The 105,783-nt window shown below is 75.4% G+C and carries 88 protein-coding genes and 2 pseudogenes; 56 read left to right on the top strand and 34 right to left on the bottom strand.

Annotated features, from left to right (window positions below; all coding sequences use genetic code 11):
* Positions 1–89 precede the first annotated feature (89 nt).
* A complete protein-coding gene (locus AB7J25_RS05530; RefSeq protein WP_428505697.1) occupies positions 90–1,319 on the top strand; it encodes a TIGR02679 family protein in 1,230 nt (409 codons plus the stop codon).
* A 31-nt stretch (positions 1,320–1,350) separates the two neighbouring features.
* On the opposite strand, the gene AB7J25_RS05525 is transcribed toward AB7J25_RS05530, so the two are convergent.
* The gene (locus AB7J25_RS05525; protein ID WP_428505709.1) at positions 1,351–1,863 is read right to left on the bottom strand and encodes a hypothetical protein; all 513 of its coding nucleotides are present in this window, start codon (positions 1,861–1,863) and stop codon (positions 1,351–1,353) included.
* Positions 1,864–1,865: 2 nt separating this feature from the next.
* On the bottom strand, positions 1,866–3,728 hold the full coding sequence (gene dnaG / locus AB7J25_RS05520; protein ID WP_428505695.1) for a DNA primase: 1,863 nt from the start codon (positions 3,726–3,728) through the stop codon (positions 1,866–1,868).
* A gap of 156 nt (positions 3,729–3,884) precedes the next feature.
* Here dnaG and AB7J25_RS05515 point away from each other — a divergent pair, with 156 nt between their 5' ends.
* A complete protein-coding gene (locus AB7J25_RS05515) occupies positions 3,885–4,658 on the top strand; it encodes a 2-keto-4-pentenoate hydratase (protein WP_428505693.1) in 774 nt (257 codons plus the stop codon).
* 126 nt (positions 4,659–4,784) lie between these two features.
* Here AB7J25_RS05515 and AB7J25_RS05510 read toward each other — a convergent pair whose 3' ends face one another.
* The 3 genes from AB7J25_RS05510 to AB7J25_RS05500 are packed head-to-tail and all read right to left on the bottom strand — an operon-like array spanning position 4,785 to position 7,263.
* Positions 4,785–5,438, bottom strand: coding sequence for an RraA family protein (locus AB7J25_RS05510; RefSeq protein ID WP_428505692.1), 654 nt, complete (start codon positions 5,436–5,438; stop codon positions 4,785–4,787).
* A gap of 18 nt (positions 5,439–5,456) precedes the next feature.
* Positions 5,457–6,809: an MFS transporter gene (locus AB7J25_RS05505; protein WP_428505690.1), complete on the bottom strand. Its 1,353-nt coding sequence runs from the start codon at positions 6,807–6,809 to the stop codon at positions 5,457–5,459.
* Positions 6,810–6,855: 46 nt separating this feature from the next.
* Positions 6,856–7,263: a YccF domain-containing protein gene (locus tag AB7J25_RS05500; protein ID WP_428505688.1), complete on the bottom strand. Its 408-nt coding sequence runs from the start codon at positions 7,261–7,263 to the stop codon at positions 6,856–6,858.
* A gap of 130 nt (positions 7,264–7,393) precedes the next feature.
* On the opposite strand from AB7J25_RS05500, the gene AB7J25_RS05495 reads away from it, so the two are divergent.
* Positions 7,394–8,107, top strand: a complete 714-nt coding sequence (locus AB7J25_RS05495; RefSeq protein WP_428505686.1) for an HNH endonuclease family protein — start codon at positions 7,394–7,396, stop codon at positions 8,105–8,107.
* A gap of 671 nt (positions 8,108–8,778) precedes the next feature.
* Here AB7J25_RS05495 and AB7J25_RS05490 read toward each other — a convergent pair.
* The 10 genes from AB7J25_RS05490 to AB7J25_RS05445 all read right to left on the bottom strand — a co-directional run bounded on the left by AB7J25_RS05490 (position 8,779) and on the right by AB7J25_RS05445 (position 18,867).
* Positions 8,779–10,131: a deoxyguanosinetriphosphate triphosphohydrolase gene (locus AB7J25_RS05490; RefSeq protein WP_428505684.1), complete on the bottom strand. Its 1,353-nt coding sequence runs from the start codon at positions 10,129–10,131 to the stop codon at positions 8,779–8,781.
* A 13-nt stretch (positions 10,132–10,144) separates the two neighbouring features.
* Complete coding sequence (locus tag AB7J25_RS05485; RefSeq protein ID WP_428505707.1) at positions 10,145–10,717, bottom strand: YdcF family protein; 573 nt, start codon at positions 10,715–10,717, stop codon at positions 10,145–10,147.
* Positions 10,718–11,133: 416 nt separating this feature from the next.
* Positions 11,134–12,165, bottom strand: coding sequence for an XdhC family protein (locus AB7J25_RS05480; RefSeq protein WP_428505682.1), 1,032 nt, complete (start codon positions 12,163–12,165; stop codon positions 11,134–11,136).
* A 36-nt stretch (positions 12,166–12,201) separates the two neighbouring features.
* Positions 12,202–12,618, bottom strand: coding sequence for a nitrile hydratase accessory protein (locus tag AB7J25_RS05475; RefSeq protein ID WP_428505680.1), 417 nt, complete (start codon positions 12,616–12,618; stop codon positions 12,202–12,204).
* Entirely contained in the window at positions 12,615–13,223 is a 609-nt protein-coding gene (gene nthA, locus AB7J25_RS05470; protein ID WP_428505678.1) for a nitrile hydratase subunit alpha, read from the bottom strand. Before nthA ends, AB7J25_RS05475 begins: the two co-directional genes overlap by 4 nt.
* The gene (nthB, locus tag AB7J25_RS05465; RefSeq protein WP_428505676.1) at positions 13,220–13,918 is read right to left on the bottom strand and encodes a nitrile hydratase subunit beta; all 699 of its coding nucleotides are present in this window, start codon (positions 13,916–13,918) and stop codon (positions 13,220–13,222) included. Before nthB ends, nthA begins: the two co-directional genes overlap by 4 nt.
* On the bottom strand, positions 13,915–15,462 hold the full coding sequence (locus tag AB7J25_RS05460; protein WP_428505674.1) for an amidase: 1,548 nt from the start codon (positions 15,460–15,462) through the stop codon (positions 13,915–13,917). The genes nthB and AB7J25_RS05460 overlap by 4 nt, the downstream gene beginning before the upstream one ends.
* A 93-nt stretch (positions 15,463–15,555) precedes the next feature.
* Positions 15,556–16,974, bottom strand: a complete 1,419-nt coding sequence (locus tag AB7J25_RS05455) for an ABC transporter substrate-binding protein (protein WP_428505672.1) — start codon at positions 16,972–16,974, stop codon at positions 15,556–15,558.
* The gene (locus AB7J25_RS05450) at positions 16,974–17,327 is read right to left on the bottom strand and encodes a metalloregulator ArsR/SmtB family transcription factor (RefSeq protein WP_428505670.1); all 354 of its coding nucleotides are present in this window, start codon (positions 17,325–17,327) and stop codon (positions 16,974–16,976) included. The genes AB7J25_RS05455 and AB7J25_RS05450 overlap by 1 nt, the downstream gene beginning before the upstream one ends.
* 133 nt (positions 17,328–17,460) lie before the next feature.
* Positions 17,461–18,867, bottom strand: coding sequence for a glycine--tRNA ligase (locus AB7J25_RS05445; protein ID WP_428505668.1), 1,407 nt, complete (start codon positions 18,865–18,867; stop codon positions 17,461–17,463).
* 211 nt (positions 18,868–19,078) lie between these two features.
* Between AB7J25_RS05445 and AB7J25_RS05440 the strand changes: the two genes are divergently transcribed.
* The gene (locus AB7J25_RS05440; protein WP_428505666.1) at positions 19,079–19,747 is read left to right on the top strand and encodes a collagen-like triple helix repeat-containing protein; all 669 of its coding nucleotides are present in this window, start codon (positions 19,079–19,081) and stop codon (positions 19,745–19,747) included.
* Between the two features lie 96 nt (positions 19,748–19,843).
* On the opposite strand, the pseudogene AB7J25_RS05435 reads toward AB7J25_RS05440, so the two are convergent.
* Positions 19,844–20,673: pseudogene (locus AB7J25_RS05435) on the bottom strand (transcriptional regulator).
* 607 nt (positions 20,674–21,280) lie between these two features.
* On the opposite strand from AB7J25_RS05435, the pseudogene AB7J25_RS05430 reads away from it, so the two are divergent.
* The 4 genes and pseudogenes from AB7J25_RS05430 to glgP all read left to right on the top strand — a co-directional run bounded on the left by AB7J25_RS05430 (position 21,281) and on the right by glgP (position 27,580).
* A pseudogene (locus AB7J25_RS05430) lies at positions 21,281–22,062 on the top strand (SDR family NAD(P)-dependent oxidoreductase).
* A gap of 89 nt (positions 22,063–22,151) precedes the next feature.
* On the top strand, positions 22,152–22,934 hold the full coding sequence (locus tag AB7J25_RS05425) for a lysophospholipid acyltransferase family protein (RefSeq protein WP_428505664.1): 783 nt from the start codon (positions 22,152–22,154) through the stop codon (positions 22,932–22,934).
* Between the two features lie 346 nt (positions 22,935–23,280).
* Positions 23,281–24,885: a phosphoglycerate dehydrogenase gene (gene serA, locus AB7J25_RS05420; protein ID WP_428505661.1), complete on the top strand. Its 1,605-nt coding sequence runs from the start codon at positions 23,281–23,283 to the stop codon at positions 24,883–24,885.
* Positions 24,886–25,024: 139 nt separating this feature from the next.
* Positions 25,025–27,580 (top strand): alpha-glucan family phosphorylase, encoded by a 2,556-nt coding sequence (glgP, locus tag AB7J25_RS05415; protein ID WP_428505659.1) that lies wholly within the window; start codon positions 25,025–25,027, stop codon positions 27,578–27,580.
* Positions 27,581–27,771: 191 nt separating this feature from the next.
* Here glgP and AB7J25_RS05410 read toward each other — a convergent pair whose 3' ends face one another.
* The 3 genes from AB7J25_RS05410 to AB7J25_RS05400 form a co-directional block, all read right to left on the bottom strand.
* A complete protein-coding gene (locus AB7J25_RS05410) occupies positions 27,772–28,011 on the bottom strand; it encodes an FmdB family zinc ribbon protein (protein WP_428505657.1) in 240 nt (79 codons plus the stop codon).
* 50 nt (positions 28,012–28,061) lie between these two features.
* Positions 28,062–29,912, bottom strand: a complete 1,851-nt coding sequence (locus tag AB7J25_RS05405; protein ID WP_428505655.1) for a histidine kinase — start codon at positions 29,910–29,912, stop codon at positions 28,062–28,064.
* 82 nt (positions 29,913–29,994) lie between these two features.
* Complete coding sequence (locus AB7J25_RS05400; RefSeq protein WP_428505653.1) at positions 29,995–30,642, bottom strand: response regulator; 648 nt, start codon at positions 30,640–30,642, stop codon at positions 29,995–29,997.
* Between the two features lie 171 nt (positions 30,643–30,813).
* On the opposite strand from AB7J25_RS05400, the gene AB7J25_RS05395 reads away from it, so the two are divergent.
* Positions 30,814–31,191, top strand: coding sequence for a hypothetical protein (locus AB7J25_RS05395; protein ID WP_428505651.1), 378 nt, complete (start codon positions 30,814–30,816; stop codon positions 31,189–31,191).
* 8 nt (positions 31,192–31,199) lie between these two features.
* On the opposite strand, the gene glgX is transcribed toward AB7J25_RS05395, so the two are convergent.
* Entirely contained in the window at positions 31,200–33,251 is a 2,052-nt protein-coding gene (gene glgX / locus AB7J25_RS05390; RefSeq protein ID WP_428502875.1) for a glycogen debranching protein GlgX, read from the bottom strand.
* A 97-nt stretch (positions 33,252–33,348) separates the two neighbouring features.
* Between glgX and AB7J25_RS05385 the strand changes: the two genes are divergently transcribed.
* From AB7J25_RS05385 to AB7J25_RS05360, 6 genes are all read left to right on the top strand, one after another.
* Positions 33,349–34,113: an ABC transporter ATP-binding protein gene (locus AB7J25_RS05385; protein ID WP_428505705.1), complete on the top strand. Its 765-nt coding sequence runs from the start codon at positions 33,349–33,351 to the stop codon at positions 34,111–34,113.
* Positions 34,114–34,144: 31 nt separating this feature from the next.
* Positions 34,145–34,924 (top strand): enoyl-CoA hydratase/isomerase family protein, encoded by a 780-nt coding sequence (locus tag AB7J25_RS05380; protein WP_428505649.1) that lies wholly within the window; start codon positions 34,145–34,147, stop codon positions 34,922–34,924.
* A gap of 84 nt (positions 34,925–35,008) precedes the next feature.
* On the top strand, positions 35,009–35,959 hold the full coding sequence (locus AB7J25_RS05375) for a class I SAM-dependent methyltransferase (protein ID WP_428505647.1): 951 nt from the start codon (positions 35,009–35,011) through the stop codon (positions 35,957–35,959).
* A complete protein-coding gene (gene macS, locus AB7J25_RS05370) occupies positions 35,956–37,122 on the top strand; it encodes a MacS family sensor histidine kinase (protein WP_428505645.1) in 1,167 nt (388 codons plus the stop codon). The genes AB7J25_RS05375 and macS overlap by 4 nt, the downstream gene beginning before the upstream one ends.
* The gene (locus AB7J25_RS05365; protein ID WP_428505643.1) at positions 37,119–37,769 is read left to right on the top strand and encodes a response regulator; all 651 of its coding nucleotides are present in this window, start codon (positions 37,119–37,121) and stop codon (positions 37,767–37,769) included. The genes macS and AB7J25_RS05365 overlap by 4 nt, the downstream gene beginning before the upstream one ends.
* Positions 37,770–37,880: 111 nt before the next feature.
* Complete coding sequence (locus AB7J25_RS05360; protein ID WP_428505641.1) at positions 37,881–38,507, top strand: LuxR C-terminal-related transcriptional regulator; 627 nt, start codon at positions 37,881–37,883, stop codon at positions 38,505–38,507.
* Here AB7J25_RS05360 and AB7J25_RS05355 read toward each other — a convergent pair.
* Positions 38,480–39,421 carry a nucleoside hydrolase gene (locus tag AB7J25_RS05355; protein ID WP_428505639.1) on the bottom strand — a complete coding sequence of 314 codons (942 nt, stop codon included), beginning with the start codon at positions 39,419–39,421 and terminating at the stop codon, positions 38,480–38,482. The two genes, AB7J25_RS05360 and AB7J25_RS05355, sit on opposite strands and share 28 nt — an antisense overlap.
* Before the next feature lie 70 nt (positions 39,422–39,491).
* Between AB7J25_RS05355 and AB7J25_RS05350 the strand changes: the two genes are divergently transcribed.
* Together AB7J25_RS05350 and AB7J25_RS05345 are read left to right on the top strand one after the other, a co-directional pair.
* The gene (locus AB7J25_RS05350; protein WP_428505637.1) at positions 39,492–40,256 is read left to right on the top strand and encodes an acyltransferase; all 765 of its coding nucleotides are present in this window, start codon (positions 39,492–39,494) and stop codon (positions 40,254–40,256) included.
* Between the two features lie 79 nt (positions 40,257–40,335).
* The gene (locus AB7J25_RS05345; protein ID WP_428505635.1) at positions 40,336–40,491 is read left to right on the top strand and encodes a hypothetical protein; all 156 of its coding nucleotides are present in this window, start codon (positions 40,336–40,338) and stop codon (positions 40,489–40,491) included.
* A gap of 57 nt (positions 40,492–40,548) precedes the next feature.
* On the opposite strand, the gene AB7J25_RS05340 is transcribed toward AB7J25_RS05345, so the two are convergent.
* From AB7J25_RS05340 to AB7J25_RS05330, 3 genes are read right to left on the bottom strand one after another with little or no spacing between them, the layout of a single operon-like run.
* Complete coding sequence (locus AB7J25_RS05340; protein WP_428505633.1) at positions 40,549–41,820, bottom strand: glycosyltransferase family 4 protein; 1,272 nt, start codon at positions 41,818–41,820, stop codon at positions 40,549–40,551.
* Positions 41,821–41,829: 9 nt separating this feature from the next.
* Positions 41,830–43,398 (bottom strand): 1,4-alpha-glucan branching protein domain-containing protein, encoded by a 1,569-nt coding sequence (locus AB7J25_RS05335; protein WP_428505631.1) that lies wholly within the window; start codon positions 43,396–43,398, stop codon positions 41,830–41,832.
* On the bottom strand, positions 43,395–44,126 hold the full coding sequence (locus AB7J25_RS05330) for a class I SAM-dependent methyltransferase (RefSeq protein ID WP_428505629.1): 732 nt from the start codon (positions 44,124–44,126) through the stop codon (positions 43,395–43,397). Before AB7J25_RS05330 ends, AB7J25_RS05335 begins: the two co-directional genes overlap by 4 nt.
* Before the next feature lie 85 nt (positions 44,127–44,211).
* Between AB7J25_RS05330 and AB7J25_RS05325 the strand changes: the two genes are divergently transcribed.
* On the top strand, positions 44,212–44,745 hold the full coding sequence (locus tag AB7J25_RS05325; RefSeq protein ID WP_428505627.1) for an SRPBCC family protein: 534 nt from the start codon (positions 44,212–44,214) through the stop codon (positions 44,743–44,745).
* Positions 44,742–45,776, top strand: a complete 1,035-nt coding sequence (locus tag AB7J25_RS05320) for an LLM class flavin-dependent oxidoreductase (RefSeq protein WP_428505625.1) — start codon at positions 44,742–44,744, stop codon at positions 45,774–45,776. The genes AB7J25_RS05325 and AB7J25_RS05320 overlap by 4 nt, the downstream gene beginning before the upstream one ends.
* A 27-nt stretch (positions 45,777–45,803) precedes the next feature.
* Here the strand turns inward: AB7J25_RS05320 and AB7J25_RS05315 are convergent, their stop codons facing one another.
* Entirely contained in the window at positions 45,804–46,187 is a 384-nt protein-coding gene (locus AB7J25_RS05315; RefSeq protein WP_428505623.1) for a hypothetical protein, read from the bottom strand.
* 194 nt (positions 46,188–46,381) lie between these two features.
* Here AB7J25_RS05315 and AB7J25_RS05310 point away from each other — a divergent pair, with 194 nt between their 5' ends.
* The gene (locus tag AB7J25_RS05310) at positions 46,382–47,128 is read left to right on the top strand and encodes an HlyD family efflux transporter periplasmic adaptor subunit (protein WP_428505621.1); all 747 of its coding nucleotides are present in this window, start codon (positions 46,382–46,384) and stop codon (positions 47,126–47,128) included.
* 83 nt (positions 47,129–47,211) lie between these two features.
* Here the strand turns inward: AB7J25_RS05310 and AB7J25_RS05305 are convergent, their stop codons facing one another.
* Positions 47,212–47,976, bottom strand: a complete 765-nt coding sequence (locus AB7J25_RS05305; protein ID WP_428505619.1) for an IclR family transcriptional regulator — start codon at positions 47,974–47,976, stop codon at positions 47,212–47,214.
* 90 nt (positions 47,977–48,066) lie between these two features.
* Here AB7J25_RS05305 and AB7J25_RS05300 point away from each other — a divergent pair, with 90 nt between their 5' ends.
* The gene (locus tag AB7J25_RS05300; protein ID WP_428505617.1) at positions 48,067–49,428 is read left to right on the top strand and encodes a Rieske 2Fe-2S domain-containing protein; all 1,362 of its coding nucleotides are present in this window, start codon (positions 48,067–48,069) and stop codon (positions 49,426–49,428) included.
* A 4-nt stretch (positions 49,429–49,432) separates the two neighbouring features.
* Positions 49,433–49,729, top strand: a complete 297-nt coding sequence (locus tag AB7J25_RS05295; RefSeq protein ID WP_428505615.1) for a hypothetical protein — start codon at positions 49,433–49,435, stop codon at positions 49,727–49,729.
* A gap of 12 nt (positions 49,730–49,741) precedes the next feature.
* Here AB7J25_RS05295 and AB7J25_RS05290 read toward each other — a convergent pair whose 3' ends face one another.
* From AB7J25_RS05290 to AB7J25_RS05280, 3 genes are read right to left on the bottom strand one after another with little or no spacing between them, the layout of a single operon-like run.
* On the bottom strand, positions 49,742–50,089 hold the full coding sequence (locus AB7J25_RS05290) for a TfoX/Sxy family protein (protein WP_428505613.1): 348 nt from the start codon (positions 50,087–50,089) through the stop codon (positions 49,742–49,744).
* Positions 50,090–50,145: 56 nt separating this feature from the next.
* Positions 50,146–52,233, bottom strand: a complete 2,088-nt coding sequence (locus AB7J25_RS05285) for a hypothetical protein (RefSeq protein WP_428505611.1) — start codon at positions 52,231–52,233, stop codon at positions 50,146–50,148.
* 49 nt (positions 52,234–52,282) lie between these two features.
* Positions 52,283–52,582, bottom strand: a complete 300-nt coding sequence (locus tag AB7J25_RS05280; RefSeq protein WP_428505609.1) for a hypothetical protein — start codon at positions 52,580–52,582, stop codon at positions 52,283–52,285.
* Positions 52,583–52,827: 245 nt separating this feature from the next.
* On the opposite strand from AB7J25_RS05280, the gene AB7J25_RS05275 reads away from it, so the two are divergent.
* The 9 genes from AB7J25_RS05275 to AB7J25_RS05235 all read left to right on the top strand — a co-directional run bounded on the left by AB7J25_RS05275 (position 52,828) and on the right by AB7J25_RS05235 (position 62,254).
* Entirely contained in the window at positions 52,828–53,619 is a 792-nt protein-coding gene (locus AB7J25_RS05275) for an electron transfer flavoprotein subunit beta/FixA family protein (protein ID WP_428505607.1), read from the top strand.
* A gap of 22 nt (positions 53,620–53,641) precedes the next feature.
* Complete coding sequence (locus AB7J25_RS05270; RefSeq protein WP_428505605.1) at positions 53,642–54,598, top strand: electron transfer flavoprotein subunit alpha/FixB family protein; 957 nt, start codon at positions 53,642–53,644, stop codon at positions 54,596–54,598.
* Positions 54,599–54,727: 129 nt separating this feature from the next.
* Positions 54,728–55,486, top strand: a complete 759-nt coding sequence (locus AB7J25_RS05265) for a GNAT family N-acetyltransferase (RefSeq protein WP_428505603.1) — start codon at positions 54,728–54,730, stop codon at positions 55,484–55,486.
* Positions 55,483–56,514, top strand: a complete 1,032-nt coding sequence (locus AB7J25_RS05260; RefSeq protein WP_428505601.1) for a lysophospholipid acyltransferase family protein — start codon at positions 55,483–55,485, stop codon at positions 56,512–56,514. The genes AB7J25_RS05265 and AB7J25_RS05260 overlap by 4 nt, the downstream gene beginning before the upstream one ends.
* 104 nt (positions 56,515–56,618) lie before the next feature.
* The gene (locus tag AB7J25_RS05255) at positions 56,619–57,842 is read left to right on the top strand and encodes a cysteine desulfurase family protein (RefSeq protein WP_428505600.1); all 1,224 of its coding nucleotides are present in this window, start codon (positions 56,619–56,621) and stop codon (positions 57,840–57,842) included.
* A gap of 1 nt (position 57,843) precedes the next feature.
* The gene (mnmA, locus tag AB7J25_RS05250) at positions 57,844–58,920 is read left to right on the top strand and encodes a tRNA 2-thiouridine(34) synthase MnmA (protein WP_428505598.1); all 1,077 of its coding nucleotides are present in this window, start codon (positions 57,844–57,846) and stop codon (positions 58,918–58,920) included.
* A 9-nt stretch (positions 58,921–58,929) separates the two neighbouring features.
* The gene (locus AB7J25_RS05245; protein ID WP_428505596.1) at positions 58,930–59,886 is read left to right on the top strand and encodes an ABC transporter substrate-binding protein; all 957 of its coding nucleotides are present in this window, start codon (positions 58,930–58,932) and stop codon (positions 59,884–59,886) included.
* 145 nt (positions 59,887–60,031) lie between these two features.
* Positions 60,032–60,898 (top strand): DUF1206 domain-containing protein, encoded by an 867-nt coding sequence (locus tag AB7J25_RS05240; RefSeq protein ID WP_428505594.1) that lies wholly within the window; start codon positions 60,032–60,034, stop codon positions 60,896–60,898.
* A gap of 78 nt (positions 60,899–60,976) precedes the next feature.
* The gene (locus AB7J25_RS05235) at positions 60,977–62,254 is read left to right on the top strand and encodes a methionine synthase (protein WP_428505592.1); all 1,278 of its coding nucleotides are present in this window, start codon (positions 60,977–60,979) and stop codon (positions 62,252–62,254) included.
* 19 nt (positions 62,255–62,273) lie between these two features.
* Here the strand turns inward: AB7J25_RS05235 and AB7J25_RS05230 are convergent, their stop codons facing one another.
* On the bottom strand, positions 62,274–67,217 hold the full coding sequence (locus tag AB7J25_RS05230) for an Lhr family helicase (protein ID WP_428505703.1): 4,944 nt from the start codon (positions 67,215–67,217) through the stop codon (positions 62,274–62,276).
* Between the two features lie 1,274 nt (positions 67,218–68,491).
* Between AB7J25_RS05230 and AB7J25_RS05225 the strand changes: the two genes are divergently transcribed.
* From AB7J25_RS05225 to AB7J25_RS05215, 3 genes are read left to right on the top strand one after another with little or no spacing between them, the layout of a single operon-like run.
* Positions 68,492–69,745, top strand: coding sequence for an MFS transporter (locus AB7J25_RS05225; protein WP_428505590.1), 1,254 nt, complete (start codon positions 68,492–68,494; stop codon positions 69,743–69,745).
* Between the two features lie 33 nt (positions 69,746–69,778).
* The gene (locus AB7J25_RS05220) at positions 69,779–71,719 is read left to right on the top strand and encodes a TIGR03960 family B12-binding radical SAM protein (RefSeq protein WP_428505589.1); all 1,941 of its coding nucleotides are present in this window, start codon (positions 69,779–69,781) and stop codon (positions 71,717–71,719) included.
* A 56-nt stretch (positions 71,720–71,775) separates the two neighbouring features.
* Positions 71,776–72,222 (top strand): N-acetyltransferase family protein, encoded by a 447-nt coding sequence (locus tag AB7J25_RS05215; RefSeq protein ID WP_428505587.1) that lies wholly within the window; start codon positions 71,776–71,778, stop codon positions 72,220–72,222.
* Here the strand turns inward: AB7J25_RS05215 and AB7J25_RS05210 are convergent.
* A complete protein-coding gene (locus tag AB7J25_RS05210; protein ID WP_428505585.1) occupies positions 72,132–73,373 on the bottom strand; it encodes an acyltransferase family protein in 1,242 nt (413 codons plus the stop codon). The two genes, AB7J25_RS05215 and AB7J25_RS05210, sit on opposite strands and share 91 nt — an antisense overlap.
* 259 nt (positions 73,374–73,632) lie before the next feature.
* Here AB7J25_RS05210 and AB7J25_RS05205 point away from each other — a divergent pair, with 259 nt between their 5' ends.
* From AB7J25_RS05205 to AB7J25_RS05170, 8 genes are all read left to right on the top strand, one after another.
* The gene (locus AB7J25_RS05205; protein WP_428505583.1) at positions 73,633–75,666 is read left to right on the top strand and encodes a protein kinase domain-containing protein; all 2,034 of its coding nucleotides are present in this window, start codon (positions 73,633–73,635) and stop codon (positions 75,664–75,666) included.
* Positions 75,667–75,841: 175 nt separating this feature from the next.
* Entirely contained in the window at positions 75,842–76,633 is a 792-nt protein-coding gene (locus AB7J25_RS05200) for a TIGR03936 family radical SAM-associated protein (RefSeq protein WP_428505581.1), read from the top strand.
* A 231-nt stretch (positions 76,634–76,864) separates the two neighbouring features.
* Positions 76,865–80,215 (top strand): translation initiation factor IF-2 N-terminal domain-containing protein, encoded by a 3,351-nt coding sequence (locus AB7J25_RS05195; protein ID WP_428505579.1) that lies wholly within the window; start codon positions 76,865–76,867, stop codon positions 80,213–80,215.
* Positions 80,216–80,338: 123 nt separating this feature from the next.
* On the top strand, positions 80,339–80,647 hold the full coding sequence (rplU, locus tag AB7J25_RS05190) for a 50S ribosomal protein L21 (protein ID WP_428505577.1): 309 nt from the start codon (positions 80,339–80,341) through the stop codon (positions 80,645–80,647).
* Positions 80,648–80,689: 42 nt separating this feature from the next.
* Positions 80,690–80,944 carry a 50S ribosomal protein L27 gene (rpmA, locus tag AB7J25_RS05185; protein WP_428505575.1) on the top strand — a complete coding sequence of 85 codons (255 nt, stop codon included), beginning with the start codon at positions 80,690–80,692 and terminating at the stop codon, positions 80,942–80,944.
* A gap of 102 nt (positions 80,945–81,046) precedes the next feature.
* On the top strand, positions 81,047–82,531 hold the full coding sequence (gene obgE / locus AB7J25_RS05180; protein WP_428505573.1) for a GTPase ObgE: 1,485 nt from the start codon (positions 81,047–81,049) through the stop codon (positions 82,529–82,531).
* Between the two features lie 169 nt (positions 82,532–82,700).
* Positions 82,701–83,819 carry a glutamate 5-kinase gene (proB, locus tag AB7J25_RS05175; RefSeq protein WP_428505701.1) on the top strand — a complete coding sequence of 373 codons (1,119 nt, stop codon included), beginning with the start codon at positions 82,701–82,703 and terminating at the stop codon, positions 83,817–83,819.
* 146 nt (positions 83,820–83,965) lie between these two features.
* Positions 83,966–85,180, top strand: a complete 1,215-nt coding sequence (locus AB7J25_RS05170; RefSeq protein ID WP_428505571.1) for a methyltransferase domain-containing protein — start codon at positions 83,966–83,968, stop codon at positions 85,178–85,180.
* A gap of 12 nt (positions 85,181–85,192) precedes the next feature.
* Here the strand turns inward: AB7J25_RS05170 and AB7J25_RS05165 are convergent, their stop codons facing one another.
* A complete protein-coding gene (locus AB7J25_RS05165; protein WP_428505569.1) occupies positions 85,193–87,310 on the bottom strand; it encodes a RecQ family ATP-dependent DNA helicase in 2,118 nt (705 codons plus the stop codon).
* Between the two features lie 81 nt (positions 87,311–87,391).
* On the opposite strand from AB7J25_RS05165, the gene AB7J25_RS05160 reads away from it, so the two are divergent.
* The 7 genes from AB7J25_RS05160 to nadD all read left to right on the top strand — a co-directional run bounded on the left by AB7J25_RS05160 (position 87,392) and on the right by nadD (position 93,669).
* The gene (locus AB7J25_RS05160) at positions 87,392–87,607 is read left to right on the top strand and encodes a hypothetical protein (RefSeq protein ID WP_428505567.1); all 216 of its coding nucleotides are present in this window, start codon (positions 87,392–87,394) and stop codon (positions 87,605–87,607) included.
* 82 nt (positions 87,608–87,689) lie between these two features.
* Positions 87,690–88,556, top strand: a complete 867-nt coding sequence (locus tag AB7J25_RS05155; protein ID WP_428505699.1) for an AAA family ATPase — start codon at positions 87,690–87,692, stop codon at positions 88,554–88,556.
* A 151-nt stretch (positions 88,557–88,707) separates the two neighbouring features.
* On the top strand, positions 88,708–89,142 hold the full coding sequence (locus AB7J25_RS05150) for a CBS domain-containing protein (protein ID WP_428505565.1): 435 nt from the start codon (positions 88,708–88,710) through the stop codon (positions 89,140–89,142).
* 99 nt (positions 89,143–89,241) lie between these two features.
* Positions 89,242–90,672, top strand: coding sequence for a vWA domain-containing protein (locus AB7J25_RS05145; RefSeq protein WP_428505563.1), 1,431 nt, complete (start codon positions 89,242–89,244; stop codon positions 90,670–90,672).
* A 136-nt stretch (positions 90,673–90,808) separates the two neighbouring features.
* On the top strand, positions 90,809–92,440 hold the full coding sequence (locus tag AB7J25_RS05140) for a PrsW family glutamic-type intramembrane protease (RefSeq protein ID WP_428505562.1): 1,632 nt from the start codon (positions 90,809–90,811) through the stop codon (positions 92,438–92,440).
* Between the two features lie 10 nt (positions 92,441–92,450).
* A complete protein-coding gene (locus AB7J25_RS05135; RefSeq protein ID WP_428505560.1) occupies positions 92,451–93,062 on the top strand; it encodes an alpha-ketoglutarate-dependent dioxygenase AlkB in 612 nt (203 codons plus the stop codon).
* Between the two features lie 25 nt (positions 93,063–93,087).
* Positions 93,088–93,669: a nicotinate-nucleotide adenylyltransferase gene (gene nadD, locus AB7J25_RS05130; RefSeq protein WP_428505558.1), complete on the top strand. Its 582-nt coding sequence runs from the start codon at positions 93,088–93,090 to the stop codon at positions 93,667–93,669.
* Between the two features lies 1 nt (position 93,670).
* On the opposite strand, the gene AB7J25_RS05125 is transcribed toward nadD, so the two are convergent.
* Positions 93,671–95,698, bottom strand: coding sequence for an acyltransferase family protein (locus tag AB7J25_RS05125; protein WP_428505556.1), 2,028 nt, complete (start codon positions 95,696–95,698; stop codon positions 93,671–93,673).
* Between the two features lie 333 nt (positions 95,699–96,031).
* Between AB7J25_RS05125 and rsfS the strand changes: the two genes are divergently transcribed.
* The 7 genes from rsfS (at position 96,032) to AB7J25_RS05090 (ending at position 104,628) form a co-directional block, all read left to right on the top strand.
* Positions 96,032–96,436, top strand: a complete 405-nt coding sequence (gene rsfS / locus AB7J25_RS05120; RefSeq protein WP_428505554.1) for a ribosome silencing factor — start codon at positions 96,032–96,034, stop codon at positions 96,434–96,436.
* 7 nt (positions 96,437–96,443) lie between these two features.
* Positions 96,444–97,061 (top strand): histidine phosphatase family protein, encoded by a 618-nt coding sequence (locus tag AB7J25_RS05115; protein ID WP_428505552.1) that lies wholly within the window; start codon positions 96,444–96,446, stop codon positions 97,059–97,061.
* 1 nt (position 97,062) lies between these two features.
* Positions 97,063–97,791 carry a diglucosylglycerate octanoyltransferase gene (octT, locus tag AB7J25_RS05110; protein ID WP_428505550.1) on the top strand — a complete coding sequence of 243 codons (729 nt, stop codon included), beginning with the start codon at positions 97,063–97,065 and terminating at the stop codon, positions 97,789–97,791.
* 99 nt (positions 97,792–97,890) lie between these two features.
* Complete coding sequence (locus AB7J25_RS05105) at positions 97,891–99,501, top strand: ABC-F family ATP-binding cassette domain-containing protein (protein ID WP_428505548.1); 1,611 nt, start codon at positions 97,891–97,893, stop codon at positions 99,499–99,501.
* An 11-nt stretch (positions 99,502–99,512) separates the two neighbouring features.
* Positions 99,513–100,385 carry a DegV family protein gene (locus AB7J25_RS05100; protein ID WP_428505546.1) on the top strand — a complete coding sequence of 291 codons (873 nt, stop codon included), beginning with the start codon at positions 99,513–99,515 and terminating at the stop codon, positions 100,383–100,385.
* A 221-nt stretch (positions 100,386–100,606) separates the two neighbouring features.
* The gene (locus AB7J25_RS05095) at positions 100,607–101,350 is read left to right on the top strand and encodes a helix-hairpin-helix domain-containing protein (RefSeq protein ID WP_428505545.1); all 744 of its coding nucleotides are present in this window, start codon (positions 100,607–100,609) and stop codon (positions 101,348–101,350) included.
* Between the two features lie 29 nt (positions 101,351–101,379).
* Positions 101,380–104,628, top strand: a complete 3,249-nt coding sequence (locus tag AB7J25_RS05090; RefSeq protein WP_428505543.1) for a ComEC/Rec2 family competence protein — start codon at positions 101,380–101,382, stop codon at positions 104,626–104,628.
* A 447-nt stretch (positions 104,629–105,075) separates the two neighbouring features.
* On the opposite strand, the gene thrC is transcribed toward AB7J25_RS05090, so the two are convergent.
* A partial coding sequence (thrC, locus tag AB7J25_RS05085; protein ID WP_428505541.1) for a threonine synthase occupies positions 105,076–105,783 on the bottom strand: 708 nt, incomplete at its 5' end.

Below are 105,783 nucleotides of genomic sequence, written 5' to 3'. Positions count from 1 at the left end.
TCGCCGCAGACCCGACGCCGGCCCGGTCGGGGCGGCGGGCTGCTCGACGAGCTGGAGCCCGACCCGGAACCCGAGCCCGACGAGGCGGAGTGACGACCGAACCGGGATGGGAGCGGCTGCTGGCGGCAGCGCGCCGCAGCCTGGAACGCACCGGCGGGCGGCTCGACGCGCGGGTCGGGCTGGCCGACCCCACCGAGGCGGAGCGACGTACCGTCATCGGTCTCACCGGCCGCCACCGAGCGCCGGGGACGGCGCGGCTGAGTGTCACGCTCGCCGAGCTCGACGCCGGGCTGCGGCGAACCCGGGGCGAGTCGCTCGTCGAGGCGCTCTGCCGCACCGGGGCTCCTCTGCGCGACCGGCCGGCCGAGCGGGCCGCGGAGGCCGCCGGACGCGACGCGGTGCTCGCCGCCCTCACCAGCGTCGTCCATGGTGGGCAGGAGTGGTTCGCGGCGTGGCGGGACGGGCTGGTCGCCGACGGCACACTGACCCGCCTCGTCCGCCGCGGCGAGCCGCACCTGGTGCCGCTCGCCGCCGCGGTGCTGGATCGGCTGCCGGCGCTCGCCGCCCCGTCGCTGGTGGCCGTCCCGTTGCCGGTGCTGGCCGAGGAGGTCACGGGGGACCCGAAGGCGCTGTCTGGTGGCACGCTTCCGCAGCTGGTGCTGCGGGCGTTGGCCCTGCGCGAGGTCACCGACGTGCCCGCCACGGCGGAAGCCCGGCGGGCCCTGTGGGACGCCGCGGGCGTGGTGGTGGACGACCTGGCCAGCCAGGTTCTCGTGCTCAACCTGCCGGCCGACGGGGACGGGCTCGGCTCCTGGCTCACCGACGCCGCGGCCCGGGGGATCCCGCTGCGGATCACGCTGCACCAGTTGGTGACGCTGCCGGTCACGCCCAGGGTGGACCGCGTCTCCGTCTGCGAGAACCCCGCCGTGCTGCGCGCCGCCGCCGGTCGGCTCGGCCCGCATAGCGGTGCGCTGGTGTGCACGGAGGGGGTGCCGTCGACGGCGTGCTGGCGGCTGCTCGGTGCCGCGGTCGACGCGGGCGCCGAGGTGCATTGGCGCAACGACTTCGACTGGGCCGGGCTGCGGATCACCGCGTCGGCGCTGGCGCGGGTGAGTGCACGGCCGTGGCGCATGGGGGCGTCCGATTATCTCGCCGCACTCGCCGCGGGTGAGACCGAGCCGTTGCGCGGGCCGCCCGTCGCCACGCCGTGGGAGCCACAGCTAGCGGCGGCGCTCGCGGACCACGGGCGGTCGGTCATGGAGGAGCGTCTCGTCGCGATGCTGCTCGACGACCTCGAGTTGCGCGGCCGGCCCGCGTAGCACGGTCTGTGCGCAGCGACGCCCGAGGCCATTACGACGACCGCAGCGTGCGCCCCACCTCGGCAGCCACCCGCCGGACGGCGCCCGGATCGGTCCCGGGATCGGGCCGCACCTGCAGCACCACCCCGTCCCGCCCGGGCACCTTGCGCTGGACGAACCAGGCACCCCCGCCCGGGAGGTCGCGGTGGTGGCGGCTGCGCACCGAGCCGGTGACCCGCTCGTGCACCGCCTGCGGCACCCGGCCGGGCTCGGCGAGCCGCAGCTGTCGGGGCGCCCGGTCCGCGAGCAGGACGACGCCTTCGAGCGTCTCGACCTCGTCCGCCTCCACGAGGCCCATGGTGCCGCTCGACCAGGTGGCCTTCGAGAGGAGGTGCCAGCTCACGCGGCGGCCCTCGGGCAGCCACATCCCGAGGGAGGTGACGACGACGTGCCCGCCGCCGACCACGGGCGCCAGCGCCAGCACCCGCTCCTCGCCGGCCAGGGTGCCCGCGAAGTCCTCCGGCAGCTCCTCACGCCCGAGTAGCCGCGCGAACACCGAGCGCATGCTCACGGGACCGCTCCCATCGCCTTGTCCCGCAGGGCGATGCGGTACTGCTCGAGCGGCACGAGGTCGCCGAACAGCTGGTGGTAGGCGTCCGCGTCCTCCATGGGGTTGGTGCGTTGCAGCCGCGACTTGAGGTCTGCGACCTGCGCCTCCACCAGCGCCAACCGCACCCCGGCGACGACGCTCGCGACGTAGCGCGCCTCCTCGGTGTTCTTGCGCGGCAGCTCCAGCGGCTCGACGGCGAGCGCGGTGACGAGCCCGCGCTCCTCCGCGGTGCACCCGGCGAGGACCGCCTCGACCCACTCCTGGCCCTGCCGCCCGCCGCACACCCCGCCCGCGGCGGCGACCGCCCGGTGCACCGCGCGGAACGCGGGATGGGTGAAGGCCTGCTCGGGGAGCTCGTCGTAGCTCGGCCCGGCGATCGCGGGCACCTGCAGCGCCGACTTCAGTGCCTCCCGCTGCAGGTGCAGCCGGGGATCGTCCTTGCGGGGCGGCGCGGGGGCGGCCCGGCGCCCACGCACCCGCTCGGGCGGCATCCCCGCCTCCTCGCGGACGCGGCGGACCACGGAGAACTCGTCGCTCCAGCCCGTCCAGCCGGCGAGGCGGCGGGCGTACTCGTCGCGGAGTTCCTCGCGCTTGATCTTCGCGACGAGAGGGACGAGGCGACGCAGCGCGGCCGTCCGGCCCTCGACGGTGTCCAGGTCGTGCTCGCGCAGCATCGAGCGGATCGCGAACTCGTACAACGGCTCGCGGCGGGCCACGAGGTCGCGCACCGCGGTGTCGCCGCGCTGCTGGCGCAGCTCGCAGGGGTCCAGCCCGTCCGGAGCGATGGTCACGAACGTCTGGGTGGTGAAGGTCTGCTCGCTCTCGAACGCCTTGAGGGCCGCGGCCTGCCCGGCGGCGTCGCCGTCGAAGGTGTAGATGACCTCGCCGCGGTCGAAGGAGTCGTCGCCCATCAGCCGCCGGATCACGCTGACGTGCTCGGTGCCGAACGCCGTGCCGCACGAGGCGACAGCCGTCGGGACGCCGGCGAGGTGCATCGCCATGACGTCCGTGTAGCCCTCGACGACCACCACCTGCCGTCGCTTCGCGATCTCCCGCTTGGCGACGTCCAGCCCGAACAGCACATGCGTCTTGCGGTAGACGGGCGTCTCGGGGGTGTTGAGGTACTTCGCCTCGATCGGGTCGTCGTCGACGATCCGGCGGGCGCCGAAGCCGACGACGTCCCCACCGAGGTCGCGGATCGGCCACAGCAGGCGGCGGTGGAAGCGGTCGATCGGGCCACGCCTGCCCTCCCGGGAGAGCCCCGCCTTGTACAGCTCCTCCAGCGTGAAACCAGCGCTGAGCAGGTGTTTCGTGAGGCTGTCCCACCCGGCGGGGGCGAACCCGCAGCCGAAGGTGGCGGCGGCCGCTGCGTCGAACCCCCGCGAGGTGAGGAAGGCGAGCGCCGGCGTGGCATCGGGGCTGCGGAGGCGCTCCCCGTAGAACTCGGCTGCGCGGCGGTTGGCCTCCAGCAGGCGCGAACGGGTGCCGCGGTCGCGCTGCACCGAGCTGCCGCCGCCCTCGTACGTCAGCCGGACGCCGACGCGATCGGCGAGTCGTTCCACGGCCTCGACGAAGCCGATGACCTCGATCTTCATCACGAAGTCGATCACGCTGCCGCCCTCGCCGCAGCCGAAGCAGTGGAACGTGCCGTGCGTGGGGCGCACCGACAGCGAGGGAGTCTTCTCGTCGTGGAAGGGGCAAAGGCCCTTGAGCGAGCCGGCGCCCGCGCGGCGCAGGGCCACGTAGTCGCCGATGACCTCGTCGATGCGGGCCCGGTCGCGGACCTCCGCGATGTCGCTGTCGCGGATCCGGCCTGCCACGGGCCCGAGTGTAGGCGGGGTGCCCGACAGGGCCACGGTGCCGGTGGTCGTGTGCCGTCGGGCCGGTGGTCGTGTGCCGTCGAGAACGACGTTGTGCTGATCCACAGGGCCCCGTCGGCTGCGTAGCGTCGTTCTCGACGCGGTAGAACCTCGGGCGTGGACGAGCGGGCGGTGCAGGCTGCGGAGCGGTTGTGGACGGCGTGGCAGTCGGGGCAGCGGCTGGCGGCGCTGCCCGCCGGCCTGCGCCCCGCGAGCATCGAGGACGGGTTCGCGGTGCAGGAGGCGCTCGCGGCGATCGTCGGGCCGTCGTACGGGTGGAAGATCGCGGCGACGTCGACGGCCGGGCAGGCCCACATCGGTGTCGACGGGCCGCTCGCCGGGCGGCTGTTCGACCGGTTCCGCCACGAGGAGGGCGAGCGGCTGCCCGTCGCGGACAACCTGCTGCGCGTCGCGGAGGCCGAGTTCGCGTTCGTGCTGGCCGCGGACCTGGACGACGGCCGCGAGCCGCTCGCCGAGGCCGAGGTGCTCGCCGCCGTCGCTGCGATGCACCTCGCCGTCGAGACGCCCGACACCCGGCTGGTCGGCTACGAGTCCGCCGGGATCGCCCAGCTCGTCGCGGACGACGCCGCCGCCGGGCGGTTCGTGCTCGGCCAGCCCGTCCCCGGCTGGGCGGAGGTGGACCTCGCCGCGAGCCCGACGGCGCTGCTCGTCAACGGCGTGCTCGCGCGGACCGGGTGCGGCGGGAACGTGCTCGGTGACCCCCGCACGGCGCTCACCTGGGTGGCCAACGAGCTGCGCAGGCTCGGCACCGGCCTGCGGGCGGGCGACGTCGTCACGACGGGGACGACGACCACCCCCGCCGAGATCGGCCCCGATGACCAGGTGGTGGCGGATTTCGGCGAGTTGGGGCGGGTGCGGGTGCGGTTCTGACGAAAGCCGCAACTCGCGGGGGTGGGATGCGGAACTCGCGCCGGTCGGCGCTGAGGACGCCGCGGGTGACCCGATCGCGGCTGACGAAAGCCGCAACTCGCGGGGGTGGGATGCGGAACTCGCGGGTCAGGTGTGGAACGTGAACGTGCTCTCCCGGCCCTCCGCCCGCGCGGCGACGTGCTCAGCGGCGTTGGACAGCTCCGCAAACGGCGTCCCCGCTTCGATCGCGGTGAGCACGCCTGCCTCGGTGCGCTCGATCTCCTCGGCTCGGTCGATCAGCGCCGCGACCCGCTCGGGCGGCGCGATGAGCACGCCGTCCTCGTCACCGACGACGATGTCGCCGGGGGAGACGTCGATACCGCCGCAACGGATCTTGCCGCCGAACTCGGCGGGCCCCGCCATCGGCCCTGCCGCCGGGTGGCTGCCGCGGGCGAACACCGGCAGCCCGACGCCGGGCAGGCGGCGCAGGTCGCGGTAGTAGCCGTCCACGACGATGGCGGCCACCCCGCGGCGGCGGGCCTCGGTGGCGAACAGTTCCCCGGAGGCGGCAAGGGTGCTGCCGCGGGAATCGACGACGAGCACCGAGCCGGCCGGAGCGGAGGTCACGACGGCCAGCATGCCGAGCAGGTCGCCGTCCGCGACGACGGTGACGGCCGGGCCCGCGACCGTCGTCACCGGTACGAGGGCGTGGATCGCCGGATCGCAGGCCCGCATGGTCTTGTCCGCGTCGCACAGCGACGACACCGAGATCCGCCGCAGTCTCGCGATCAGCTCGTCCATGGTCCCATCCTGGCCGGGTCACCGCGGCGAGCGCCACGGTGCGGCGAGCGCGGCGACGCCCAGCGTGGCGATGCAGGCGAGGGCGACCACACCGGCGCGGAAGCCGTCGATCCCGCCCCCGGCGGCTGTCCACGCGAGCGCGGCGACCGCGGGCCCGCCGGTCATGGCGAGGGTGCGCACCGTCATCGCGAGCCCGCCCGCGGTGCCCGCCATCGCGGGTGGGGACGCGGCGAGGATCGCGGCGTTGAGTGGCGGGTTGAACAGGCCGATGCCCGCGCCCAGGACGGCGAGCCGCCAGGCGAGGTCCGGGAGCCCGGCGTCCGCGGGCAGCCAGAGCATCGTCAGGACGCCGACGACCGCCACGATGGCCCCGGCGAGGGCGACCCCGCGCGTCCCCAGCCGGTCCGACGCCCACCCGGCCAGGGACGACACCGGCGCGATCGTCCCGATGAGGAACAGCAGCGCCACCCCGGTGAACTCCGGCGAGCGCCCCAGCACATCTGCGACCAGGAACGGCACGAGGAAGGCCATCAGCCCCATCGTCGCCGACACGGCGAAGAGCGCGGTCAGCATCGCCGCGACCTCGGGGCGGCGGGCCAGCGCGAGCAGCGGCCGGGTGGCGTCGAGGCGCCCCCACACCACGAGCAGGACCGCCGCGACGACGGCCAGCGCGATCGCGATGCCGGGTGCGGACGCGACCCGGTCCAGCCCCAACAGCAGCGCGGTCACCGCACCGCCGACCAGCAGCGCCTCGCCGACGAGCGCCCGTCCAGGCGCCGGCAGCCCACCCCCCGGGGGCACCGAGCGCAGCACGGTGACGATCGCGACGGCGACGAGCGGCAGCTTGAGCAGCAGCACCTCGCGCCAGCCGAGGACGCCTGCGACGAGCCCGCCGATCGGCACGCCCGCCGCACCACCCACCGTCATGATCGTGATGATCGACCCCATCGCCCGGCCCCGCTGGGCAGCGTGCACGGTGCGCAGCAGGAGCGGCATGAACACCGCGATCACGATCCCGCCCGTGAGGCCCTGCGCGACCCGCGCCGCGAGCAGCAGCGGGAACGTCGGGGCGAGCGCCCCGAGCACGCTCGCCACCGCCGTCCCGGTGAGGCCGAGCAGGAACGCCGGGCGTACGCCTGCGCCGTCCGCCCACCGGCCAGCGGGCACGGCCATCGCCCCGAGCGGCAGCGCGTAGGCCAGCAGGACCCACGCCACCGTCGCGGGTCCGACGCCGAAATCGGCGCTGATCCCCGGCAGCGTCACCGCCATGATCGAGATGTCCGAGGTGACGACGAGCATCCCGATCCCGAGCGCCACGACTGGCGCCCAGCGGGTGCGGTCCGGGCCCGTGGCCGTGTCGGTGTGGGTCACCGGGACGACGGTAGAAGCTGAAGCCGTCTTCAGGTCAATCGAGGCGTCAGCGCAGCTCGCGCTCGTAGGCGGGCAGCATCCGGTCCGAGGCGACGACACGGGTCCCGAGTGGCACGAGGGCCAGCGGCACCAGCTTCATCGCCGCGATGCCCAGCGGGATGCCGATGATCGTCAGGCACAGGATCAGGCCCGCCACGACATGGGCGATCGCGAGCTCCCAGCCGAACAGCACGATCCAGATGATGTTGCCGATCAGCGAGAAGATCCCGGCGCCGCGCGCGACCACCACGTGCCGGCCGAACGGCCACAGCGTGTAGCCGGCCAACCGGAACGCGGCGATCCCGAACGGGATCGTCACGATCAGGATGCACGCCACGATCCCCGCGATGATGTAGCCGAGGGCGAGCCACCAGCCCGCGAGGACGAGCCACAGGATGTTTCCCAGAGTGCGCACGAACCCAGCATGGCCCGGCGTGCCGTCCGGGGGCCAGTCGCAGGCGCGGGGGAGGATGCGGCACGGTGACGGGCCCGGTGGGTCCGTCGGCGGGATGGCATCGGCAGCGGTGCGGAGCGAGAGGCGGGCGATGCACCGGATCCGTGCGGCGGCGACGCTGCTCGCGCTGGCGGCGCTGCTCTGCGGCTGCGGCGTCGTCGGCGAGATCGTCGAGCGGTTGCCCGATCCGGGTGGCCTCCCACCCGCCGCCGCGGGCCCTGCGGCGGAGGTCCTCGCGACCCTCCCCGTCAAGGGTCGTGCTCCCCGCACCGGCTACGCGCGCGACGAGTTCGGTGAGGCGTGGGCCGACGTCGACGGCGACGGTTGCGACCAGCGCAACCAGATCCTCGCCCGCGACCTCGTCGACGAGCGCTTCGTTCGCGGCAGCCGCTGCCTCGTCCACACCGGCCAGCTGGTGGACCCCTACACCGGTGACGTCATCGCCTTCCGCCGCGGCCCCACGACCAGCGCCGACGTGCAGATCGACCACATCGTGTCGCTGTCCAACGCCTGGCAGACGGGCGCCCAGCGGCTCACCCGCCACGAGCGCGAGCAGCTCGCGAACGATCCGCTCAACCTCGTCGCCACCGCGGGCGCACTCAACCAGGGCAAGGGCGACGGGGACGCCGCGACGTGGCTGCCGCCCGCGACGGGCTACCGCTGCGCCTTCGTGGCCCGGCAGGTCGCGGTGAAGGCCCGCTACCGGCTCTGGGTCACCCCGGCCGAGCGCGACGCGATCCTGCGGGTGCTCGGCGACTGTCCGGGGGAGCCGCTGCCGGGTCCGGCGACCCGGCCGTTGCCGTAGCGGAGCCGTGCCGCGCTCGCCTCGCTGTTCCCGCCGCGTCGGTGCAGCTTTGGTGCGTCGCCTTCGTCGTCGCGCCGTTCTCGGTTCGCCGTGGCCTCGACCCCTCGCCCCCTCGCCCGCGCCGGGCCGCTGCCCGGGCACGCTGTCACCGTTGCCCGGTGCCGTGATCGCCGCGCTTCCCCGTGGGGTGTGACGTCCGTCCCGGGGTCGGCGGCACAGGGGTCGGCGGCACCGGTTCGGTCGCACATCTGTGCGGGCGGTGGCACAGGGGTCGGTGGCACATGTCGGTGGCACATGTGTGCGGGCGGTGGCGCACACCCGCAGGTGGTGGCACACACCGCCTGCGGTATGTGCGAGTACCCCGGGGTGTGTGTGAGCGGTCGAGCGTGTGTTCGAGCGCGTCGCGGGGTCTCCACGGGCCGGACGAGACCGGCCGCGGGACGGGCGGGGGGTGCGCGCGGGATGTGAGCGTGCGCGGCGGGATGTAGGGGAGGGCGTGGGGCGGGATGTGAGCGGTCGAGCGTGTGTTCGAGCGCGTCGCGGGGTCTCCCACGGGCCGGACGAGACCGGCCGCGGGACGGGCGGGGGGTGCGCGCGGGATGTGAGCGTGCACCGCGGGTGGGATGGGAGCGCGCGGGATACCAGGGGCGGGATGCCCGGGATGAGTTGGATCAGCCGGTGAGCGCGGCGTGCCGCGCGACGGCCTGGTGGTCGGTGAGCAGCGCGACCTGGTCCACCACCACCCGCAGCCGCGCCGCGTCGTCGGCCGCGGCCGTCCAGTCCGGGACGAGCACGGGGTCCAGCGTCCCCGGGGCTCCGGCCAGGAGCGCCGAGGCCAGCTCGGCGAGCAGCTCGCGCTGGCGCACCTGTGCCGCCAGGCGCCTCGGGTCGCTCATCACGTACCGCAGCGCGACGGCCTTGAGCAGCGCCACCTCGGCCCGGGCCCCGGCGGGAACCACGAGGTCGGCCTCGAAACGGCACAGCGGCGCGTCGCCGAACCGCTCGCGCGTGGCCGCGGTGGCGGCGTGCACGAACCGGCCCACCAGCTCGCTCGTGAGCCGCTTGAGGGCCACGTGCGCCGGTGCGGAAGCGACGTCGTCCGCGTGGGCACGCGCGGCGACCACGACCGGCAGCGCCAGCAGGCCCTCGCCCGCCTCGGCGAGATCGTCCGCGGGCACGCCGAACGTGTGTGCGGCGAGCGCCACCAGCGCGGCCCGCTCCTGGGCCGAGCCCAGGGCGGCGAGGTCGATCCGGCCCGCGACGATGCCGTCCTCCAGGTCGTGCACCGAGTACGCGACGTCGTCCGACCAGTCCATGACCTGGGCCTCCAGGCAGCAGCGGCCCGGTGGGGCGTCCTCGCGCACCCACGCGAGCACGGCGGCGTCCTCGGGATACGCCCCGTACTTCGCGGGCGTGCCGCCGGGGGAGCCCACCCACGGGTACTTGCACGCGGCGTCCAGCGTGGCCCGCGTGAGGTTCAGCCCCGCCGCCAGGCCCTCCCGGCCGATCTTGGGTTCGAGCCGGGTGAGGATCCGCAACGTCTGCGCGTTGCCCTCGAAGCCGACACCGGAGCCGACACCGAAGCCGACCCCGGATCCGACCCCGGAGCCGACACCGTGCGCGGCGCCGAACTCGGCCAGAGCACGCTCGCCGTTGTGCCCGAACGGGGGGTGCCCGATGTCGTGGGCGAGCCCGGCGGTGTCCACGACGTCCGGGTCGCAGCCGAGGTCCTCGGCGATGCCGCGCCCGATCTGCGCCACCTCCAGCGAGTGCGTGAGCCGGGTGCGCGGCGCACCGCTGAACTCCGCACCCTCGCCCGGCCCGACCACCTGCGTCTTCCCGGCGAGGCGGCGCAACGCCGCGGAGTGCAGCACCCGCGCCCGGTCCCGGGCGAACGGGCTGCGCCGGTCCGGGCCGCTGTCCTTGGGCGGCTCGGGCAGCAGCCGTTCGCGGTCGTGCGCGGAGTACCGGGCGCGGGGGAGGATCTCGCCGTCCTCGGCGGTGGTGACGGGGCCGGGGGCCATCGCGAGCCGACCGCTATCCGACACCGGTCGTCGGCGTGTCCACCGAGTCGTGCGTGATCGTGTAGTAGAGCAGTGCCCCCGTCTCGCGCACGATGTAGCGCGCCTGCGTCTCCCGGGTCTGGACGACGGGGCCGCTGCGGGTGGGGGAGGTCCACGCGTCCAGCCCGCTGTCGCGCGCCATCGTGCGGGCGCGCAGCGAGTGCCACGGGTCGCTGACGATCAGCGCCGAGTGCCAGCCCTCCGCCCGCGCGCGCTCGGCGACCGCGCGCAGGCTGGTGAGCGTGTCGCCGCCGACCCCGACGGCCTCGACCGCCGACGCGGGCACGCCGCGGCCGATCAGGTAGCGCCGCCCGGCCTCCGCCTCGGTGTAGGCGTCCCCGGCGCGCCCGCCGCCTGCGGTGACGATGCGCGGCGCGAGCCCGGCTTCGTAAAGGCGCTCGGCGTGCCGCAACCGGGACGCGAAGATCGGCGACGGTTCGCCGTCGTACTGCGCCGCACCGAGGACGACCACCGCGTCCACGGGGCGGCGGTCGTCCACGCGCGCGACCTGCCACACCCGAAACGCCGTGCCCCCGACCACCAGCATCGCGAGCAGCACGAGGGCGACGACGATGCGCCAGGCCCAGCCGAACACGCCCCGGCGGCGGCGCGGCCGGCGCGGGCGCGACCCGCCGTCGGACCGGGCCTCGCCGACGGCGACGGCCCGGTGCGCCTCGTCTCCCCCCGCGACGCCGCCCCGGTGTGGTTGCCGGCCGTCCGCACGGGTGACGGTGCTGCGTCGGTGCCCCTCGCCCGCCCGCGGGCCGCCGGGCGCGCGCTGGCGCACCGTCTGGGCATCGGCGGCGGCCTGGCCTGCGGGCGAGCCGCCCCCGCGGGGCCACCCGCCCGCCGGGTCGCCCGGTCCGCGCCGCGCATCCGGCGAGCCGTCTGCGGTGCCGCCCCGCGCGCCTGCGGCCCGCATCGGCACCGTCGGCTGCTCGGCCGTGGAGCCCCCCGTCGAACTCACCCGCCGATCCTGCCCTCGGCGGCCGCGAGCGCTGTGCCGCCCCGGCCCGACCGGGATGCGACGACCTGGGCGACGATCGACACGGCCGTCTCCGCCGGGGTGCGCGCCCCGAGGTCGAGCCCCACCGGGCCGTGCAATCGAGTGAGCTCCGCCTCGGTGAGCCCCGCGGCATGCAGTCGCTCGCGGCGGGCGGACTGGGTGTGACGCGAGCCCAGAGCGCCGATGAAGCCGCGACCGCGGCGCAGGCCCTCGATCAGCACCGCGTCGAACGCCGGCCCGTGGTCGAGCAGGACGAGCACGTCCGAGTCCGAGAACTCCGCGACCGCGGCGCGGGCGGCCGCCACCTCTGTTTCGTGGCGGGCGCCCCAGCCCATCAGCCGGGCCTGCGCGAGCAGCGCCTCGCCGATGGCGCCCGACCCCACCGAGAGCACCGACGGCACCGGCACCCACAGGTCGAGCAGCAGATCGGCACCCGCGACGTCGAAGCGCTCCGTGAGTGTGGCGCCGCGGCGCAGCCTGCCCCGGGCGTGCGCGACGGCCGCCTCGACGACCCCGGCACCCGCCAGCGTCCCGACGACCCTTTCCAGCTCCGGGCCGGCGAGGGCGAGCGCCGCCGTGCCGTCCGCGGGGGAGACCAGCGCGGCGGGCACGCCCCGCTCCAGCGCGGCGCCGAGAGCGGCCGCCACCTCAGACGGCAGCGGATGCCCCAGCAGCGTGGCCCCGCCCGAGCAGGCCAGCCCCGCCGCGACCGCGGGGCCCTCGGCGACGTGCGCGTTGCGCGCGGCGGGCACCGCCGAGACCGCCGAGACCGCAGCGACCAGCGGCACCGCCACCCCGTCCAGCGCGCCGCGGTACACCTCGCCCGCGACCTCGCCACCGGCCGTGCCGGCCAGCAGCTGGCCGGACTCGACCGTGCCGAAGCCGTGGCGGTCCAGCACGCGCACCACCCCGACGGGGCCGTCGCCCGCCCAGCGCTGCAGGGCCACGCCCAGCATCCGCAGGGTCGGGGCGCGAGTTCCGGTCGTCACGCATCCAGAGTAGCGACGGCGACCGACAGCCTCGGCCTACCGGCGGGCCGGGTCGACCGCGGGATCGACGGTGACCGGCTCGCGGCGGGCCGCGTGGTGGTTGGCGCTGCGCGGGGTGGCGAGCACCGCGCGCGTGCGCTCGTCGAGCGCGGCCTCCGAGAGCGCGCCGGAACCGGTCAGCACCGTCTCCAGGGCGGTGAGCCAATGCTCGTAGTACGACCAGGGCTCACCGCCGTCCCCGCGCTCCCACGCCTTGATCGACTCGATGAGCGACAGCTGGAACTCCGACCACTCGTACTGCCCGTTGTGGTACGCGGCCACGGCCATGGCGAACGCGCGCAGCTCCCACGGATGTTCGAACGGGCGCTGGGCCGTCTCCTCGGTGCCGACCAGCGCCTCCACCCGTCTGCGGGCGTCACCCAGCTCGGTCGTGTCCCGGCGGAATCCCGTCACGGCGTCCGCGCCTCGCCGGTGCCGATCATCGAGTCCCGGGTGACGAGCGCGGCCAGAGCCTCCTCGCCCAGTCCCTCCGTGCCCGCCGGGCGCTTCGGCAGCACCCAGTAGCGCATCTCCGACGACGAGTCCCACACCCGGACCTCGACGGAGTCCGGCACGTCCAGCCCGAAGTCCTCGCGCAGCACCCTGCGCGGCTCGCGCACGATCCGCGAGCGGTACTGCGGGCCCTTGTACCAGTTCGGCGGCAGCCCGAGCACCGGCCACGGGTAGCACGAGCAGAGCGTGCAGGTGATCACGTTGTGGACGGTGTCGGTGTTCTCGACGGCGACCATGTCCTCGCCCTGCAGGCCGCCGATGCCCAGCTCGGCGCAGGCTTCCGTCGCGTTCGCGAGCAGGCGGGCCTTGAAGTCGGGGTCCGTCCAGGCCTTCGCGACGACCTTCGCGCCGAGCTGTGGGCCGACCTCGTTCTCGTAGATCTCGGTGAGGCGGTCGATCGCCTCGGTGGTCATGACCCCCTTCTCGATCATGATCGACTCGAGGGCCTTGACCCGCGCCGCGATCTCCTCGGGGGTCTTGACCTTCGGCGAGTGGATGGCGGTCATGCTGCTGCTCCCTGGGTGGCGGGGACGATGTAGGGCTCCCAGACGTCGAAGTAGACGACGCCGTTCGGCTCGGCGGCCTCCGGGCCCCAGAGCTCCTCGTTGGTGAACTTCACGGTGTAGACGTGCTCGGGAGCGTCGCCGCCACCGTTGCCTGCGCTGTCCGGGTAGATGAACGTGCCGTGCGCCAGCTCGATCACCCCGGTCCTGCCGCGGATGTAGCGGGCCCTCCGGGTGTGGCCGTGCGGGCTGGAGTCGATCACGGTGACGCGGTCGCCCACGGCGAACTGCGCCACCTTGTCCGACTCGCGGCTCGCCGGGGCGCCGTGCTTCACGGCGGCCTCGACGAACGCCATCAGGTCCGGGTCCGACCGCTGGGGGAGCGGGGCGTCCGGGTTCTCCAGGTAGTACTGCGTGCGCTTCTCGATCTCATCGGGATCCAGCGCGCCCCGCTCCACGCCGAAGTGCTCGGCGGTGTGCGCCCAGTGCTCGTAGTAGGGCGAGAGCAGGTAGATCGCCGGGTGCATCTGCTCGATGCCGAAGCGGAACTGGTCGACGCCGAACCAGCCCGCGCGGAACGGCATCGAGAACATGCCGAACGCGGCGCGTTCCCACTCGGAGTGCCAGACGGGCTCGTCGGACTCGACGGGAACCGGTCCCAGTCCGTCGGTCCCTCCCAGGTCGTGCACGCCGTTCATCGGTTGCTCCCCACGGTCGCCGGTGCAGGCGCCGGGAAGCCCCCGACGGCCTGCTCGAAGGTGTGTGCCACGCGCAGTACTCCTGCGTCGTCCCAATGCTTTCCGACGATCATCATGCCGACCGGCAGGCCGTTCGAGAGGCCCGCTGGCACCGAGATCGCCGGGTTGCCGGTGACGTCCTGGACGGAGGTGTTGGCGAGCATCTCCAGCGCCCGGCCGATGACGTCCTCGCGGGAGGCCCCGTCCCCCGGCAGCTCGCTGGCCTGCACCGGCAGCGTCGGCATCACCAGCACGTCGTAGCGCGACAGCGCCTCGTCGTAGGCCGCGCGCAGCTGCGGCACCAGGTTGCGGGCCATCGCGTAGTAGCGGGCGTGGTAGCGGTCGAGCGTGTAGCGGCCCGCGAGCAGCACCAGCTTCACGGTCTCGGAGAACTCCGAGGCGTCCTCCCGCCACTTCGCCCCGTAGTGCGCCATGACCTCCGGATCGTAGAGGCCCTGCCAGTTGAGGCCATAGCCGTTGGCGTCGACCATCTGGGCGGTGGCCCCCTCGGTGGCGATGACGTCCCAGATCCGCGCACCGTGCAGGTGCCAGGGGATCGAGGTGTCCTCGACGTGCAGGCCCGCACCGCGCAGGGCCTCGACGGCCTCGCGGACCGTGTCGTCGACGGCGGCCTGCGAGTTCGGATGTCCGAAGCCCTCCGCGACCACGCCGACCCGCATGCCCGTGGCGTCGCGGCCCAAGGCGGCCACGTAGTCGTCCGGGACGAGGTCGCGCGGCTGGCGCGGGTCCTGCCCGTCCGGCCCGGCGAGCACCGAGAGCGCGAGCGCGGCGTCCGCCACCGTGCGCGTGATCGGGCCGAGGTGGTCGATCGTCTGCTCGATCGGGAAGGCCCCGGTGTAGGGGACGAGACCGTGCGTCGGCTTGTGCCCGACCGTGCCGCTGTAGGCCGACGGGATGCGCACCGAGCCGCCCTGGTCGCCGCCCATCGCGAGGTCGACGACACCGCCCGCGACCAGCGCCGCGCTGCCGCTGGAGGAGCCGCCGGCCGAGCGCGCCTCGTCCCACGGGTTGCGGACCGCCCCGGTGCGGGAGGTGTGCGAGCCGCCGGAGAAGCAGAGGTCCTCGCACACCGCCTTGCCCGCGATCGTGGCGCCCGCCTCCAGCAGCCGGGTGACGACGGTGGCGTCGCGCAGCGGAACGTAGCCCTCGAGGGTCACCGAGCCGTTCATCATCGGGACGCCGGCGACGGTGATGTTGTCCTTGATCGCCACCGTCCTCCCGGCGAGCGGGCCCTCGCCGCGTCCGGTGACCGACGTGGTCACGTACCAGGCGTTGTACGGGTTGTCACCCGGCTCCGGACGGGTCCACGCGCGCTCGGGCATCGCGGGGACGGCGGCGGTGTACAGCTCCTCGACGGCGTCCCACGAGCCGAGCAGGCCGGTCACGAGCGGGCTGAACGCCTCGAGGTCGGCATCGGTGAGGCCCAGGCCGTACTGCGCGGCGACCTTCCGCATGATGTCGGGATCGGGTGGCTGCACGGGCATGGGGGCTCCTCGCGGTCGCAGTGCCGTACCGGCTCGGAACGTAGGGCCGCCCGCCCAACGCGTCAATACTTCGCGACGCGTTGACACATAAGATCAACCGGTGGGATACAGGGCGAACCCGCCCGGCCGGGCCTCGGCGAGATGGAGCTGCTGCGGCGCGCCCTCCGGGCCGTCCAGCGCGACGACCCCGCGCGGCAGCGGAACCCGTGCCGACAGCAGCTCGCGGGCCACCTCCGCCGGGTCGGTGGTCGACGCCCGACGGGCCGCGGCCACGTACAGGTGCACGCCCTCGTAGGCGGACTCGCCGATGCTCGACAACGGGGGCGCGAACCGGCCGTACCGCGCGCGGTAGCGGCGCAGGAACGCCTGGTTGCGCGCCCCGGGCAGGTCGGTGAAGTAGCCCGACACGCCCCACATGCCCTCGGCCGCGGCGTCCCCGATGCGCTCGCGCGTGGGCTCGTCGAGGGTCAGGGCGAGCGTGCGCACCTTCCGGCGCAACCCCATCGCATGGCACTGGCGCTCGAAGGCCACCAGGTCCGCACCGACGAAGCTCGACAGCACCACGTCCGCACCCGACCGCTCGATCCGCTCGATCAGGGGGCCGAACTCGCCCGTCCCCAGTGGGGCGAACCGCTCGCCGACGATCGTCGCGGCCTGCTCGCCGAGCACCCGCCGGGCCTCGCCGTGGACCATGCGCGGCCACACGTAGGCGTTGCCGGCCAGGAACCAGCGTCGCCCGGCGGCGCTGCGCATGACCGGGCCGCAGGCGGCCCTCAGCTGCGCCAGCGGGCGCTCTCCGAGCTGGAAGCGCAGCTCGTCGCCCAGCCCGCCCTCGTTCATCAGGGTCTGGACGAGCAGGACCCCGGAGTGGCGCAGCACGGCGGCCGTCCGGGCGAACGTCGCCGACGTCGTGGTGACCAGGACGGCACGGGCGCCGGCGCGCACGAGCCGCCGCGCCTCCGCGGCGCCGATCCACGGTTGCGTGGCGTCGTCGCCCACGACCAGCCGCAGCGGCCGCCCGTGCACCCCGCCGTCCGCGTTCACCTCCTCGACGGCCAGGGTGGCCGCGTACTCGGTGGCCGCCGCGAACACGCTGCCGGAGCCGGACTTGCTGGTGAGCAGGCCGAGCACGTGCGCACCGGACGGGCCCGGATCCTCGACGGGATGACCGTGGCGGCGCATCAGCCACTCCAGGCCCGCCGCGTCCACGTCGGCGACCAGCCGCACGCGCGTGCCCGCCCCGTCCGCATCCAGAAGCAGCCGGACGCGTCCCCGCCAGGGCAGGTCGTGCACCAGTTCGATGCGGTGCGGCGGGTCGAGCCTGCTGATCCGGCCGAGCAGCTCGACCGGGTTGCCGAAGGGCACCCGGAGCGTGACGACCGCGCCCACCGACACCTGGTCGCACGTCGCGTCGAAGACCCAGCCCGCGCCGGCACCGGCACCGAACAGCGCGAACACCGTCTCCGGGGCAGCCGCGACGTGCTGTTCGGCGGTGACGGCCAGCGGGTTCATCACATCGCTCGGACGTCGGGTCCGGGGCGCTCGGCGCCCCTTCCCGCGGCGCGCTCGGCGGCGGCCTTCGCCTCCTCGAGCGAGCTCTGGAACAGCGTCTGCAGCATGCGGATGACGTCCTGCGCCGCGCCGGTGCGGTCCACCGAGTAGAAGCGGAACTTGCCGTCCCGGCGCTCGGCGACGAGCCCCGCCGTCCGCAACACGCGCAGGTGGCTCGACACCGCGGTGCGGCCCACGCGGCTGATCTGCTCCGACAGCTCGCCCGCGCTGCACTCGTCGCGTTCGGCCAGGAGGGTGAGGATCTCGCGCCTGATCGGGTCGGCCAACGCGTCGAACGCCAGGTCAGCCGCCACGCCGCCCCCTCTGCATCGCTCACCACGGAGCCGCCCCCTGACTCCCTGACCACACTCGCTGATCACGCAGCCGCCCCGCCGACTCCGTCACCTGGCAGGAAGGGTAGCCGACCGCGCGCGCCCTCCTCCGCCGTCAGCAGCCGATCAGCCGCGCGGCGAGGTAGCCCTCGACCTGGTCGAGAGCGACCCGCTCCTGCGCCATCGTGTCGCGCTCACGGATCGTCACGGCCTGGTCGGTGAGGGTGTCGAAGTCGATCGTGACGCAGAACGGCGTGCCGATCTCGTCCTGGCGGCGGTAGCGGCGCCCGATCGCACCGGCGTCGTCGAACTCGACGTTCCAGTGCCGGCGCAGCTGTGCTGCCAGGTCGCGCGCCTTGGGGGAGAGCTCGGCGTTGCGCGACAGCGGCAGCACCGCGGCCTTCACCGGGGCGAGGCGGCGGTCCAGCTTCAGCACGACGCGCTTGTCGACCCCGCCCTTCGCGTTGGGGGCCTCGTCCTCGGTGTAGGCCTCGATGAGGAACGCCATCATCGAGCGCGCCACACCGGCCGCGGGCTCGATCACGAACGGCCGGTACCGGGTGCCCGACGCCTGGTCGTAGAACGACAGGTCCACGCCCGAGTGGTTCGAGTGCGTGGTGAGGTCGAAGTCCGTGCGGTTCGCGATGCCCTCCAGCTCACCCCACTCCGAGCCGGTGAAGCCGAAGCGGTACTCGATGTCGACCGTCCGCTTCGAGTAGTGCGACAGCTTCTCCTTGGGGTGCTCGTAGTGGCGCAGGTTCGCACCGGCGATCCCCAGGTCGGTGTACCAGCGCGTGCGCTCGTCGATCCAGTACTGGTGCAGCTCCTCGTCCGTGCCCGGCTCGACGAAGTACTCCATCTCCATCTGCTCGAACTCGCGGGTGCGGAAGATGAAGTTGCCCGGCGTGATCTCGTTGCGGAAGCTCTTGCCGATCTGGCCGATGCCGAACGGCGGCTTGCGCCGCGACGTCGTCTGCACGTTGAGGAAGTTGATGAAGATGCCCTGCGCCGTCTCCGGGCGCAGGTAGTGCATGCCCTCCGCTGAATTTTCAGTCTCCACCGGACCAAGATGGGTCTTGAGCATCATGTTGAACTCGCGCGGCTCGGTGTACTGGCCGCGCACGCCGCAGTTCGGGCACGGGACGTCCGAGACGTCGTTCTCCGCGACCTCCTTGCCGGTGCGCTCGGCGTACTCCTCGGCGAGCTGGTCCGCCCGGTAGCGCTTGTGGCAGTTCGTGCACTCCACCAGCGGGTCGTGGAAGGCGCTCACGTGGCCGGAGGCGACCCACACCTGGCGCGGCAGGATCACCGAGCTGTCCAGGCCCACGACGTCCTCGCGGGCGGTGACCATGCTCTTCCACCACTGCCGCTTGACGTTGTCCTTCAGCTCCACGCCCAGCGGCCCGTAGTCCCACGCCGAGCGCGTGCCGCCGTAGATCTCGCCGCACGGGAAGACGAAGCCGCGGCGCTTGCACAGCGCGACGATGGTGTCGATCTTGGCAGAGGTCGGCTTGACGGCCACGGGGTCGTACTCCTGGTGCTCGCGGGCGCGCCCGTGGATCGGGCGGACATCCAGGCTAGCCGCCCGGACCGCCCGGGTTGCCGGACGGTCAGGAAACCCTGGCCACGCTGCGGGTGAAGCGTCACCGCCGGGCCACTGCACGCGCGCCGCCCGCCGACGCAGCATCGATTCCGACGCGGCGACCAGGCCGCACTCGGATCGGAGGGACGACATGGTCGCCACTCGTACGCACAAGGTCATGCTCGCGGCCATCGGCGGCCTGCTGGGCGGGACGCTGGCCGTCGGCGGGTTCACCGCCTTCACCGCGGGTGCCGCGGAGCCCGTCCGGCCCGTCACGGCGGTCGCGCCGGCGGGGGACAAGCAGGGGATCGCGCGGGCGCCGCTCGGTGACGTGCTGCCCGCGGGGCCGGTCGCGGCGCCTGCATCGGCATCGGCGGCGCCGGCGGCGCCCGTCGGCGGGCTCGGCGGGGGCGCAGCGGAAGGGCCTGCGCCCGAGCAGGGCGGGCCGCCCGGCTCGCCGGCGTCGCCGGGGGCGCCGGGGCACCCGGGCTCGCCCGGGGATCCGGGCACGCCGGGGGATCCGGGCACGCCGGGGCACCCGGGGTCTCCGGAGGACCCCGGGACGCCCACCAACCCCGGCCCCTTCCCGCCCATCGACCCGCCGGGGGTGCCGACGAACCCGGGTCCGTTCCCGCCGATCGACCCGCCGGGGGTGCCGACCGGCGGGGGCCCGGTCGAGCCCGCCCCGGACCCGGTCGTGCGTGACCACCGCGACGGCGCCGACGAGGCCGGCGGCGCGTCCGGGGGCGTCGTCGTCAGCACCGACCCGATCGTGCGCGACCACCGGACACCGCCGATCGTGCGGGACCACCGCAGCTGACGCGGCTGACGTGGCTGACGCGACTGATGCGACTAATGCGACTGGCGCCCCCCGGACTCCTCACGGCCGACCGCGTGCCCGGCGATCAGGCCGTGATCAGGGCAGCCGGGGAGCGCTGACGCCCTCGGTGCCCAGAACGCCCAGCAGCGCCAGCGCCTCGGCGCCGTGGGAACCGGGCGGCGCGCTGTAGAGCATCAGGTGCTGGTCGCGGTCGGTGAGCGCGAGCGCGCCGCGATCGACGGTGAGGTCGCCGACGACCGGGTGCCGGAAGGTCTTCATGAGCATCGGCCGGGCCTGCACGTCGTGCCGCTCCCAGAGCCGGGCGAAGTCGGGGCTGCGGTCGCGGAGCTCGTCGATGAGCCCGGTCACCTCGGGGTCGGCCGGGTACCGGGCGCGGGCGGCGCGGAGCCCCATGACGACGTGGTGCCGGACTCCGCGGCGTCGGCGATCCCGCACCGCATCGCGGGCCCGAGGAACGCCCGGCGCGCGAGGTTGCGGTCCGCCGGGGCGCGCTCGGCGAAGTCCTCCATGAGCGCGGCGGCGAGGTCGTTCCACGCGAGCACCTCGAACGCGGCGGACGTCCCGAAGGCCGCGGTCCGCGGCAGTCGTTCGAGCAGCGCGAGGATTCTCGGCCGGACGTCACGGCGGTGCAGTCCGGTCCGGCTCGGCGCGGTGCCCGCGAGGACATGGAGGTGATCGGACTCGGCGTCCGTGAGCCGCAGCGCGTCCGCGATCCCGGCGAGTACCTCACCCGACGGGCGCGGCGCCCGGCCCGGCTCCAGCCGGACGTAGTACTCGGTGGAGATGTGCGCGGTACTCGGTGGAGATATGCGCGGTACTCGGTGGAGATATGCGCGCGCGGACCGCGACCTCCTCGCGGCGCAGACCCGGTGTCCTGCGTCGTACGCCCGGCCGGAGGCCGACATCCGCCGGCCGGAGCCGCTCGCGGCGGCTGCGGAGGTAACGACCCCAGCTCCTGCCTGTCAGGGTCTCGACCCGCCTCGCAGGGTCTCGACCCGCTTTGCAGGGGCTGCGGCCTTTGCGGAGCGCGCCCGGCCTCTGCGAAGCACGCCCGGCCTCTGCGAAGCACGCCCGGCCTCTGCGGAGCGCGCCCGGCCTCTGCGAAGCACGCCCGGCCGCGGTGAAGCGCTCACCCGGCCTCTGCGAGCTTCCGACAGGGCCGTGCATCGCCGCTGCCGCCGGCGCCCCCGGCCCCGCAGGGTCTGCTGCACGTCGCAAAGCCTCACGGCGCCTCGCAGGGGTTGCGGTCCGACCTCGCAGGGTCTCGACGCGCCTCGCAGGGGTTGAGCCCTGGCTTCGCAGGGTGTCGACGCGCCTCGCAGGGGTCGAGCCCCGACCTCGCAGGGTCTCGACCCGCTTCGCAGGGGCTGCGGCGTCTGCGAAGCGCGTCTGGCCTCTGCGAGGCTTGCCGAGTCCGCCCGGGGTCGTGATCCCGCTGGCTTCGCAGGGTGTCGACGCGCCTCGCAGGGGTTGAGCCCCGACCTCGCCCCCGGGCGGCTCGACGCTGTGGTCATGACGAACGACATCGCACCCGTCGGCCTGCTCACCGGCAAGGTCGTGTTCATCACCGGCGCCAGCCGTGGCATCGGCGCGGCTGCGGCCCGGCTCTTCGCCGCCGAGGGGGCCGCCGTCGTGCTGGCCGCTCGCGGCACCGACGCCCTCCAGCGGATCGTCGCCGGAATCCGCGCCGACGGCGGTGTCGCGGATGCCGTGACCATGGACCTCGCCGACCGGGCGAGCATCCGCGCCGCCGCCGCCGCCGCCGATCGCGTCGCGGAGCTGCACGGACGGCTCGACGGCACGTTCAACAACGGCGCGGCCGTCCAGCATCGGCCCGGTCCGCTCGACACCACGAGCGACGACGACGTCGACGAGCAGATCGCGGTGAACTTCCGCGCGCACTGGACCGCCATGACCGCCGAGGCCGCGCTCATGCGCCGCGGGCGGGGCGATCCTCAACACGTCGAGCATCGGCGGCAGGCGCGCGAACCCCGACCTCCCCGCGTACGGCGCCATGAAGCGCGCGCTCAACAGCATCACCGAGACCGCCGCCGTGACCTGCCCGTGACGGCATCCGAGTCAACGGCATCACCCTCGGCGACACCGCGACGGAGATGATCGACCGATGGGAGGCCGCAACACCGGGCATCGTCGAGCGGATCAACGCGTCGATCCCGCTCGGCCGGATGGCCGAGCCCCGCGAGGTCGCCGAGGCGGCAGCGTGGCTGCTCAGCGACCGGGCCGCCCTGGTGACCGGCGCGATCGTCCCGGTGGACGGCGGCGCGGGCGCCTGAAGGCCGTGGCGGCATCCGGCGGGACGCCCGCGCGTCGCGTCGATCACGACCCGCCCCGGCGGGCCCGGCGCACCGGTAGCGTGCCGCGCATGACGGGCCCGCGACCGGCTCCCCTCTCGCTGTGGCGCACGCTGGTACTCGCGGTCAGACGGCGGTGGCGTGGCTCCGGGTTCTGGTTCGGGCTCGCCATCGCCCTGCTGTGGGTGCCCACGATGCTGTGCAACCGGATCACGTTCCGCGGCGGTGAGCACGTCCCCCGTTCCGGCGGGGTGCTGCTGGCGTGCAACCACGTGTCGTTCTGCGACCCGATCTTCGACGTGGGGTTCACCATCTGCCACGGCCGCATGCCCCGCTTTCTCGCGAAGGCCGAGCTGTGGAACGTCCCGGTGGTGCGCAACGTCCTGGCAGGCGGCAAGCACATCCCCGTGCACCGCGCGTCCACGCGGGCCACGGACGCCTACCGTGAGGCGATCGCGGCGCTGCAGCGCGGGGAGGTCGTCGCGTTCTATCCCGAGGGCACCTACACCGCTGATCCCGACGGGTGGCCGATGAAGGCCAAGAACGGGATCGGCAAGATCGCGCTGGTCACCGGGGTGCCGGTGATCCCCGTCGCGAACTGGGGCACCCAGGACGTCCTGCCGCCGGACACGTCGCGGCTGCGCCTGTTCCGGCGGGTCACGGTGATGGCGGGCCCGCCGGTCGACCTCTCGCCCTGGCTCGGCGGCCCTCGCACGCGCACCGCCCTGGACGGCGCCACCGCGGCGATCATGTCGGACGTCACGGCGCTGGTGGCCGTGGTCCGCGATGAGGCGGTTCCGCAGCGGGCCCCGATCGACCCGGACGCGCGGCAGGAGCCGCCTGCGGTGGCCTGACCCGCCCGCGTCGTCCGGCCCGCGTCGTCCGGCCCGCCTCGCCCCGCCCGCGTCGTCCGGCCCGCCTGCGCGAACGGCACGTACGGGAAGACCTATTTCCCGAACGGGCCGTTCGCGCGGGTCGGGTTTCCCGAACGGGCCGTTCGCGCGGGTCGGGTTTCCCGAACGGGCCGTTCGCGCGAGCCGTGGCCTGGCGACCCGCGGCCCGCGACCCCGCCGTCCCAGCGCCCCCACCCCACCGCCGCGCGTGCCGGCGTATCCCCGCTCACGCCTCCGGGACCTGCCGGTCGCGCCGGAACTACGATCGACACCGACCTGACCGCCCCGAACCGGGAGCCCCAGCGCCGTGAGCACCGCAAGCCCGTCCCGTCCCGTCGTCCTGCTCGCCGAGAAGCTCGCTCCCTCCGCGGTCGCGCTGCTCGGCGACGACGTGGAGATCCGCCACGTCGACGGGACCGACCGCCCGGCCCTGCTCGCCGCCCTCGCCGAGGCCGACGCGCTCATGGTCCGCTCCGCCACCACGGTGGATGCCGAGGCCCTCGCGGTGGCACACCGGCTCAAGGTCGTCGCCCGCGCGGGCGTGGGCCTGGACAACGTCGACGTCCCGGCGGCCACCGCGCGCGGCGTGATGGTCGTGAACGCGCCCACGTCGAACATCGTGAGCGCCGCGGAGCACGCCGTCGCGCTGCTGCTCGCCGCGGCCCGCCGGATCCCGGCCGCCGACGCGAGCCTGCGGCAGGGCCAGTGGAAGCGCAGCGCGTACACGGGCGTGGAGCTGCAGGGGAAGGTCGTCGGCATCGTCGGCCTCGGCAAGATCGGCCAGCTGGTCGCCCAGCGCCTGGCCGGCTTCGGGGTCGAGCTGATCGCCTACGACCCGTACGTCGCGCCCGCGCGCGCCGCCCAACTCGGCATCGAGCTGATGACGCTGGACGCGCTGCTCGGCCGCGCCGACATCGTCTCGATCCACCTGCCCAAGACCGCCGAGACCCTCGGCCTCATCGGCAAGGACCAGCTCGCGCTCACCCGCAAGGGCGTGATCATCGTCAACGCGGCGCGCGGCGGCCTCGTCGACGAGGACGCGCTGGCCGAGGCGGTGCGCAGCGGCCACGTGGGCGGCGCCGGCATCGACGTGTACGTCTCCGAGCCGACGACGTCGAGCCCGCTGTTCGAGCTGCCGCAGGTGGTCGTCACCCCGCACCTGGGCGCGTCCACCGACGAGGCGCAGGATCGCGCCGGCACGGACGTCGCCCGCTCGGTGCAGCTCGCCCTGGCCGGTGAGTTCGTGCCGGATGCGGTGAACGTGCAGGTCGCGGGCGTGGTCGGCGAGGAGGTCCGGCCCTGGCTGCCGCTCGTGCAGAAGCTGGGTGCGGTCCTGTACGCGCTGGCCGGGGCGGTGCCGAGCGCGCTGACGGTGGACGTGGCGGGCGAGCTCGCGGCCGAGGACGTCTCGGTGCTGCGCCTCGCCGCGCTGCGGGGCCTCTTCACCAACGTCGTGGAGGACCAGGTCACGTTCGTCAACGCGCCCGCGCTGGCCGCCGAACGCGGCGTGCACGCCGAGCTCACCACGGCCCCCGAGAGCGCCACGCACCGCAGCGTCGTGCAGCTGCGCGCGGCGATGCCGGACGGGCAGTCGATCACGGTGTCGGGGACGCTGACCGGCCGCGCCCAGGTGGAGAAGCTGGTCGAGATCAACAGCCGCAACTTCGACCTGCGTGCCGAAGGCGACGTCGTGCTGCTGGAGTACGCGGACCGCCCGGGCGTGATGGGCCGGGTCGGCACGCTGCTCGGCGAGGCCGCGATCAACATCGAGGCGGCGCAGATCAGCCAGACCACCGACAAGGCGGACGCGATCATGCTGCTGCGCGTGGACCGGCCGGTCGATCCGGCGGTGCTGGTGCCGATCGGGTCCTCGATCGGCGCCACCACGACGCGGCTGATCTCGTTCGACTGACTGCGAGGATGGTCAGGCCGGGTCTCCCGGGCGCGCGCCCGGAGACGATCCGTCGAGGCCGGGGGCGCGTATCGTGCAGCCGGCCGTCGGGGCTGGATCGCTGGAACGATTCCGTCATCGATTCACGTAGGCTGCGCGGGTGCGCGCCCTCCGACGCTTCACCGTCCGTGCCCATCTGCCGGCTTCGCTGGCACCCCTGCAGACACTGGCGACCAACCTCCGGTGGAGCTGGCACCCGCCCACCCAGGACCTCTTCGCGTCGCTGGACCCCGAGGCCTGGGAGCGGGCCGGGCACGACCCCGTCCGGCTGCTGGGCGAGCTCTCCACGTCCCGGCTCGCGGAGCTGGCCGACGACGCGGAGACCGTCGTCACGGTGCGCGAGCTCGCCGACGAGCTGCAGGCGTACCTGAGCGAGCCGCGCTGGTACCAGATCGAGGGCGAGGACGACGAGTCGCTGCCCGCGGCCGTCGCCTACTTCTCCATGGAGTTCGGGGTCACCGAGGTGCTGCCGAACTACTCCGGCGGCCTCGGCGTCCTCGCGGGCGACCACCTCAAGGCGGCGTCCGACCTCGGCGTTCCGCTGGTCGCGGTGGGGCTGCTCTACCAGTCCGGGTACTTCCGCCAGTCCCTGTCGCTGGACGGCTGGCAGCTCGAGCAGTACCCGGTGCTGGACCCGCAGGGCCTGCCGCTGCAGCTGCTCACCCGCGAGGACGGCAGCCCGGCGCTGGTGGAGGTCGCGATGCCGGGCAGCCGCGTGCTGCGGGCCCGGGTGTGGCAGGCCGCGGTCGGGCGGGTCCCGCTGCTGCTCCTGGACTCCGACATCGAGGAGAACGAGCCCGACCTGCGCACCGTCACCGACCGCCTCTACGGCGGCGACCAGGACCACCGCATCAAGCAGGAGATCCTCGTCGGCATCGGGGGGGTGCGCGCGGTGCGCGCGTTCTGCGAGATCGCCGGTCATCCCGAGCCGGACGTCTTCCACACCAACGAGGGACATGCCGGCTTCCTCGGGCTGGAGCGCATCCGCGAGCTGCAGGACGGTGCGGGCCTGAGCTTCGACGAGGCCCTCACCGCCGTCCGCGCCGGCACGGTCTTCACCACCCACACGCCGGTCCCCGCCGGCATCGACCGCTTCCCGGTCGAGATGGTCAAGCACTACTTCGCCGACGGCGGACGGCTCCTTCCGGGCGTCCCCGTGGACCGGGTGCTCGCGCTGGGTGCGGAGTCCGACCCGGGCACGTTCAACATGGCGCACATGGGGCTGCGGCTCGCGCAGCGTGCCAACGGCGTGTCGAGGCTGCACGGTCAGGTGTCGCGGGAGATGTTCGGCGGTCTCTGGACCGGCTTCGACGCCGAGGAGGTGCCGATCGGTTCGGTCACGAACGGGGTCCACGGGCACACCTGGGAGGCGCGCGAGGTCACCGCGCTGCTCGGCGAGCCGGGCCCGGGCGGCACGGAGCCCCCCGGCCCCGTCTCCGACGAGATCCTCTGGGCGCTGCGCGGCACCCTGCGCGCGCGGCTCGTGGACGAGGTGCGCCGGCGCGTGCGGGCCGCGTGGCTGCAGCGCGGGGCCTCCGCGCCCGAGCTGGGCTGGACCGACCACGTCTTCGACCCGGAGGTGCTCACCGTCGGGTTCGCCCGTCGCGTGCCCACCTACAAGCGGCTCACCCTCATGCTGCGGGACCGGGACCGGCTACGCGATCTGCTGCTCGACCCGCACCGCCCCGTGCAGCTCGTGGTCGCCGGCAAGTCCCACCCGGCCGACGACGGCGGCAAGGCGCTCATCCAGGAGATCGTCCGGTTCGCCGACGACCCGGCCGTGCGCCACCGCATCGTCTTCCTGCCGGACTACGACATGTCGATGGCCCGCTACCTGTACTGGGGTTGCGACGTGTGGCTCAACAACCCGCTGCGCCCGCTGGAGGCGTGCGGGACGTCCGGGATGAAGTCGGCCCTCAACGGGGGGCTCAACCTCTCCATCCGCGACGGCTGGTGGGACGAGCTCTACGACGGCAGCAACGGCTGGGCCATCCCCACCGCCGACGGCATCGACGACCCCGTCCGCCGCGACGACCTCGAGGCCAACGCCCTCTACGAGCTGCTCGCCACGCAGGTGGCGCCCGCGTTCTACACCCGCGACGACGGCGTGCCGACGCGCTGGGTCGAGCTGGTCCGCCACACCCTGACGACGCTGCGCCCGGCGGTGCAGGCGAGCCGGATGGTGCGCGAGTACGTCCAGGACTGGTACGTCCCCGCGGCCAGGGCCGCCACCGAGATCACCACGGGCGAGTTCGCCGCCGCCCGCGAGCTGGCCGCGTACCGGGCCACGCTCTCGGCCGCGTGGCCGCGCGTGCGGGTCGGCGCGGTGGACGCCTCCGGGCTGCCGGACACGCCTGTCGTCGGCGCGCCGATGACCGTCCGCGCGGAGGTGCACCTCGCCGGGCTGGACCCGTCGGACGTGTGCGTCGAGGCCGCGATCGGGCGCGTCGACGAGGCGGACGAGCTGTCGGACGTCGTCGCCGTGCAGATGAAGCACATCGAGCGCACCGGGCCGGGCGGGGACGCCACCGCGGACCGGTTCGAGGCCGTCGTGCCGCTGCCGCAGGCGGGGCTCGCCGGGTACACGGTGCGGGTGCTGCCGGCGCACCGGCTGCTCGCCACACCGGCGGAGCTGGGGAAGGTCGTGCTGGCCTGAGCAGGTGCCGTGGCGGCCGGGTGCCCCGGTCGCGCCTGCGGGAGATGTTGCCGCCGTCGACGATCGCGTCGCCGGGGAAGAGCCGGCCGAGCAGGTCGCCGGGTCGGTGTGCCGCCGCCGGCACACACCGTGGTGTCGTCGCACATGCCGCCGACGGTGTGTGCGACGGCCGGGTGGTGTGTGCGGGCCGGTCAGCCGCAGCCGCACCCGCCACCGCAGCAGCCGCCGCGGGGCGGCGCGGGCATCCGCGCGGGCATCCCGCCGCCGGACCGGACACCGGACCGGACACCGGACAGGGCGACCGTCGACAGCAGCTTCACGGTGTCGTCGTGCCCGTCCGGGCAGGCGGCGGGATCACCGGAGGCGCTCATCGGCCGGTTGACCTCGAACGTCTGGTCGCATTCCCGGCAGCGGAACTCGTAACGCGGCACGGGGGAAGCGTACCTGCGCGCCGCCGGACGGACGCGGCGATCGGTGCCGGTCAGCGCGGGATCGGGAGCATCGCGGTGACGGTGGCGCCGTCCGGGCCCGCGGAGACGTCGAGGGTGCCGCCGATCTGCTCCACCCGCTCACGCATCGACCGCAGCCCCACGCCGGGTGTCCACGGGCCCGCGGAACGGCCGGGGTCGCGGACGGTGACGGCGAGCCTCCCGCCCTCGCGGCGCAGCTCCACGTCCGCCGTGTCGACGCCCGCGTGGCGCGCCACGTTCGTGACCGCCTCGACGGCCACCCGGTAAGCGACGACCTCCGAGGCCGCGGGGAGCTCGCCGAGGTCCTCGGGCGCGGAGACGGCGACCCGCAGCGCTCGGCCGTCCGCGGCGCGCAGCCGCCCCACGTGCTGCCCGATCGCCGCGGCGAGCCCGAGCTCGTCGAGAGCGCGCGGGCGCAACCCCTCCACGATGCGACGGATCTCCGCGATCGCCTCCCCGGCGTCGGAGCGCAGGTGGCGGAGCAGGTCGACGGCCTGGTCCGGGTCGCAGCGGGCGAGGTTGGCGGCCGCGTCGGCGCTGTAGGCGATCCCGGTGAGGGTGGGGCCGAGGCCGTCGTGGAGGTCGCGGCGCAACCGGCGGCGCTCCTCCTCCAGCGCGACGACGGCGGCGCGGCGCGACTCCTGCAGCTGCTCGCCGAGCCGGACCGCGTGCACGGCCTGCGCCAGCGGCGCCGCCACCAGCGCGAGGACGGACGCGGTCGCCGGTGCGAGGCGGAGCTGGTCGGCCGGCAGCGCGACGACGAGCTCGCCGACCTGCGCCGATCCGGTGCGGAGGGGGACGGTCGCGGTGCCCTCCACCCGGCCGTCGAGCGCCCCCGCCTCGGCGAGGACCCGGCCGTCCTCCTGCAGCGCGAGCCAGGGGACGCCGAGCGCGCCGCGCAGCGCGTCCAGCCACTCGCGCGGGCCGGAGCCCGCGGTCAGCTCGCCACCGAGCCGGGTGAGCGCGTCCACCGGGTCGGCGCGCCCGCCGAACAGCAACTCGTCCATGACGCCCCGCACCCGGACGAGCGTCGGGTGGAAGGCGGCGGCGACCGCGGCGACGAGCAGCCCCTGGACGGCCTTGCCCGGCGGGCGCCCGGCGAGCTCGAGCAGCGCGACCGCGCCGCCGTAGGCCGAGAGCACCAGACAGAGCATCACGGCGTACACCGAGGCGGTGCTGATCACCGCCCGGACGTCGACGACGCGGGGTGCGACGACGGCGACGGCCGCCGTCAGCGGCAGCAGCAACGCCAGCAGCGAGACCGCGATCGCGAGCGGCACGTCACCGATCCCGGCGGTCTCGGACGCGAACAGGACGAGCAGCCCGCCGAGGACCGACGACGACACGCCGAGGATCAGCCACAGGAGTGCGCGACGGTCGTCGCCCGCGGTGAGCTCGAACTGCACCCAGCCGCCGACGAGCACTGCGGTGCCCGTGACGATCCCGGCGGCTGTGAGCAGGCCACCGGCACCGGCGAGAGCACCGACGCACCCGGTGCCGCCCGCGCCGAGCACGGTGGCGTCGACGGCCCGCAGCGCTGCGGCTCCGCGGGTCCGCGGGACGACGCGCAGCAGGCCGAGCGGGATCGCGAGCATCAGGGCGGCGGCGAACGCGGCGTCCGCGATCCCCGGCAGACCCGAGGCGCGCAGCAGGGGTGCGGCCACGAGCACCGTCCCCGCGGCCAGGAACAGCGCGCCGGGCGCCCGTGCCCGGCCGAGTACCGCCGCGCCCGCGGCGAGGAACCCGCCGCCCAGGACGAGCGGGGGGACGTCGATGGGCGCCGCCCTGCCGCTCCACAGGGCGAGCAGGGCCACGACGAGGGGCAGTCCCGCGCCGGCGAGCAGCGCCGTGCGGGCTGTCACGGCGTCCGCCCGGACCGGCGCAGCGCCGTCCGGGCGCGGCGGCCGTGCTCGGGCGGAACGGCCGCGCCGCGCTCCCGCCCGGTCACGGCCGCTCCTCCCGCCCCAGGCCACCCTCGCGGGCCCGCACGATCGCCTCGGCCCGGGTCGCGACGCCGAGCTTGGCGAACACCGCCGAGACGTGGTTGCCGACGGTCTTCGGGGCGAGGCCCAGCGCGGCGGCGATCGCGCCGTTGCTCTCCCCGGCGGCGACCCGGTCGAGTATCTCCCGCTCGCGCGGGGTGAGCTGCGGGAACGGCGTCGGCGACGGCGCCGACAGGCAGGCGAGCAGCCGCTGCGCCACGCCCGGGCCGACGACCACCTGCCCGGCCACCACCGACCGCAGCGCGGCCAGGATCTCGTCCTGCTCGGCGCCCTTCAGCAGGTAGCCGCGGGCGCCGGCACGCATCGCGGAGAGCACGGTCTCGTCGTCGTCGAACATCGTCAGGACGAGCACCGCCGCGGACGGCACGGCCGCGACGACGCGTCGGGTCGCCTCGACGCCGTCCATCCCCGGCATCTGCACGTCCATCATGACGACGTCGGGCCGGGCCAGCTGGGCCTCGCGCACGGCGTCCGCGCCGTTCGCCACCTCACCGACGACCTCGACGCCGTCCAGGGAGCCGAGCAGGGCCCGCATCCCGCGGCGGACGACGGGATGGTCGTCGGCGAGCAGTACGCGGATGGGCGTCATGGGGGAATGATGGCCCGGCCGGGGCCGTCCGGGACCGGGTGAGGTTCCCGGGTGTGCCGGGCGATCTCCCGGCCGGTCCGGGAGGCGGACCCGATGCGCCGCGCGGCGGGCGCGCCCATCGTGTGCGGGACGGCGCCCCGCGACGGGGCGCCCCGACGGGGGGAGATCCCGATGAGCGCACCCACCGCGGCACTCGGCCGCACCCAGCGGATCGGCCTGGGGTTGGCCATGGTGCTCGGCGTGCTGGACGCACTGAACCTTCTGCTGACCCCACCGACGCCGCCGGGTGCCGAGGGCCCGCCGATCGAGGTGCTGATCGCCACGACCGTCCTGGGGGTGATCACGGTCGTGGCCGTGGTCTGGGCGTGGCGGACCGGCAGCCGGGTGGGCCTGCGGATCGTCGCGGGCAGCCGGATCCTCTCGGCGCTCACGGCGCTGCCGGCGTTCTTCGTCGAGGGGGTGCCCGCGGTGTTCGTGATCCTCGCCGCGGTGTTCGTGGTGCTCACGGTGGTGTGCGTGGCGATGGTGCTCGCCAGGCCCGGCCGCTGAGCGACCGGTCAGGGGGCCGTCCGCCGCAGCAGGAGCAGTGACCGTTCCGCCATCTCCAGCGTCGTCCCCCCGCCGAGCACCCCGGTCGATGCCGGGGTGCCGTCGGGGGTCGTCGAGTCCAGGGCGGGGACGAACCCGCCCGGCGGCAGCACCACCTCGCGGGGCTGCGACCCGCCGTGCAGGAGCAGCAGCCAGCCGTCGTGGTCCGGGCTGGGGTCGTCGCGCACGTCGAGCAGGAGCCCGAGGGTGTGCAACCCCGGGTCGTGCCAGTCGTGCCCGTAGAGGGTGCGCCCGTCGGGATGCCACCAGACGACGTCGCCCTCGGCGTAGAAGCGGTCCCGGTGCAGCGCGCGCGTCGACCGGCGGACCGCGGCGACCTGCGCGACGAACGCCGTGAAGGCCTTCGCCTCGTCCGTGTCGGCCCAGTCCACCCACGAGGTCTCGTCGTCCAGGCAGTAGGCGTTGTTGTTGCCGTGCTGCGTGCGCCACCGCTCGTCGCCGCCGAGGAGCATGGGGGTGCCGGTGGACAGCAGCAGCGTGGCGAGCATCGCCCGGGCGGTGGCGAGCCGGCGTGACACGACCTCGGGGGCGTCCGTCTCGCCCTCGACCCCGAAGTTCTGGGAGCGGTTGTCGTCGGTGCCGTCGCGGTTGTCCTCGCCGTTGTCCTCGTTGTGCTTGCGCTCGTAGGAGACGAGGTCGCGCAGCGTGAACCCGTCGTGCGCGGTGACGAAGTTGATCGACGCCCACGGCCGACGCCCGGAGAGGCGGTACAGGTCGGAGCTGCCGGTGAGGCGGGACGCGATCTCGCCGACGGTGCCGCTGCCGCGCCAGAAGTCGCGCACGGCGTCGCGGTAGCGGCCGTTCCACTCCGACCACGCCACCCCGAACCCGCCGACGCGGTAGCCCTCGCCGGTGGCGTCCCACGGCTCGGCGATCAGCTTGCAGCCCGACAGGACGGGGTCCACGGCGATCGCGGTGAGCATCGGGGCGTGCGGGTCGAACACGCCGGAGCGCGGCCTGCCGAGCACGCTCGCGAGATCGATGCGGAAGCCGTCCACGCCGTAGGCGGTGACCCAGTGGCGCAGCGCGTCGCACACCAGCCGGATCACGGTGGGGGAGCCGGAATCCAGGGTGTTGCCGGTGCCGGTGATGTCGGCGTCGTGCCCGCCGCCGCCCAGCGAGTAGTAGGCGGGGGCGTCGAGGCCGCGGTAGCAGAGCGTGGTGCCGGCGACGCCGCCCTCGGCGGTGTGGTTGGGCACGACGTCGAGGATCACCTCGATGCCCGCGACATGCAGCGCCTCGACCATCGCCCGGAACTCCGCGACCTCCGCCCCCGGCACGCTCGCGAACCGCGCGTCCGGGGCGAGGAACCCCAGCGTCGAGTAGCCCCAGTAGTTGACGCGCCCGCGTTCCAGGAGCGGCGGTTCGGTGGCGCCGGCCGCCACCGGCAGCAGTTCGACGGCGGTGACACCGATCCGCGAGAGGTGCTCGACGACGGCCGGGTGGGCGAGCCCCAGGTAGGTGCCGCGCTGCGCCGGCGGGACCTCCGGGTGGCACATCGTGTAGCCGCGGACGTGCAGCTCGGCGATCACGGTCTCCGACCACGGGACGTCCGGGCGGGGGGTGAGGACGGGCTCGTCCGGCGCCGTGACGACCGACAGCGGGACGTGGCCCAGCGAGTCCAGGGGGCTCGGCTCGCCGGTCATCGGGTCGTCGATCCAGCCCCGGGCGGCGGCGAGGCTCGTGACGCGCCCCGACACGCGGCGGGTGTACGGGTCGAGCAGGATCTTCGCCGGGTTGGCCCGCACGCCCGTGAACGGCTCGTAAGGGCCGTGCACGCGGTAGCCGTACCGCTGGCCGGGGCGCACGCCGGGAACGTGGCCGTGCCAGACACCGAAGGTGTGCTCGGGCAGCTCCACCCGGCGCTCGGTGAGATCGCCGTCCGGCCCGTCGACGAGGCACACCTCGACGGCCTCGGCGTGCGCCGACGCGACGGCGAACCGCGCCCCGTCCCTGTCGCCATGGGTGTCGACATGGGCGCCCAACGGGAAGACCGGCACGGTGAGCCAGGATAGGGCCGTGGCCGCAGCCGAACCGCCCACCGAGACCCTCCTCACCCGCGAGCCGGAGCCGGACCTGACCGACCTGGTGGTCCGCATGGACGGCATCGGCGTCCGCCGCGGCACCGCCACCCTGCTCACCGGCGTGGACTGGGCGGTGGAGCTCGACGAGCGCTGGGTGGTGCTCGGGCCCAACGGCGCGGGCAAGACCACCCTGCTGCGCCTGGCCGCCGCGGAGCTGCACCCCACCGAGGGGGTGGTGCACGTGCTCGGCGAGCGGCTCGGCCGGGTCAACGTGTTCGACCTGCGCACCCGGATCGGGCTCTGCTCGGCCGCGCTCACGCAGCGGGTGCCGGGCGACGAGACGGTGAGCGACGTCGTCGTCAGCGCCGGCTACGGCGTGCTCGGGCGGTGGCGGGAGCGCTACGACCGCGGCGACGTCGACCGGGCCGCGGCCCTGCTCGACGCCCTCGGGATGGCGGGGTTCGGTGGGCGGGCGTTCGGCACGCTCTCCTCCGGCGAGCGCAAGCGCACGCTGATCGCGCGGGCGCTGATGACCGATCCCGAGCTGCTGCTGCTCGACGAGCCCGCCGCCGGGCTGGACCTCGGCGGCCGGGAGGACCTGCTCGCCCGGCTCACCGCGCTCGCCGCGGACCCGGACGCCCCGGCGTCGGTGCTGGTAACCCACCATGTCGAGGAGATCCCGGCCGGGTACTCCCACGGGCTGCTGCTGCGCGAGGGCCGGATCGTCGCCGCGGGGCTGCTCGACGACGTCCTGACCGACGAGGCGCTCTCGGAGACGTTCGGCCTGCCGCTTCGGGTGCAGGGCCGCCGCGGCCGGTACGCGGCCCGGATGCGCTGATCTCCCGGGAACGAGCAGCTATGGTCCGGCCGTGACGGAATTCGTGAGGCTCGAGGTCGACGGCGGTGTCGGGACGATCCGGCTGGACCGCCCGCCGATGAACGCGTTCAGCCGCCAGGTGCAGGAAGAGCTGAGGGAGTGCGCGCAGGAGGCGTCCCGACGCGCGGACGTGCGCGCGGTGGTCGTCTACGGCGGGGAGAAGGTGTTCGCCGCGGGCGCGGACGTCAAGCAGATGGCGACCATGACCTACGCGGACATGGCACCGGTCGCCCGGCGGCTCTCGGCGTGTTTCGGCGCCGTGTCCGAGATCCCCAAGCCGACGGTCGCGGCGATCACCGGCTACGCCCTCGGGGGCGGCCTGGAGGTGGCGCTCGGGGCGGACCGGCGGGTGTGCGGGGACAACGCCAAGCTCGGCCAGCCGGAGATCCTGCTCGGCCTCATCCCGGGCGGTGGCGGCACGCAGCGGCTCGCGCGGCTGATCGGGGCACCGCGGGCGAAGGACCTGATCTACACGGGCCGGATGGTGGGCGCTCAGGAGGCGCTCGCGATGGGGCTGGTCGACGAGGTGGTCCCGGCCGACGAGGTGTACGCGACGGCGCGGCGGTGGGTCGAGCAGTTCGTCGACGGGCCCGCTGCGGCGCTCGCGGCGGCGAAGAAGGCGATCGACGGCGGCCTGGACGTGGACCTGCGGACGGGCCTGGATCTGGAGTCCGAGGTGTTCGCCGCGCTCTTCGCCACGGAGGACGGGCGCCACGGCATGGCGTCGTTCGTCGACAACGGGCCGGGGAAGGCGCAGTTCACGGGGCGCTGACGGCCGTGATCACCGGTCCAGTGCGGAATGCGACGCCCGGATGGTGATCACGGTGCGACGAGCGGCTCTGGAAGGGTGTCGACCATGACCGCCGACCCCCTCCCGAACCCGCACGCCTCGGCCGAGGAGGTGGAGGCCGCGCGCCACGATCCGAAGCTCGCGAACGTGCTCTACCACGACTGGGAGGCCGGCTCCTACGACGAGAAGTGGTCGATCTCCTACGACGAGCGCTGCGTCGCCTACGCCGCGGACCGCTTCCGGTACGTCGCTGGCGAGGGCGGCTGGCCCTACCCCCGCGCCCTGGAGCTGGGTTGTGGCACGGGGTTCTTCCTGCTCAACCTCATGCAGGCCGGGGTGGCCACGACCGGCTCGGTGACGGACCTGTCCCCGGGCATGGTGGCCGCGGCGCTGCGCAACGCCGCGGGGCTGCGCCTGCCGGTGGACGGGCGGGTCGCCGACGCCGAGCGCATCCCCTACGACGACACCACGTTCGACCTGGTGGTCGGGCACGCGGTGCTGCACCACATCCCGGATGTCGAGCTGGCGCTGCGCGAGGTGCTGCGGGTGCTCAAGCCCGGCGGGCGGTTCGTCTTCGCGGGCGAACCGACGCGGATCGGGGACGCCTACGCGCGCCGCCTCGGCGGGATCACCTGGAAGGCCGTCACCACGGTCACCCGCGTGCCCCCGCTGCGCGGGTGGCGACGCCCGCAGGCCGAGCTGGACGAGTCGTCGCGGGCGGCGGCCCTGGAGGCGCTCGTCGACCTGCACGTCTTCGACCCGGACGCGCTGGAGGCCACCGCCCGGCGCGCCGGTGCCGCCGGGGTCCGGGTGGTCACCGAGGAGCTGACGGCGGCGATGTTCGGGTGGCCGGTGCGCACGTTCGAGGCCGCGGTGCCGCCGGGGCGGCTCGGCATCCGGTGGGCGATGTTCGCCTACCGCGGCTGGCAGCGGCTCTCCGCGCTGGACCGGCGGCTCGCGCGGGTGGTCCCGCGCGCCTGGTTCTACAACGCGCTGGTGACCGGTACCCGGCCGTGACGTTCCCCGCGGGCGCGGTCGAGCAGCCCCTGGAGCCGCTGTGGCGGGGGCTGGTCGTCTACCGGGTGCTGACCTTGGCCAGCGCCGTCGTGGTCGCGGGGCTGTCGCTGGACGAGTACGCGCGGCCGGGCGTGGCGGTGGCCGTCCTGGTGGTGATGGCCGGGTGGACGGCGGCCACCGCCTGGGGATACGCGCTGCGCCCGCTCGGCAGCCGCCCGGCCGCTCGCGGTGAGCCCGCGCCCCGGGACCGGCGCGGCCTGCTGGCCGTCGCCGATCTGGCCGTCACCGTCGCGGTGATGGCCACCACGCCGCTGGTGCAGACCCCGGCGCAGCTGGCCGCCGACGCCCCCGTCATGGGTTCCATCTGGACGCCCGGTGCGGCGCTCGCCTGCGCGCTGGCCTACGGCGTCGCGGGCGGGCTCGCCGGGGCGGCCGTGCTGTCGGCGGCGCTGGTGGCGGTGTCGGCGCGGCTCGGCACCGAGGTGGGCGACATCCTGCTCGTCGTGCTCACCGCGCTCACGGTCGGGTTCGCCGCCACGGTGCTGCGCCGCTCGGCGGAGCGGGTGCGGCGTGCGGTCGCCGAAGCCGCGGCCGCGGCCGAACGCGAACGGCTCGCCCGTGCCGTCCACGACGGGGTGTTGCAGGTCCTCGCGCACGTCAAGCGCCGGGGCACCCAGCTCGGCGGGGACGCGGCGGAGCTGGGCTCGCTCGCGGGGGAGCAGGAGATCGCCCTGCGCACGCTGCTCATCACCGGCCCGTCGGTCGCCGACGCGGAGGGCCGTCGCGACCTCGCGGCCGCCCTGCGCGGCCTCGCGTCGGGCCGCGTGACGGTCGCCGCGCCCGCGCACCCCGTCCCGCTGCCGGCGCGCGACGTGGACGAGCTGGTGGCGGCGGTGGCGGCGGCGCTGGCCAACACCGCGCTGCACGCCGGGTCGGCGCAGGCGTGGGTGTTCCTGGAGGACGCCGGGGACGCGGTCGAGATCAGCGTGCGCGACGACGGCCCCGGCATCCCCGACGGCAGGCTCGCCGCCGCGGAGGCCGAGGGCCGCATCGGCGTCGCCCGCTCCATCCGCGGCCGCGTCGCGGACCTCGGTGGCACGATCACGCTCGACACCGGACCGGACCGGGGGACGGAATGGACGATCACGGTCACGAAGAGATGATCACGGTGATGGTGGTGGACGACCACCCCATCTGGCGCGAGGGCGTGGCCCGCGACCTCACCGAGCGCGGTGTGCCGGACCGGATCGAGGTCGTCGCCACGGCCCCGGACGCCGCAGCCGCCGTCCGGATCGCGAAGGCCACCCGGCCCCGCGTCGTGCTCATGGACCTCGACCTCGGCGCCGGCTCGGGGGTCACCGCGATCCGGGAGATCCTCGCCGCCCTGCCGGCGACGCACATCCTCGTGCTCTCGGCGAGCGGCGAGCACGCCGACGTGCTGGAGGCGGTGAAGGCCGGTGCCACCGGGTACCTGGTGAAGTCCGCGAGCGCGGAGCAGCTGCTCGACGCCGTACGCCGCACCGCGGACGGCTACGCGGTGTTCACACCGGGCCTCGCCGGGCTGGTGCTGGGGGAGTACCGGCGGTTGGAGTCCGACCCGGGCGCCTCCGTGCCCGTGCTCACCCCGCGCGAGACCGAAGTGCTGCGGCTGGTCGCGAAGGGCCTCACGGCGCGCCAGATCGGTGAGCGGCTCGTCGTCTCGCACCGCACGGTCGAGAGCCACGTGCAGTCCACCCTGCGCAAGCTCCAGCTGCACAACCGCGCCCAGCTCGTCCGGTACGCGATCGAGCAGGGGCTGGCCGACGACTGACGGGCGGGGCCCGATGCGTGGGGCCGGGCCCGGCCGCGCCTGCACCGGGTCCGCCGCACGTTCGGGTGGACGTCCCGCCGCGGCGCGGGGGGATCGGCGAGGATCGCGGCGATGCGCGTGGTCACGGGCGCGACACCGGTCGCGGTGATGCTGGTGGACCCGACCGAGCCGCACCTCGCGGAGCTTCTCGGCGCGGGCGGGTTCGCCGTCCACGTCTGCGGGCCCGGCGACCTCGTGCAGGTCGCGACGATGCTGTGCCCGCACGTCGTGGTGATCGACCTCGACGGCGCAGCGGGCACCGCGGCGGTCGAGACGCTCACCACGACGTTGCCCCGCCTGCCTGTCCTCGCCCTGTCCTCCGCGGGGGGCGCCGCCGCCGTCCTCGCCGCCGTGCGGTCGGGCGTCGCGGGGTACGCGCTGCGTGGCTCGCCGGCGTCGTGGCTGGTCGAGGCGGTCCGGCGGACCGCGGCGGGGGACGCCGTCTACTCGCCGGGGCTCGCGGCGTCCGTCCTCGAGCAGCACGCGGCCGGTGCGGTCGACGGGCCCGCACGGCTCACCGGTCGCGAGGCCGACGTGCTGGCGTTGGTCGTCGCCGGGCACACCGCGCGCCAGATCGCCACCCGCCTCACGCTCTCCCCGCGGACGGTGGAGAACCACGTCAACAACATGCTCCGCCGCTTCGACGTGCCCAACCGGGCCGCCCTCGTGCGCTACGCCATCGAGAACGGGCTGGCCTGAGCGAGCCTGCGCAGGATCTCGGCCAGCACCTCGGGGGCGCCGCCGACCGGGTCCACGGCGACCTCGACCGTCGGCCCGGCCGCGACCCGGACGGTGGCGCCTCGGGCAGGGCCGAGGTCGCACGCCACCTGCAGGGCCATCGGCTCGGTGCGCAGCGTCCCCGGCACGATCGCTTCCAGCACGGCGACGGCGTCGTGCAGGGCGACGGCGTCGCGGCCGTAGCGGCGGCGGAACGCGGCGCGGTAGTGGGTGAGCACCGAGGCGAGCCGGGCGAGATCCGGGCCCGCCGCGGCCAGCGCGTCCAGCCACGCGCCGTCCGCCGGGCAGCGCATGGTGAGGTCCAGGGGCACGAGCGTCACCGGCACGTCGGTCTGGGTGAGCACCCGGTGCGCGGCCTCGGGGTCGGAGTGGATGTTGAACTCGGCGACCCCCGACGTGTTGCCCGCCCCGAGGGCCCCGCCCATCACGACGATCCGTTCGATCCGGTCCGCCAGCTCGGGGAAGCCCGCGAGCAGGACGGCGACGTTGGTGAGCGGGCCGATCGGGGCGATGGTGACGGGGCGGTCGGCACCGCGCAGGACGTCGGCCATGAGCGCGACGGCGCCGCGCGCGTCCACCGGCGGCCCGGCGGGCAGCGTCGCCGCCCGCCCGCCGAGGCCGTCGTCGCCGTGCCAGGCTTCCGCCCGCTCCCGCTGGGGGTGCACGAGCGGGCGAGCGGCGCCGACGCCCACGGGGACGTCCGGACGGCCGGCGAGGGCCAGCACGCGGCCCGCGTTGCGGGTGGTCGCGTCGAGCCCGACGTTGCCGAACACCGTCGTCACCGCGCGCAGGTCGACCTCGGGGGAGGCGGCGGCCAGCATGAGGGCGACGGCGTCGTCCACGCCCGGGTCGGTGTCGACGATCAGGGGATCCACGGCCGCGACGATGCGCCATCGCCACGACCCCCGGCAACCGTGCCGGACGGCCTGGATACCGTGCCGGGCCATGACCAGCATGTGGGGCGCCCCGGTCCGGGCGCGCTGGCGGGCCAGGCGCGATCCCCGCCGGGCCCGGTTCCTCACCCTCGCCTCGCTGCGCTGGATCGTCCGCCACCGCGCGTACACGCCCTGGTACCTCGTCCGCTACTGGCGGCTGCTGCGGCTGCGGCTGGCCCACCCGCACATCGTGCTGCGCGGGATGGTGTTCCTCGGCCGCGGAGTGGAGCTGCACGCGCGCCCCGGCTTCGGCCGGCTGGAGATCGGCGCCTGGGTGCACATCGGCGACGGCAACGCGATCCGCTGCCACGAGGGCTCGCTGCGGATCGGCGACAAGGTGGTGCTGGGCAAGGACAACACGGTCAACTGCTACCTCGACGTCGAGATCGGCGCGTCGACGATCATCGCGGACTGGGTGTACGTCACCGACTTCGACCACGTCACGGCGGACGTGCACGTGCCGATCAAGGACCAGGGGATCGTCAAGACGCCGGTGCGGATCGGCCCGGACTGCTGGATCGGGGTGAAGGCGTCGGTGCTGCGCGGCACCCGGATCGGGCGTGGCAGCGTGCTCGGCGCGCACGCGGTGGCGCGCGGGGAGATCCCCGAGTTCTCGATCGCCGTCGGCGCCCCGGCCCGGGTCGTCCGCAACCGCGTCGAGGACTACACGGCGGCCCGTGAGCAGCGGGAAGCGGTCGCGGACATGGCGCGCAAGCAGGCGGCCGCCGTCGCCGAGCGGGTGGCCCGCTCCGGGGACCCGGGATCGGGACTGTGAGCTGCGTCGGGAGCCGCAACATCTGCGGCCTTGAAGCGATTGAATAGTGGGGGGACAGGACACGAGAGGAGCCCAGACGATGCCCATCGAGACCCGGCTGCAGGTGCTCCACGACCGGTACGCGAGCGCTGTCAACGAAGCCATCGCCGAGGACCGCGAGGAGCTCGCCCTCAAGCTCGCCGACGAGTACACCGACGCCGCACTCCGGCTCATCATCACGGAGGAGGCGGCCTGATCCGCTGGCCCTGACCCGGCGGGCGGCGCGCTGCCCGCACCGCGACGGAACGGCCGGTCAGTGCGGCGCGCCGAACACGTTGCCCGTCGGGATCTTCGGCCGTTCCAGCTCGCGCGGCCCGCCTGCGCGGGCCGCGGCGTAGACCTGCGCGGTGGCGGCGGCGATGCGCGTCCAGTCGAAGTCGACGGCGAGGCGCCGGCGTGCCGCGTCCGCCCGGCGGCGGGCGGCGCGGGGGTCGTCCAGGACGGCGGCGACCGCCCGGGTGAGGCCCGCGACGTCGCCGGGGGCGAACGACGTGCCGGTCTCGCCGTCGCGCACGACCTCGCCCAGCCCGCCGGCCGTGGACGCGACCAGCGGCGCGCCCGCTGCGGCGGCCTCCAGCGCGACGATCCCGAACGGCTCGTAGCGGCTCGGCAGCACGACGGCGTCGACGACCCGCAGCAGGGCGGCGAGATCGTCGTCGGGGAGGTGGCCGACGAACGCGACGCTGCGCCGCACCCGGCGCTCGCGGGCCAGCTCCTCCAGGAGCGGACGCTGCGATCCGGTCCCCGCCACGACGAGCCGCGTGCCCGGATGGCGCCGCCGGATCCGGGGCAGGGCGGCGATCAGGTCCTGGCAGCCCTTCTCGTACTCCAGGCGGCCGAAGTGCAGCAGCAGGGGGGCGTGCGCGCGCCACCGGCGGCGGGCGGCGGTGATCCGGCGGGCCGGGACGTGCCAGGCGCGGGGGACGATCCCGTTGTGGATCACGCTGACCCGCCCGGGGTCGGTGTCGAGCGGGATGTCGAACAGCTCCGCGACCTCGGTCCGCATCGCCGCGGAGCACGTGACCAGCGCGTCCGCCCGCTGCGCGAGCCACCACTCCACCGAGTGGATCTGCCGGTTGAGCGGGTGGGAGAGCCAGCCGGAGTGCCGGCCGGCCTCCGTCGCGTGCACCGTCGCGACCAGCGGCACGTCCAGCGCGTCCGCCAGCGTGATCGCCGGGTGCGCGACGAGCCAGTCGTGGGCGTGGACGACGTCGGGGCGCCAGCCGCCGAGCCGGGTGAGCGCCGCGCGGACCAGCGCGTGGCCCATCGCGAGCGTCCAGGCGACGAGGTCGCGCTCGCCGAACTCCAGGTGCGGAGGGTCCTCCGCGACGTGCACCACCCGCACGGAGTCGACGACGGCGTCCGCGGTCGGGTGGGTGGCCGCGTCCGTGCCCGCAGGGTGGCGTGACAGCACCGCCACGTCGTGCCCGGCGGCGGCCAGCTCCGTGGCCAGGGCGTGGACGTGGCGGCCCAGGCCGCCGACGACGACCGGGGGGTACTCCCAGGAGAGGATCAGCACCCGCACCCGATCAACCTATCCCCCGGGGCCGTGCCGTCGAGAACGACCTTCTGCAGCTCGGGAGGCCCTGTTGATCAGCGCAGTGTCGTTCTCGACGGGAAGGCACGCGCTCGACGGGAAGGTGCGCGCGTCCAGGTGGCCGAACACGGGCTCCGCATCGGGCCAGGCCGCGATCCGGCGGTGGCCTGCCCGGACGCGCCCGGCGGCGACGAGCCCGGCCAGCTCGGCGACGCGCCCGGCGTGCAGGCGGGCACGGTCGCGCGCGTACTGCGCGGCCGAGTGCTTGCTCGCCATGAACGCCCAGTCGCTCGACAGCGCGAGCAGGGCCTGGCCCGCGAGCGCGTCGCGCAGCGGGTCGCGGGCGCTCCCGGGGCCGCAGGCCTCGCGCAGCAGCTTCTGGGTCGTGCCGTTCACGCCGGTGAACTCCTCGACGTCCCACACGCGCCAGTCCTTGCCCGACCCCCACGACGACGGCGGCAGCTCGACGGCCGGCCCGACGAGCCCGGCGGCGATCGCGTCCGCCAGCGTCGACACCCGCACCCCCGCACCGGGGAGCGCCCGCAGCACCGCCTCCAGCCAGGCAGGGCCCTCCGACCACCAGTGCCCGAACAGCTCGGTGTCGAACGCGGCCACGGCGAGCGCGGGACGGCCGAGGCGCGCCCGCAGGCCGGCGAGCCGGTCGTGGACGACGCGGACGAAGTCGGCGGCGTCACGGGCCACCGCCGCGGCCGCCCGGGCCGGGTCGTAGGGGCGCTTGCGCTCGGGCGGCACGCGGCGGCCGGTGACGCGCGCGGGCTTGAGCCCCGACGGGTGGTCGAAGGTGTGGAAGTCGCGGTAGTCCCGCCCGCCGGGGTAGCCCGCGCGCGGCGACCACACCCGGTAGGTGACGTCGAGGTCGCGGCCCGCGGCGAGCACCCCCGACGCCCCGACCGGGCGCAGCAGCCCGGTGTCGCCGTGCAGCGCCGGGCCGTCCACGACGAGGTGCCCGACTCCCGCCGCGGCGTACCCGGCCTCCATGCCCGGCGCGTAGCCGCACTCCGGTGCCCAGATGCCGCGCGGTCGCCGCCCGGTCCGCAGGGCCGCGTCCGCGAGGCCGACGTCCAGGGCGAAGGCGCGGACGTCCTCGTCGAGGAGCGGGGCGAAGGGGTGCGTGGCCGGCCCGCCGAGCAGTTCCACCACGCCGCCGTCGGCCAGCTCGCGCAGCAGCGGCGAGGCGCCGTGGCGCCAGCGCGTCTCGAACAGCTCCAGCGCCCGCGACGCCCGCCGGTGCTCGTCGGCGGCCAGGTCCGGCAGGCGGGGGGCCGCCGAGTGGGCGCGCAGCAGCCACCCGCCGAGCCAGTCGTGCAGCCCGCGCAGGCAGTGCGGGTCGTCGAGCTGGGCGGCGAGGACGGGGGTGACGCCGAGCGTGACCAGCTGCCGGCGGCCCTCGCCGCCGAGGCGCTCCAGGAGGTCGACGACCGGCAGGTAGGAGTGCGCCCACGCCTGGTAGAGCCATTCCTCGCCGACCGGCCAGCGCCCGTGGTGGGCGAGGTGGGGGAGGTGGCTGTGCAGGACGAGGCAGAGCGTGCCGACGTGGTCGGTCACGGGCGCCGCGCCGTCACGAGCAGGTCGAGGCTCCTGTCCGGCGCGCCGAGGACGAAGTCCGCGCACGTCACGGACGCGACGTCCGCGCGAAGACCGTCCGGCCACGGCCCGCCGTCGAGCACCGCGGCGACCTGGTCGGCGACGATCCGGCCCCCGCGCAGGCCCGCCAGCCGTGGCCCGTGGTGCAGGCCGCGCACGGTCACGTCCACGAACCCGGCGTCGCGGACCATCCCCGCCAGCTCGTCCGCGTCCAGCTCGCGCGTGTGGAACGGGTTGACGGTGCCGTCGGGGGAGAACGTGATCCGGTTCGGGGTCGAGACGGCGAGCAGCCCGCCCGGCCCGAGCACGCGGCGGCATTCCCGAAGGAAGCGGTCCTGCTCCCACAGGTGCTCGATCACCTGCAGCGACACCACCGCCTCGCAGCCGCCGTCCCGGACCGGGAGGGCGACGAGGTTGGCGCGCGCGGCCCGCACGCGGGGGTAGCGGCGGGCGACGTGGGCGACCGTCAGGGCGTCGTAGTCCAGGGCGACGACGGTGCGGGCGACGTCCGCGAGCAGGGCGGCGCCGTAGCCCTCGCCGCACCCGGCGTCGAGGACGACCGAGCCCGCGCACGCCGGCGCGAGCGCGCGGTAGACGACCTCGTGGCGGCGGAACCAGTAGTTCTCCCGGCTGACGCCGGGGACGGTGCGCTCGCCGGTGAGGGGCAGGAGCCACGGGTCGGTCTGCACGCCCGGACCGTCGCAGACGGCCCGGCGACCCGAGCAGCCGGGTCCGGATTGACGCGCCGGGCGGCGGTGGTCGACTCTGGCGCGCATGGAGTGGACCGGCGCCCGCTACGCCGATCAGCCGACCGTCGAGCGCTCGATCTGGATAGACGCACCGCCGTCGCGCGTCTGGGAGATCGCCTCGGACGTCCGGCTGATGCCCGAGCTGAGCACCGAGCTGCAGGAGGTGGAGTGGCTCGGCGGGGCCACCGGGCCGGAGTTCGGTGCGCGGTTCCGCGGCCGCAACCGCCACGACGCCATCGGGGAGTGGGAGACGACCTCCTACGTCGTCGAGTGCGTTCCCGGCGAGGTGTTCACGTGGGCCGTCGAGGACCCGGAGCACCCGTCGGCGACCTGGCGGTTCACCGTCGCACCCGGGGACACGGGAGGCACGCGGCTCACCCAGTGGGTGCGGATGGGACCCGCGCCGTCGGGGCTCTCGCGCGCGATCGCCCAGTGGCCCGACATGGAGCAGAAGATCGTGTTCGGCCGGTTGCGGGAGTTCGAGGCCGCGATGGCGGCGACCCTCAGCGGGATCAAGGACCGCGCCGAGGCCCGCGGCTCCGGGGACACGCCCGGTTGAGGACCGCGACGACCGTCGAGGGCGGCGGGCGCGAGACGCTCGACTTCGTCGTCGAGGCCGAGAAGCTCGGCCTGGACGTGTGCTGGGTGGCGGAGGCGTGGGGCTCGGACGCCGTGTCGGTGCTGGGCTTCCTCGCCGCACGGACCGAGCGGATCCTGCTGGGATCCGGGGTGATCCAGGTCGGCATCCGCACCCCGGTCGCCGTCGCCCAGGCGGCGCTGACGCTGGCCGAGCTGTCGGGGGGCCGCTTCCTGCTGGGGCTCGGCCCGTCCGGTCCGCAGGTGATGGAGGGCCTGCACGGGGTGGCGTTCGCGCGGCCGCTCACCCGCCTGCGTGAGACCGTCGACGTGGTGCGGCAGGCGTTCGCGGGGGAGCGGATCGCGTTCGACGGCCGCACCGTCGCGATCCCCCTGCCGGATGGGGAGGGCCGCCCGATGCGGCTGTCGCTGCCACCGAACCCGGACGTGCCGATCTACCTCGCGGCGATGTCGCCACGGCTGCTGGAGCTCACCGGCGAGACGGCGGACGGCTGGCTCGGGACGAGCTTCGTGCCCGAGGGCGCCGGCGCCTACTTCGGCCCGCTCGACGCGGGGCTCGCGCGGGCGGGACGCACCCGTGCGGATCTCGACGTCTGCCAGGGGGCCGAGGTCGCCTTCGCCCGCGACGAGGACGAGCTCGCCGCGATGCTGCAGCCGCGGAAGGCCGGGCTCGCGTTCAGCCTGGGCGGGATGGGCTCGGCGACCACGAACTTCTACCACGACGCCTACGGTCGCCAGGGCTGGGCCGAGACCGCGGCGGCGGTGCGCGAGCGGTGGCAGGCCGGTGACCGGACCGGCGCCGCCGCCCTCGTCACCGACGACATGGTGCTGGCCACGACGCTGATCGGCACCGAGCAGATGGTGCGCGAGCGCCTCGGCGTGTGGCGCGACGCGGGCGTCGACACCGTCCGGCTCTACCCGGCGGGTGAGGACCTGCACGCGCGGCTCGCGACCCTGGGCCGGGCCCTGGAACTGGTGCGGGAGATCGGCTGAGCGGCCCCGCACGGCCGGGCCGGGCGCTCAGAACACCGGGCCCCGGCGGCGCCCGGCGACGAACCCGGCGAGCGCTCCTGTCGCCGCGGCGATCACTGCCGCGACCGGGATCTGCCACCACGCGACCGGCACGCCGAGCGCGAAGATCAGCGGCAGCACCAGCAGGTAGGCCGCGAGGGCAGCGACCACGCCGTGCACCGGCGGCACCGTGGCGTCGCCGATCCAGGCGCCGGCGAGGGCGAACGCGGCGGCGTTGACGACGATCGCCCAGACGACCGGCGACAGGACGGCGGCGAGCGGCGCGGCAGCGAGCCCGCCGAGCACCAGCACGGCGAACCCCGCCGCTGCGCCCTTGATGAGGGCGACCAGGTCGATTCCGTAGGTCACCCCGGCGGGGCTGCGGTGCGGCACGGCTGCACCCTAGCGGCGCCGCGGGTCGTCGCTCCGTCGAGCGGTGCGCCGCGACACCCCGTGATCGGCCGTGTCGTACGGATGGGTGGCGGCTCATTCGACGGGGTACATTAGCTGCCACACGTGTATTTCCCTGGCCGTTGAAAACGATGATCGAGGCGGAGAACGGCCCTACGGCGCGCAAGGAGACCGGCATGGAAGCCCCGGTGAAGCCCGCTTCGTCCGAGGACGGCCAGGGTTCCGACCCCGCCTCGAACGGCACCGCGCCCGCCGCCGGCAAGCGCCCGATGAAGCGGTCCACGCGTATCGCGCTCGCGGTCCTCGGCGTGATCGCGCTCCTGGCGGCCGCCGCGTTCGTCACCTCCTACGTCGTCGACGCCCGCAACTACGTCACCACGGACAACGCGCAGATCGACGGCGACCAGATCGTCATCAACGCCCCCGCGACCGGAACCCTCACCCAGTGGACCGGCACCCTCGGCACGTCCGTGACGCGCAACCAGGTCCTCGGCCGCATCGAGATGGACGCCGGGTTCGCCGAGATCCGCAAGAGCGTGAAGTCGCCCGGCGAGGGGGTGATCGCGCAGAGCAACGCCGTCGAGGGCGCGTTCGTCACCAGCGGCACGCAGCTCGCCGTTGCCTACGACCCCGCCACCATCTTCGTCACCGCCCGGGTCGAGGAGACCGAGATCAACGACGTCCGGGTGGGCCAGCTGGTCGACATCACCGTCGACGCGTACGACGGCAGGACGCTCACCGGCCGCGTCGTCGAGGTGCAGGGGGCTGCCGCCGGGGTCTTCTCGCTGTTCCCGCAGTCCAACAGCTCCGGCAACTTCCAGAAGGTCACCCAGGTGATCCCGGTGAAGATCGCCCTGGACAGCACGGGGGGTCTCGCGCTCGCGCCGGGCATGAACGTGACGGCGAAGATCCACCGGGGCTGACCCGTCGAGAACGACGTTACGCTGATCAACAAGCCCTGTAGATCAGCACAAGGTCGTTCTCGACGGTCAGGGGGCGCGGCGGGTCAGGGCACCCGGTGGCCCAGGCGGCGTGAGATCACCGCGGCCGCCTCGGTCACCGAACCCCGGATCCGCCGCAGCGTCGCGGCGGGGGCCCGCCCGGTCGGGGCGGCGACGCTCAGCGCGGCGATCACGTCGCCGTCCCCGGCGCGCACCGGCGCACCCACCGAGGTCACCCCGACGCGGCTCTCCTCGCGGTTGTCGGCCCAACCCCGCGCGGCCACCTCCCGCAAGTGGGCCCGCAACGCCTCGGGATCGACGATCGATCGGGGAGTCCAGCGCTTCGGCCGCCAGTCCCGCAGCCGCGCGTCCAGCTCCTCGGGGGGCAGCGCGGCGAGCAGCACCTTCCCCGTGCTCGTCGTCGGCGCGGGCAGCCGGGTGCCCGCGCGCGCGAAGATCCGTACGGTGTACGGGCTCTCCAGCCGCTCCACGTAGACCGAGTCCAGGCCGTCCAGCACGGCGAGCTGCACCGTCTCGCCGGTCGTGTGGCGCAGCGCGGCCATGGCCGGCATCGCCGCCTCGTGCAGGTCAAGGTGCGACGCGACGGCCGAGCCCAGGTCGTGCAGCGCGATCCCCAGCCGGTAGGTGCCGCGTGCCTGGCCGCGCTCGAGCAGACGCTCCTGGGTGAGGGTCGCGAGCAGCCGGTGGGTGGTGCTCGTCCCCTGCCCGAGCCTGCGGGCCAGCTCGCTCACGCCCAGCTCGCGGTCCTCGCGGGAGAACTCCTTCAACAGGCGGGCCGCGTTGCGCACCGACGCCAGCGTTTCCGCCATGCGGGAAGCATCCCTTCCCGGCGAGCCGGGCGCTACCTACCGTCAAGACACCCGAGACACCGAAGACAGCGCTGCCAGGGGAGCCATCACATGCTGACCGCCGAGCAGAACGACCAGCTGACCCAGGTCGAGGCCGGGACGCCCATGGGCGAGCTGCTGCGCCGCTACTGGTACCCGGTCGCGTTCGCGCGCGAGCTCGTCGAGTTCCCGGTCAAGCGGGTGGAGCTCCTGGGCGAGTTCTTCGCGCTGTGGCGCAGCCCCTCGGGCCGCTACGGGATCATCCCCGAGCCCTGCCCGCACCGGAAGGCGTCCATGGCCTACGGCATCGTGGAGGCCGACGGGATCCGCTGCCCCTACCACGGCTGGCGTTTCGACACCGACGGCGCGTGCACCGACCAGCCGGCCGAGCGTGACAACACCCAGTTCAAGGACCGGGTACGCGCCCAGGCGGGCAAGGTCGAGGAGATGGGCGGGCTGATCTGGGCGTACGTCGGCCCGCACTCGGCGGAGAACCCGGCGCCGCTGCTGCCGCGCTTCGACGTCTACGTGATGGACGGCTTCCGCGACATCGGCTGGGCCGATCTGCCGTGCAACTACGTGCAGATCATGGAGAACGCGGTCGACCCGCACCACGTCGAGCACCTCCACGGCCGCTACTTCGAGTTCGTCGGCCGCCACGAGGGCTTCACCGCGCCCGCCTCGTTCGGCAAGGAGCACCAGCGGATCGGCTTCGACGCCTTCGAATGGGGGATCATCAAGCGCCGCGTCCTCAAGGGTGCAACGGAGGACAACGACGACTGGAAGGTCGGCCACCCGCTCGTCTTCCCCTACAACATGCGTGTCGGCGGCGGCGGCGTCCACCAGATGCAGATCCGGGTGCCGATCAACCGCACCACGACGCGGTTCATGCTCTACACGGTGCACGCCCCCGAGGGGTACGAGCCGATCGAGCAGCCCGCGATCCCGGACTACCGGATCCCGGTGTTCGACGAGCACGGCCGCCACGTCACGAACTACGTCGAGGGCCAGGACATCATGGCCTGGGTGACGCAGGGATCGGTCACCGACCGCACCACCGAGCACCTCGGGCGCTCCGACATCGGCGTGGCCCTGCTACGCAGGATGTTCCGCCAGCAGTGTGACGCCGTGGCCCGCGGCGAGGACCCGCTCGGCACGATCCGCGAGCCGCACGAGCGCATCGACCTGCCCTGCGAGAAGGACAAGTTCCACGCCGGTGGCGCCCAGTTCGCGCTCGACTTCTGCGACATGGGCTCCACCCGCTTCTCGCCGATGCTCGACACCATCCGCAAGGTGCACCTGAGCGCGGCCGAGCAGGTCGGCAAGGACCGGGCGGCCGGGCGCGCGCCGTTCGCCCCGGTCGGCGGGTTCGGCGGGCCCACCATCGCGCCGGGGGCGACGGCACAGGCGGACTCCGGTCCGGCCGGCCGGTGATCCGGTGACCGGCGCGGCGCCGGGGACCGGTTCGAGTCCGGGGGCGGGCGGCTCGCCCGGCCGGCAGCCCTGGCGGCCCGCCCTCGTCGACCGGCGCTTCACCGGCGACGCCGACGCGCATCGCCGCGACGCGCCCCGGTTCTGCCCGGCCTGTGGCACGTCGCTCGACGGCGGCATCGCCGTCGAGCTGTGGGAGGCGACGGAGCGGGTCTTCTACTGCTGGTGCTCCGGGTGCGGATGGTCGGGGGAGATCACGCCCGGCGCCGAGGGCGGCGTGCTGGGGCACGAGCCCGAGCACTGACGGCGGGGTCCGTCACGGCGCACCCGCCTTCGGCGGCAGGGTGCGTGCGTACGCGACGCCGCGCTCCACCCAGCTCGCCACCGCATCCTCGCCCACCAGCCCGGCAGGCGCCACGCGCAGCCAGCCCGCCATCGGGCGCCCGCGCATCACCATCGGACCGACGTGCTCGCCTGCGACGACGCCTTCCGCCTCGTCGGCCGGATCCACCCGGACGAGCATCCCGCCGTCGCGCGAGGCGCACACGGCCATGTGGCCGTGGAGCAGGAACGCGAGGCCGCCGAACATCCGCCTCTCCGTGATCGCCGGCTCGCCGGACAGCAGCTCCCGCATCTCGTCGGCGAGCGACTTGTCGTAGGCCATGGTGTGCAGGCTAGGTCGGCACACCGACATTCTCCGGCCGCTGCGACGGCTCGCGGCTAGTCCGCCGGGTCCAGCTCCCAGACGCGGACCGTGCCGTCCGAGCCGCCCGAGAGCACGACCGGTCCGAGCGGCTCCCCGGGTTCCGGGTTCCCGGCTGCCGCGGCCCCGGCGCGCGGCACCCCGTCCGCGACCCGGATCTCGGCCACGTCGACGGTCGCCACCGCGTCGATCTCCCCGTCGTGCCCGTCGAGCGGGGGACGGACGGGGGCACCGGTGAGGTCGCGCACCCGCAGCGCCGAGCCGTCGGCGTCGACCACCGCGGGCCTGCCGCCGATGTCGGTGACGACGGCCGCACCCGACCCCGCGAGCCCGATCTGCCCGTCGAGCGGTGCGCCGGAGGCGAGGTCGCGCACGGCGGTGGCGCCCGGGCGGCCCGCGACCACGACCGGGCGCTCGCCGAGCTGCGCGACGGAGACCGTGTCGGCCGGGAAGGCGGGCCCGACGGGCGCGCCCGTGGCCAGGTCGCGGACGCGGGCGGTCCCGAGGGCGTCCGCCGCCACGGCGACCGCCCGGCCGCCCAGCTCGGTGGCGGCGACGCTGCGCACCCGATCCTGCGGATCGGCCGGGTGGGCGGCGACGCGGGCGCCGGTGGCGAGATCGCGCACCTCCACACCGCCTGCGCCGTCGGCGGCGACCATCACCGGTCGCCCCGCGAACGTCACCACCGACAGCGGACCGGCGGTGCGCACGCTCATCGGTGCCCCGACCGGGCCGCCGGTGGCGAGGTCCCAGACGCGGACCGTGCCGTCGTCCGCGGCCGACACCGCGACGGCGCGCCCGAGCAGCTGGGCCGTCGCCAGGCCGTGTACGGCATCGGTGTGGCCGGTCATGGGGGCGCCGACCGGTTCGCCGGTGGCGACGTCCCACACCCGCACGGTGGCGTCCTGCCCGCCCGAGACCACGATCGCGCGGCCGTCGAGGCGGCCGGTCGCGAGCACGCGGACGGGCCCGTCGTGGCCGGTCAGGACCGTGGAGTGGCTCGAAGGGAGGACCGCGAGCAGTCCGGCGGCGCTGGCGACCACGACCGCGGCGGCGGCCCAGGCCACGGCCCGGCGCAGGGATTCGTGGCGGACGACCGGGTGGCGCGCGCGGGGCCTGGCGGGCTCGGCGGACCGCGGGGAGCGGACCCGCCGCGTCGCCGCGGCGGCCGCCCGGACGGCGGCGGTGTGCGCGGCCGCCCGGACCGCGGCGGTGCGCGCGGGGGCCCGGCTCGTGGCGCCGCCGGTGGCCTCGTCCCAGCCGGGGACCGGCACCGGGGCCGAGGTGGCCGCTTCGGTGTCGCCCCAGCCGGGGAGATCCGCGGCACCGAGGCGCGGCGCGTCCTCGCCCGGGTCCGGGCCCCAGTCGGGGACGGTGACGGCGTCGAGGGGCACCGTCGGCGGGTCCGCGGCGTCGGCGCGACTCCAGACCGGGAGGGTGAGCGCGGCCGCCGGGTCGAGGGCCTCGGCGACGGCGGCGCGGGCCGCCGCGGCGAGCGCTCCGGCGTCCGGGTAGCGGTGTGCGGGCTCCGGCGCGGTGGCGCGCGCGATGACCCCGTCCAGCGCGACGGGGACCCAGGCCTGGTAGGCCCCGACCGGTGGCAGGGGGAGCCCGGCGCGCGTGAGCGCGATCATCGCGGTGGTGTTCACATACGGCGGGCGCCCGGTGAGCAGCTCGAACAGCACGCAGGCCAGCGCGTAGACGTCGGTGTGCCTGCCGGCGGGCCCGTCGGTGATCTGTTCGGGTGCCGGCCGGGGCGGCGCCCCCGACGAGGGGCGCAGGAGCGCGCTCTCCGGTGGCCCGGGCAGCAGGACGAACGCCCCCGGGCAGATGCGGCCGTGGACGGCGCCGGTGGCGTGATGGGCGTCCAGGGCCGCCGCCGCGCGCTCGATCAGGGTGACGGCCCGGTCCGGCGGGAGCGGGGCCGCGGCCGAGACGATGTCGGCCAGGTCGATCCCGGACGGGTCTCCCGGCTGCTCGGGTTCCCGATCGGTGGGCCCGCCCGCGGGGGGTGCGGCCTGCGGGGCCCGGTGGTCCCACGGGGGCGGATCGCGGCGGACGCGGCGGGTACCGGGGTGCCGATCGTGAACCCATGCGCGCGTCACACCCGTTCAACGGCGGGCGACGCACGTCGGTGATCACCCGAACGGGCCGTCATCCGAAGGTGGGCTGCGGACCTCCGGACACGGAAAGGACCCCGCCGACGGACTGCTGGAGCCACGTGAGCATCGTCGGGTCGTCGAGGGTGAGCGGGATCTCAGGGCCGCCCCACCGCACCTGGACGACGGGACGGCGCTCCAGCGCGTCGCGCAGCATGGCCGCGAGCTCGGCGGTGGCGGCGACGCGCATGCCGCGGTGCTCCACAGTGGGCGTGTCGGGATCGGCAGGCATGTCGGCGCCGGTGCGCAGGACGTACCCGCACCCGGAACGCTCGTCGAATCCGGTCACCACCACGGGTACGAGGGTACGGCCGGGCGGTCGCGGGGGTGCGCGGCAGACGGGCGGCCGGACCACGGGGACCGTCACCGGTGACCGGTTTCACGCCCCTGATGCGTTTGCCGATCGCATACCCCCTGGTAACAATCGCAAGCGGTCACTGCCCGACGCGACGGTGCGCGGCGTGGGGTGGAAGGGTTCGCGGCGAGCGCACATCCGGTTCGGGAACCAGCGGGTCCGCGCCCGTGGGGCAGGAGGCTTCAGTGAACATCGTCGTACTCATCAAGCAGGTGCCCGACACGTACTCCGAACGCAAGTTGCGGGACGCGGACGGGGTGTTGGACCGGGACGGGTCGGACGCGGTGCTGGATGAGATCAACGAGCGAGCGGTCGAGGCGGCGTTGCAGCTCAAGGAGGCCGAGGGCGGCTCCGACAGCACCGTGACGGTCCTGACGATGGGGCCGGACCGGGCCACCGACGCGATCCGCAAGGCGCTGTCGATGGGGGCGGACGCCGCGGTGCACCTCTCGGACGAGGCGCTGGCCGGCTCGGACGCGGTGGCGACGGCGAAGGCACTGGCGAAGGCGGTCGGCACGGTCGGCGGGGTCGACCTGGTCCTGGCCGGCAACGAGGCCTCGGACGGCCGGGGCGGGGCGATGGCCGCGATGCTGGGCGAGCTGCTGGGGCTGCCGTCGCTGACCCACGCGCAGGAGATCACCGTCTCCGGCGGAGAGGTGACCGTGCGCCGGGCGACGGACGAGGGGATCACGGTGCTGACCACGTCGTTGCCCGCGATCGTCAGCGTGAACGAGAAGATCAACGAGCCGCGGTACCCGTCGTTCAAGGGGATCATGGCGGCGAAGAAGAAGCCGGTGACCACGCTCACGCTGGCCGATGCGGGGATCGACGCGTCGGAGGTGGGGTTGGCCGCGGCGTTGACCACGGTGACCTCGGCGTCGCCGAAGCCGCCGAAGAGCGCCGGCGAGAAGATCGAGGACGAGGGCGACGGCGGGGCGCGGATCGCGGCGTACCTGGTCGGCCAGAAGCTCATCTGAGACGGAAGAGGGAGAGAAGGACATGGCTGAGGTTCTGGTCCTCGTCGACCACGTCGAGGGTGAGATCCGCAAGAGCACCTACGAGCTGCTGACCGCGGCCCGCGCGCTGGGTGAGCCCGCCGCGGTCGTCGTCGGCCCGGCGGGCACGGCGGCCAAGCTGGCCGACGGGCTGCGCGAGCACGGCGCCGCGACGATCTACGTCGCGGAGACCGACCGCACGGACTTCCTCGGCCCCGAGGTGGACGTGCTGGCCTCGCTGGTCGAGAGCGCGTCGCCCGCGGCGGTGCTGATCGCGGTGTCCGCGGACGGCAAGGAGATCGCCGGGCGGCTCGCCGTCCGCACGGACTCCGCGTGGCTCAACGATGTCGTCGGCCTCTCGGGCGGTGACGGGGTGGGAGTGACGCACTCGGTGTTCGGCGGTGCCTACGTCGCGCAGGCGAAGGCGAACACCGCGCACCCGGTGATCACCCTGCGCCCGGGTTCGGTGGAGATCGAGGCGGCTGCGGGCGCGGGCGCCGAGCAGGCGGTGGCGGTTCCGGCGCTGTCGGGTGCGGGGGCGAACGTGGTGTCCCGGGAGCCGATCGTGGGTGGCGACCGCCCGGAGCTGACCGAGGCGTCGGTGGTGGTGTCCGGTGGGCGCGGGGTCGGCTCGGCCGAGGACTTCGCGGTGGTCGAGGGCCTGGCCGACGTCCTGGGCGCGGCGGTGGGGGCCTCGCGCGCCGCGGTGGACTCGGGGTACTACCCGCACCAGTTCCAGGTCGGGCAGACGGGCAAGACCGTGTCCCCGCAGCTGTACATCGCGCTGGGCATCTCCGGGGCGATCCAGCACCGGGCCGGGATGCAGACGTCCAAGACGATCATCGCCGTGAACAAGGACGCCGAGGCCCCGATCTTCGAGATCGCCGACTTCGGCGTCGTCGGCGACCTGTTCAAGGTCGCACCGCAGCTGACCGAGGAGATCGCCAAGCGCAAGTCCTGACGCGGGCGGGCCCGGGACGAGCGGTCCCGGGCCCCGTCCCCGTCCGGGCCGAGGTGTTCATCCGGGCGCCACCGCGGCGTCGCGCCGTCCCGCACGGCTGGTCGCCTGGGGCCCGTATGCATCCAGGACGTGACGTCCTCCCAGGTACTGGCCACGTCGCCGGTCGCGGCGACCCGCTACTCGCTGCTGCTCACCACCGATCCCGATGAGGTGGAGTCCGCCCAGCGCCTGCGCCACCGCGTCTTCGCCGACGAGCTGGGCGCGACCCTGCACACGACCCGCCCCGGTCTCGACGTCGAACGCTTCGACGCCTTCTGCGACCACCTCCTCGTCCGCGACGACGGCACGGGTGACGTCGTCGGCACCTACCGTGTCCTGCCTCCCGCCCGGGCACGCGCCGCGGGCGGGCTGTACGCCGAGGGTGAGTTCGACCTCTCGGCTCTCGGTCCGTTGCGCCCCGCGCTCGTCGAGACCGGCCGCTCCTGCGTGGATCCCGCGCACCGCAACGGGGCCGTCGTCGGCCTGGTGTGGGCCGGCCTGGGCCGCTACATGGTGCTCACGGGCCACCGCTGGCTCGTCGGGTGCGCGAGCGTCCCGCTGGCCGACGGGGGCGCCCTCGCCGCGTCCGTCTGGGAGCAGGTGCGGCGCCGCCACCTCGCGCCGGCGGACCGGCGCGTGCGACCGCATCTGCCCTGGCAGGCGCCACCCGCCGACCGGCCACTGCCGGCGCCGCCGCTCCTGCGCGGCTACCTGAGGCTGGGCGCCCAGGTGTGCGGCCCGCCTGCGCTCGACCCGGACTTCGACTGTGCCGACTTCCTCGTCCTGCTCGACGTCCTCGCCATGGACGAGCGGTACGCGCGCTTCTTCGCCCTCGGGGACGGTCGGTGAGCGTCGTCGCGACGAGCCCGGCGCCACCGGTCGCGGCGCCACCGGGTGCCCGTCCACGGGCCCGCTCGCGCACCGCCGCGGTCCATCCCGCCGATCCGGGCGGGTGGGTCCCCGTCCCCGTCTGCGGCACGGGTTGCCTGCCTGCGCAGGCTCCCCGTTCCCCCCGCGAGCGGTGGCGGATCGCCCGGCGCATGACGGCGCTGGTCGCGCTGCTGCTGGCGGCGACGGTGGTCCTCCCCCTGCTCGGGACCCGGGCGATCCCGCGGGCGTGCCGGCTGATGCTGCGCGCTGTCGGTGTTCGGGTCGTCGTCCGCGGCGAGCCGGGGAGGTCCGCGGAACTGCTGGTGGCCAACCACCTGTCCTGGGTCGACGTCGTCGCGCTGAGCTCGGTGCGTCCGGCGCGGCTGCTCGCGAAGCGCGAGGTGCGGGACTGGCCGGTGGTGGGCCTGCTCGCCGCCCGCGCGGGCGCGGTGTTCCTGGACCGCGCCAGCCTGCGGTCACTGCCCGGGACCGTCGCCGCAGCGGCCGCCGTGCTGCGCGACGGTGGCACCGTCGCCGCCTTCCCGGAGGGGACGACCTGGTGCGGCGCCGCGGCAGGCCCCCTGCGCCCGGCGGCCTTCCAGGCGGCCCTCGACGCGAGCGTGCCGGTGCGGCCGGTGGCGGTGGTGCTGCGCGGGCCGGACGCGCGCCGGTCGCCGGAGGCGGCGTTCGTCGGGGAGCAGACGATGCTGGACACGCTCGTGCGCGGGATGCGGCTGCCTCACGTCACGTGCGAGCTGACGTTCCTGCCCGCGCTCGCCCCCGTCGGCACGCGCCGTGAGCTGGCGGCGCGTGCGGCGGCGGTGATCGGCGCCGCCACCGGCGTGGCGCACCCGGTGCGCCGCGGGCGCATCCCGCGCAGGGCGTTCACCGTCCCCGTCCGGGGCATCCCGTCGGGGGTGTCCGCCGTCGCCGTCGGCGACACCCCGGTACGCCCGGGCGCGACCCTCGCCCTGCGCAGCTCGGCCCACCACCGCTCCTGCGGGTAAGCCCGACCCGGGACGGCCGGGCGCGCGCGTCCGGCACGGCCCCGGCGCGTCGCGACCCGCGGACTACCCTGGTTCCCCGATCCATCTGAACCAGGACGGGCAGCGTGACAACACCGATCAGCGCAACCACCTACCTCGACCATGCGGCGACCACGCCGATGGTGCCCGAGGCGGTCGCGGCGATGGCCGAGGCGCTCGCCCGCACGGGCAACGCGTCGTCGCTGCACGCGGCCGGTCGCCGGGCGCGCCGCGAGGTCGAGGAGGCGCGCGAGCGGATCGCGGCCGCCGTCGGAGCCCGGCCGTCGGAGGTCGTGTTCACCACGGGCGGCACGGAGAGCGACAACCTGGCCGTCAAGGGGCTCTACTGGGCCCGCCGCGGCGCGGACGCGCGCCGCACCCGCGTGCTCGCCTCCACCACGGAGCACCACGCGGTGCTGGACGCCGTGGCCTGGCTGGGGGAGCACGAGAACGCGCGCGTCGAGCTGCTGGAGGTCGACCGGGACGGCCGGGTGCACCCGGAGACGCTGCGCGCGGCGCTGCGGTGCGATCCGGACACGGTCGCGCTGGTGAGCGTCATGTGGGCGAACAACGAGGTCGGGACCGTCAACCCGGTGCGCGACCTGGCCGAGGTCGCCCACGAGTTCGGGGTGCCGTTGCACACCGACGCCGTGCAGGCCGTCGGGATCCTGCCGGTCGACTTCGCCGCCTCCGGCGTCGACGCCCTCACCCTCACCGGGCACAAGCTCGGTGGCCCGTACGGGGCGGGCGTGCTGCTGCTGGGCCGCCAGGTCGCGCTCACCCCGCTGCTGCACGGCGGCGGGCAGGAGCGCGACGTCCGCTCCGGCACGATCGACACCCCCGCCGTCATCGGGCTCGCGACGGCCGTCGAACTGGCGGTCGCGGACGCGCCGAAGCGCGCCGAGGAGCTCGCCGCGCTGCGCGACGCCCTCGTCGGCAAGATCCTCGCCTCCGTCCCGGACGCCCGGCTGAACGGCGACCCGGGCACCGGCGAGATCGACGGTGGCCCGTCGCGGCTGCCCGGCATCGCGCACCTGTCGTTCCCCGGCTGCGAGGGCGACAGCCTCCTGCTGCTGCTCGACGCCCACGGCATCGAGTGCTCCACCGGATCGGCCTGCACCGCGGGCGTCGCCCAACCGTCGCACGTCCTGCTCGCGATGGGTGCGGACGAGGCCACCGCGCGTGGCTCGCTGCGGTTCTCCCTCGGGCACACGTCCACGAGCGTGGACGTGGAGGCGGTCGCCGTCGCGATCGGGCCGGTCGTGGAGCGGGCGCGCCGGGCGGGGCAGCAGTCGGTCGGGAAGCACTGACGTGCGGGTACTGGCCGCGATGAGCGGCGGCGTGGACTCGGCGGTCGCCGCGGCCCGCGCCGTCGACGCCGGGCACGACGTCGTCGGGGTGCACCTGGCGCTGTCGGAGACGCCCGCCGCGCTGCGGTCGGGCTCGCGCGGCTGCTGCTCGCGCGAGGACGCCGCGGACGCCCGCCGGGCCGCGGACGTCCTCGGCATCCCCTTCTACGTCTGGGATCTCGCCGCCCGCTTCACCGCGGACGTCGTCGACGACTTCGTCGCCGCCTACGCCGCGGGGCAGACCCCGAACCCGTGCCTGCGCTGCAACGAGCACATCAAGTTCGCCGCGGTGCTGGACCGGGCGCTGGGGCTGGGGTTCGACGCCGTGTGCACGGGGCACTACGCGCGGCTCGCGGACGGCGTACTGCGCCGGGCCGTGGACGCCGGCAAGGACCAGTCCTACGTGCTCGCGGTGCTGCGGCGCGAGCAGCTCGCGCACGCCCTGTTCCCGATCGGGGACACGCCGAAGTCCCGGGTGCGCGCCGAGGCCGCGGAGCGGGGGTTGCGCGTGGCGGACAAGCCCGACAGCCACGACATCTGCTTCGTCCCCTCCGGCGACACCCGCGGTTTCCTTACCGCCCGCCTCGGCGCCCGGCCGGGCCCGGTCGTGGACGCCGCCACGGGCGTCGAGCTGGCGCGCCACGACGGCGTCCACGGCTTCACCGTCGGGCAGCGGCGCGGGCTCGGGGTCGTGGCGCCTGCGGAGGACGGGCGGCCCCGCTACGTGCTCGGGATCGAGCCGGTCAGCGGAACCGTCCGGGTGGGGCCCGCCGAGGCGCTGGACGTGCAGCTCATCGAGGCGGCCGACCCGGTGTGGACGTCCGGCGTCGACCCGGGGCCGATGGAGTGCCACGTTCAGGTGCGGGCGCACGGCGGGATCGCACCGGCCGCCGTCCGCGACGGGGGCAGGAACGTGGCGCTGGCCGAACCGCTGCGCGGGGTCGCGCCCGGCCAGGCCGTGGCCTTCTACCGGTCGGAGCCCGGGGGCGACGTCGTGCTCGGAAGCGCCCGAATTGTGAGGACAGGCTCACCGAACTAACGTGATCGCGTGCTGCGACTCCTCCTCGCTGTGTTGCTGCTGGTCGCGGGGTGTGCTGCGGGCGCACCCGGGGCGCCGCCCGTCGGGTCCGGGGCGTTCCCCGTCACGATCACCCACGCGCTCGGCACCACCGTCATCCCCGCCGAGCCGCGGCGGATCGTCGCGCTGAGCTACGAGGAGGACGCGCTCGCGCTCGTCGGCGTGCCCGTCGTCGGGCGCGCGGGCAACCTGTACGCGGCGGCGGGGGAGCCGTACCCGTGGCAGCGGGGGAAGGTCGACCTGGCCGGCGTCGACTCCGACGCCGTCACCTCCGCGGGCGACGTCGACTTCGAGCGCATCGCCGCCCTGCGCCCCGACCTCATCCTCGCCACCAACCGCTACGACCTCGACGCCACGTACGCGAAGCTCTCCGCGATCGCCCCGACCGTCGGCTACGAGACCGCGTGGGGACGGTCCACGTGGCAGGAGACGGCGATCGTCATCGGCCGCGCGGTCGGTCGGGAGGACGCTATGACGGGCGCGATCGACGGCGTCCAGGCCTATCTCGACGGGCTCGCCGCCGAGTACCCCGGCCTCGCCGGGAAGACCTTCGCCGGTGCCTACCACTTCGAACCGGGCGGGTTCGCCGCCAACACCGACCCCGAGGGCCATTCCACCCGCCTGCTCACCGGCCTCGGGATGACCCCGGACCCGGACTTCGTCGCCGGCGTCGTCGACCGCTCGCTCGCGCCCGAGAACATCGGCCTGCTCGACGCGGACTACCTGCGCATGTCCTTCGCCTCCCCCGACCTCGAGCAGGCCCTGCTCGTCAACCCGCTCTACGCGCGACTCCCCGTCGTCACCGACGGGAGGGTGTTCACGTCCGACAACTTCGGTGCGATGGCGAGCAACAACCCCACGATGCTCAACATCCCCTGGCAGCTCGACCAGCAGCGGCCCGTTCTGGCCACGGTCGCGGTCCGCTGACCCGGGTGGCGGCGGGGGGCCGGGTCGGGCACGCTCACCGCGCACGAGGAGGTGGGCCGTGGGCGACACGGTGCCGGGCGGGTCGGACGTGACGTCGTCTCCAGACCCGCCGGCAGGCGACGGACCAGACGCCCGGTCCGGCGCCGTGCCCGGGCTGATACCGCACGGCGTCCCCGTGGTCGCCCCACCCGCCGCGCCCGCCGAGGCACCGGTTGTCGCACACGACGCCGCGGACGAGTCCGCCACCCACCCGTGGATGCGCGCGGTCGGGCGGCTGGGGCTCGTCAGCTACGGCGGGGTGCACCTGCTCATCGCCGTGCTCGTGGTGCGGATCGCGCTCGGTGGCCCGGCCCGGGCCGACAAGCAGGGCGCCCTCGGCGCGGTCGCCTCGACCGGGCCGGGTCTGGGCCTGCTGTGGGTGATTGTCGCCGGTCTCGTGGCCCTGGTGATCTGGCAACTCGCCGAGGCCGTGTTCGGTCACCGTGGGACGCCGACGAGGCAGCGGTTGCTGCGAACCGCCGTGAACCTCGGCGAGGCCGGGATCTTCGCCGCGCTCGCCTGGACGGCTGGCAAGACCGCCGCCTCCGGCGGCGTGACAGGCCCCGGCAGCCCCGAGGCCGGGGTGCTGTTCGCCCTGCCCGGCGGCCGCTGGATCGTCGCGCTGCTGGGTCTCGGTGGCCTGGTCGGGGCGGGGGTCGCGGCCCACCGCGGCGTCACCGCCGGCTTCCTGCACGAGCTGGATCTGCGCGGCGCCGGGTTGCGCCGCTCGACCCTCGTCACCCGCATCGGCCGCGCCGGGTGGACGGCCCTCGGTGCGACGTACTCGGTCGTCGGGGTGCTGCTGCTTGTCGCAGCGTGGCGGTTCGACCCGGAGCAGCCGGTGGGCCTCGACGCCGGGCTCAAGGCGCTCGGGGCGCAGCCGTTCGGGCAGGTGCTGCTCGTGGTCCTCGCTCTCGGGCTCGGGCTGTTCGGGGCGTACTGCCTGTTCGATGCGCGATACCGCAAGGCCTGACGGCGGGTGGCCGCGTATCGGTGCGCAGAGCAAGGGTGCCGCACCGGGTACCCGCGCGGCGGGTGGTACACCGGGCCCATGACGTCCGACGACCCGGTGGCCCGTGAGCCCGACGACCCGATCGCGCGGGCGCTCGCGGAATCCGGGCTAGCCCCGCCGGCGACCGAGCTGGACGATCCGCTGGCGCGAGCGTTGGCGAAGGCCGGCTTGGCCCTGCCCGACACCGCGGCCGCTCCTGAAGCGGTACCGCCCGAGCCGACGCCCGCCACGGGCCCCCGCACCGTCACCACCAGGGCCGCCGGGCCGGAGGACGGCGAGCCCGCGCCGCTGCCGCGCTGGCCCGATGGCGCCGCGACGGCCGTCGGCTCGATGCCCGGAACCGATCCGCGCGAGGCCGCGGCGACGGTCGTCGGCGAGCTGCCGCTCGTGCCGCACCTGCCAGAGCTGCCCGCACGGGGCGTCGGCGCCGACATGATCGGCCGTACGGCGGGCCTGCTCGTCGACCTCGCCGTCGACGTCCGCCCGACCGGCTACCGCGTCGCCCAGCGTCCCGGCAACGAGCACCGGCGGGCGGTCGACCTGCTGCGTTTCGACGTCGACGCCCTCGACGAGGCGTGCGCCGCCGCCCGTCCCGGCTGGGTGAAGGTCCAGGCCGCGGGTCCGTGGACCCTGGCAGCGGCCGTCGAGCTGCGCTCCGGGCACCGGGTCCTCACCGACCGCGGCGCCGTCCGTGACTTCACCGAGAGCCTGGTGGAGGGGCTCCGCCGCCACGTCACCGAGGTCGCCTCGCGGACGGGGGCGCAGGTACTCGTCCAGATCGACGAGCCGGGGCTGCCCGCGGTGCTCGCCGGGTCTCTGCCGACGCCCTCGAAGCTCGGCACGGTCGCTGCCGTTCCCGAGCCCGGTGCGCAGGAGCTGCTGCGCGACGTCGTCACCGGCCTGACCGACGGGCTCCGGGTCCCGGTCGTGGTGCACTGCTGCGCGGCCCGCCCGCCGGTGCGGTTGATCGCCGGAAGCGGGGTCGCCGGTGTCGGGATCGACGCGACCGGCCTGTCCGGGAAGGTGGACGCCGCGCTGCTCGACGCGCTCGGCGAGACCTGGGACAGGGGGACGCCGCTGCTGCTCGGCCTGGTCCCCACCCTCCCGCCCGCGGGCCGCGTGACCGCGCGCGACCTCGCGCGCCCCGCGTTCGACCTGGCCGACCGCCTCGGCTTCGACCGGGTCCGGCTCGCCTCCCTCGCCCTGCCGACACCGACCTGCGGCCTCGCAGGCGCGAGCCCCGGATGGGCCCGCCGGGCGCTGCGGCTGGCCCGGGAGCTGGGGGAGATGTTCGCCGATCCCCCGGACGAGGACTGATCAGGGCCGCGCCGCCCGGCTACGCCCGCAGCCGCAACCCCTTCGGCGTGACCCGGAACCCCGCCTCCGTGAGCACCTCCGCCAGCTCGGAGCCGAGCGAGCCCACGCCGTCCGCCCGCTCGACGGCGAGCGTGCCGAGCCAGCCCTCGTGGACGGCGCCTGCGAGCGCCTCCGCGGCCGCGCGCAGCCCGGCCGCGTCCGTGGTGAACGACAGCAGCGAGCGCCCGCCCCGCTCCACGTACAGCACGGGCGCGCCGTCGACCAGCACCACCAGCGCGCCCGCCTTCCGCGCCGGCCGGTGCGAGGTGTCGCCGATCGTCGCCGGCCACGGCAGCGCGGCACCGTAAGGCTGGGCCGGATCGGGCGCCGCCAGGACCACGGCCGGTCCGATCTCCTCAGCGCCCGGATCCGTCCGGGACAGCGCCCGGAGCCGGTCGATCGCGCCCGGCACCGCGAACTGGGCCGCACCGAGCCCCTCGACGACGTAGCCGCGCCGGGCACGGCCGGAGTCCTCCATCGCGCGCAGCACCCGGTAGACCGCGGCGAACCCGCCCGCCACCCGCTCCGTGGCCATGGCCCCCCGAGTCAGCACGCCGTGGCGTTCGAGGAACGCCTCGGCACGAGCGTGCGCGCGGCGGGTCGGGTCCGCCTCGCGGGGCGTCGCGAGCGCCCACCGCCCACCGACCGACGGCGGGCCGGAGCGGCTGGGCATCGGCGGCCGACCCGCACGCAGCCGGGCGTAGCGACCCCGCGAGGCGGTGCGCCGGACGCGGTGCGCCCCGCCTCGGCCGCCCGGTGCGTCCAGGCGGGCACGCAGCGGGGCGAGCGTGTCGTTGGTGACCCATCCGGCCCACACCAGGTCCCAGAGCGCCGCGACCACCGCGTCGTCCGCCGGTGCCGACCCGCCTGCGTCGAGCACCGCTCGCGCGGCGGTGTCGGCCAGCTGCCGGAAGAACAGCGCTCCACCGCCGTACACGACGCCGTCCGCGGGGGGCGGCCACGGCGTGCCTGCGGGTCCCTCCGCGCTCCCCGGTCCGGCATCGGCCGGGGAGATCGGCATCCCCAGCGCGCCCAGCAGTGCCCGGTGCAGCGGGGTGTCGACCGGCGCGACGTCCGGTTCGGGCAGCAGCAGGTCCGCCACGTCCGCCGGGGCGAGCGCCACCCAGCCGTCGATACCGGCGAGCGCGCCGCAGCCCGTCCAGGTCACCTCCCCGGCGGCGGTGAGCTCGTCCAGCAGGGCCGGGACGTAGCCGGGCAGCCGCGCGGGCAGGATGATCGACTCCAGCGCGCTCGCCGGCAGGGGCGCGCCCGCGAGCTGCTCGACGACGCCGAGGACGTCCTCGGCCGCGGGCGCCCGCCGCACGCGGCCGCGCCCCGCTCCCCGCGGGCCGGCTCCCGACGGGCGACCCCCCGGACCCACGGCCCCGCCACCTCCCGGACCCACGGCCCCGCCGCCTGCCGTCCCCGCGGCCGCGCCGCCTGCCGTGCCCACGGCTGCGCCGCCCGCCGTGCCCACCGAGCCCCGCCGCCCACCACCGCCGACCGGCTGCACCCCCTGCCAGGCCGGCAGGAACCGCCCGAGCGCCCGCGGCTCGACCGGCTCCACCTCGGCCCGCAGCCGGGCCAGCGACCCCCGTCGCAGCCGGCGCAGCACGTCGGAGTCGCAGTACTCGGGGTGGGCGGGGGAGGACACCGCGCCGGGGCGCAGCTCCCCGCGCACCAGCCGGCCCGCCCCGACGAGCCGCTCCAGCACCCCCGTCACCACCGCGACCCCGAGCCCGAAGCGAGCCGCGCAGTCGGCCGCCGCGAACGGCCCGTGCGTGCGGGCGTAGCGGAGCACGAGATCGCCCAGTGGGTCCGGCACCGGCTCGGTGAACGTCTCCGGCACGCCGACGGGCAGCGGCGCACCGAGGGCATCCTGCACCCGCCCGGCGTCCTCGATCGCGAGCCACCGCTCCTCACCGGCGATACGCACGCGGATCGCGCGCCGCGCGGCCTCCAACCCGGTCAGCCACTCCGGGCGCACCCCGCGCTCGGCGGCCTCGGCGGTGGTGAGGTCGCCGACGAACCGCAGCAGGTCCGCCGCCCCCTCGGCGTCCCGTGCGTGCCGGTCCGGCGTGAGCCGCTGCAACGACGCCTCGACCTCGGCGAGCACCTCCGGATCGAGCAGCTCCCGGATCGCCTCGGAGCCCAGCAGCTCGGCGAGCAGCGTGGAGTCCAGGGCGAGCGCGGCCGCGCGCCGCTCGGCCAGCGGGGCGTCGGACTCGTAGAGGAACATCCCCACGTAGCCGAACAGCAGGCTGCGCGCGAACGGTGACGGCGACGGCGTGGCGACCTCGACGACCCTCACCTTCCGAGCCGCGACGTCCACCATCAGCTCGCGAAGCCCCGGCAGGTCGTAGACGTCCTGCACGCACTCGCGCATGGCCTCCAGCGTCACCGGGAACTGCTCGTAGCGCCCGGCCACCGCCAGCAGCTGGGAAGCCCGTTGCCGCTGCTGCCAGAGCGGGGTGCGCCGCTTCGGGTCGCGGCGCGGCAGCAGCAGTGCGCGGGCGGCGCACTCGCGGAACCGAGACGCGTACAGCGAGGAGCCACCCAGCTCCGCGACGACGAGCTGCTCGATCTCGGCGGGGTCGATCAGCACGTCCTCGGCGGCGGGCAGGATCTCCGCCCCCGAGTCGTCGATCGCCTCCGGCAGCCGTAGCACGATCCCGTCGTCCGCGCCGAGGGCGGACACCTCGACCCCGCGCCGTTCGCGCAGCCGGGCCGCGATCGCCAGCGCCCACGGCTGGTTGACCTTCGACCCGAACGGCGAGTGCACGACCAGCCGCCAGTCGCCCAGCTCGTCGCGGAACCGCTCGACGAGGACCGTGCGGTCGCTCGGGACATGCTGGGTAGCCTCGCGCTGCTCGTGCAGGTAGGCGAGGAGGTTGTCGACCGCCCACTCGTCGAGGCCCGCCGCAGCGGCACGGGCGCGGGCGGGCTCGTCCGCGAGTGCCGTCATCTCCCGGACGAACGCCCCGACCGCACGTCCGAGCTCCAGCGGGCGCCCGACCTGCTCGCCCTTCCAGAACGGCATCCGCGCCGGCTGCCCCGGCGCCGGCGTGACGATCACGCGGTCGTGGGTGATGTCCTCCACGTGCCAGCTCGACGTGCCGAGCAGGAAGGTGTCGCCCACCCGCGACTCGTAGACCATCTCCTCGTCCAGCTCGCCGACCCGCGATCCGCGCCCGTCCGCCCCGCCGGGGGTGGTGACGGTGAACAGCCCCCGGTCGGGGATCGTCCCGCCGGACGTGACGGCGAGCCGCTGCGCACCCGGGCGGCCGCGCAGCTCGTCCGTCACCCGGTCCCAGGTGATGCGGGCGCGCAGCTCCCCGAACTCCTCCGACGGGTAGCGGCCGGCGAGCATCTCCAGCGTGGAGTGCAGCGCCGACTCGGGCAGCCCCGCGAACGGCGCCGCCCGGCGTACCACGGCGGCGAGCTCGGCCACCGTCCACGGTTCGAGCGCCACCATCGCCACGACGTGCTGGGCCAGCACGTCCAGCGGGTTGCGCGGGAAGCGCAGCGACTCGATCGCCCCGGCCGCCATCCGCTCGGCCACCACCGCGCAGGAGACGAGGTCGCCCCGGTACTTGGGGAACACGACGCCCCGCGAGACCGCGCCCACCTGGTGGCCCGCCCGGCCGATCCGCTGCAACCCGGACGCCACGCTCGGCGGGGCCTCCACCTGGACGACGAGGTCGACCGCGCCCATGTCGATGCCCAGCTCCAGGCTGGACGTCGCGACGACGCAGGGCAGCAGCCCGGCCTTCAGCTCCTCCTCGACGAGGGTGCGCTGCTCGCGCGCCATCGAGCCGTGGTGCGCCTTCGCCACGGTGGCGATCACGCCCGTCGCGACGCCGGACTGCCCGACGGCCTCGGCGGGGAACCGGCCCGGCCCGGCCGCCAGCTCGTCCAGATCGAGTTCCGCGAGCTCCGCCTCCTCGGCGGCCAGCTCGTTGAGCCGGGCCGTGAGGCGTTCGGCGAGCCGCCGCGAGTTCGCGAACACGATCGTCGACCGATGCTCCCGCACGAGGTCGAGCAGCCGCCGTTCCACCGCGGGCCAGATCGACGGCCGCTGGGCGGCGCCCGACGCCGAGCCGATCACCTCCTCCTCCGTACTGCCCGGGGCAGGGCGCTCGTCGAGGGCCGCGAGATCGGGCACCGGCACCTCGACGGCCACCTCGATCGTCTTCGGCGTGCGCGGCTGGACGACCTGCACGGGCCGTGTGCCCGCCAGGAACGTGGCCACCTCGTCGACCGGCCGTACGGTGGCCGACAACCCGATGCGCTGCGCCGGACCGTCGGCGAGCAGCTCGTCCAGCCGCTCCAGCGACAGCGCCAGGTGCGCCCCCCGCTTGGTGCCCGCCACGGCGTGCACCTCGTCCACGATCACCGTGCGCACCCCGCGCAGCGACTCGCGCGCCGCCGAGGTGAGCAGCAGGAACAGCGACTCCGGGGTGGTGACCAGCACGTCCGGCGGGGTGCGGGCGAAGGAACGGCGCTCGTCGGCGGGGGTGTCGCCGGTACGCATCCCGACGGTGATCTCCGGCACGGGCTCGCCGAGGCGCCGCGCGGCCTGGCGGATCCCGGCGAGCGGCGCCCGCAGGTTGCGTTGCACGTCCACCGCCAGTGCCTTGAGCGGTGACACGTACAGCACCCGGCAGCGGTGCCGCGGCTCGGATGGTTGCTCCCCCGAGGAGAGCCGGTCCAGTGCCCACAGGAACGCCGCCAGCGTCTTGCCCGACCCGGTGGGCGCGACGACGAGCGCGTGCCGCCCTGCCTGCGCCGCGGCCCACGCCCCGACCTGCGCGGCGGTGGGCGCGGCGAAGGCGCCGGTGAACCAGGCCCGCGTGGCGGGGGAGAACCCCGCCAGCACGTCCTGGACACTCTCGGTGCCACCTGGTCCGGTCACGCCACCCATCATGCGCGGACCCACCGACAGATTCGGTCCGGCCCGGCGAACCGCGGTCGTGCGGCACACCCTCGCAGGGGGTGCGCGCGTGTGGTCCGGTCCGGCGGACCGCAGTCCTGCGGCGCCCTCGCAGGGGGTGCGCGTGCTTCGCAGGGGCTGCAGGGGCTGCGAGGCGTAGCGCGGGCCTGCGAGGTGCGGCGCGGGCCTGCGAGGTGTGGTGCGGCCCTGTGCGACGCGGCTCTGCGAGGTGTGGCGCCGCTCTGCGAGGTGCGGCGCGGCCCTGTGCGACGCGGCTCTGCGAGGTGTGGTGCCGCTCTGCGAGGTGTCCGGTCGGCGTCGCGGCCCGCCGGCCGTCCGCCCTCGGCGCCGGTTGCCGGCCGTCCCGGCTTCCGCCGGCCATCCCGCCTGTGGCCCCGGCTGCCCTGGCCGTCCCGGCTGCCGCCTGCCCGTCCCGGCTGCCGCCCGGCGAAACCCGACTGCCGCCTGCCGTCCCGCCTGCCGCCCGCTGGTGGGGCATGCCGCCCGGTGAGCCCGGTCACGCCCGCGGGCGGTCCCGCGGCACACCCCTCGCAGGGGGTGCGCGCGCTTCGCAGGGGGTGCGCGCGCTTCGCAGGGGGTGCGCGCGCTTCGCAGGGGCTGCAGCGTCTGCGAGGCGTAGCGCGGCCCTGCGAGGTGCGGCGCGGCTCTGCGAGGTGCGGCGTGGCCCTGCGAGGTGCGGCGTGGCCCTGCGAGGTGCGGCGTGGCCCTGCGAGGTGCGGCGTGGCTCTGCGAGGTGCGGCGTGGCCCTGCGAGGCGCGGCGCGGCTCTGCGAGGTGTCCGGTCGGCGTCGCGGCCCGCCCGCCGTTCGCCCGCGGCCCGCCGGCCGTCCGCCCGCGGCGCCGGTTGCCGGCCGACCCGGCTGCCGCCTCCCTCCCGCCCGCCGCCCGGTGAGTCCGGTCACGTCCGCGCGGGCGGTCCTGCGGCACACCCCTCACAGGGGATGCGCGCGCTTCGCAGGGGCTGCAGCGTCTGCGAGGCGCAGCGCGGCCCTGCGAGGTGCGGCGCGGCCCTGCGAGGTGCGAGGTGCGGCGCGGCTCTGCGAGGTGCGAGGTGCGGCGCGGCCTGCGAGGTGCGAGGCGCGGCGCGGCCCTGCGAGGTGCGGCGCGGCCCTGCGAGGTGCAGCGTCTGCGAGGCGAGGCGCCGCCCTGCGAGGTGTGGCGCGGCTCTGCGCGGTGTCCGGTCGGCGGCGACCAGCCGCCCGCAGGCCACTTTCGCCGGGCGGGGCGCGCAGGCACGATCGGGTGGTGACCGGCACCGCCCAGCAGTACGACACCGCCGCCGTCCAGCGCCGGACGATCGCCGTCCTCGCCGCGGCCCAGGTACTCGGCGGCGTCGGAGTGGCGACGGCGATCGTGGTGGGCACGCTGGTCGGGGCACGGATCTCCGGCTCGGACGGGGTCGGCGGGCTCGCCCTCACCGCACTCGTGCTGGGCGCTGCGGTGGCGGCCATGGTGCTGGCCCGGGTGGCGACCCGGTCGGGCAGGCGGCCCGCGATCACGCTGGGCTTCGGCGCGGCGGCGCTCGGTTCGGCCGCGTCCGCGCTGGCGGTGGTGATCGACAGTGTCGTACTGCTCCTGGCCGGCCTGCTCCTGCTCGGCGCCGCGACCGCCGCGGGGCTCGCGGCCCGGTACGCCGCCACGGACCTGGCAGAGCCGCAACGGCGGGCGCGCGCACTCGCCATGGTCGTCTGGGCGACGACCATCGGCGCCGTCGCGGGCCCGAACCTCGCCGGGCCTTCCCAGGTGATCGGCACCGCGGCCGGGCTCCCGCCGGACTCCGGCCCGTTCCTGCTCTGCGCGGTGGCCCTCGGCGCGGCCGCTGCGACGGCCTGGGTGGGGCTACGGCCCGATCCGCTGCTGTTGGCCCGGGCAGCGGCCGCCTCCGGGGCCGCCCGGGCCCCCGTCGTGACCGGCCGCGACGTCCGCGCTGCGCTGCGGGCGCACCCGATCGCCCTGCTCGGGCTCACCGGGATGGCGGTGGGGCACCTGGTGATGATCGCGCTGATGTCGATGACGCCGGTGCACATGGACCACGGAGGGGCGAGCCTGCAGGTGATCGGCCTGGTCATCAGCCTGCACGTCGCCGGGATGTACGCGTTCAGCCCGCTCTTCGGTTGGCTCGCCGACCGGGCGGGCCGCGTCCGCACCCTCCTGCTCGCCGCGGTCCTGCTCGCCGCGGCCGCGCTCCTCAGCGCGCTCGCCGACCCGCACGACTCCGCCACGCTCGCCGTCGCCCTCGTCCTGCTCGGGCTGGGCTGGTCCGCCGGCCTGATCGCCGGGTCGACGCTGCTCACGGAGTCGCTCCCGGTCGACGTGCGGCCCAGGGCGCAGGGCCTGTCCGACGTCACCATGAACGTCGCGGGCGGCCTCGCGGGCATCGCGGCGGGCCTCACGGTCGCCGCCTCGTCGTTCGCCGTGCTCGGTGTGGTCGCCGCCGTCCTGGTGATCCCGTACCTGCTCGTCGCGGGGAAGGTCGCCGTGCGGACGGCCACCGCCTGACCGGCCGGGAGCACGCCACTACCCTGGGTCATCGTGAGCGCACCACCGTCCGTCTTCCCCGTCCTCGAGACGCTGCTGCCGGCCGTCCGCAAGCCCGTGCAGTACGTCGGGGGCGAGCTGAACGCGCGCCCGGCAGCCGACGCCTCGTGGGACGCGACGCCGGTGCGCTGGGCGCTGCTCTACCCCGACGCGTACGAGGTCGGCCTGCCCAACCAGGGCGTCATGATCCTCTACGAGCTGCTCAACGAACGCCAGGACGCCCTCGCGGAGCGCTGCTACGCGGTCCTGCCCGACCTCGAGAAGCTCATGCGCGAGCACGGCGTGCCCGCGTTCACGGTCGACACCCACCGCCCCGTCGGGGCGTTCGACGTGCTGGGCGTCAGCTTCGCCACCGAGCTCGGCTACACGAACCTGCTCACCACGCTCGACCTCGCCGGGATCCCGCTGCACGCGGTCGACCGGGGGATCGACCACCCGGTCGTCGTCGGCGGCGGGCACGCGGCGTTCAACCCGGAGCCGATCGCGCAGTTCGTGGACGTCGCCGCGCTCGGCGACGGCGAGGAGGTCGTCGGCGACATCACGGACGTCGTGCGGGAGTGGAAGGCCACGGGACGTCCCGGCGGCCGCCGCGAGCTGCTGCTGCGCCTCGCGGCGACGCCGGGCTGCTACGTCCCGTCGTTCTACGACGTCACCTACGGTCCGGACGGCGCGATCGCCGCGGTGGAACCGCTCGACCCGCGCGTCCCGCGGACGGTCCAGAAGCGCACCACCGTCGACCTGGACGCGTGGCCCTACCCGAAGACGCCGATCGTCCCGCTCGCCGAGACCGTGCACGAGCGGGCGTCGGTGGAGATCTTCCGCGGCTGCACCCGCGGCTGCCGTTTCTGCCAGGCCGGGATGATCACCCGTCCGGTCCGGGAGCGCTCGCTGCGGGGCATCGGGGAGATGGTGGACACGGCGGTGCGCGCGAGCGGGTTCGACGAGGTCGGGCTGCTGTCGCTGTCGAGTGCGGACCACTCCGAGATCGCGGAGGTCACGAAGGGCCTCGCGGACCGCTACGAGGGCACGCACACCACGCTCTCGCTGCCGTCGACGCGGGTGGACGCGTTCAACATCGACCTCGCGAACGAGATCAGCCGCAACGGCCGCCGCTCCGGCCTCACGTTCGCCCCGGAGGGGGGCTCCGAGCGGATCCGGCGCGTGATCAACAAGATGGTGTCGGAGGAGGACCTCATCCGCACCGTCTCCGACGCGTTCTCGCAGGGCTGGCGGCAGGTGAAGCTCTACTTCATGTGCGGCCTGCCCACCGAGGAGGACTCGGACGTCCTGCAGATCGCGCGGATGGCGCACGACGTGATCCGGGCGGGTCGCGCGGCCTCCGGGCGCAACGACGTGCGCTGCACGATCTCCATCGGCGGGTTCGTGCCCAAGCCGCACACCCCGTTCCAGTGGGCGGCGCAGGCGCACCCCGACGTCGTCGACGCGAGGCTCCGCAAGCTGCGCGAGGAGGTCAACTCGGACCGGCGGCTGGGCCGCAATATCGGCATGCGCTACCACGACGGGCAGCCGTCGCTGATCGAGGGCCTGCTCGCGCGGGGGGACCGGCGCGTCGGCGCGGTGATCGAGGCGGTGTGGCGCGACGGCGGGCGCTTCGACGGGTGGAGCGAGTGCTTCTCCTACGAGCGGTGGGTCGCCGCCTGCACGGCCGAGCTCACGCCGCGGGGCGTCTCGCTGGAGTGGTTCACCACCCGCGAGCGCGACCGCGACGAGATCCTGCCCTGGGACCACCTCGACTCCGGGCTGGACCGGGACTGGCTGTGGGAGGACTGGCAGGACGCGCTGGGCGGCCGCGAGCAGGACGACTGCCGCTGGACGCCCTGCTTCGACTGTGGCGTCTGCCCGTCCACCGGCACCGACATCGAGGTCGGCCCCAGCGGGACCACGCTCCTGCCGCTCACGGTCGTGAACCGCTGACCGGCGAACCTGCGATCCGGGTCGCCGACGAGCGCGACGTCACCGCTCTCGCCGCGTTGCGCCGCGCCTGGCTGGAGGAGCGCACGGGCGAGGCGGGCGACCCCGCGTTCGAGGAGGCGTTCGCGCAGTGGTGGCGCGCCGAGCTGCCGCGGCGGACGTTCTGGCTCGCCGAGGTCGGCTCGGCGCGCAGCGGGTTCACCGCCGTCGGGTCGATCAACGTCGTCGAGATCGTGCACATGCCCCGTCCCGGTGCCCGCGGCGGGAAGATCGGCCACGTCGGCAACACGTTCGTGCTGCACGCGTTCGCCGGGCGCGGGCTCCCCGACGCGTTGCTCGCCGCGGCCATCGAGCACGCGCGGCGGCGCCGGTACCGCCGGCTGGTCCTCGCCCCGACGGCGGGCAGCGCGGCGTTCTACCGCGCGGCGGGCTTCGAGCCGGCGGGGGAGGGACTGCTGGTGCTGGACCCGTCCACGCTGCCGGCGCCGGCCGACGCAGGGGGCTGAGCGGCCCGCCGGTGCGTCAGCGAGAGCGGGCGCTCGACGACGACGAAGAGCAGCGCCGAGGTCGCCATGGTGACCGCGAAAGCCGTCGGCAGCACCAGCCAGAAGAGAGCCGGCTCCATACCCGTGGGGACGGCGATGCCGGCCACTGCCAGCGCGAAGAACTTCAGCGTCAGCGCGTGGACGAGATAGTAGGAGTAGGAGATCTCGCCCAGCCGCCCCAGCGGCGGCCACTCGAAGACGCGGCGCATCGGGCCCGTCGCCCGGACGAGAACGGCCGCGACCCCGCCGAGCAGGACGACGAGCACGACCGGGATCGATGCGTCGCCCCACGCGTCCACGGTGTTCCAGGCCGGGGTCCAGGCGGGCGGGGCGGCCAGGACGTAGACGAGGGGGAACGTCGCGACGAGGACCGCGAGCGCGAGCCGTTCGGTTCCCCGCCCCGGCCGCCACGAGCCGAGCTGCGTCAGCTCCCGCGCCAGGACGCCGCCGACGAAGAGCAGCAGCTGCGCACAGCCCGGGCGCAGCGCGAGTACCGCGATGGCGCCCACCGCGGCCAGGACGGCGAACAGCAGCACCCGGCGCCGCGCGGGCCATCGCCGCATCCCGAGGCCGAGCACGAGCAGCGGCAGTGCCAGGTAGAACGCGAGCTCGTAGCTCAGCGTCCAGGCGACGGGGACGATCGGCTCGATCGGGAACAGCCCCGGCAGCAGGAGGACGTTCGCGACGAGGTGACCGGCGGCCGCGACCCCGTCCGCGGGCAGCTTGTACTCGTCCGGCAGGAACAGCGGGATGGCGAGATGGACGCCCAACACCGCGAGGAACGCCGGGAGGAGCCGCCGGGCGCGTCGCCGGATGAACGTGGCGTACCGCGCCGTCGGCGCCAGCACCGCGCCGTGGATCAGATAGCCGCTGAGCACGAAGAAGAGATCGACGCCCATGCCGCCGACGATCCACAGCACGTAGGAGACGGTTCCCGTCGCCGAGTCCTCGGTGATCCACGCCGAGAAGATCGTGTGGTAGTGGACGCAGAAGACGAGCAGGACGGCGAGGCCGCGGACGCCGTCCAGCGCGTGGTCACGCCGCGCGACGGTGCCGTGCTCCGCGGGCACGCCGTGGCGGTACACCGGCGCCTGCACCGCCGACTCGCCCATCACAGCCTCCGGTCGCGCACCGTTCCCGGGCGCGCGACCCGGACGATCGCAGGGTGACGCCGCCACCGGTATCGCCGCAGCGCCAGGTTCTCCTCACCGTCCGGTGAGAGTTTCCTTCCCCCGCGGATACAACTTCGTCCTGTCGACTGTGGTCGAGCCCCACGCGCTGGACCTGCGAGTACGCTGGACCGCCGGACCGGCGCCAGGACAGCGGGTCCGCGGGGTCGCGCGGCCGAGGGGGCGAAGCGCGGTGGCGGAGATGTTCGGTCCGTATCGGCTGCTGGATCTGATCGGCCGCGGCGGGATGGGCGAGGTGTACCGCGCCTTCGACACGGTCCGGCATCGTGTCGTCGCCCTGAAGCGCCTGCCGTCCGCCCTGGCCGGTGACGACGTCTTCCAGGCGCGGTTCCGCCGGGAGTCGGAGCTCGCCGCGCGGTTGCGTGAGGCCCACGTCGTCCCGATCCACGACTTCGGCGAGATCGACGGCATGCTCTACATCGACATGCGGCTCGTCGACGGTGTCGACCTGGGTCGCACGCTGGACGCGTACGGGCCGTTCGAGCCGGAGCGGGCCGTGGGCATCCTCACCCAGGTCGCCCAGGCCCTCGACGCCGCGCACGAGGAGGGCCTCGTCCATCGCGACGTGAAGCCGTCCAACGTGCTGATCGGTGGCGACCCCGACTTCGCGTACCTCATCGACTTCGGGCTCGTGCGTGCGATGCGCGACTCCGCGTCCGGGACCAGCAGCGCGATCGGCACCCTCGCCTACATGGCCCCGGAACGGTTCCTGGCCCCGAGCGAGGCCGATCCCCGTGTCGACGTGTACGCGCTCGGCTGCGTGCTCTTCGAGATGCTGACGGGAGAGCAGCCGTTCCCGGACGGTGAGCCGGCGGCGTTGATGTACGCGCACCTGAGCAGGCCGGTGCCACGCCCGTCGCAGCGACGCCCCGGGGTGCCTGCCGCCTTCGACGACGTGGTGGCGCGCGCCATGGCGAAGGAGCCCGCCGCTCGGTTCCCGCGCGCGGGCGACCTCGCCGGGGCGGCCCGGGCCGCGCTGGCGGAGCCGGTGACCGTGCCGCCCCTGCCGCACCCGGTAGCCGTCCCGGCCGGGTCGTACGGTCTCGCCCACCCGTTCGAGCCGGGCCGGTCGGGCGGTCTCGTCCACCCGTCCGAGCCGGGCCGACCGGGCGGTCTCGTCCACCCGTCGTTCCCGCCCCCGCAGGTCGCAGCGGCAGGCGTCGCACCGGGACGCGGATCGGTGTCGGCGCGCCCCGCCCGGCCGCGCCGTCATCGCATCGCCATCGTCCTCGCCGCGGTGCTCCTGGTCTCGGGGCTCACCACAGGGGTCGTCCTCTGGGTCAGGGGGCCCGCGGTCACGCTCACGACCGCGGGCGCGGTCCCGGTCGGCCGCAGCCCGCTCGGCCTCGGGCTCGCCCCGGACGGGCGCCGGGCCTACGTCGCGAACGCGCTCGACGACTCGGTCTCGGTGATCGACCTGGAGCGGGCGGCGGTCGTCGCGACGCTGCCCGTCGGCAGGTCGCCCCGGGAGGTCGTCGTCAGCCCGGACGGTCGCAGCCTGTACATCACCGCCGCCGGGCAGGACGCGCTGATGACGGTCGACGCCGCGACGGGTGCCGTCCGATCCAGCATCGCCGTCGGGGACAACCCGGTCGGGCTGGCGATGGCCCCGGACGGCCGGCTCTACACGGCGGACGAGTTTGGCGACACGGTCTCGGTGGTGGACCCGGTCGCCGCGGAGGTGGTGGCGACCGTCCCGGTGGGGGACGCCCCGATCGGCGTCGTGGTCGCCCCGGACGGCCGGCGGGTGTACGTGACCGACAAGCTCGACGACACGGTCACCGTCGTCGACACCTCGACGATGCGGCGGACGGGAACGGTGCTCGTCGGGCAGCCGGAGATCGCGGCGCTGAGCGACGTGCCCCGCGGTCATCAGCGCGTCGCGTTCACGGCCGATGGCGGCCGGGCCTGGTTCCTCGTCGGCGGGTCGCGTTCGATCGCGGTCGTCGACACCCGGCTCGGAACGGTCGTCGACACGATCGCCCTGGCGGACTTCCCCGACGCCCTGGCGTTCTCCGCGGACGGGAGTCGCGCCTTCGTCACCAGCTACAAGTCGAGCGAGCTCGCCGTGATCGACATCGCGTCCGAGGCGGTCGTGGGCACGGTGGCGGTCGGCACCGGCCCGGTGCGCCTGGCGGTCGCGCGCGACGGTCGGCAGGCCTACGTCGTCAACCGCGACGAGGCGACGGTCTCGGTCGTCGATGTACCGCGGTGAGGGGGCAGCCGCCCGCACCGCCCCACCCCTCAGGCAACGAGCGGCGCGGTCGTCCCCCAGGCTTGGGCGAGCCCGCCCCCCGGGGCGCCGCTCGTTGCTCAGGGAGGGGAGGGGCCCAGGGAGAGGAGAGGGAGGGGTGGACCCGCGTGCAGTACCCCCGCCGTACCCTGCGGCCATGGCTCGCGTGCGTCCCGGTGAGGCCGCCAACCCGGCCCCGCCGACGGTGGCGCGGGTCCGCCTGCGCTTCGCGAAGCGGGGGCGGCTGCGGTTCCTCTCGCACCGCGACGTCGCCCGCAGCTTCGAGCGGGCCGTCCGCCGCGCGGGCCTGCCCGTCTCGCACTCCCACGGCTTCAGCCCGCACCCGCGGCTGTCCTGGGTCGGTGCCGCCCCGACCGGGGCAGCGAGCGAGGCCGAGTACGTCGAGATCGGGCTGACCCGCGAGGTCGATCCGGGCGAGCTCGCCCGGGCGCTCGACGTGGCGCTTCCCGACGGTCTGGACGTGCTCGCCGCCGTCCCCGCGGGAGGTGGCTCGCTCGCGGACCGCATCGACGCCGCCGCGTGGCGCATCGAGCTGCCCGGGGTGGATCCGGTCGTGCTCGCCGCGGCCGTCGAGGCATTGCTCGCGCAGGAGCGCGTGGTGGTCGAGCGGGTCACCCCGTCGGGCCGCAGGGAGGTCGACGTGCGGGCCGCGCTCGCCCGACTGGAGGTTCAGAGCGGCGATGCGAGCGGTGGCGCTGCGGGCGCGGCCCGGTCGAGTGTCACATCTGCGGACGCGTCCCCCGCGCCGCAACGCTGTGCGATACTGACTGCGGTCGTGCGGCAGACGACACCTGCCGTTCGACCCGACGACGTGTTGGGTGCACTCGACGTTGTCGCAGGTCTTCGGCCTCCGGTGCCCGCGCGAGCGACCCGGACGGCCCAGGGCCTGCTCGACGACCGGGGCATCCTCGCCGATCCTCTCGGCTGACGACCGGGTCACCTCCCGGGACGGCCGACCGCTTCGGCGCCTGCCGCCGGCCCCCCGCCGACGGCAGACCCGCTGTCGAGCACTGCGCGGCGCGGACGAACCCGGCAACGGGGCCGGCCGACCGCGACGAGCACGATCTTCGAGGATTGCTTCCCGCACATCCGCGGGAAGAACGCACGTGCCCCTGCGCGGCCGCCTCCTGATGAGGCGCCCGGGGGTGTAAGGAGCTGAATGTCGGATATCGGTTCGCCCGCCGGTCGCACCGGCGGGCCCGTACCCACGCTGGACGACCTTCCCGAGAAGCTGCGGGTGCACGCGCTCGCGCGGCTGCTCGGGCGCACCAGCAAGGAGATCCTCGCCACCCTGGCCGAGCTGGGGGTCGAGGCGCGCAGCGCGCAGTCCAGCGTCCTGCGCAAGGACGCGGAGCAGGTCGTGACGGCGCTGCTACCGGACGCCGTGGCGGGTGGCGATGCGGCCCCCGGCGATCCGAAGGAGGTGCCGGACGAGCCCGGTGGGGGCGCCGCCGCCGGCTCGCAGGACGACGATCGCGAGGCCGGCCCGGATGCCGCCCCCGTGTCGGCTGCGCCCGCCCCGGCCGTCCCGGTGTTCGGCGCCGCCGAACCGCCCGCTGCGGAGGCCGACGCGGCGGGGGCGGCCACCACCCCCCTCTTCGCCGCCGCGACGCCGCTGTTCCAGCCGCCGGCACCCGCGACGCGCACCCGGCGCCGCAACCGCGCTGCGGTGTCCGCCGGCGAGGCGGCTGCTGCGGACCCCGCGAGCGCGGACGCCGAGCCCCTCGCCGACGGGGACGCGACCGACGCGACCGACACCGACACCGACACCGACACCGACACCGAGACGGACACCGACGCCGCCGAGACGGGGCCGGACGTCGATGGCGAAGGGGGCTCCCGTCGCAGGCGCCGGCGCGGCCGCCGGGGCCGCGGTCGCGGCCGGGGCGCCGACGACGCCGCCGAGGACCCGGACGAGGCCGACGACACCGAGCGCGCAACCGCCTCGGCCGAGGACGCCGAGGCCAGCGACGGGGACGAGGACACCGACGAGCCGGACGAGATCGACGACGAGGAGTCGGGGGAGTCCGACGATGCCGGCGGCACCCGCCGCCGCAGGCGCAGGCGCCGCCGTCGCGGCGGCGACGCGGACGACGCCGCTGCGGGCGACCCGCCGAACACCGTCACGAAGCTCCGCTCGCCGCGCGAGCGCGACGCGGACCGGGACACCGACGACGGCGTGCAGAGCGTCCGTGGCTCCACCCGGCTGGAGGCCAAGCGTCAGCGCCGCCGGGACGGCCGCGACGCCGGCCGGCGCCGGGTCCCGATCCTGTCCGAGGCCGAGTTCCTGGCCCGCCGCGAGTCCGTGGACCGGGCGATGGCCGTGCGCGAGCGCGGCGACCGCGTCGAGATCGCGGTGCTGGAGGACGACGTCCTCGTCGAGCACTTCGTCACCGGCGGCGTGGACGGCTCCGGCAACGGCACGGGAAAGTCGATCGTCGGCAACATCTACCTGGGCCGCGTGCAGAACGTGCTGCCCTCGATGGAGGCGGCGTTCGTCGACATCGGGCGCGGCCGCAACGCCGTGCTCTACGCCGGTGAGGTCGACTGGGACGCCGCGGGCCTCGGCGGCAAGGCCCGGCGCATCGAGCAGGCCCTGTCCAGCGGCGACTCGGTGCTCGTGCAGGTCACGAAGGACCCGCTCGGGCACAAGGGTGCGCGGCTGACCACCCAGATCAGCCTCGCCGGCCGGTTCCTGGTCTACGTGCCCTCCGGAGGCGCGGCCGGGATCAGCCGCAAGCTGCCCGACGTCGAGCGCAGGCGGCTCAAGGACATGCTCAAGGAGATCGTCCCCAGCGAGGCCGGGGTGATCATCCGGACGGCGTCGGAGGGCGTGAGCCAGGAGGCGCTGGAGCGCGACGTCCGTCGCCTGCAGGCGCAGTGGGAGGTCGTCAAGGGCAAGGCCGAGGCCACCGGCCCGAGCAGGCCGAAGGCGCCGTCGCTGCTCTACGAGGAGCCGGACCTGCTGATCAAGGTCGTGCGCGACCAGTTCAACGAGGACTTCTCGAAGCTCGTCGTCGCCGGGGACGATGCCTGGGACACGGTGTCCGGCTACGTCGGCCACGTCGCGCCGGAGCTGGTGGGGCGGCTGCACCGCCATGTCGGCCCGACGGACGTGTTCGCCGAGTACCGCATCGACGAGCAGCTGCTCAAGGCGCTGGACCGCAAGGTGTGGCTGCCCTCGGGTGGCACGCTGGTGATCGACCGCACCGAGGCGATGACGGTCATCGACGTGAACACCGGCAAGTTCACCGGCTCGGGCGGCAACCTCGAGGAGACGGTCACCCGCAACAACCTCGAGGCGGCCGAGGAGGTCGTGCGCCAGCTCCGGCTGCGCGACATCGGCGGCATCATCGTGATCGACTTCATCGACATGGTGCTGGAGGCCAATCGCGATCTCGTCCTGCGCAGGCTCACCGAGTGCCTGGCCCGGGACCGCACCCGCCACCAGGTCGCCGAGGTCACCTCGCTGGGGCTGGTGCAGATGACGCGCAAGCGGGTCGGCGGGGGGCTCCTGGAGCACTTCTCCTCCACCTGCGAGCACTGCCGCGGGCGCGGGGTGATCGTCAACTCCGAGCCGGTGGCCGAGCGGGTCGAGACGGGCCGCGGTCCGGACCGGGACGGCCGCCGCTCCCGCGGCGGGCGCCGTCGCGGCTCGGACGGGCAGCAGGGTGGCGAGGGCGGCCGCAACGGCCGCGCCGCGGAGGTCGTCGAGCAGGCGGCTCCCGCCCCGGACCCGGAACAGCGGGCGCAGGCGGTCGAGGCGATCGCGCCGCCCGTGCCGGTCGGGGCGGCCGTCCGGACCGGCGAGGCGGGCGTCCGGACCGGCGAGGCGCCCGAGCCGGCCGAGCCGGCTGAGGCCCCTGCTGCGACCGGAGGGGCGGCCCTGCCGGCTGTGGCGACCGATGACGTCGTGGCGGCTGACGAGGTTGCGCCGGCTGACGAGGTTGCGCCGGCTGACGAGGTTGCGCCGGCTGACGAGGTTGCGCCGGCCGACGAGGTTGCGCCGGCCGACGAGGTGCCGGCCGCGGCCGAGGCGGCCGTCGCCGTCGCCGTGACCGACGCACCGGCGTTCGCATCCGCGGCGCCGGCGGAGACGCCCACGCCCTCGCCCGCCGCGGCATCCGCCGGGTTCCCGACGGGCGCCACGGCGGAGCCGGAGGCGGACGCGTCCGCGCCGCGCACCCGCCGCCGTGCCGTCCGCCGCGACGCCGGCGCACCGAGTGTGCCCGGCGGGGAGGCGACGGTCGCGGTCGTCACGGTCGCGGCGACGGAGGGCGCCGGGACCGACGGCGAGCCACCGTCGACGGGCTCGGCGGCCGGCTCGTCGGCCGGCTCGTCGGCCACCGGCGGCCCGGCCACCGGGCCCGCAGGCGTGGTCCCGCAGCCCGAGCCCACCGCCACGAGCCGCCCGCGCCGCGCCCGGCGGGTGGCGTCCCGCCCGGCGGGCCCGCCCGCGGCGGAGGCCGGCGAGCCGGTCCCGGCGCAGTCCGGGGGAGACCCGGTGTGACACCCGCGAGGACCTTTCCGTACCCTGGGACGTCGAGTGCCGGAGCACCTCGCGGTTCCGGCCGGGTCGGCACCGCCCGCCCGATGCAGTAGTCCCCCCGAGTTCAGGAGTCGTGCGTCCACGATGTACGCGATCGTCAAGACCGGCGGCAAGCAGTACAAGGTAGCCGTCGACGACGTGCTCACCGTCGAGAAGATCGTCGGTGAGCCCGGTGCGGAGGTCAGCCTCCAGGCCGTCCTCCTCGTGGACGGCGACGAGCTGACCACCGATGCCGATGCCCTGGCCGCGGCGTCGATCACCGCGAAGGTGGTCGAGCACACCAAGGGCCCGAAGATCCGCATCCACAAGTTCAAGAACAAGACCGGCTATCACAAGCGGCAGGGCCACCGCCAGCCGCTGACGAAGCTCCAGGTCACCAAGATCGCACTGTAACTTCTTCACCGAGACTGCAACTTCTTCACTGAGTAGGTCGAGATGGCACACAAGAAGGGCGCGTCCAGCTCGCGCAACGGCCGCGACTCGAACGCCCAGCGCCTCGGCGTGAAGCGGTACGGCGGCCAGGTCGTCAACGCGGGCGAGATCATCGTCCGCCAGCGGGGCACGAAGTTCCACCCGGGCACCGGTGTCGGCCGCGGCGGGGACGACACGTTGTTCGCCCTGGTCGGCGGCGCCGTGGAGTTCGGCTTCACGAAGGGCCGCAAGGTCGTCAACGTGGTACCGCAGGCCTGAGAGGCCTGCTCGGCGGGGCCGCCCGGTCCCGCAGCTGATTCGTGATCGACGGCGGGCCGCCCATCGGGAGGCCCGCCGTCGGCGTGTGTGGAGGACGGGGCGATGTCGAGGTTCGTGGACCGCGTGGTGTTGCACGCCACCGCGGGCGCGGGCGGCAACGGCTGCGCCTCGGTGCACCGCGAGAAGTTCAAGCCGCTCGGCGGCCCGGACGGCGGTAACGGCGGGCGCGGCGGCTCGGTCGTGCTCGTCGTGGACCCGGACGTCCACACGCTGCTGGACTTCCACCACCGCCCGCACGCCACCGCGCGCAACGGCACGCAGGGCCAGGGCGGGTTCCGCGCCGGGGCGAACGCCGAGGACCTGGAGCTCTGCGTCCCGGACGGCACCGTCGTCATGAGCGCGGACGGCGAGGTGCTCGCCGACCTGGTCGGCGCCGCCACCCGGTTCGTCGCCGCCGAGGGCGGGCGTGGTGGCCTCGGCAACGCGGCGCTCGCGTCGGCGGCCCGCAAGGCGCCGGGGTTCGCGCTGCTCGGCGAGCCCGGCGAGAGCGCCGACCTGGTGCTGGAGCTGCGCTCGATCGCGGACGTCGGCCTCGTCGGGTTCCCGTCGGCGGGGAAGTCCTCGCTGGTCGCGGCGCTGTCCGCGGCCCGGCCGAAGATCGCGGACTACCCCTTCACCACGCTCGTGCCCCAGCTCGGGGTCGTGAGCGCGGGGGAGGAGGTGTTCACCGTCGCCGACGTCCCGGGGCTGATCCCGGGCGCGTCCGAGGGGCGCGGGCTGGGCCTGGACTTCCTGCGCCACGTCGAGCGCTGTTCCGTCCTCGTCCACGTCGTGGACTGCGCGACCTACGAGCCCGGCCGAGACCCCGTCTCGGACGTCGAGGCACTCGAGGCCGAACTCGCCCGCTACACGCCCGCGCTCGGTGGGGCGTTGGCCGATCGCCCGCGGCTGATCGCGCTGAACAAGATCGACGTACCGGACGCGCGCGAGCTCGCCGAGCTGGTCGAGCCGGAACTGGCGGAGCGGTTCGGCCGGCCGGTGTACCCGATCTCCACGGCCAGCCGCGAGGGCCTGCGGGAGCTGTCGTTCGCGATGGCCCGCGAGGTGCGCGCGCACCGCGCTGCCCAGCCCGTCGCCGAGCCCACCCGCGTCGTGCTGCGGCCCACGCCGGTCGACGACGCCGGGTTCACCGTCGAGGCCGATCCGGAGCTGCCCGGCGGGTTCGTCGTGCGCGGGCGCCGTCCCGAGCGGTGGATCCGGCAGACGGCGTTCGACAACGACGAGGCCGTCGGCTACCTCGCGGACCGGCTCGCCCGCCTCGGCGTCGAGGAGGCGCTCGCCGAGGCGGGTGCGCAGCCCGGGTGCCCCGTCACGATCGGGGACGTCACCTTCGACTGGGAGCCGTCGACGCCTGCCGGGGTCGCGGTGCTGATGTCCGGGCGGGGCACGGACCGGCGCCTGGAGCGGGACGGGCGCGTCACGGCAGCGGAGCGTAAGGCGGCCAGGGCGCAGCGCCGCCGGCACCGCACGGACGCCGAGCTGTTCGCGGACGTGGCCGACCGGGACGACCCCGAGGACCCGGAGTGACCCGAGGACCCCGAGTGACCCGAGGACCCCGAGTGACCCGGCTCACCTCCCACCCCCCCTGCCCGCGAGTTCCGCATCTCGCAGCGGCGAGTTGCGGATCTCATCAGGGCGAGTTGCACCCCTCGTGGCGGCGACCGCGGGCGGCCCCCTCCTCGGGCCGGGGGCGGGCGTGATCACCACCCGCCAGCGGCTCGCCGCGGCGCGCCGCGTCGTCGTCAAGGTGGGGTCGTCGTCGTTGACCTCGCTCTCGGGCGGGCTCGATCCGGCCCGGCTGGACGGGCTGGTGGACGCCCTCGCCGCGCGTCGGGCCGCGGGCAGCCAGGTCGTGCTCGTGTCGTCCGGTGCGATCGCCGCCGGGCTCGCCCCGCTGCGGCTCCCGCGGCGCCCCCGCGACCTCGCCACGCAGCAGGCGGCCGCGAGCGTCGGGCAACTGCTGCTCGCGCACGCCTACGAGACGTCGTTCAAGCGGTACGGCCAGCTCGTCGGGCAGGTCCTGCTCACCGCGGACGACATGATCCGCCGCTCCCACTACCGCAACGCCCAGCGCACCCTGGAGCGGCTGCTCGGCCTGGACGCCGTGCCGGTGGTCAACGAGAACGACACCGTCGCCACCGACGAGATCCGCGTCGGCGACAACGACCGGCTCGCCGCGCTCGTGGCGCACATCGTCGGTGCGGACGGGCTGGTGCTGCTCTCCGACGTGGACGGCCTCTACGACGGCGATCCCCGCCGGCCCGGCGCCCGCCTGATCACCGAGGTGGAGGCCCCGTCGGACCTGGAGGCCGTGGCGGTGGCCCGGTCCGGAGCCGGGAGCCTCGGGACCGGCGGAATAGCCACGAAGATCACGGCAGCGGCGATGGCGTCCGCGTCCGGGATCCCGGTGCTCCTGGCGGCGGCCGAGGACGCCGCCGCCGCGCTCGACACGGGGGCCGCGGGCCCCAAGTGCGGTACCGCGTTCCGCGCGTCGGGGCGGCGGATGTCGGCGCGCCGGTTCTGGCTGCGCCATGCCGCGGACGTTCGCGGGCGCCTGGACCTGGACGCCGGCGCCGTCGCCGCGGTCGTGGACCGGCGGCGCTCGCTCCTGGCCGCCGGGATCCACGGCATCTCCGGGGACTTCGTCGCGGGCGACGTCGTCGACCTGGTGGGGCCGTACGGGGTGGTCGTTGCGCGCGGGGTCGTGGGGTTCGACGCCGCCGAGCTGCCCGGTCTCATCGGACGCCGGACGCGCGAGCTGCCGCCGGAACAGCGCCGCGAGGTGGTGCACGCCGACGACCTGGTGCTCGTCTGATCCGCGAGTTGCGCATCCTGCCGCCGCGAGTTGTGGATCCTGCCAGACCGGTGTGCGCACGGTCGACCGTCCGGGTCGGGGTCGCCCGCCCACCGCTGGTGGGAGCGGATTGCGCCCCGTGACGGGCCGGGGAACACTCGGGCGCCATGACGGCCGACCAGGTGCGGAACCGGCTGGTGGACGATCTCCGCGCCGCCGGCCGGGTGCGGACCGCAGCGATCGAGCGGGCGCTGCGGGACGTGCCGCGCCACCTGTTCCTGCCCGGCGTCCCGGTCGAGGTGGCCTACGCCGACGAGGCCGTCACCGTGCAGCATGTCGGCGGTGTGGCGACCAGCTCGGCCTCGCAGCCGTCGATGATGGCGATCATGCTGGAGCAGCTCGACGTCCGGCCCGGTCACCGGGTGCTCGAGATCGGCGCGGGCACCGGCTACAACGCCGCGCTGCTCGCCCACCTGGCCGGCCCGGACGGGTCGGTCACCTCGATCGACATCGACCAGGCACTCGTCGCCCGCGCCGCGGAGAACCTCCAGAGCGCCGCCGCCGACGGCGTGCACGTCCACTGCGCGGACGGGGCCCTCGGATATCCGCCCGCCGCCCCGTACGACCGCGTGGTGCTCACGGTCGGCTGCCCGGACATCCGGACGGAGTGGGTGCGCCAGCTCGCCCCGGGCGGGCGCCTGCTGCTTCCGCTCACCCTGCGCGGCAGCCAGGTGTGCGTCGCCCTCGACCTCGGGCCCGACGGCGTGCTCCGGAGCAGCTCCGCACGGGGCTGTGCGTTCGTGCGGCTCCGCGGCGCCGGCGCGGTCAGCGACCCGGAGTTCGCGGTGCCGGGGACCGGGTGGACGGTGCGCCCGGCCGACCCGGCGTTGCCCGTCGATCCGGACGCCGTCGCGGCGGCGCTCGGCGCGCCGGTGGTGGGCGCCTCGGCCGGGATGCCGCTCACCGCGAACGACCTCTGGGACGGCTTCGGCCTGTTCCTCTCGCTCACCGAGGCCGGAGCATGCCGCCTGCTGCGCGCGGTCCCGGCCCGTGCGGGCGGCGGGCTCCGCGGCGTGGCGTTCGCCCCGCTCGCCAGGGGTCTGGGCTCGCCCGCTCTGCTCGGTCCGGACGGTGTCGCGGTTGTCTCGGCACGGCCCGCCCGCCCGGCCGCGGTGCTGGCGTTCGGCCCCGGCGGTCCGGTCCTGGCCGCCCGGCTGCTCGCCGCGCTCGACGCCTGGACGGCGGCCGGGCGCCCCGACGTGGCTCGCATGACGCTCACGGTGTATCCGGGCGGTGACGGCCCGGCGGCGCCTTCGAGGCAGGTCGAGGTGCTCACCGAGCACTGCCGGATCCTCGCGGGATGGTCCGCGACGGCGTCCTGACCGATCCGCCGGTCAGCCGGCCTGCGCCAGGGCGAACGGGAGCACGGCCGGTGCTCCGGCCGCCCGGACCAGCCGGGACGCGACCGTCATCGTCCAGCCGCTGTCGATCACGTCGTCCACGAGCAGGACCGGACCGTCGACCCCGGAGAGATCCGGCAGCGACGCCGCGTCGAATCCGTGCCACACCGCTGCGAGCCGCTGCGCGGAGTTCTCCGCCGTGGCGGGCCGCTCCCCGGCCGGGGCCAGCGTGCCGAGCAGCGGCAGCCGCCCGATCTCCGCGAGGCGGGCCGCGAGGTGGCGCAGCTGGTGGGGCCGCGTACGCGAGCCGATGCCGACGACCCCGACCGGCCGCTCCTCCCAGCCCCACCCGGCGAGCACGCGCACGCACGCGTCGAGGACCGGGCCCGGGACGGGCGCGTCGGGGCCGTCGACGAGCTCGCGCAGCCGGGTGCCCCAGCCGATGTCCGACAGCCGCCCGATGACCCGCCCCTGCGCCGCGACGTCGCCCGCCCCGATCCGCCCGGCCACCGGGACGCCCAGCTCCTTCATCCCCGACGGCCACTGCTTGCGCGGCGCGACGGCGACCCCGGGCCGTTCGAGCCGCTCCCCGGCCGCCTCGACGGCCCCGGCGTCCGCCGAGGCGGACCACACCGCGCCCGCGCACACGTCGCAGCGCCCGCACGGGGTGGGCGGTCCGGGATCGTCCAGCAGCCGCCGCAGGAACGTCAGCCGGCACTCCGTCGTGTCGAGGTAGTCCAGCATCGCCTGCTGCTCGGCGCGGCGGGCCTCTGCGACCCGGCGGTGCCGCTCGGTGTCGTAGGTCCACTCCTCGCCGGTGCGCAGCCACCCACCCTTGACGCGGCGGACGGCGCCGTCGCTGTCCAGCACCTTGAGCAGCATCTCCAGCCGGGTGCGGGAGAGATCGACCCGCGTCTCCAATCCGGCGGTGGACATCGCGCCGTCGGACGGCAGCACCCGCAGCACCTCCCGGACCACCGGCTCGGGCGGGAAGGCGAGGGACGCGAAGTAGCGCCAGATGTCGCGGTCCTCCGCGCCCGGGAGCAGCACGACCTCCGCCCGCTCCAGGGCACGGCCCGCGCGGCCGATCTGCTGGTAGTAGCTGATCGGGGAGGCAGGCGCACCGAGATGGACGACGAACCCGAGATCGGGCTTGTCGAAGCCCATGCCCAACGCGCTCGTGGCGACGAGCGCCTTCACCCGGTCCGCGAGCAGGTCGGCCTCCAGAGCGAGCCGCTCGTCGGGCTCGGTGCGCCCGGTGTAGGCCGCGACGGGGAAGCCGCGCTCGCGCAGGAACTCGGCGACCTCCTCGGCCGCGGAGATCGTGAGCGTGTAGACGATCCCCGCGCCGGGCAGCTCGGCGAGCCGGGACGCGAGCCAGCCCATGCGCTGAGCGGGCGTGGGCAGCCGGACCACCGACAGGCGCAGGCTCGCGCGGTCCAGCGAGCCCCGCAGCACCAGGGGCCCCGCACCGTCCAGGCCGAGCTGCTCGGTGACGTCGTGCACCACCCGGTCGTTGGCCGTCGCGGTGGTGGCGAGCACGGGGATCCCGTCGGGCAGGTCCGCGATCAGCCCGCGCAGGCGGCGGTAGTCCGGGCGGAAGTCGTGGCCCCAGTCCGAGATGCAGTGCGCCTCGTCCACGACGAGCAACCCGGCGCTCGCGGTGAGCCGGGGAAGGACACGATCGCGGAAATCCGGGTTGTTGAGCCGTTCGGGGCTCACCAGGAGCACGTCCACCTCGCCCGCCTCGACGGCGGCGTAGGTGTTCTCCCAGTCTCCTGTGTTCGCCGAGTTCACGGTGGCCGCGTGGATGCCCGCGCGCGCCGCGGCGTCGATCTGGTTGCGCATGAGGGCGAGCAGCGGCGACACGATGACCGTGGGCCCCGCACCTGATTCGCGCAGCAGCGCGGTGGCGACGAAGTAGACGGCCGACTTGCCCCAGCCGGTGCGTTGCACGACCAGCGCCCTGCGCCGATGCTCCACGAGCGCCTCGATCGCCGTCCACTGGTCCTCGCGCAGCCGCGCCCCCTCGCCGGCCAGTGCGGCCAGCACCTCCTCGGCCCGGGCCCGCAGCTCGGCGCCCGCCCCGACGGTCGTCCGTGTCGACGTCACCCACCCATCGTGGACCGTCCCACCGACATTCCCGGCGGGGGGCGGCGGTATGGAACGGACCCGGACGGGGAACAGACCTCCATGGACACCCCGTCGTCATCCACGCCGTCGCGTCCGCGGTGCCAACGCTGCGCCCGGGCCGCGGCGGTCGTCGTCCGCACCGAGGCCGGGCGGAAGGCCGGGCGGGAGGCCGAGCGGGACGTCGGGCGGGCCCCGTTGGCAGCGTGCGTGGAGCACCTGGAATGGGCGTTCCTGCTCGACGTCGACGAGTGGTCGGGCCGCCGGCGCACCGCCTGACGGGGGTGACGTCCGACGCCGCGAAGGTGCGCGGGTTGCGCCGGACGCCGGGGCGCAGGGCAGGATGGCCGGTGTGACGCCCATCCCGGCCCCGCTCTTCGGCTCCGTCGCGGACGTGACCGAGAAACTGGCCGGGGTCGGCTACCTGGCCTCCACGGCCGTCGCCACCACCGTCTACCTGGCGGACCGGCTCGGCAAGCCGCTGCTCGTCGAGGGCCCGGCCGGGGTCGGGAAGACGGAGCTGGCGAAGGCGGTGGCCGCCGCGACCGGGTCCGGCCTGGTGCGCCTGCAGTGCTACGAGGGCGTCGACGAGGCCCGCGCGCTGTACGAGTGGAACCACGCGAAGCAGCTGCTGCGCATCACCGCGGGCCAGGGGCGCGAGTCCTGGGACGAGACGCGCGACGACGTGTTCTCCGAGGAGTTCCTGCTGCCCCGCCCGCTGCTCACCGCGATCCGGCGCACCGAGCCCACCGTGCTCCTGATCGACGAGACCGACAAGGCGGACGTCGAGGTCGAGGGCCTGCTCCTGGAGGTGCTCTCGGACTTCCAGGTCACGGTGCCGGAGATGGGCACCGTCACCGCGAGCCGCCGCCCGTTCGTGCTCCTCACCTCCAACTCGACGCGGGAGCTCTCCGAGGCGCTCAAGCGGCGCTGCCTGTTCCTGCACCTGGACTTCCCCGACGCCGACCTGGAACGCCGCATCGTCGCGGGCCGCGTCCCCGAGCTGCCGGAGGCGCTGGTGGAGGCGATGGTGCGGACGGTGCGGGTGCTGCGGGGCCTGGAGCTGCGCAAGTCCCCGTCCGTGGCCGAGACGATCGACTGGGGGCGCACCCTGCTCGCGCTCGGTCTGGACACCCTCGACGACGAGGCCGTCGCCACGACGCTCGGAGTCGTCCTCAAGCACCAGTCCGACGTGACGAAGGCCGCGGCCGAGCTGCGCCTGAACTGATCCTCCGACGGGCGTGCCCTGACCTCCGGTAGCCGAACACCCCGCGAAACCCCCCTGAATGGGGATCTGCGCGCCCCCTCGGCCGGTGAGGATCGACGGATCGTGTTCGACATGCGAACCGGTCTCGGAACACCCTGGAGGAACACCGCCGATGATGGTCTCCGCACTGCTCCGGAAGAAGGGCCACCACGTCCACACCATCCACCCGGCGGCGACGATCGCCGCCGCCGCGGAAGCGCTCGCCGGGCCGTCGATCGGGGCCCTGGTCGTCACGGACGTGATGGGGGAGGTCGTCGGCATGCTCTCCGAGCGCGACCTCGTGCGGGGGATGCACGTGCACGGCGGGGCCGTCGTCGCGCTGACGGTGGCGGATCTCATGACGCGCCGCGTCGAGGTCTGCGCACCCGGCGACACGGTCAACGACCTCATGCGGCGGATGACGCTCGGGCGGTTCCGGCACCTGCCGGTGGTCGACGACGGGCGGCTCGCCGGCCTGGTCAGCATCGGCGACGTCGTGAAGAGCCGGATCGAGGAGGTGGAGCTGGAGAGCGGGGTCCTGCGGGACTGCTACCTCGCGAGCCGATGACCGGCGCCGCGACCGCGCCACCGTGGTCGCTCGTCCGGATCGGCGCAGGTCAGGACGCATCGGGGTGAGGCTGTCGGGGTCATGGCGCATGATGGCCTGGTGAACAGCGCCCCGCCCGCGATCGGCTCGCCACACGGCCTGCCCGGCCACCTGGTCGAGTTCGTCGCCGCGTTGCGCCGCCACGGCGTTGCGGTGGGTCCGGGGGAGACGATCGACGCCGCGCAGGTCGTCGCGGTGCTGGACCTGATGCACCGCGAGCACCTGCGTGAAGGGCTCGCGGCGGCGCTCCTGCGCCGGTCCGGGCAGCGCCAGGCGTTCGACACGCTGTTCGACCTGTACTTCCCTGCGGTGCTCGGTGCGGGCGTCGGCGAGGTGGAGGTGCCGCGTATCGACGACGCGGACGGCGGTCCCGTCGACGTGGACGCGCTGCGCGACGTCCTCGCGGGCCTGCTGCGCGACGGCGACACCCAGGCCCTCGCGGAGCTGGCGCGCGCCGTCGTGGACGCGCTGGGGCGCGCGGGTGCCGGTGGCCCGGGTGGACGCGGCGCGGGTGCGCCACCGAGCTGGTCGGCCTATCAGGCCCTGCGGTTGCTGTCCCCGGAGACGCTGCTGGCCCGGATCCTCGCCGATCTCCGCGGCCCGGACGCCGGCCCGTTCGAGGAGGAGGTCCTCCGCCGCGAGATCCGCGCGCGGATCGCCGCCTTCCGCACGATGATCACCGACGAGGTGCGCCGGCGCACAGCCGAGCAGCGGGGTCGCGAGCAGGTCGCGCGCACGGCCGTGGCGAAGCAGGTGGAGCAGGTCGAGTTCCTGTCCGCACACGCCGACCAGCTCGCCCAGCTGCGCCGCACCGTGCAGCCGCTGGCCCGCCGCCTCGCGTCGCGGCTGGCCGTGCGCCGCCGCCACGCCCGGCGGGGCACCCTCGACATGCGCCGCACGCTGCGCCGCTCGATGTCCACCGGCGGGGTGCCGATGCGCCCGGCGTACCGCACGCGTCGGCCCGGCCGCCCGGAGCTGGTGGTGCTCTGCGACGTCTCCGGCTCGGTGGCCGGCTTCAGCCACTTCACGTTGCTGCTGGTCCAGGCCCTGCGCGAGCAGTTCTCGAAGGTTCGGGTGTTCGCGTTCGTGGAACGGGCCGACGAGGTCACGCACCTGTTCGCGCCCGGAGCCGAGCTCTCGGGGGTCATGTCGCGGGTCCTGCGCGAGGCCGATCTCGTCACGTTCGACGGCCACAGCGACTACGGCAGCTCGTTCGGCGGCTTCGCCGAGTTCTGGGGCGGGTCCGTGGGACCGAGGACGTCGCTCCTCGTGCTCGGCGACGGCCGCACCAACTACCGCGACCCCAACCTCGCCGTCCTCCAGCGGCTCGCCGGCCAGGCCCGACACGCCCACTGGCTCAACCCGGAACCGCGGCGGCTCTGGGGAACGGGCGACTCCGACGCTCTGCGCTACGCCGGCGTCGTGCAGATGCACGAGTGCCGGACGGCGGGGCAGCTCGCAGTGGTCGTGGAGTCGCTGCTGCCGGTCTGACAGCGCGGGTGTGGGCGGACGTGGGGAGAGCCCCACCTCGGCCCGGGGGGCCGCCCCTGTCGCGCCTGGGGCCCGCTCGCTGTCGGCGGCCCACCGCCGGCGCCACAGTGAGGTGACACCCGGCGGAGGAGCCCCCATGACCAGTGTCACCGCGTCTCCACCCCTGCACCCGGTCGCGGCTGCGCCCCCCTTCCCGGCGCCCTGGTCCGCCCATGCCCCGCAGCTCCCGCCCCCGCCGGCACCCTCCGCACCGGCCCCGCGCCGGGTCGGCCGGACCGTCGGCCTGGCCGCCGTCGGGCTGCTGGTGTCGCTCTGCGCGGCGTCGTTCGCGCTCGGCCTGCTCGGGCTGGGCGGGATCGGGCTGCTGGACGAGTACGGCATCGCCCTGCTCGTCGGGCTCGCCGCATCGCTGCTCCCGGTCGCGGTGATCCGGTTCCTCGGCCGCCGCAACCCCGCGCCGCTGTGGCTGTACGCGGCCGCGTTCGGCTGGGGTGGCCTCGTCGCGGCCGAGACCGCGGGCTGGGTGAACACCGCGGTCGACGCGCTGATCCTCGCCCCGATCTCCGACGGCGCCGTCGCGCTGGCCGGTCCGCCGCTCGCCGGGCCCGTCGAGGAGCCGCTCAAGGCGCTCGGGGTGCTGCTCGCGTTCGTGCTGTGCGCCCGCCACGTCCGCGGCTCGCGGGACGGGTTCGTGATCGGCGCGCTGGTCGGACTGGGCTTCAACTGGGCCGAGACGGCGACGTACATCGTCAACGGTGCCGCCGACTCGGGCGTCGCACCGTGGGCCACGCAGTTCGGGGCACGATTCGCCCTGCTCGCACTGGGTGGGCACGCGCTGTGGACGGGGCTCTTCGGGCTCTTCCTCGGGCTCACCCGCCAGCCCGGCAGGCGAGCCTGGCTGCGGTTCGCGCCGCTCACGGGCTTGCTGATCGTCACCGTCGCACACGCCTCGTACAACGGCCTGATCGTCGTGCTCGGTGGTGGGGCGGGCGACGCGGAGGAGGTGGCAGCCCCGGCGGCCAACACGGTCGGCCAGTTCGCCCTCGCGTTCGGTGCCGGGTCGGTGCTGAACCTCGTGTTCGTGCCGGTGTGGGTGCTCGCCGCCGTCATGCTGTACCGCAGTGGACGGTGGCAGCGGCCGGCGCCGGCAGGTGTGGGCTCGCCGGGTGGGCTCGCGGCGCTACCGGTTGCGCCGGACGGCGGGCTGCAGGTCGCGCCCGTCGGGGGGATCCCCCAGCGGGCGCCCGCCACCGTTGCGCAGCCCTTCTCGCAGCCGGTCGCCGCGGTACCGCATCCGGCATGGGCGGCGGTGGCCGCGCAGCCGGTGGCACAACCTGGCTGGCGGTCGGTCGCACCCCCGGTGGCACAGCCTGTTGCACAGCCCGCCTGGCAGCCGATGGCACAGCCGGTGCCGCAATCGGTGTGGCCGGCCCCGCCGGAGGCGGCCCCCGCCGCGGCCGTGCCCATCCCGCCCGTGCCCATCCCGCCCGTGCCGATCCCGCCCGTGCCGATCCCGCCCGTGCCGATCCGACCCGCGACGATCCCACCCGCGGATCTCCCGCCGCAGGCGCCGATGACGCTGCCCGCCGCTGCGCCTGCGCCGACCGTCCGGCCGGACGTCGCGTCCGGACCGGCCGCGTCGGTCGACGAACCGGTGGCCCCGTCGCCCCGCCGGGCCGCCGCGGCCCGGCTCACGGCCCCGGACATCCCGCTCCCGCAGCTCCTGCTGGCGGCCGAGCAGGCACCGCTCGCGGCCGCGCCGTCCTAGCATCGGACGGGTGAACCTCGCCTGGCAGCCGTCGCTGTTCGACGGCGGCGCGATCGAGGTCGACGCGTCGTTCCGCGGGCTCGTCCGCCGCGAGCTCGGTGACGGCGCGTGGGTCGACCACGTGCCGGGTTGGTGCCGCGGCGCGGACGCGCTGTTCGAGCGGCTCCTGCGGGACGTGCCGTGGCGGGGCCGCGACGTCCACATGTACGACCGGACGGTCACCGAGCCGCGCCTCACCCACCGCTGGCACGCCGGGGAGGAACCCGCCGCCCCCGCCGAGCTGCTGGACATGGCCCGGCTGCTGGGGGAGCGCTACGGCGTCGAGTTCACGCAGACCGGGGCGAACCTCTACCGTGACGGCGCGGACAGCGTCGCCTGGCACGGCGACCGGGTCGCCCGGGAGCTGCCCGAGGCCGTCGTCGCGCTGGTCTCGCTGGGCGGGGTGCGCCCGTTCCGCCTGCGCCCGAAGGGCGGCGGCACGGCAGTCGGCTACCGGCCCGGCCCGGGCGACCTGCTCGTCCTCGGCGGTTCCTGCCAGCGGACGTGGCAGCACGCCGTCCCGAAGGTGCGCGCCGCGCCGCCGCGGATCAGCGTGCAGTTCCGCCACGCCTACGACCGGTGAGGCCGCCCTGATCTAGGCTGCGCCGGTGACGCGCAGGATCGGGGTGATGGGCGGGACGTTCGACCCGATCCATCACGGCCATCTCGTCGCCGCCAGCGAGGTGGCGGACCGGTTCGACCTGGACGAGGTCGTGTTCGTCCCGACGGGGCAGCCCTGGCAGAAGTCGGAGCGCGAGGTGAGCCGCGCCGAGGACCGCTACCTCATGACGGTGGTGGCGACGGCGTCCAACCCCCGGTTCACGGTGAGCCGCATCGACATCGACCGGCCCGGCCCCACCTACACCGTGGACACGCTGTCGGAGCTGCACACAGCCGAGCCGGACGCGCAGCTGTTCTTCATCACCGGTGCGGACGCGCTGGCCCAGATCCTGTCGTGGCGTGACGTGGACGAGGTGTTCCGCTACGCGCACTTCATCGGCGTCACGCGGCCGGGCTACGAGCTCGGCGACGACCACCTGCCGCACGGGGTGGTGAGCCTCGTCGAGGTGCCCGCGATGGCGATCTCGTCCACGGACTGCCGCCGCCGGGTCGCCGAGGGGCGCCCGGTCTGGTACCTCGTCCCCGACGGGGTGGTGCAGTACATCTCGAAGGCGAGGCTCTACCGGTAGGTCACCAGCCCAGCAGGTCGCGCAGCGGCTGGTCGACCAGCGGCGCCATCGTGGCCGCGTACGTGCCGGAGAGGTGGTTGTCGTCCATGTACACCAGGACGTTGCCTGCCTCGGCCGGGCAGGTCGACGCGTCGCAGAGCAGGTCCGCGGTGTCGAGGAACCCGACGTTGGCCGGTAGCGGGGTGCGCGTCCACGGCGGCGGGGCCGCGTACACGTCGTCCCTGGCCACGCCGCACCCTGGGTCCTCGCGCCCGCGCAGCTGCAGGCAGTCCGGTGGGGAGTGCGGGAAGCGGGGGTTGTCGCGGACGGCGACGACGGGCATGCCCAGCGCGCCCAGCCGCTCCCACTGCGTCAGGTAGCCGGGGGGAAGCTCCTCGGTGAGCCCGGGGTGGACGTTGCGCGTGCCGATGGTGACCACGGCGTCCGGTCGGAGGCGGTCGATCTCGGCCAGGACCACGTCGTTCCAGTGCTGGCAGCTCGAGTCGACCGCGTCGGCGTCCAGGGGGCAGGCACCCTTCAGCATCGAGGTGACCTGCCAGCCGTGATGCGCCGCGAGCGGCAGCAACGCGCCGAGGAACTGCTGGGCGTGGGAGTCGCCCGCGAGGACGATCCGCCGCTTCGGCGGGGCCTCGACGGGTTGCGTGCATGCGGTGTCGGTGTCGTACTCGGCGCCGGAGATCGGGACGCAGTCCCAGTGCTCGGTGTGGATCCAGTCGTCGTAGACGGCGGTGAAGGGTGGCGCGACCTCGGCCGGCGCCACCTGCACCGCCCCGGACAGCGCGAGGGCCCCGGGGTGGTGATCCTCGTGGAGGGCGGGCACGCTCGCGGCGGCGGCGAGCACGGCGTACCAGGTGGTGCCGGCGGCGAGCACGGCGACGGCGCCCACGGTGGCGACCCGCGTGCCCGACGGCCGCTCGACGAGGTGGTGGGTGGCGGCGGCGAGCACCAGGGACACCGCGACGATGCCGAGCCCCGAGACCAGGCCCGCGTGCGGCTCACCCGTCGCGACCAGCACGAACATGAGCAGCGGCCAGTGCCACAGGTAGAGGCAGTAGCTGAGGTCGCCGAGGTAGCGGACGGGGCGGGTGTCGAGCCAGCGGTCCGCACCCCAGCCCAGGCCCGTGGTGCCCGCGACGAGCACGAGCAGCGCGCAGCCCGTCGGCCACAGCGCCGCGATCCCGGGGAACACCGCACCGACCTGCAGCGCCGCGCCGCAGGCGACGAGCCCGACCAGGCCCGTCCAGCCCAGGACGGCGCGGGTCCGGGCGGGCAGGACGACGCGGGAGATGCCGAGCGCGAGCAGCCCGCCGAGGCCGAACTCCCACAGCCGGGTGAGGGTGTGGAAGTAGGCCAGTGGCTGGTCGGTGGCGGTGAGGGCGACGGAGAACGCGAGTGAGGCCGCGGTGAGCGCGGACAGGGTGACCGCGAGGCGCACGCGCAGCCGCGGCCCCCGTCCCGCCGCCGCGACCGCGGCGACGAGCAGCGGGAACAGCAGCAGCACCTGGCCCTGGATGGACAGCGACCAGAAGTGCTGGACGACGCTGCTGGTGTTGTTGCGGGCCTCGTAGTCGACGGCGTCCGCCGCGAGCTGCCAGTTCTCCACGAACAGCAGCGACGCGACGACCTCGCGCAGCGTCTGCGGCAGGCGGCCGCTGGGCAGCACGAACGCGGCGATCAGGAGCGTGCCGAGCAGCACGGCGGCCGCGGCGGGGACCAGCCGGGCGGCGTTGCGCGCCCACATCCGGGCCAGCGGCAGCGGCCCCGCGGGCGCGGCCCGCGCGAGGCGTCCCACCAGCAGGAAGCCGGTGATCACGAAGAACACGTCGACGCCGCCGGAGATCCGGCCGAACCACACGTGGTAGGCGACGACGAGGGCCACCGCGACCGCGCGCAGGCCGTGCAGCTCCGGACGGAACCCCGGGACGGCCGGTCGGTGGGGTGCGCGCAGCAACGCGACGGTGCGGCGCAGGTGGCGCTGCACCGACGCGGTCGCGGACGCATGAGGCGCCCGGTGCGCGGCGATCGTCATCCCGTGATGCGCCCTCCGGGGATCCGGGCGCCGTCGCGACCGGGCGCCGAGCTGGTGCTGTGGGCATTCTGACAGCGGGTGGTCACCGTTGCCGACCCAGGGTGATCCGGGATGGGCCCGGCCCGTCGCCCCGCCCCCGCCCCGTCGCCCCGCCCCCGCCCCCGCCCCCGCCCCGTCGCCCCGCCCCCGCGCGAACGGCCCGAATGGCAAGACCTAGCTCCAGTACGTGCCGTTCGCGCAGCTCCGGCGGCCGCTCGCGGCACCGGGCGCGCGGGCTGCGAGACTGAGCGCCGACGGCACGTCCACCGCGGCGGGCCGGGAAGGCGAGGAAGGGTGACCGCAACCGACCACGCGCTCGAGCTGGCCCGGGTCGCCGTGGCCGCGGCCGCGGACAAGAAGGCACGCGACATCGTCGTGCTCGACGTCTCCGACCAGCTGGTCATCACCGACTGCTTCGTCATCGCGTCCGCAGCCAACGAGCGGCAGGGCCAGGCCATCGTCGACGCGATCGAGGAGAAGCTGCGCGAGCGCGACGTCAAGCCCACCCGCCGGGAGGGCACCAAGGAGGGCGGCTGGGTGCTCCTGGACTACGTCGACGTCGTCGTGCACGTCCAGCACGTCGAGGCCCGCGGGTTCTACGGCCTGGACCGGCTCTGGAAGGACTGCCCGATGATCGAGTTCCCCGAGGCCGTCGTGACGCCCGGCGGTGCCGGTGATGCCGACGACGAGCAGTGGTGATCGTCCCGTGACGCTGCGCCGCCTGGTCCTCCTCCGCCACGGGCAGACCGACTACAACGTGGCCGGGAAGATGCAGGGCCACCTCGAGTCCGTGCTCACCGACGCGGGCCGCGAGCAGGCCGCCCGCGTCGCACCCGTGCTCGCGTCCATGGAGCCCGCCCGGCTGGTCAGCTCGGACCTGCTGCGTGCCGTGGAGTCCGCGGACGCCGTGGCGGCGGCGACCGGCCTGCCGGTGAAGGTCGACGCGCGGCTGCGCGAGACCCATCTCGGCGAGTGGCAGGGCCTGTCCGTCACCGAGGTCGAGCAGGATTGGCCGGGTGCGATCGCGCTCTGGCGCTCCGACCCGGCGTGGACCCCGCCCGGTGGTGAGTCCCGCATCGACGTGGTGCGCCGCGCCATGCCCGTCGTGGACGAGCTGGACGCCGAGTTCGACGGCCCACCGTCGGCCACCGCCGTCGTCGTCGCGCACGGCGGCATGATCGCGGGGCTGGTCAGCGGGCTGCTCGCCTTGCCGATCGTCGCCTGGCCCGCCATCGGCGGCATCGGCAACTGCCGCTGGGCGATGCTCGCCCGCCGCGACGACCACCCCCGCTGGCGGCTCACCGGGTACAACGTCGGCACCTGACGTGCCGGGGCCGGTCCTGCTCGTCCTCGCGGACTCCCTGGCCTTCCACGGCCCCGAGCGGGCCGAACCCGCCGACGACGCGCGCCTGTGGCCGAACGTCGCCGCCACCGCCCTCGGCGGACGTGCCGAGCTCGTCGCCGGGATCGGCTGGACGGCCCGCCACGCCTGGCGCGCCCTCGCCGGGGATCCGCGCGTCTGGGCGCTGATGCCCCGGGTGGACGCGCTGGTCCTCGGCGTGGGCGGGATGGACACGCTGCCCTCGCCGCTCCCCACCGCGCTGCGCGAGCTGATCCCGGTGCTGCGCCCGCCCGCGCTGCGCAGCGCCGTCCGGACCGCCTACCGCAGAGCCCAGCCGGGGCTCTCCCGGGCCTTCGCCCGGCTCCCCGGCGGCGGCCCGGTGGCGCTGCCGCCGCGGCTCACCGTCGCCCATCTCGAACGCTGCCGGGCGGCCGTGCATGCCCTGCGCCCGGGCCTGCCCGTCGTCGCGGTCCTGCCGCCACCCCACCGGGCCACGGAGTACGGCGACGTCCATCCCGGCCGCATCCCGGCCGAGCGGTCCGTCCGCGCCTGGGCGGGGCCGCGCGACGTCGCCCTGCTGGACCTGCACGCCGTCGTCGGCGCGCACGTCCTGTCCGGCCGCGGCAACCCCGACGGCATGCACTGGGGCTGGGAGGGCCACGCGGCCGTCGGGCGGGCCCTCGCCGAGCTCCTGGGACCGCTGCTGCGCTAAACCGCTGGCGGCCTCGCGTACGGTGGTGGTCATGCGGATCTGAGACCCGTCCACCCGTCCCCGCGCTGGTTCCGGAGTCCCCGCATGTCATCCCTCGTGATGTCTGACGTCGCCTTCACCTGGTCCGACGGCGAGATCGTCCTCGACGGTCTCGATCTCACCCTCGGCCCCGGCCGCACCGGGCTCGTCGGGGCGAACGGCTCGGGCAAGTCCACCCTGCTGCGGCTGATCGCCGGCGAGCTGACGCCCGCGCGGGGCACGATCCGGGTCGACGGCGGGCTCGGCCACCTCCGCCAGGACCTCACGCTCGACCCGCGGCTGCCCGTCGACGAGGTCCTGGGCATCGCCGCGGCCCGTCGCGCCCTGCGCGCGATCGAGGCCGGCAGCACCGATCCCGCCGACTTCGAGACCGTCGGCGCGGACTGGGACGCCGAGGAGCGGGCCCGCGCGGCCCTGGACCGGCTCGGGCTCGCGCACGTCGGGCTGGACCGCCGGGTCGGCGAGGTCTCCGGTGGGGAGGCGGTCCTGCTCTGGCTGGCCGCGCAGTTCGTCCGCCGTCCCGGCGTGCTGCTGCTCGACGAGCCGACGAACAACCTCGATCTCGCCGCCCGCCACCGCCTCCGCGAGGCCGTCCTGGCCTGGCCGGGGGTGCTGCTCGTGGTGAGCCACGACCGGGCGCTGCTCGGGCTGGTCGACCAGGTCGCGGAGCTGCGCGACGGGGGCGTCCGGCTGTTCGGTGGCGACCTGGACGACTACGAGGCCGCGCTCGCCGAGGAGCAGGAGGCTGCGCAGCGGGGGGTACGCGCCGCGGAGTCGGACGTCCGGCGCCAGGCCAGGGAGCTGGCGCACGCGCGCGTCACGCTGGACCGCCGCCGCCGCTACGGCCGCAAGATGTGGGCGAACAAGCGCGAACCAAAGATCATCATGGGGGCGCGCAAGCGGGCGGCCGAGGTGTCGGCGGGCAAGCACCGCATCCTGCACACCGAGAGGCTCGAGGACGCACGCGAACGCCTCACGGCCGCCGAGAGCGCGGTGCGTGACGACGACGAGATCCGTGTCGACCTGCCCGCGACGGCGCTGCCGGCCGGCCGCACCGTGCTCGCCGTTCGTGACGCGGTGCTGCGCAACGGCCTGCGCATCCCCGTTCTCGACGTGCGCGGGCCCGAACGGATCGCGCTGGTCGGGGCGAACGGCAGCGGCAAGACGACCCTGCTGGAGACCGTGGCGGGCCGGCTCGCGCCCCGCAGTGGGGAGGTGCGCGCCACCGTGCCGCTGCGCTACCTGCCGCAGCGGCTGGACCTGCTGGACGGTCGGCTCGGCGTGGCCGCCAACGTCGCCCGATTCGCCCCCGACGCGGACGCCACCGAGATCCGCGCCCGGCTGGCCCGTTTCCTCTTCCGGGGTGAGCGCGCCGACCGGCCGGTGGCCGCGCTCTCCGGCGGCGAACGTTTCCGCGCGACCCTCGCGGCGCTGTTGCTCGCCACGCCGGCGCCGCAGCTGCTCCTGCTCGACGAGCCCACCAACAACCTGGACCTCGCGAGTGCGCGGCGGCTGCGCGAGGCGCTCGCCGCCCACCGGGGTGCGCTGGTCGTCGCGAGCCACGACGTGGCCTTCCTGCAGGGCATCGGGATCACCCGCTGGTTGCGGGTCGTCGGGGACGCCCTGGAGGACCGGGGAACGCGCGAACCGGAGTGGTCGTCCCCGGACTAGGGTGGCGCGTCGTGCCGAGCGCTCCCCGGACGGACTCCCGCATCGCGATCGTGACGGACTCCACCGCCTACCTGCCCGACGACGCCGTCGCCGAGCGGGGCATCCGGGTCGTCCCGCTGGAGGTGCGGTTGGGTGAGCGCGTCGGTCGCGAGGGCGTCGACGTCACCACGGCCGAGCTGATCACCGCGCTCGCGGACCGGCAGCTCGACGTCCAGACCTCGCGCCCCAACCCGGCCGAGTTCGCCGCCTGCTACCGGGAGGCGCTCGACGCCGGCGCGCGTGGCGTCGTCTCGGTGCACATCTCGCGGGAGCTGTCGGGCACCTGGGAGGCGGCGCGGATCGCGGCCGACGAGGTGGGGCCCGAGCGCGTCCGCGTCGTCGACTCGCGGTCCGCCGCCATGGGGCTCGGCTACGCCGTCCTCGCCGCGGCCGACGCCGCCGACGCCGGGGCCGACGGGGCGGCCGTGGAAGAGGCGGCCGCCGACGTCGCCCGCCGTTGCCGGGTGTTCTTCAGCGTCGACACGCTCGACCGGCTCCGCCGCGGTGGGCGCATCGGGGCGACCGCCGCCCTGGTCGGGACGGCGCTGTCGGTGAAGCCGCTGCTGCACGTCGAGGACGGCCGGATCGTGCCGCTGGAGAAGGTGCGGACCACGGCGCGGGCGGCGCAGCGGCTCCGCGAGCTCGCCGTCGCGGCCGCGGGATCCGGGCCGGTAGACGTCGCCGTCCACCATCTCGGTGCCCCGGAACGGGCCGAGTCGCTGGCCGCGGACCTGCGCACGCACCTGCCGCGGATGCGGCGCCTCGTCGTCTCCGAGATCGGGGCCGTGATCGGGGCGCACGCGGGGGCGGGGCTGCTCGGAGTGGTCGTGGTGCCGGAGGGCTGAGCGGGTCACCGTGAGGGGAGGTGAGTTGTCCACCTCGTCCGGAGCTGTCCACAGATCGACGATCCGTCCGTCCGTGGTGGCTTCGCGCACCTAGCGTCCGGAGCGTGCGCGAAGCCAGCGTGCGGCTCGCCGCCCTCGTCCGGTGGCGCGTGCCGCCACGGAGTGGGGACGGGAGGCGTGGCGTCGCCGCGCGCCGGGGACACGGAGCGCCGGTGCCGCCGGTGTCGCCAGGTGGAGCGCAGCGGTCCGATCCGCCGACGATCCCCCTGCCCGTCGTGCCCGCGGTCGGCGCGCCGGGCGGTTCCCTGGTCGGCAGGCTGGGCAGGTGGGTGCGGCGGTTCGCGCCCGCGGGCGCGATCGCGGCGCGCGTGGATCCGGGCCGTCCCGGGGCGACGGCGCTGGCGCTCGTGGCGGCTGCCGCGGCGGTCCTCGCGGCGGCCGGTGTGTGGCTGGAGCGGCCGCGGGCGGAGCCGGTCGACGCCCTGCCGGCCGTCACGACCGGCGCGGCGGCCGGGGAGGCCGCCCCGACGGGGTCGATCGTGGTCAGCGTGACCGGCAAGGTCCGCACGCCGGGCCTGGTCACGTTGCCGGACGGGGCCCGGGTCGCGGACGCCGTCACGGCTGCGGGCGGGGCACTGCCGGGGATCGACCTGACCGGCGTGAACCTCGCGCGTCGTCTCGCCGACGGTGAGCAGGTCGTCGTGGGGGTCGCCCCACCGGGCGGGGCGGGCGCGGGACCGGCGGCGCCGGGCGGGCCCGGTCCCGGAGCGGGATTGATCGATCTCAACCTCGCCACTGCCGCGCAGCTCGACACGTTGCCCGGGGTCGGGCCGGTCACCGCGGAGCGGATCGTCGAGTGGCGCACGCGCAACGGCCCGTTCCGCCGGGTCGAGCAGCTACGCGAGGTGGACGGGATAGGGGAGCGGCGGTTCGCCCAGCTCAGGGCGTTGGTGACAGTCTCGTGAGGGGGCCCGCGCCGCCGAGCCTGTGCCGGGTGGAGGACCTGGCTGCAGCCGGCACCGACGTCCCCGGGATCCCGCCGCCGGACCTCCGGCTCGTTCCCGGTGCCCTCGCGGCCTGGGCGACCGTGCTCGCGGGCCTCGCCGCCGGGTGGCTTCCTGCGGCCGCCCTGACGGTCGCGGCCGGTGTGCTCGCCGCCGTCGCGGCCGGGACACGCCGCCGTCGCTCTCCTCGCGGGCTCCGGGCGCCCGCGGAGGGGGTCGGTGCCCTGCACGTCGGCGTGCTCACCACCCGCCGTCGGGGCCGGGCGGCGGTCTTCGCCCGGGTGCTCACACCCCGCACCGGCGCCGGTGTGCTCGCCGCCGCGGCGTGCGCGGCCGCCGCGGGCCTGGTCGTCACGACCCACGGGCTCCTCGCCGCGGTCCACCCGCTCGTGCCCGCGGCCGAGCGGGGCGCCGCGGCGACGCTGCGTGTCGTCGTCGCCGACGATCCGCAGCCGCTGCGCGACGGTGGCTACGGCGCCCGAGCCGGGTCCGCCACCCGGGTGCTGGTGCGCGCTTCGCTCCGCGCGGCGGTCACGGGCGACGGGCAGTGGCGCGCAGGCGGCCGCGTGCTGCTCCTCGCCCCTGCCGACGGCTGGACGGGCCTGCTGCCGGGCCAGGAGGTCACCGCGGAGGGTCTGCTCGCGCCCGCGGCCCGCGCCGACCTCACCGTGGCGGTGTTGCGCGTGCGCGGCGAACCGCTGCAGGTCACTGCGCCTCCGTGGTGGCAGACGGGAGCCGGGGCGTTGCGGGACGGGCTGCGTCGGGCCGCCGAGGTGCTGCCGCAGGCCGAGGCGGGCCTGCTGCCCGGGCTCGCGGTGGGGGACACGTCGAGGTCGGTCCCTGAGGTGGAACGCGACTTCCGTACCGCCGGGCTGACGCACCTCACGGCCGTGTCCGGGGCCAACATCGCGATCCTGGCCGGGGCGGTGCTGGGGCTCCTGCGCCTGCTGCGCACCGACCCCCGCTGGGCGGCGGCCGCCGGAGCGCTCGCGGTGGCCGGGTTCGTGCTGCTGGCGCGGCCGTCGCCGAGCGTGGTGCGGGCCGCCGCGATGGGTGCGGTCGTGCTGCTCGCGCTGGCGCTGGGACGGCGCCGATCCGCGGTTCCCGCGCTCGCCGCGGCGGTCCTCGCGCTGCTGCTGATCGATCCGGCGCTCGCCGTCGACCCGGGGTTCGCACTGTCCGTGCTCGCGACCGGGGCGCTCGTGCTCGTCGCCCCGCGCTGGGTCGCGGCGCTGCGGGCGCGTGGCGTCCCCGCAGGGATCGCCGAGGCGGTCGTCGTCCCCACAGCAGCCCATCTCGCGACGGCGCCGGTGATCGCCGGGCTGAGCGGGGAGGTCGGGCTGGTCACGGTCGTCGCGAACCTGCTCGCCGCGCCCGCGGTCGCGCCCGCCACCGTGCTCGGCGTGCTGGCTGCGGTGCTCTCCCCGCTCGGCGAGATCCCGGCGCGGATGTGCGCGTGGCTTGCGGGACCGGCGGTCACCTGGCTGGTGGCGGTCGCGGACCGGGCCGCCGCGGTGCCGGGCGCGACTCTGCCCTGGCCGGGAGGGATCGGCGGTGGGCTGCTGCTCGCCGCGGCGGTGGTGCTGCTCCTGCTGTTCGGGCGGGACCCGCGACGGCGGGCGCTGCTGCTCGCGGTCGCGGTGGGCCTCGCGCTGGTGCTCGTGCCGACCCGGGTTGTCCCACCGGGGTGGCCACCTCCGGGTTGGGCCGTCGTGGCCTGCGACGTCGGCCAGGGCGACGCACTCGTGCTCGCGACCGGACGGCCCGGATGGGTGGTGCTGGTCGACACCGGCCCGGACCCGGGTCCCGTCGATGCCTGCCTGGACCGGCTCGACGTCGAGGGCCTCGCCCTGGTGGTGCTCAGCCACCTGCACGCCGACCACGTCGGCGGGCTGGCCGGGGCCCTGCGGGAGCGGGCGGTGGCCGGTGTCGCGATCGGGCCGGCCCGCGAACCCCGGTGGGCGCTGCGGGAGGTCGCGCGGCACGCCGCGGTGGCCGGTGCGCCGCTGGTCGAGCTCAGTGCGGCGCGACGGCTGGTGTGGCCCGCGCTGACCGTCGACGTGCTGGGCCCTCGCCACGTGCCCGACCTCGTCGATCCCGACGACGGGACGGCCGTCAACGACACCTCGCTCGTGCTGCGGGCCGAGACGCCCGCGGGCAGCGTGCTGCTCACCGGGGACGTCGAGCTCGCCGCCCAGGCCGACCTGCTCGACGCGCGGACGGCCCTGCGCGCGGACGTGCTCAAGATGCCCCACCACGGCAGCCGCTACACGAGCTCGGAGTTCCTCGCGGCCGTCGCCCCGCGCGCGGTGCTGGTCAGCGTGGGCGCGGGCAACCGCTACCGCCACCCCGACATGCGGCTTCTCGACGCGCTCGGCCGCGCCGGCGCGGTGGTGCGGCGCACGGACCAGGCAGGCGACATCGCGCTCGCGGTCGGCGACGACGGCCAGGGGGCCCTGGTCGTCGTCGCCCGCGGCGACCCGCTCCCGGCCCCACGGCGGCGGTCCGCTTCTGGCCCCGCGGCGGCGGTCCGGGGCTCGCCCGGCCGCGGCGGCGGGGCCGTCGCAGGTGCTCGCGCCCGGGCCCGGTGGCGGTCCGGGGCTCGCCTGGCCGCGGCGGCGGGGCCGATTGCAGGTGCTCGCGCCCGGGCCCGGCGCAGGTGCGGGGCTCGCCTGGTCGCGGCGGCGGGGCCGATTGCAGGTGCCCGGGCCCGGGCCCGGCGCAGGTGCGCCGGGCGCGGGTCTCGCCGCGGGCGCACGTCATGGGGGCGGCGCTCGCGGGGCCGATGCTTTGCCCCGCAGACCCTGGGCAGGCCTCGCAGACCTCGGGGAGGCGTCGTGGCCATGCGCGCGCCTCGCAGAGGCGCGCACGCGTCGCAGGGCCCGTGCGCGCCTCGCAGAGGTTGCGCACCCGTCGCAGAGGCTGCGGCGTCTGCGAGGCGTGTCGATCCTCTGCGAGGCCGGGTGTGGGGGCGGGGCGGTGCACGGGCGAGGCCGCGGGCAGCGCGCGGATGCCCGGCGCGGGCTGCGAGGCGGGTTGCGGTGCGTGCTGCAGCCCTGCGACGCGGGGTTGCGGCGCAATCTGCGCAGACCGCTGGCACGCGTCGCAGACCGCTGGCACGCCTCGCAGGGCCTGCAGCGCCTGCGAGGCGTGTCGGTTGTCTGCGAGGCGGGGCTCGGCGGGGCGGTGCACAGCGGTGGGCGGAGCGCGGCACGGGGCCGCACGGCGCATCTCGGTGAACGCGCCGGAGGCCACGGCGCGGTCGGGCGCGCGGTGGGCCCGCGGTGCGGCTCCCATTCGCGGCCGGGTGCGGCGCCGGGCCGCGCGGCCGGGGTGGGGCGCGATCTTCGCAGACCGCTGGTACGCCTCGCAGACGCTGCGGCCTCTGCGAGGCGTGTCGGTTGTCTGCGAGGCGTGTCGGTTGTCTGCGAGGCGGGGTGGTGCGGGCTACCACGCGGCCGGGTGCGGCGCCGGGCTGCGCGGCCGGCGTGCGGCGAAGCGGGGCCAGGGGCAGGGGCCGGGGCGGCTCGGCGGGGCGGTGCACGGAGCGCGGCTCGGTGAACGCCGCGCCGCCGTATGCCGCCGTATGCCGCCGCGCGCTGCTGTGCGCCGCCGTGTCGCCGTGCGCCCCCGCGTGCCGCGGGCCCCCGCGCCCCGCCCACCCCGACCGGGTCAGCCGGCCCGGGTCAGCCCCGCCCGGCGAGGGCTTCCCGCACCGCCTTGCTCGTCGACGGCACCGTCGCGGTCGGTCCGACCTGGTCGGACACGGCGTCGAGGGTCTTGAGGCCGTCGCCGGTGATGAGGAGCACGGTCTCGGCGTCCGGGTCCAGCTGCCCGGCCGCGACGAGCTTGCGCGTGCACGCGACGGTGACGCCGCCCGCGGTCTCGGCGAAGACGCCCTCGGTCCGCGCGAGCAGGCGGATGCCCTCGACGACTTCGTCGTCGCTGACGTGGGTCACCGCGCCGCCGGTGCGGCGGACGGTGTCCAGCACGTACGGCCCGTCGGCGGGGTTGCCGATGGCGAGCGAGCGGGCGATCGTGTCCGGCCGCACGGGCTGGACGACGTCGTGGCCGTCCTCGAAGGCCTTCGCGACCGGCGAGCAACCCGTGGCCTGCGCTCCGAAGACCGTGTACGGGGTGGCGTCGACGAGGCCGAGCGTGCCCAGCTCCTGGAAGCCCTTGTCGACCTTCGTGAGCTGCGAGCCGGACGCCACCGGCACCACCACCTGCTGCGGCAGGCGCCAGCCGAGCTGCTCGGCCACCTCGAAGCCCAGCGTCTTCGAGCCCTCGGCGTAGTACGGCCGGACGTTGACGTTCACGAACGCCCACTCCTCGTGCTCGGCGGCGAGCTCGGTGGCGAGGCGGTTGACGTCGTCGTAGTTGCCGTCGACGGC

The sequence above is a fragment of the Pseudonocardia sp. genome (assembly GCF_050246655.1).
Lineage (GTDB): Bacteria > Actinomycetota > Actinomycetes > Mycobacteriales > Pseudonocardiaceae > Pseudonocardia.
Note: the sequence above shows the minus strand (reverse complement) of the source record. Positions and strands in the feature narration are given on the sequence as shown.

Coding starts and splice junctions, on each gene's coding strand:
- AB7J25_RS05230 (WP_428505703.1), bottom strand. CDS start 67,217: ATGGGTGGCGTGACCGGACCAGGTGGCACCGAGAGTGTCCAGGACGTG.
- rplU (WP_428505577.1), top strand. CDS start 80,339: ATGTACGCGATCGTCAAGACCGGCGGCAAGCAGTACAAGGTAGCCGTC.
- AB7J25_RS05375 (WP_428505647.1), top strand. CDS start 35,009: ATGACCGCCGACCCCCTCCCGAACCCGCACGCCTCGGCCGAGGAGGTG.
- AB7J25_RS05365 (WP_428505643.1), top strand. CDS start 37,119: ATGATCACGGTGATGGTGGTGGACGACCACCCCATCTGGCGCGAGGGC.
- AB7J25_RS05125 (WP_428505556.1), bottom strand. CDS start 95,698: ATGACGATCGCCGCGCACCGGGCGCCTCATGCGTCCGCGACCGCGTCG.
- AB7J25_RS05385 (WP_428505705.1), top strand. CDS start 33,349: ATGGACGGCATCGGCGTCCGCCGCGGCACCGCCACCCTGCTCACCGGC.
- AB7J25_RS05455 (WP_428505672.1), bottom strand. CDS start 16,974: ATGAACCCGCTGGCCGTCACCGCCGAACAGCACGTCGCGGCTGCCCCG.
- AB7J25_RS05105 (WP_428505548.1), top strand. CDS start 97,891: ATGTCTGACGTCGCCTTCACCTGGTCCGACGGCGAGATCGTCCTCGAC.
- obgE (WP_428505573.1), top strand. CDS start 81,047: ATGTCGAGGTTCGTGGACCGCGTGGTGTTGCACGCCACCGCGGGCGCG.
- AB7J25_RS05270 (WP_428505605.1), top strand. CDS start 53,642: ATGGCTGAGGTTCTGGTCCTCGTCGACCACGTCGAGGGTGAGATCCGC.
- AB7J25_RS05495 (WP_428505686.1), top strand. CDS start 7,394: ATGCACCGGATCCGTGCGGCGGCGACGCTGCTCGCGCTGGCGGCGCTG.
- AB7J25_RS05150 (WP_428505565.1), top strand. CDS start 88,708: ATGATGGTCTCCGCACTGCTCCGGAAGAAGGGCCACCACGTCCACACC.
- nthB (WP_428505676.1), bottom strand. CDS start 13,918: ATGAACGGCGTGCACGACCTGGGAGGGACCGACGGACTGGGACCGGTT.
- AB7J25_RS05510 (WP_428505692.1), bottom strand. CDS start 5,438: ATGGACGAGCTGATCGCGAGACTGCGGCGGATCTCGGTGTCGTCGCTG.
- AB7J25_RS05440 (WP_428505666.1), top strand. CDS start 19,079: ATGGTCGCCACTCGTACGCACAAGGTCATGCTCGCGGCCATCGGCGGC.
- AB7J25_RS05395 (WP_428505651.1), top strand. CDS start 30,814: ATGAGCGCACCCACCGCGGCACTCGGCCGCACCCAGCGGATCGGCCTG.
- AB7J25_RS05140 (WP_428505562.1), top strand. CDS start 90,809: ATGACCAGTGTCACCGCGTCTCCACCCCTGCACCCGGTCGCGGCTGCG.
- AB7J25_RS05350 (WP_428505637.1), top strand. CDS start 39,492: ATGACCAGCATGTGGGGCGCCCCGGTCCGGGCGCGCTGGCGGGCCAGG.
- AB7J25_RS05200 (WP_428505581.1), top strand. CDS start 75,842: ATGGCTCGCGTGCGTCCCGGTGAGGCCGCCAACCCGGCCCCGCCGACG.
- AB7J25_RS05345 (WP_428505635.1), top strand. CDS start 40,336: ATGCCCATCGAGACCCGGCTGCAGGTGCTCCACGACCGGTACGCGAGC.
- AB7J25_RS05235 (WP_428505592.1), top strand. CDS start 60,977: ATGACGTCCGACGACCCGGTGGCCCGTGAGCCCGACGACCCGATCGCG.
- AB7J25_RS05490 (WP_428505684.1), bottom strand. CDS start 10,131: ATGGCCCCCGGCCCCGTCACCACCGCCGAGGACGGCGAGATCCTCCCC.
- AB7J25_RS05305 (WP_428505619.1), bottom strand. CDS start 47,976: ATGGCGGAAACGCTGGCGTCGGTGCGCAACGCGGCCCGCCTGTTGAAG.
- AB7J25_RS05210 (WP_428505585.1), bottom strand. CDS start 73,373: ATGGGCGAGTCGGCGGTGCAGGCGCCGGTGTACCGCCACGGCGTGCCC.
- nthA (WP_428505678.1), bottom strand. CDS start 13,223: ATGACCGCCATCCACTCGCCGAAGGTCAAGACCCCCGAGGAGATCGCG.
- AB7J25_RS05460 (WP_428505674.1), bottom strand. CDS start 15,462: ATGCCCGTGCAGCCACCCGATCCCGACATCATGCGGAAGGTCGCCGCG.
- AB7J25_RS05485 (WP_428505707.1), bottom strand. CDS start 10,717: ATGCTGGTGGTCGGGGGCACGGCGTTTCGGGTGTGGCAGGTCGCGCGC.
- AB7J25_RS05310 (WP_428505621.1), top strand. CDS start 46,382: ATGGAAGCCCCGGTGAAGCCCGCTTCGTCCGAGGACGGCCAGGGTTCC.
- AB7J25_RS05425 (WP_428505664.1), top strand. CDS start 22,152: ATGACGGGCCCGCGACCGGCTCCCCTCTCGCTGTGGCGCACGCTGGTA.
- AB7J25_RS05525 (WP_428505709.1), bottom strand. CDS start 1,863: ATGCGCTCGGTGTTCGCGCGGCTACTCGGGCGTGAGGAGCTGCCGGAG.
- AB7J25_RS05170 (WP_428505571.1), top strand. CDS start 83,966: ATGACGGCCGACCAGGTGCGGAACCGGCTGGTGGACGATCTCCGCGCC.
- AB7J25_RS05290 (WP_428505613.1), bottom strand. CDS start 50,089: ATGGCCTACGACAAGTCGCTCGCCGACGAGATGCGGGAGCTGCTGTCC.
- AB7J25_RS05205 (WP_428505583.1), top strand. CDS start 73,633: ATGTTCGGTCCGTATCGGCTGCTGGATCTGATCGGCCGCGGCGGGATG.
- AB7J25_RS05195 (WP_428505579.1), top strand. CDS start 76,865: ATGTCGGATATCGGTTCGCCCGCCGGTCGCACCGGCGGGCCCGTACCC.
- AB7J25_RS05300 (WP_428505617.1), top strand. CDS start 48,067: ATGCTGACCGCCGAGCAGAACGACCAGCTGACCCAGGTCGAGGCCGGG.
- AB7J25_RS05160 (WP_428505567.1), top strand. CDS start 87,392: ATGGACACCCCGTCGTCATCCACGCCGTCGCGTCCGCGGTGCCAACGC.
- rpmA (WP_428505575.1), top strand. CDS start 80,690: ATGGCACACAAGAAGGGCGCGTCCAGCTCGCGCAACGGCCGCGACTCG.
- AB7J25_RS05325 (WP_428505627.1), top strand. CDS start 44,212: ATGGAGTGGACCGGCGCCCGCTACGCCGATCAGCCGACCGTCGAGCGC.
- AB7J25_RS05360 (WP_428505641.1), top strand. CDS start 37,881: ATGCGCGTGGTCACGGGCGCGACACCGGTCGCGGTGATGCTGGTGGAC.
- AB7J25_RS05400 (WP_428505653.1), bottom strand. CDS start 30,642: ATGACGCCCATCCGCGTACTGCTCGCCGACGACCATCCCGTCGTCCGC.